This is a genomic window from Sphingobacterium sp. UBA865, assembly GCF_002295765.1.
GTDB classification, from domain to species: Bacteria; Bacteroidota; Bacteroidia; order Sphingobacteriales; family Sphingobacteriaceae; genus Sphingobacterium; species Sphingobacterium multivorum.
This window is the reverse complement of record NZ_DBGB01000012.1, coordinates 1-115,343: the sequence shown is the minus strand read 5'-3', so window position 1 is coordinate 115,343 and position 115,343 is coordinate 1. Positions and strand designations below refer to the sequence as shown.

Annotated in this window: 88 protein-coding genes, 1 tRNA gene, 6 pseudogenes and 1 riboswitch (1 of these 96 running past the window's edge); of the genes and pseudogenes, 55 read left to right on the top strand and 40 right to left on the bottom strand. The window is 39.7% G+C overall.

Translation table 11 applies throughout. From position 1 onward, the window contains the following. Together B2O97_RS05870 and B2O97_RS05865 are read left to right on the top strand one after the other, a co-directional pair. A protein-coding gene (locus B2O97_RS05870) for a histidine kinase (RefSeq protein ID WP_070565435.1) crosses the window boundary here: on the top strand, positions 1-1,056 show its 3' portion. The gene continues 66 nt to the left of window position 1, outside the view; the window shows 1,056 of its 1,122 coding nt (coding positions 67-1,122); its start codon lies beyond the left edge, outside the window; it ends in the stop codon at positions 1,054-1,056. Between the two features lie 24 nt (positions 1,057-1,080). Then, positions 1,081-2,817, top strand: a complete 1,737-nt coding sequence (locus B2O97_RS05865) for a HAMP domain-containing sensor histidine kinase (protein WP_070565433.1) — start codon at positions 1,081-1,083, stop codon at positions 2,815-2,817. A 127-nt stretch (positions 2,818-2,944) separates the two neighbouring features. Here the strand turns inward: B2O97_RS05865 and B2O97_RS05860 are convergent, their stop codons facing one another. Further along, the gene (locus B2O97_RS05860; RefSeq protein ID WP_070565431.1) at positions 2,945-3,946 is read right to left on the bottom strand and encodes an aldo/keto reductase; all 1,002 of its coding nucleotides are present in this window, start codon (positions 3,944-3,946) and stop codon (positions 2,945-2,947) included. An 82-nt stretch (positions 3,947-4,028) separates the two neighbouring features. Continuing rightward, complete coding sequence (locus tag B2O97_RS05855) at positions 4,029-4,937, bottom strand: helix-turn-helix domain-containing protein (RefSeq protein WP_070565429.1); 909 nt, start codon at positions 4,935-4,937, stop codon at positions 4,029-4,031. A 184-nt stretch (positions 4,938-5,121) separates the two neighbouring features. Between B2O97_RS05855 and B2O97_RS05850 the strand changes: the two genes are divergently transcribed. From B2O97_RS05850 to B2O97_RS05825, 6 genes are all read left to right on the top strand, one after another. Then, positions 5,122-5,475: an arsenate reductase family protein gene (locus tag B2O97_RS05850; protein ID WP_070565675.1), complete on the top strand. Its 354-nt coding sequence runs from the start codon at positions 5,122-5,124 to the stop codon at positions 5,473-5,475. Positions 5,476-6,190: 715 nt separating this feature from the next. Continuing rightward, complete coding sequence (locus tag B2O97_RS05845) at positions 6,191-6,838, top strand: hypothetical protein (protein WP_286767113.1); 648 nt, start codon at positions 6,191-6,193, stop codon at positions 6,836-6,838. 33 nt (positions 6,839-6,871) lie between these two features. Then, the gene (locus B2O97_RS05840; protein ID WP_070565427.1) at positions 6,872-7,609 is read left to right on the top strand and encodes a DUF1266 domain-containing protein; all 738 of its coding nucleotides are present in this window, start codon (positions 6,872-6,874) and stop codon (positions 7,607-7,609) included. A 1-nt stretch (position 7,610) separates the two neighbouring features. Then, on the top strand, positions 7,611-7,808 hold the full coding sequence (locus B2O97_RS05835; RefSeq protein WP_070565425.1) for a hypothetical protein: 198 nt from the start codon (positions 7,611-7,613) through the stop codon (positions 7,806-7,808). A gap of 138 nt (positions 7,809-7,946) precedes the next feature. Continuing rightward, a complete protein-coding gene (locus B2O97_RS05830) occupies positions 7,947-8,321 on the top strand; it encodes a hypothetical protein (protein WP_139144972.1) in 375 nt (124 codons plus the stop codon). A gap of 91 nt (positions 8,322-8,412) precedes the next feature. Beyond that, positions 8,413-8,859, top strand: a complete 447-nt coding sequence (locus B2O97_RS05825) for a hypothetical protein (RefSeq protein ID WP_070565421.1) — start codon at positions 8,413-8,415, stop codon at positions 8,857-8,859. Between the two features lies 1 nt (position 8,860). Here the strand turns inward: B2O97_RS05825 and B2O97_RS05820 are convergent, their stop codons facing one another. Continuing rightward, complete coding sequence (locus B2O97_RS05820; RefSeq protein WP_286767112.1) at positions 8,861-9,310, bottom strand: hypothetical protein; 450 nt, start codon at positions 9,308-9,310, stop codon at positions 8,861-8,863. A gap of 303 nt (positions 9,311-9,613) precedes the next feature. Here B2O97_RS05820 and B2O97_RS05815 point away from each other — a divergent pair, with 303 nt between their 5' ends. The 3 genes and pseudogenes from B2O97_RS05815 to B2O97_RS05805 all read left to right on the top strand — a co-directional run. Next, positions 9,614-10,048: an SRPBCC domain-containing protein gene (locus B2O97_RS05815; RefSeq protein WP_286767111.1), complete on the top strand. Its 435-nt coding sequence runs from the start codon at positions 9,614-9,616 to the stop codon at positions 10,046-10,048. Between the two features lie 45 nt (positions 10,049-10,093). Beyond that, entirely contained in the window at positions 10,094-10,309 is a 216-nt protein-coding gene (locus B2O97_RS05810) for an alpha/beta fold hydrolase (RefSeq protein ID WP_286767110.1), read from the top strand. A gap of 18 nt (positions 10,310-10,327) precedes the next feature. Next, positions 10,328-10,879: pseudogene (locus B2O97_RS05805) on the top strand (alpha/beta fold hydrolase); the annotation flags it as partial. 34 nt (positions 10,880-10,913) lie between these two features. Here the strand turns inward: B2O97_RS05805 and B2O97_RS05800 are convergent. Then, positions 10,914-11,114 (bottom strand): YqaE/Pmp3 family membrane protein, encoded by a 201-nt coding sequence (locus B2O97_RS05800; protein WP_046674694.1) that lies wholly within the window; start codon positions 11,112-11,114, stop codon positions 10,914-10,916. Between the two features lie 287 nt (positions 11,115-11,401). Between B2O97_RS05800 and B2O97_RS05795 the strand changes: the two genes are divergently transcribed. Further along, positions 11,402-11,605: a hypothetical protein gene (locus tag B2O97_RS05795; protein WP_139144971.1), complete on the top strand. Its 204-nt coding sequence runs from the start codon at positions 11,402-11,404 to the stop codon at positions 11,603-11,605. 106 nt (positions 11,606-11,711) lie between these two features. On the opposite strand, the gene B2O97_RS05790 is transcribed toward B2O97_RS05795, so the two are convergent. Then, the gene (locus B2O97_RS05790; RefSeq protein ID WP_286767109.1) at positions 11,712-12,257 is read right to left on the bottom strand and encodes a hypothetical protein; all 546 of its coding nucleotides are present in this window, start codon (positions 12,255-12,257) and stop codon (positions 11,712-11,714) included. Between the two features lie 248 nt (positions 12,258-12,505). Here B2O97_RS05790 and B2O97_RS05785 point away from each other — a divergent pair, with 248 nt between their 5' ends. Beyond that, on the top strand, positions 12,506-12,952 hold the full coding sequence (locus B2O97_RS05785; RefSeq protein WP_286767108.1) for a GNAT family N-acetyltransferase: 447 nt from the start codon (positions 12,506-12,508) through the stop codon (positions 12,950-12,952). Between the two features lie 386 nt (positions 12,953-13,338). Here the strand turns inward: B2O97_RS05785 and B2O97_RS05780 are convergent, their stop codons facing one another. Further along, positions 13,339-14,130 (bottom strand): transglutaminase-like domain-containing protein, encoded by a 792-nt coding sequence (locus B2O97_RS05780; protein ID WP_286767107.1) that lies wholly within the window; start codon positions 14,128-14,130, stop codon positions 13,339-13,341. Next, entirely contained in the window at positions 14,131-14,355 is a 225-nt protein-coding gene (locus tag B2O97_RS05775; RefSeq protein ID WP_286767106.1) for a hypothetical protein, read from the bottom strand. 338 nt (positions 14,356-14,693) lie between these two features. Between B2O97_RS05775 and B2O97_RS05770 the strand changes: the two genes are divergently transcribed. Next, positions 14,694-15,479: a hypothetical protein gene (locus B2O97_RS05770; RefSeq protein ID WP_286767105.1), complete on the top strand. Its 786-nt coding sequence runs from the start codon at positions 14,694-14,696 to the stop codon at positions 15,477-15,479. A 105-nt stretch (positions 15,480-15,584) separates the two neighbouring features. Continuing rightward, complete coding sequence (locus B2O97_RS05765; RefSeq protein ID WP_286767104.1) at positions 15,585-16,724, top strand: acyltransferase family protein; 1,140 nt, start codon at positions 15,585-15,587, stop codon at positions 16,722-16,724. A gap of 137 nt (positions 16,725-16,861) precedes the next feature. Here B2O97_RS05765 and B2O97_RS05760 read toward each other — a convergent pair whose 3' ends face one another. The 3 genes from B2O97_RS05760 to B2O97_RS05750 form a co-directional block, all read right to left on the bottom strand. Continuing rightward, entirely contained in the window at positions 16,862-17,362 is a 501-nt protein-coding gene (locus B2O97_RS05760; RefSeq protein ID WP_046674589.1) for a hypothetical protein, read from the bottom strand. Positions 17,363-17,448: 86 nt separating this feature from the next. Continuing rightward, positions 17,449-18,135 (bottom strand): dihydrodipicolinate reductase C-terminal domain-containing protein, encoded by a 687-nt coding sequence (locus B2O97_RS05755; RefSeq protein WP_286767103.1) that lies wholly within the window; start codon positions 18,133-18,135, stop codon positions 17,449-17,451. Positions 18,136-18,275: 140 nt separating this feature from the next. Next, on the bottom strand, positions 18,276-19,331 hold the full coding sequence (locus B2O97_RS05750; RefSeq protein ID WP_286767102.1) for an SDR family oxidoreductase: 1,056 nt from the start codon (positions 19,329-19,331) through the stop codon (positions 18,276-18,278). 88 nt (positions 19,332-19,419) lie between these two features. Here B2O97_RS05750 and B2O97_RS05745 point away from each other — a divergent pair, with 88 nt between their 5' ends. The 7 genes from B2O97_RS05745 (at position 19,420) to B2O97_RS05715 (ending at position 25,001) form a co-directional block, all read left to right on the top strand. Beyond that, positions 19,420-20,208, top strand: a complete 789-nt coding sequence (locus B2O97_RS05745) for an AraC family transcriptional regulator (RefSeq protein ID WP_286767101.1) — start codon at positions 19,420-19,422, stop codon at positions 20,206-20,208. A 140-nt stretch (positions 20,209-20,348) separates the two neighbouring features. Then, positions 20,349-20,915, top strand: a complete 567-nt coding sequence (locus B2O97_RS05740) for a DUF6624 domain-containing protein (RefSeq protein ID WP_286767100.1) — start codon at positions 20,349-20,351, stop codon at positions 20,913-20,915. Positions 20,916-20,947: 32 nt separating this feature from the next. Beyond that, on the top strand, positions 20,948-21,535 hold the full coding sequence (locus tag B2O97_RS05735) for a TetR/AcrR family transcriptional regulator (RefSeq protein WP_286767099.1): 588 nt from the start codon (positions 20,948-20,950) through the stop codon (positions 21,533-21,535). A gap of 148 nt (positions 21,536-21,683) precedes the next feature. Continuing rightward, positions 21,684-21,977, top strand: a complete 294-nt coding sequence (locus B2O97_RS05730; protein ID WP_286767098.1) for a hypothetical protein — start codon at positions 21,684-21,686, stop codon at positions 21,975-21,977. A gap of 7 nt (positions 21,978-21,984) precedes the next feature. Next, a complete protein-coding gene (locus tag B2O97_RS05725; RefSeq protein ID WP_046674596.1) occupies positions 21,985-22,215 on the top strand; it encodes a hypothetical protein in 231 nt (76 codons plus the stop codon). Positions 22,216-22,488: 273 nt separating this feature from the next. Next, positions 22,489-23,544, top strand: a complete 1,056-nt coding sequence (locus B2O97_RS05720; protein ID WP_112376208.1) for an NAD(P)-dependent alcohol dehydrogenase — start codon at positions 22,489-22,491, stop codon at positions 23,542-23,544. A gap of 158 nt (positions 23,545-23,702) precedes the next feature. Continuing rightward, positions 23,703-25,001, top strand: a complete 1,299-nt coding sequence (locus B2O97_RS05715) for a cryptochrome/photolyase family protein (protein WP_286767097.1) — start codon at positions 23,703-23,705, stop codon at positions 24,999-25,001. A 79-nt stretch (positions 25,002-25,080) separates the two neighbouring features. On the opposite strand, the gene B2O97_RS05710 is transcribed toward B2O97_RS05715, so the two are convergent. Beyond that, complete coding sequence (locus B2O97_RS05710; protein WP_204991071.1) at positions 25,081-25,863, bottom strand: alpha/beta fold hydrolase; 783 nt, start codon at positions 25,861-25,863, stop codon at positions 25,081-25,083. A 221-nt stretch (positions 25,864-26,084) separates the two neighbouring features. On the opposite strand from B2O97_RS05710, the gene B2O97_RS05705 reads away from it, so the two are divergent. Beyond that, complete coding sequence (locus tag B2O97_RS05705; RefSeq protein WP_046674600.1) at positions 26,085-26,639, top strand: cysteine hydrolase family protein; 555 nt, start codon at positions 26,085-26,087, stop codon at positions 26,637-26,639. 85 nt (positions 26,640-26,724) lie between these two features. Here B2O97_RS05705 and B2O97_RS05700 read toward each other — a convergent pair whose 3' ends face one another. Together B2O97_RS05700 and map are read right to left on the bottom strand one after the other, a co-directional pair. Continuing rightward, positions 26,725-27,576: a helix-turn-helix domain-containing protein gene (locus tag B2O97_RS05700; protein WP_286709998.1), complete on the bottom strand. Its 852-nt coding sequence runs from the start codon at positions 27,574-27,576 to the stop codon at positions 26,725-26,727. A 565-nt stretch (positions 27,577-28,141) separates the two neighbouring features. Continuing rightward, positions 28,142-28,827, bottom strand: a pseudogene (gene map / locus B2O97_RS05695) (type I methionyl aminopeptidase). 411 nt (positions 28,828-29,238) lie between these two features. Between map and B2O97_RS05690 the strand changes: the two are divergent. Beyond that, complete coding sequence (locus B2O97_RS05690; protein WP_070565384.1) at positions 29,239-29,874, top strand: NAD(P)H-dependent oxidoreductase; 636 nt, start codon at positions 29,239-29,241, stop codon at positions 29,872-29,874. A 67-nt stretch (positions 29,875-29,941) separates the two neighbouring features. Here the strand turns inward: B2O97_RS05690 and B2O97_RS05685 are convergent, their stop codons facing one another. Together B2O97_RS05685 and B2O97_RS05680 are read right to left on the bottom strand one after the other, a co-directional pair. After that, complete coding sequence (locus B2O97_RS05685) at positions 29,942-32,353, bottom strand: TonB-dependent siderophore receptor (protein WP_286767096.1); 2,412 nt, start codon at positions 32,351-32,353, stop codon at positions 29,942-29,944. A gap of 246 nt (positions 32,354-32,599) precedes the next feature. Next, positions 32,600-34,837, bottom strand: coding sequence for a glycosyl hydrolase family 95 catalytic domain-containing protein (locus B2O97_RS05680; RefSeq protein WP_286767095.1), 2,238 nt, complete (start codon positions 34,835-34,837; stop codon positions 32,600-32,602). Between the two features lie 515 nt (positions 34,838-35,352). Here B2O97_RS05680 and B2O97_RS05675 point away from each other — a divergent pair. From B2O97_RS05675 to B2O97_RS05660, 4 genes are all read left to right on the top strand, one after another. Further along, positions 35,353-38,109, top strand: coding sequence for a DUF1553 domain-containing protein (locus B2O97_RS05675; RefSeq protein WP_286767094.1), 2,757 nt, complete (start codon positions 35,353-35,355; stop codon positions 38,107-38,109). 174 nt (positions 38,110-38,283) lie between these two features. Then, complete coding sequence (locus B2O97_RS05670; protein WP_286767093.1) at positions 38,284-39,783, top strand: DUF1501 domain-containing protein; 1,500 nt, start codon at positions 38,284-38,286, stop codon at positions 39,781-39,783. 4 nt (positions 39,784-39,787) lie between these two features. After that, the gene (locus B2O97_RS05665) at positions 39,788-40,660 is read left to right on the top strand and encodes a sugar phosphate isomerase/epimerase family protein (protein ID WP_286767092.1); all 873 of its coding nucleotides are present in this window, start codon (positions 39,788-39,790) and stop codon (positions 40,658-40,660) included. Continuing rightward, positions 40,657-42,069, top strand: coding sequence for a c-type cytochrome domain-containing protein (locus B2O97_RS05660; RefSeq protein WP_286767091.1), 1,413 nt, complete (start codon positions 40,657-40,659; stop codon positions 42,067-42,069). Before B2O97_RS05665 ends, B2O97_RS05660 begins: the two co-directional genes overlap by 4 nt. Positions 42,070-42,384: 315 nt before the next feature. On the opposite strand, the gene B2O97_RS05655 is transcribed toward B2O97_RS05660, so the two are convergent. Genes B2O97_RS05655 through B2O97_RS05645 form a run of 3 tightly spaced genes read right to left on the bottom strand, consistent with a single transcriptional unit; the run spans position 42,385 to position 46,856 of the window. Beyond that, entirely contained in the window at positions 42,385-43,683 is a 1,299-nt protein-coding gene (locus B2O97_RS05655) for a hypothetical protein (protein ID WP_286767090.1), read from the bottom strand. Positions 43,684-43,713: 30 nt separating this feature from the next. Then, positions 43,714-45,468 (bottom strand): class I mannose-6-phosphate isomerase, encoded by a 1,755-nt coding sequence (locus tag B2O97_RS05650; protein WP_286767089.1) that lies wholly within the window; start codon positions 45,466-45,468, stop codon positions 43,714-43,716. Positions 45,469-45,518: 50 nt separating this feature from the next. Continuing rightward, the gene (locus B2O97_RS05645; RefSeq protein WP_286753852.1) at positions 45,519-46,856 is read right to left on the bottom strand and encodes a sugar porter family MFS transporter; all 1,338 of its coding nucleotides are present in this window, start codon (positions 46,854-46,856) and stop codon (positions 45,519-45,521) included. Between the two features lie 93 nt (positions 46,857-46,949). Here B2O97_RS05645 and B2O97_RS05640 point away from each other — a divergent pair, with 93 nt between their 5' ends. Continuing rightward, a complete protein-coding gene (locus tag B2O97_RS05640; RefSeq protein ID WP_046674612.1) occupies positions 46,950-47,684 on the top strand; it encodes a GntR family transcriptional regulator in 735 nt (244 codons plus the stop codon). A gap of 64 nt (positions 47,685-47,748) precedes the next feature. Here B2O97_RS05640 and B2O97_RS05635 read toward each other — a convergent pair whose 3' ends face one another. Further along, positions 47,749-49,005, bottom strand: a complete 1,257-nt coding sequence (locus tag B2O97_RS05635) for a hypothetical protein (protein WP_286767088.1) — start codon at positions 49,003-49,005, stop codon at positions 47,749-47,751. Between the two features lie 353 nt (positions 49,006-49,358). Here B2O97_RS05635 and B2O97_RS05630 point away from each other — a divergent pair, with 353 nt between their 5' ends. Further along, positions 49,359-51,689, top strand: a complete 2,331-nt coding sequence (locus B2O97_RS05630; RefSeq protein ID WP_286767087.1) for a GH92 family glycosyl hydrolase — start codon at positions 49,359-49,361, stop codon at positions 51,687-51,689. A gap of 63 nt (positions 51,690-51,752) precedes the next feature. Here the strand turns inward: B2O97_RS05630 and B2O97_RS05625 are convergent, their stop codons facing one another. The 4 genes from B2O97_RS05625 to B2O97_RS05610 all read right to left on the bottom strand — a co-directional run bounded on the left by B2O97_RS05625 (position 51,753) and on the right by B2O97_RS05610 (position 57,937). Then, positions 51,753-52,934 (bottom strand): homoserine dehydrogenase, encoded by a 1,182-nt coding sequence (locus B2O97_RS05625; protein WP_286767086.1) that lies wholly within the window; start codon positions 52,932-52,934, stop codon positions 51,753-51,755. 37 nt (positions 52,935-52,971) lie between these two features. Continuing rightward, complete coding sequence (locus B2O97_RS05620; RefSeq protein WP_286767085.1) at positions 52,972-54,015, bottom strand: homoserine O-acetyltransferase family protein; 1,044 nt, start codon at positions 54,013-54,015, stop codon at positions 52,972-52,974. A gap of 33 nt (positions 54,016-54,048) precedes the next feature. Next, positions 54,049-55,359: an O-acetylhomoserine aminocarboxypropyltransferase/cysteine synthase family protein gene (locus tag B2O97_RS05615; RefSeq protein WP_286767084.1), complete on the bottom strand. Its 1,311-nt coding sequence runs from the start codon at positions 55,357-55,359 to the stop codon at positions 54,049-54,051. A gap of 255 nt (positions 55,360-55,614) precedes the next feature. Continuing rightward, positions 55,615-55,727: riboswitch (SAM riboswitch) on the bottom strand. A 182-nt stretch (positions 55,728-55,909) separates the two neighbouring features. After that, on the bottom strand, positions 55,910-57,937 hold the full coding sequence (locus B2O97_RS05610) for an FUSC family protein (RefSeq protein WP_286767083.1): 2,028 nt from the start codon (positions 57,935-57,937) through the stop codon (positions 55,910-55,912). A 342-nt stretch (positions 57,938-58,279) separates the two neighbouring features. Here B2O97_RS05610 and B2O97_RS05605 point away from each other — a divergent pair, with 342 nt between their 5' ends. Next, entirely contained in the window at positions 58,280-60,730 is a 2,451-nt protein-coding gene (locus tag B2O97_RS05605) for a TonB-dependent receptor (RefSeq protein WP_286767082.1), read from the top strand. A 107-nt stretch (positions 60,731-60,837) separates the two neighbouring features. Here the strand turns inward: B2O97_RS05605 and B2O97_RS05600 are convergent, their stop codons facing one another. Continuing rightward, positions 60,838-63,027, bottom strand: a complete 2,190-nt coding sequence (locus B2O97_RS05600) for a glutamine synthetase III (RefSeq protein WP_070565356.1) — start codon at positions 63,025-63,027, stop codon at positions 60,838-60,840. A gap of 175 nt (positions 63,028-63,202) precedes the next feature. After that, positions 63,203-66,022, bottom strand: coding sequence for a S9 family peptidase (locus B2O97_RS05595; RefSeq protein WP_286767081.1), 2,820 nt, complete (start codon positions 66,020-66,022; stop codon positions 63,203-63,205). A gap of 95 nt (positions 66,023-66,117) precedes the next feature. On the opposite strand from B2O97_RS05595, the gene B2O97_RS05590 reads away from it, so the two are divergent. From B2O97_RS05590 to B2O97_RS05535, 10 genes and pseudogenes are all read left to right on the top strand, one after another. Further along, a complete protein-coding gene (locus tag B2O97_RS05590) occupies positions 66,118-66,855 on the top strand; it encodes an SIMPL domain-containing protein (RefSeq protein ID WP_286767080.1) in 738 nt (245 codons plus the stop codon). 114 nt (positions 66,856-66,969) lie between these two features. Beyond that, a tRNA-Leu gene (locus B2O97_RS05585) sits at positions 66,970-67,049 on the top strand. 697 nt (positions 67,050-67,746) lie between these two features. Further along, entirely contained in the window at positions 67,747-69,060 is a 1,314-nt protein-coding gene (locus B2O97_RS05580) for a PDZ domain-containing protein (protein ID WP_286767079.1), read from the top strand. Between the two features lie 471 nt (positions 69,061-69,531). Next, positions 69,532-70,982 (top strand): annotated as a pseudogene (locus B2O97_RS05575) (RtcB family protein). A gap of 5 nt (positions 70,983-70,987) precedes the next feature. Next, a complete protein-coding gene (gene prfH / locus B2O97_RS05565; RefSeq protein WP_286767076.1) occupies positions 70,988-71,611 on the top strand; it encodes a peptide chain release factor H in 624 nt (207 codons plus the stop codon). Between the two features lie 272 nt (positions 71,612-71,883). After that, positions 71,884-75,117 (top strand): annotated as a pseudogene (locus tag B2O97_RS05555) (SusC/RagA family TonB-linked outer membrane protein). 45 nt (positions 75,118-75,162) lie between these two features. Beyond that, a complete protein-coding gene (locus B2O97_RS05550; RefSeq protein WP_070565667.1) occupies positions 75,163-76,674 on the top strand; it encodes a SusD/RagB family nutrient-binding outer membrane lipoprotein in 1,512 nt (503 codons plus the stop codon). A gap of 434 nt (positions 76,675-77,108) precedes the next feature. Then, the gene (gene prpB / locus B2O97_RS05545) at positions 77,109-77,984 is read left to right on the top strand and encodes a methylisocitrate lyase (protein ID WP_070565348.1); all 876 of its coding nucleotides are present in this window, start codon (positions 77,109-77,111) and stop codon (positions 77,982-77,984) included. Between the two features lie 10 nt (positions 77,985-77,994). Then, complete coding sequence (gene prpC / locus B2O97_RS05540; RefSeq protein WP_070565664.1) at positions 77,995-79,146, top strand: bifunctional 2-methylcitrate synthase/citrate synthase; 1,152 nt, start codon at positions 77,995-77,997, stop codon at positions 79,144-79,146. 121 nt (positions 79,147-79,267) lie between these two features. Continuing rightward, positions 79,268-80,719, top strand: a complete 1,452-nt coding sequence (locus tag B2O97_RS05535; RefSeq protein WP_070565347.1) for a bifunctional 2-methylcitrate dehydratase/aconitate hydratase — start codon at positions 79,268-79,270, stop codon at positions 80,717-80,719. Between the two features lie 201 nt (positions 80,720-80,920). On the opposite strand, the gene B2O97_RS05530 is transcribed toward B2O97_RS05535, so the two are convergent. Both B2O97_RS05530 and B2O97_RS05525 read right to left on the bottom strand, forming a co-directional pair. Then, complete coding sequence (locus tag B2O97_RS05530; RefSeq protein WP_070565345.1) at positions 80,921-83,032, bottom strand: 3-hydroxyacyl-CoA dehydrogenase NAD-binding domain-containing protein; 2,112 nt, start codon at positions 83,030-83,032, stop codon at positions 80,921-80,923. A gap of 28 nt (positions 83,033-83,060) precedes the next feature. Beyond that, positions 83,061-84,236, bottom strand: coding sequence for an acyl-CoA dehydrogenase family protein (locus tag B2O97_RS05525; protein WP_070565343.1), 1,176 nt, complete (start codon positions 84,234-84,236; stop codon positions 83,061-83,063). A 318-nt stretch (positions 84,237-84,554) separates the two neighbouring features. Between B2O97_RS05525 and B2O97_RS05520 the strand changes: the two genes are divergently transcribed. Further along, on the top strand, positions 84,555-85,733 hold the full coding sequence (locus tag B2O97_RS05520) for a thiolase family protein (protein WP_070565341.1): 1,179 nt from the start codon (positions 84,555-84,557) through the stop codon (positions 85,731-85,733). A 123-nt stretch (positions 85,734-85,856) separates the two neighbouring features. On the opposite strand, the gene B2O97_RS05515 is transcribed toward B2O97_RS05520, so the two are convergent. Next, positions 85,857-86,075, bottom strand: a complete 219-nt coding sequence (locus B2O97_RS05515) for a hypothetical protein (RefSeq protein ID WP_046672939.1) — start codon at positions 86,073-86,075, stop codon at positions 85,857-85,859. Positions 86,076-86,369: 294 nt separating this feature from the next. Here B2O97_RS05515 and B2O97_RS05510 point away from each other — a divergent pair, with 294 nt between their 5' ends. The 3 genes from B2O97_RS05510 (at position 86,370) to B2O97_RS05500 (ending at position 90,267) form a co-directional block, all read left to right on the top strand. Then, positions 86,370-87,110, top strand: coding sequence for a histidine kinase (locus tag B2O97_RS05510; RefSeq protein ID WP_083295901.1), 741 nt, complete (start codon positions 86,370-86,372; stop codon positions 87,108-87,110). Beyond that, positions 87,100-87,822 (top strand): LytR/AlgR family response regulator transcription factor, encoded by a 723-nt coding sequence (locus B2O97_RS05505; RefSeq protein WP_070565339.1) that lies wholly within the window; start codon positions 87,100-87,102, stop codon positions 87,820-87,822. The genes B2O97_RS05510 and B2O97_RS05505 overlap by 11 nt, the downstream gene beginning before the upstream one ends. A gap of 177 nt (positions 87,823-87,999) precedes the next feature. Further along, complete coding sequence (locus B2O97_RS05500) at positions 88,000-90,267, top strand: cation:proton antiporter (RefSeq protein ID WP_070565337.1); 2,268 nt, start codon at positions 88,000-88,002, stop codon at positions 90,265-90,267. Positions 90,268-90,330: 63 nt separating this feature from the next. On the opposite strand, the gene B2O97_RS05495 is transcribed toward B2O97_RS05500, so the two are convergent. Together B2O97_RS05495 and B2O97_RS05490 are read right to left on the bottom strand one after the other, a co-directional pair. After that, the gene (locus tag B2O97_RS05495) at positions 90,331-91,455 is read right to left on the bottom strand and encodes a DEAD/DEAH box helicase (RefSeq protein WP_070565335.1); all 1,125 of its coding nucleotides are present in this window, start codon (positions 91,453-91,455) and stop codon (positions 90,331-90,333) included. Between the two features lie 186 nt (positions 91,456-91,641). Then, entirely contained in the window at positions 91,642-91,833 is a 192-nt protein-coding gene (locus B2O97_RS05490) for a cold-shock protein (protein ID WP_046672944.1), read from the bottom strand. A gap of 574 nt (positions 91,834-92,407) precedes the next feature. Here B2O97_RS05490 and B2O97_RS05485 point away from each other — a divergent pair. Further along, the gene (locus tag B2O97_RS05485) at positions 92,408-93,691 is read left to right on the top strand and encodes a Gfo/Idh/MocA family protein (protein ID WP_070565333.1); all 1,284 of its coding nucleotides are present in this window, start codon (positions 92,408-92,410) and stop codon (positions 93,689-93,691) included. An 85-nt stretch (positions 93,692-93,776) separates the two neighbouring features. On the opposite strand, the gene B2O97_RS05480 is transcribed toward B2O97_RS05485, so the two are convergent. From B2O97_RS05480 to B2O97_RS05470, 3 genes are read right to left on the bottom strand one after another with little or no spacing between them, the layout of a single operon-like run. Then, a complete protein-coding gene (locus tag B2O97_RS05480; RefSeq protein WP_070565331.1) occupies positions 93,777-94,394 on the bottom strand; it encodes an alpha/beta hydrolase in 618 nt (205 codons plus the stop codon). Positions 94,395-94,418: 24 nt separating this feature from the next. Continuing rightward, positions 94,419-94,718 carry a GNAT family N-acetyltransferase gene (locus tag B2O97_RS05475; protein WP_046672947.1) on the bottom strand — a complete coding sequence of 100 codons (300 nt, stop codon included), beginning with the start codon at positions 94,716-94,718 and terminating at the stop codon, positions 94,419-94,421. Positions 94,719-94,756: 38 nt separating this feature from the next. Then, positions 94,757-95,683 carry a ring-cleaving dioxygenase gene (locus tag B2O97_RS05470; RefSeq protein ID WP_070565329.1) on the bottom strand — a complete coding sequence of 309 codons (927 nt, stop codon included), beginning with the start codon at positions 95,681-95,683 and terminating at the stop codon, positions 94,757-94,759. A gap of 518 nt (positions 95,684-96,201) precedes the next feature. Between B2O97_RS05470 and B2O97_RS05465 the strand changes: the two are divergent. From B2O97_RS05465 to B2O97_RS05425, 9 genes and pseudogenes are all read left to right on the top strand, one after another. Then, positions 96,202-96,531: pseudogene (locus tag B2O97_RS05465) on the top strand (ester cyclase); the annotation flags it as partial. A 130-nt stretch (positions 96,532-96,661) separates the two neighbouring features. Continuing rightward, positions 96,662-97,486, top strand: a complete 825-nt coding sequence (locus B2O97_RS05460) for a glycoside hydrolase family 16 protein (protein ID WP_070565327.1) — start codon at positions 96,662-96,664, stop codon at positions 97,484-97,486. A 144-nt stretch (positions 97,487-97,630) separates the two neighbouring features. Then, a complete protein-coding gene (locus B2O97_RS05455; protein ID WP_254667692.1) occupies positions 97,631-98,230 on the top strand; it encodes a helix-turn-helix domain-containing protein in 600 nt (199 codons plus the stop codon). 165 nt (positions 98,231-98,395) lie between these two features. Next, positions 98,396-99,736 (top strand): DUF5690 family protein, encoded by a 1,341-nt coding sequence (locus B2O97_RS05450; protein ID WP_286767074.1) that lies wholly within the window; start codon positions 98,396-98,398, stop codon positions 99,734-99,736. Positions 99,737-99,768: 32 nt separating this feature from the next. Further along, the gene (locus tag B2O97_RS05445; RefSeq protein ID WP_112376237.1) at positions 99,769-100,923 is read left to right on the top strand and encodes a TIGR03364 family FAD-dependent oxidoreductase; all 1,155 of its coding nucleotides are present in this window, start codon (positions 99,769-99,771) and stop codon (positions 100,921-100,923) included. A gap of 326 nt (positions 100,924-101,249) precedes the next feature. Further along, positions 101,250-105,170 (top strand): response regulator, encoded by a 3,921-nt coding sequence (locus tag B2O97_RS05440; RefSeq protein ID WP_286767073.1) that lies wholly within the window; start codon positions 101,250-101,252, stop codon positions 105,168-105,170. A gap of 4 nt (positions 105,171-105,174) precedes the next feature. Then, the gene (locus B2O97_RS05435; protein WP_070570518.1) at positions 105,175-105,531 is read left to right on the top strand and encodes a response regulator transcription factor; all 357 of its coding nucleotides are present in this window, start codon (positions 105,175-105,177) and stop codon (positions 105,529-105,531) included. A 4-nt stretch (positions 105,532-105,535) separates the two neighbouring features. Then, the gene (locus tag B2O97_RS05430; protein WP_286767072.1) at positions 105,536-106,603 is read left to right on the top strand and encodes a hypothetical protein; all 1,068 of its coding nucleotides are present in this window, start codon (positions 105,536-105,538) and stop codon (positions 106,601-106,603) included. Further along, positions 106,597-110,019: a sulfatase-like hydrolase/transferase gene (locus B2O97_RS05425; RefSeq protein ID WP_286767071.1), complete on the top strand. Its 3,423-nt coding sequence runs from the start codon at positions 106,597-106,599 to the stop codon at positions 110,017-110,019. The genes B2O97_RS05430 and B2O97_RS05425 overlap by 7 nt, the downstream gene beginning before the upstream one ends. Here B2O97_RS05425 and B2O97_RS05420 read toward each other — a convergent pair. The 7 genes and pseudogenes from B2O97_RS05420 to B2O97_RS05390 form a co-directional block, all read right to left on the bottom strand. Beyond that, the gene (locus B2O97_RS05420; RefSeq protein ID WP_286767070.1) at positions 110,016-111,257 is read right to left on the bottom strand and encodes a YaiO family outer membrane beta-barrel protein; all 1,242 of its coding nucleotides are present in this window, start codon (positions 111,255-111,257) and stop codon (positions 110,016-110,018) included. The genes B2O97_RS05425 and B2O97_RS05420 overlap by 4 nt on opposite strands. A 146-nt stretch (positions 111,258-111,403) precedes the next feature. After that, complete coding sequence (locus B2O97_RS05415; protein WP_286767069.1) at positions 111,404-112,111, bottom strand: HesA/MoeB/ThiF family protein; 708 nt, start codon at positions 112,109-112,111, stop codon at positions 111,404-111,406. 4 nt (positions 112,112-112,115) lie between these two features. After that, a complete protein-coding gene (gene thiH / locus B2O97_RS05410) occupies positions 112,116-113,240 on the bottom strand; it encodes a 2-iminoacetate synthase ThiH (protein WP_070570527.1) in 1,125 nt (374 codons plus the stop codon). Positions 113,241-113,249: 9 nt separating this feature from the next. Then, entirely contained in the window at positions 113,250-114,020 is a 771-nt protein-coding gene (locus B2O97_RS05405; protein WP_286766878.1) for a thiazole synthase, read from the bottom strand. Further along, positions 114,017-114,649, bottom strand: coding sequence for a thiamine phosphate synthase (gene thiE, locus B2O97_RS05400; RefSeq protein WP_286766877.1), 633 nt, complete (start codon positions 114,647-114,649; stop codon positions 114,017-114,019). The genes B2O97_RS05405 and thiE overlap by 4 nt, the downstream gene beginning before the upstream one ends. Then, positions 114,595-115,212 carry a thiamine phosphate synthase gene (locus B2O97_RS05395; RefSeq protein WP_112376242.1) on the bottom strand — a complete coding sequence of 206 codons (618 nt, stop codon included), beginning with the start codon at positions 115,210-115,212 and terminating at the stop codon, positions 114,595-114,597. The genes thiE and B2O97_RS05395 overlap by 55 nt, the downstream gene beginning before the upstream one ends. Continuing rightward, positions 115,209-115,343 (bottom strand): annotated as a pseudogene (locus B2O97_RS05390) (thiamine biosynthesis protein ThiC); the annotation flags it as partial. The pseudogene B2O97_RS05390 and the gene B2O97_RS05395, both read right to left, overlap by 4 nt.

The window sequence follows — 115,343 nt, the reverse complement described above, 5'->3', positions numbered from 1 at the left end:
AAACTTTATATCGGCATGAGTGCAGGCGTCGGAAAAACTTACCGCATGTTACAGGATGCCCATACACTTTTACAGGGAGGAATCGATGTGCGTATTGGCTATATTGAGACACATAATCGGAAGGAAACCCATCAATTGCTGGATGGTCTACCCGTTATAGCCCGACGCCATCTTTTTTATAAAGGCAAACAGTTAGAGGAACTGGATCTTTATGCTGTTTTGAATTCACATCCTGAGGTAGTCATTATCGATGAGCTGGCACATACCAATATTGAAGGTAGCAAAAATACCAAAAGGTGGCAGGATGTTATGGAGATTCTGGAAGCCGGGATTAATGTGATCAGCGCTGTAAATATCCAGCATATTGAGAGTTTAAACGAGGAGGTTAAAGCGATTACAGGGGTTGAAGTACAAGAACGTGTCCCTGACAGTGTTATTGATTCCGCCGATGAAGTCGTTAACATTGACCTTACTGCAGAAGAACTTATCATCCGCCTAAAAGAGGGCAAGATCTATGACGCTTCAAAAATTCAGGCAGCACTTCAAAACTTCTTTAAAAGCGAACATATCTTGCAATTGCGGGAAATGGCGTTGAAAGAAGTGGCTTCCCAGGTTCAACGTAAAGTGGAGATCGAAGTTCAACCTCAACGATGGGTACGAAAGGAGCGTTTCCTGGCTTGTATAAGTTCCAATGAAATAAAAGCAAAAAACGTGATCAGAAAAACAGCGCGCTTAGCAGGATATTACAATAGCAGTTGGTTTCTGCTGTATGTACAGTTGCCAAAAGAGCGTGGCGATCGGATAGCCTTAAATAAACAGCGACACCTGATCAATAACTTTAAGCTGGCGACAGAACTTGGTGGTGAAATTATCAAAGTGGAAAGTCATAGTGTGGCAAAAGAGATTATCGCTTTGTGCGAGCTCCGCAAGATCACCACAGTTTGTATTGGTAAACCACGATTATCTCTTTTAAGGATGTTACTTGCTAAGGATACATTTAGCAAATTGCTGACGCAACTGTCGACCGAAGATATCGACCTGATTATATTGTCATAATGATAAAGGTAAATTGTGAATAAGATGAAAATAAAAACGAAACTTACCTTTGGTGTAGGATCACTTTTTCTCATGATCTTTCTACTCGCCACTTTAAGCGGCTGGTATGTAAACCGGTTAAAAAAGGATACCGCAAATATATTGACAGCAAATTACAACACGCTGCTGTATGCCAAGAATATGTTATTGGCTTTGGAGGAAATTCCTGTTGAAAAAACTGCTTTTAAGAACTTCGAGGTCAACCTTGACAAACAACGGAGAAATGTTACTGAAGTCGGAGAGCAACAAACAACGAACGCGATTGCTGAACATTTTTTAAAACTGAAATATAAGCCCTTAGACATCACTATCATCTCGTCCATCAGAAAGGATATTGCTTTGTTAATGGAGCAAAATATGACGGCAATTTCTAGGAAGAGTATTGTTGCGGATCGCACCGCAGAACATGCAATTTTGGTCATTTCATTTGCTGGGGCACTCTGTTTTATTATTGCTTTTATATTGCTGGTCAATTTGCCGTCCAATATAGCTGATCCCATAGCAAAATTGACAGCGAGTATTCGACAGATTGCAGGACAGAACTACAAAGAACGAATTCAGGTACAGAGCGGAGGTGAGTTTGCTGAACTCGTCGCTTCATTCAATTCCATGGCAGAGAAACTTGAAGAATACGCTGAAAGTAAGCTTGAAAAAATTTTAAAGGAAAAAAGTCGAATCGAGTCTCTTGTGGATCATATGCATGATCCGGTGATAGGCTTCGACGAAGAGCGACGTGTTATTTTTGTCAACGAGGAAGCGCTTCGCATCACCAATCTACATAAAGATCAACTTCTCGGAAGATCTGCTTTGGCGGTTTCAGATGAAAATGATCTTGCTAAAGATATTTTTAAAGACCTGTTCCTTCCCGTGGAGCAACGTGAAAAGAATGCTGTTAAAATTTATGCGGACGATAGAGAAAGCTATTTTGAGAAAGATGTTATCGATATCAATGTTTTGCCGACTGGTGAACTGGAATCAAAGTTTATTGGGCAGGTGGTTATCCTAAAGAATATTACGCCATTTAAGGAACTTGATCTTGCAAAAACAAACTTTATCGGCACCGTTTCTCACGAGTTCAAAACACCTATTGCTGCGATTCAGATGGGGGTTCAATTGCTGGAAAATGAACAAATAGGCCATCTGAATACCGAACAGCTCACCTTGTTAAACGGAATAAAAGAGGATTCTAACCGACTGCTTCAAATAACCGGTGAACTGTTAAATATGACCCAGGTTGAAAGTGGTTCCATCCAAATTAACTTACATACGACAGAAATACAGCCTATTATTGAATATGCTATCATGGCGAATCAATTTGCTGCGAATCAAAAAAATATACACTTTGTTATCGAGGTAGATCCCAAAGTGAAAGCTATCTTTGCTGACAATGAGAAAACTGCCTGGGTTCTTACCAATTTTCTTTCCAATGCGATACGTTACTCGCATGAAGATTCGGTCATTCGTATAGGGGTGGAAAATAACGAACTTAAAACAAAATTTATCGTTACCGACAGCGGGCAGGGGATCGAGCCTAAATATCTGGATAAAATATTTGCACGCTACTTCCGTGTACCAGGGTCCAAAAAAGGTGGAACAGGACTTGGTTTAAGTATTAGTAAAGAGTTTATAGAAGCGCAAGGAGGCGAGATTGGTGTTGAAAGTGATTATGGCGCAGGAAGTTCTTTCTATTTTTCATTACGTACTGCTATTCCCGATAATTAATACATACTAATCGGATCGTATCTGTTCCTATAGTGTATTATGACAACACGACAAAGTTGGATAAGGTGAGAACAGTTTTTGAGATTATAAGTGGTGCCGGCGAGCCACTCATAATCTCAAAAATGGATTAATGGTTAACTAAAGCCATAGCACCTTCGCTGTATCGAGCTCCGATATTAGGGTATTTATGGAGTATTTCATCGATTGTTTTTAAATCATCATTCGATAATTGTATGTCAAGGGCGCCCACATTTTCTTCCAGGTATTTTCTTTTTTTAGTTCCTGGAATGGGAATGATGTCATTTCCCTGTGCCAGTACCCACGCTAAAGCGAGCTGTATAGGACTACAGTTTTTATCTTTTGCCAGTAGAGAGAAGTCGGCGACCAATTGTGCATTGTTCAAAGCATGTTCGCCTTGATTACGCGGTAAGGTTCTTCTAAAGTCGTCCGAAGCGAGATTTTCTAGATTTAAAGAATTTGAAAATAATCCACGCGCTAGCGGTGCATAAGGAATTAAACTTATCCCCAATTGACGTACAGTCTTTTGGATTTCTTTTTCTACATCGCGTGTAAGGAGCGAATATTCGCTCTGTAAAGCAGCTATAGGGTGTACGGCATTTGCTTTGATGATTGAGGCGGGGGATGCTTCGCTTAAGCCAAGATACCTCACTTTTCCTTCTTTAACCAATTCCGCCATAGCGCCTACGGTCTCTTCGATGGGAATATTGGGATCTACGCGATGTGCATAATAAAGATCTATGGTATCTATTCCAAGGCGTTTTAAACTTTTTTCCACCGCTAATTTTATCCATTCGGGCGAGCCATCGAAGTAGGTGTTTGCCGTACCACTTGGACCTGCTACTTCATCTTTAAAGCGAAACCCAAATTTTGTTGCAATAAAAACTTTGTCACGGTTGGGAACAAGTACTTTTGAAATAAGCTCCTCATTGGCACCGTTGCCGTACATATCTGCGGTATCCCAAAAATTAATGCCTAGGTCCAATGCTCTTTCCAATGTAGCAATACTCTCTTTCTCGTCCGTAGGTCCGTATGCAAAGCTCATTCCCATACAACCTAATCCAATCGCAGAGAGTTTTTCATTTGTTGTTCCAAGATTTCTATATTTCATAATAATGATATTTTGTTTAATACAAAAGTATACATGGAATAAACGAAGGGAGTTAAGACAATCAAACAGATTGTTATACAATTCAAACAGTACCGCTTCGGACTTGGTTTGGGGACATCCCCGTTTGCTTTTTGAAGAAATTGGTGAAATAGGAAGGATATTCAAATCCTAGGCTGTAGGCAATATCCGATATATTCCAATTGGTATGCAACAACAAAGCTTTGGCTTCTTGGGCCACACGGTTTGCAATGTGTGTACTGGTGGTTTTGCCTGTGGCTTCTTTTACCGACCTGTTGAGGTGATTGATATGAACCGAAAGCGCATGAGCATAATCTGCAGGGCTTTTCAACTGTAGGCTAAGCTGAAGGGTATTGATTGGAAATTGTCTTTCTAACAGCTCAAGAAATAGTCCCGATACCCTGGTTGAAGCGTTGGTATAAGATCCAAAACTCGCTGCGGGACTCGATTTCATGGTTTCATGAATTAGAAGATGTAGATAACTTCGCAACATATCATCTTTATGAACGTAGCTTGAGTTCATTTCAACTACCATCTTCTGGAAGATTGCAGAAATTTCTGCTAATTGTGTTTCATCCGGAAAATAGATCGGATTGCTGCCTATCTTGAACAGCGGGGAGTCTTTTAGACTTTCTATCCGTTCACTATGCTGTATAAATTCCTCTGTAAATATACAATACCATCCTGATTGTTCTGAGGATTCCGGTTCCCAAGCATAGGGGACAACCGGATTCGCAAATAACATGGCCGGTTTATCGATTTGTATCCACTTATCTGCGTAATATAGTTTTCCACGCCCTATAATAAGGGAGGTTTTATAAAAATCACGGCGATTGTACGGAGATACGACGGTACAGGATTCTCTACTGAAAACATTGAAATGCCCAATTCCGGTATTATTTAGCGGCAAATCCAAATTAGTTAAACCTGGTTGCCTTTTGTAAAAATCTGTTACACTTTCGGCTGATTTCATATCACTAAATTAAAAAAAGTGAAACAATCCTAGGTCATAAATGGATCAGTTTCTCAAAAATGAATTCCAATTTTTGGTTAGCTAATGGTATTTTATTTAAACTGTTTGTGATCTTGTTCGTATTTTTGCCTTATCCAATAATTGTTTTTCTTTATCACAAAGATACCCTTTACATGTTATGGCCATGATTAAAATTTATCATAATAAAAATTGTAGCAAGAGTTGTAATGCATTGGAAGTGCTACAGCATCAAGCTCTGGATATAGAAGTGCAGGAGTACTTAAATGATGTTCCAACCAGAGACCAGTTGATTGAATTATTGGGGCAACTCAATTTAAAACCTTTGGAACTTATCAGAAAAGGAGAATCTGTTTTTCAGGAAAAATTCCAAAATCTTCATTTGACCGATGAGCAATGGATCGATGCGATGTTAACGTATCCGGTCTTAATTGAGCGACCTATCGTTGTAAAGGATGGTGTAGCCGTAATTGGTCGACCTATTGAAAAAGTTGTAAAGCTCATTCTGGCTAAACAATAAAGTTGGATTGATCCCTGTAACTTCTTTTTTATGAAGCATTTTATGAATATATTGACAGCTTTGTTCGATATTTTTTTTAAACTATTTGTCTGATCTAACTCATACTTATCTTCAGTGATCTGAACAGACTATTATTTGAGCAAATTAAGTTTATTGATGTCAAAGAGGCTATCTATGGTTATGTTTACTTAATCAAGGGCTTGCTGACGTATTCGGATGCAATATGCTGGTCATTTTTTTCTTATCATTTTCAAGGGCAACAAAGGAAAGATCAGACAGTACTCGGATTCTAGCTTTCGACAGTGCTTAGTCAGTGCTTGTTCAGTGATTACTCAGTGCTTGTTCAGTGATCATTCAGTGTAGAATGAATAAACAATGATTGACTACTGTCTAAAAATTGATTTAAAACTGTTATTAGATACAATTTGCTATCAATGTATTTCAGTTTTATCCTTGATGTCTATGACCTACTCTAGTAAATAAGGAAATCATACAGTCTACTTGTATTTAATTGGTTAAAATATTTGAAATTAACAATTGTCATGTTGTTTTCAAATATTGATTGTTAAGCTACAAATATCGCTAAGTTTTGACCTAATATGGGTTGCAGATTTAAGGGGTGAATAATTATGTGCAGATTTACGGTGATCAATGAAAACATGGGGTATGTTTTCACGATTTTACAGATTTAAATACTTCATTAAATATTTTTAGTTTGAAAAGAGTCCTCATTATCCTGTTCATATTGCTGGTTTCATTTTTAATTGCAGCGTTTTTTATAAAAGTCAACAAGAGGGAAACCTTACTCTATAAGATACAGCAGTGGGTTAGCTACGATGCAGCAGAATGGGAAAATTACAAAAAAAATAAGCAGCTATTGGCTTCCGGAGCCACCGAAGTAACGACGACAGAAGTGACGGCTGCCGAAGATGATCTATATCCGGTCGATACGAATCGCATATCGCCGAAATTTAGGGCTTTAGAAATCGAAAAAATTAAAAAGGCAGATTTTGGGCGAATAGTAATAGCAAAGTTACGACCCGATCATGAGGATGCACAAATTGCATTAATTCATCTCACAGATCGTAAATTGACCGATGTGATAATCAATCAGAAGATTAATATTAAAGTTGGAACTTGTTTTGAAAACCCAAAAACAGCAGGTAATTATCGCTGTGTAAGTTGTATGATTTTACTTTACAATCGAGAGAAGAAAGATTGGGTTGAAGCTCCAAACGGCGAGAATTTCTTGAAAAATGCCTATGATTTCTACCAGGCGTCCGAAGGGGATATTTGGCAAGCACGCGAGCTGTCCATGAGAATCCCGTACGATTATGCGCTGGTACCAAAATATAGTAAGTAAGATTTCTTTTAAGTAGTTAATATCAATACCGTTATGTTTAAATTTTTGAAAGAATTATTGAATGCGGCAAAGGAAGGTGTAAATGAAGCCAAAGATGAACTTACTTTGAAAGCCGAAGAGGAAAAAAGGGCGGGAAGTTTAGTATCTGATAACACTGTACTTCTGAATATTCCTTATGAAGAACAGTTTGGTAATGCGCTAGGAGCCGCATTTAGAGTGATTGTTTTTGGGGATTGGTTTACGGTATTCGGAAGTACCGGAGATGATGGTAGTTATCCGATTCACTTATATCAATTTGGTAATTATCCAAGAATTGATCAATATAGAAGTGATTTTATCAAATTGCTAAAGAGAGATTTTGGTATAACGGATAGAGAAACTTGTCTTCAAATGTTGAGTTCATACTTTACGTTACTTGGGATAGAAAAGACAGGGACCGCATTGGAGGGAAAAAACGGCAAAATTGATACATCCATTTGGGATATCTCCAAATCAGGGGTAAATGCCTTTGTTGTTGCTGTAGTGAGTCATATTACGACATCCGCAACGGACGTTGGATATTTAACAAAACCTGTGGCATTAAATGTTCTCAAGAGTTTGTCACTATATGCGAGAAAGCATTTTATTGATTGGTTGCAATTTTCCGATTATTTCCTGGAAGGAGAAGATCAAGTTGGTGTAAACAGTAAAATTGGGAAATCTTACTTGAAAAGGTATATTGGGTATCTTAAAGAAAAGAAAGGAAGTCCTTGGAATAATATCGCATGGTAGAATGGTAATCATTCCGTCTGAGTGTTGTCTCACGTGGCCTTCACATCCACTACATTTTACAGCTTTGGATTTGCTGTATCAATTTGAACAACAAATCGCTCAGAAACAACTCGGTGACCATAGCTATTTCGAAGGATTAGATGCTATCGAGAAAGATGAAGGGGGAATTCCGATGTTCTATCTGACTTGTGGAAGTTAATTTCTTTTTGTGGAATAAATGAATTCTAAAGGCATCATTTTGGTTCTCAGTTGTGTGTTGATCGTTGTCATGTTGATAGAAGTCTATAGGAAAAATGTAGCTAAGAAATATTTATACGGTGTTAAAAAAAGCTATGAAATGAATGATCATTTTGAGACAGATAAATTAAGAAAACTGTCATCACGTCCCTTTTTATTTGGTATAGAAGATAATCTGCTAAGTGACGAAGATTATTTTTTTGATGAAAATTATTTCTACGCTGTCGGTCGAAGAGGCGGGGCAGGTAGATCCTTTAGGTTAGTGGATATCATTGAGCTTCGTAGGACATCGACTCAAATTAATAATCACTATATCTGGCAAGTCGTCGTTCAATTGGATAGTAAGGGACAGTCCATTTTCAGTTTTACGCATAACTATTCCCTCTGGAATAGGAATTTCTATGCTTTTTATCAAAAAATACGGGAACTAAATCCACATGCAATCAAATCAAAATGGAGTTTGTGGAGGATGTAACAAATTCAATTTCAGCGTTTGTTTTGTACAGAAAAAGTTGTCGTAACTAAAACCGTAATCTAATAACTTTTGTTATCCTAAGTAAAAGTTTATGGGCAAATTACGATTATTGATCATGAATGTGTTGGCAATTTTTATTTATGGAGCTTGTCAATTTCCTCAGCGCCCACCACAATCCAGTACAAATGAATCTAATCACAAGGCACAAGAATTACCTTCTAACGTAACCTTTTTTGGTGGTGGAAGATCTAAGGAAATGAATATGGTATCAGGGAAAACAGATACTATTTTCATTTCAGTCCATCAGGCAGATTCGGTTCTTATCAAAATAAAAACTCCCATGGATACAGCCAATGTACGAATTAGTCAGCTTTTTCTGCCCGATGGTTCTTCTGATGGCCCTTTTGGCAAAGAGTTTACCTATAGATTTAAAGATATTGGCCAATATCATATTACTGTGAATGAGAATAAAATGATAGGGAATCATTATTCAGGGCCATATCTAGTGCAAATTGTGCCAATAGTTCAATCTTTCTAGGCTATTCGACATCACCTTTGTATTTAATCGTATTATTTACATAAAGTGCTGATTTTTTAGCATCATATTTATAGTTATCCTTTTGGTAAATGTCGTTTTCAACTTTATCTAGGATAACGGTTTTTTTACTGTCATCAGGTAAGAATAATTCTAGCTTTGATTTATCCTCGCTAAGGACAACAAAGGCACTAATGACAGCTTTTCCTTCTTCTTTCTCCGTTGGATTTAGGCGTAAGCCAACATTAAAGACCTGGATACATCCTTGTTTGATCTCACTCCAAGTTTGTCCTGCCGCGACCAAACAACCGTGCTCATCCTTGTTGCCGCCGATCGACGGGGTTGCTTCTTCCTTGCTTTGATCAACTGCTTCTTTGGATTCATTGTTCTTGGGAGTATTATTACAGGCCGTGAAAGTAACAAGACTCATTGCTATAAATGCTAATTTTCTCATTTGAATCGGTTTTTATATGTTCCATGAGGTTCGTACAATAAATATACCACAGTCATCAGTTTATTCTTTAATCGACCCACTACGTTAGATTTTCCTCCTTTAATTAGCTATAAAGTGTATCTCTACAGTATCGCAGAAAAATGTGTAGCGTAGGTCAATATTGTCATAGGACAAGTCGAATTTCTGTATAGTTTATTAATATTGTGATGTCGTTCAATGTAGCCTTTTATCTCAGTACATTGAACGGAATGATTTTAAACCGGTGTAGATAGATAAAAGGATTCTTATCATTTAAAACATCCTATGAAACATAAAGATCAACCTGTAAAAAAATTGGTTTCGGTTATTTTAGTTGAAAAGCAGCTAGCCGATGTTTGGAAATACTGGAATGATGCTGATGCCATTATGCAATGGAATATTCCATTTGACGATTGGCACTGTCCGGCTGCTGGTATCGATTTTAGGGAAGGGGGGATGTTTAATTTTAGAATGGAACAAAAAAATAGTCGCGAAGGATTTGATTATGTGGGTGTGTACGATGAGATTATTTGGATGGAGTCTATTGAAAGTAACAGTGGGGGAAGAAAGTATATTGTGGAATTTCAGGCGATTGACAACAATACAATTATTCGCGAAACTTTCGACCCTGATCCGTTTACAAGTTTGGACCTGCAACAGTCTTTTACCGATGGGGTCTTGTTAAGTTTTAAAAAATTTATAGAAAACAAATCGCTGTAGAAGCGTGTTGCTAATGATAAAAATATAGACCATTTAGTATAAATTATGCGTGAAATAGAATCGAAAAGCGGTTATGCACCTGCTAACGGGATAAAACTTTACTACGAAATATTTGGCACAGGAAAACCTCTCGTTCTTATTCATGGTGGTGGCTCCTCCGGTTTTTCGGATTTTGAGGAGACTGTAAAAAGGTTGCATGATCAGTATCAGTTGATTTTGATAGATCTCCAAAATCATGGAAGATCCGATCATCGATCCTAAGCTGAAACATTCGAGCAGGATGCCAAAGATATTTTGGCTGTTCTAGATTTTCTTTCCATCGGAAAAGCTTCGTTTTTTGGCTTTAGTAATGGAGCGACAACTCTTTTGAAATTTGCGACGATGTATCCAGACAAGGTCGAAAAGCTGATAGCAGCATCTGGAAATACCAAAAGAGAGGGGCTTCTGGATGGTTTTTTTGAAAGTATGGAAGCGTCAACTATTAACGATATGCCGCCGTTTCTGAAGGAGAATTTTATGAAGCTGAACCCAGATCCGGAGAAGTTTAGAAATATGTATGAAAAAGACAGCCAGCGCATGATACACTTTCAGGATTTTGACGCCGAATCCTTAACGCGTTTGGCCTGCCCCGTATTTTTGCTAGGCGGAGACCAAGATGTTGTAAAAACGACACATTTAGCCGCTATGCAACAGCAGATTTCTGCTGCACGATTACTTATTCTACCGGCAAATCATGGCAACTATATGATGGCTGATTTTAATGGCGATGTCAAAGTTGAACTGATTGATTTTACATTAAAACAAGTACAACAATTTTTGGAATCTAAATGATGTTCGGGTTATCGAATAACGGAGCCCTAATGATTTATCGGTAATTACGCATATTGCGTTCCAATTTACGCATGCGCTGTTCATTTTTCCCGTCAACACGCGATGCAACCGCCCATATGGCTGCGGGTATCCAACCAAGTATAGTTATCTGAAGGATCAAACAGAGAATGCCACTTAGAATTTTACCACGTAAAAAAAACGATAACCAAGGAAGTAAAACTGCTATTAGTATCATAAGTAAAAGGTTTATAAACATTAAAATACAAAATTACGGTATTCACTACTAAAAATTGCAAATAATATCAACTTAAGCAAAATAAGTAGTTTTTTTTTTAGAATTGTAATGTATTGATATATAACGCTTAGTGGTTTTGTCCTGTTAGCTTATGTAAATGTTAAGAAAACTTAAAACATGCTATTGGATAGCCAAATTTAAAGATTTTAAGGAGGAGTGGCACCAAAGTTGATGTTTCCCTGTCGAATATTTTAGATGCAGATTACATATAATAAATGACGGAAAACATGGGAAACGATAATAATATTATTGAGAATTTAAACAGCAAATATCATGGATATCTAGAAGATGAGGGGAAATGGCTCAATGAAGGATTTAAGAATATTTTCATCGATGGGGAACCAAGTAAAGCAAATCTGAAAACTTCAGTTTATCTGATGTTACCCCAAGAGATCAGAGAATATGTCGATCAGTTGTTACCCAACGATTGATTTTAAAATTATACGAACAAGTAAATCAAATTAAAAGTTTACTAGGATCAGTTTGTCCTGATTTTAGTAAACTTTCTTCTTTAAAAAAAAGGACCAGTAAATCTTATTAAATGCCGAATTCTTTCACGGTTTGGCAAATTTGCTCTTTTTGTTTTCGGCTTAATACGTTCAACATGGTCAGGATTTCTTTACCTTGAAAAGTCTCAAGCTCAAGTCTCGGACCCAACCAATTGCTTTCAATAATGCGGATATTAACGATTTGAATGTAGGGCACGAATACCAGCGCATCCAAATCTGCCAAAGCCCAGACACTCCCAGTCTTTTTTTCGATCCGTTTAAAATACAATCCTTTTTTATCTGTCCGGGCTCGGATAACTTTCCTGCTGTTTTTTAGAAGAAGGAAGCCGCCGATAATAAAAGATAAGTGGAGTAACAGCATAAATAATGAGACTAAAAAGCGAAATACGTCTTTAAAGTCAAGTACCATGGCGCTGAAATTCTCTTTAAGTGAATTATGAGGATGATAACCTATAAAACAAGTCGATATCCCCATTAAAATCAAAATACTGCCAATGATAATGGATCGCCAATTTGGTAGGTAATAATTGATAAAGGTTTCACTGTCTGTAACTGCTAATTTTCTCCTTTTCATATCTAAATATAGGGACCTTATAAATTGACTGCATCGAAGAATTACAATTCGTTCAGAAGCATTTATAATTCGACAACTATTAGTTATAAGGACATGAAGTCTGTTTTTGAAATTATTATGAACTTGTTTATTGGTCGCATCGAAATCCATGCTACCGAAGATTGGACCACTGTACATCTGCTATCTGGATGAGGTTGATACGAAAGAGTTAGGATACATTTGCACTATAAATCAAACTATTTAATGAAATGAATTATAACATTAGAAAGGCAAGTCTTGAGGATCTTGATCAAGCAGCAGCGTTATTCAATCTTTATCGAATTTTCTACAGACAGGAATCGGATTTGGAAAAAGCCAAAGAATTTTTGAGGGAGCGATTTTTGAACGGAGAGTCAGAAATCTTTTTGGCAATTCAGGACGAACATGCGGTTGGTTTTGTTCAGCTTTATAAATTGTTTCATTATACTAAATTGCAGCGGCAATGGTTGTTGAGTGATCTATTTGTGCATCCTGATCATCGGAGTAAAGGTCTTTCGGTTCGGCTTATAGATCGAAGTAAAGCTTGGTGTGAAGAGACTGGAGCTTGTGGTCTGATGCTTGAGACCGAGAAAACAAATGTTATCGGTAATAGTCTTTATCCGAGGTGTGGATTTGAATACGACGGCATGCATAACTATTATCATTGGTGGCGATAACTTTAATTGGATCGTCAGTGCACTCCCACGCCTGGCGATCCAATTGGCAACTGAGATTAATTAGACGGCATCGACGGTCATTTTACCCCATTGGGCACTGCTGCCTGGATTAAGATTTTGAATCCGTGCTATCACTTCATCACTCACTGTTTGGTCAAAAATATTTTTCATAATTTAAATTGACGAAATAATAATCTACATTAATTGAAGTACAATATCACATTTAAAGGCTCATCGTTTACAGTTACTTTCTTTTCGGTAGGCCCACTTTTATTGCTGTACCTCAATGTATAAGACTGATTTTTTTTCACGATAAATGTTAAATGATCATTCGCATCCTGCAGTTTAGTAGCAGTCGAGCCTCCGCCAATTTGATCATTTCCTTGTTAGATATCTACGTTGCATTTTGTTCTTCCTTCCGGTTGACATTGATCCTTACTGAGATACATGGTTACGTTTAGACGGGTGTAAGATTTGTCCTTCAATTGTTGGCTATATTGCTGATTGAATAGATCAATATAGCGCTGAGAAACATTATCGGCATATACTTCTGTTTCACTCCACGCCGGGAATGAGGTAGCTGCCGGTTTGTAAGAAGCCGCATAAATAGAATGTTCCTTGCTATTCGGATCCGCTTTACCCGCGTCTGCTAAAAACCAGCTGTAATTCAGGTCTTTGTCCGGATAATATTCAGTAAAATACCATTTACCATTAATCCACACCTCGACCCAACTGTGGTTACCACGGTTGTCATGCCAGTTTGGCGTTCCCGCAATCCGAGCCGGTATACCTACTGATCGCAATGCGTCGATCAATAAAATGGATAATCCGGTACAAGAAGCCATTCCTTGGCTTATCGATTCAGATGGATTTTGATCTGCTTTTTTTCGTTGCGTATTGTAATCGACTTTCACTTCATCTCTGATATTCTTATTTATGGCTACAATGGCATCTTTTATCGTTTTGCTATTTGTAACATATTTTGAGAAACGATCGTAGAAGTCACCACGCCAATCGTCGAGATCTTCAGAAAATACCCGATAGGGCAATACCTCATTTAGAAAAATTGAATCTGGAATTTCCTTTGCCCAGGAAAACGTTGATCTTGCCTGGTAAGCCTTTTCAATATTATGGATAAGATGATCACTCTTAATAGTCGTTAAATCATTCTTGGGCATTTAAGCTATGAGAAAAGCCGCCCCTTCACGCATTTCTTTGGGTAGATTCGCTAGTACTTTCTCTAATTCAGTGCGATTCATGCCGGCAGCTTTTAGTGCATTTTTGACCGGTTTTTGATACTGACTTGGCAACGAGGAAAGCTTGAAATCTTGTGCAGATACGTTGAAAAAAATGGCTGTAGACAAACAGCAGAAAACGAAAGAAAATACCTTTTTGAACATCATATGAGCTTGCTTGTTCTTGATCTATTTAAATTAACACAATTTGTATATTTCAAACATAGATAAATTGATTTTTATATGTAAGAATACGTTTTATAGTCTGACTAGTAGCTTGGAAGCCCAATTTACTTAGTGATGTTTCTGAATTTGAGCAGAAGGACTCCCAAATAGCAAGCGACCACGAATGATGTACTTTTGGATTGCGCTGCACTTCTAAAAAGTCAAAAGGTGTTAATCCCGCACAATTTCATTTGCAAATGAATACAAATTTATTTTAGTTTGAAGATCTTTACGGCAAAGTAAAGATCATAACCCAAAAAATAATTTAAATGACAATTCCGATGAAGCCGTTTCATTTTCTATATTATAGTGTATGCTGTCTGATCCTTTTATCGGGTATGCTGTATTCCTGTCAATCGCAAGATCCAGACAGGGTGATACTTGAAAAATTGGATAGAACCTTTAATGCATCCAAATTTTATGGCCCCAAGATAAAAAGGAGCGAAGAGTTGCTGCATGCGGACGTTAAAAGTATGGATAAGAAAGAGTTGAAAGAAGTCTTTGAAACTGCCATATTTAAAAAGGATACGCTTGCTGTTTTTAATTCAGAAGGGAGTTTGCCAACACCATTTTATATCGAGTCTACTGCAGCCTGGGGAACACGAAAATTAAAGCCGGTCAGAGATTTCGGTTATCGTTACACCACGGTTTCTTACAATGAAGATAAGGACACCATAGCCATATTAAACGGAGTTCCTTTTCCAGCGTTGACAGTGGCAGAGGATAAAAATGGTGAATTTGCTTATCTATATGCACTGAAGACTTCAAAAAATAAAGATGATTTTCAAAATATTTACAACTATCTACAGAAGACGTTTACAAAATTGAAGGTTCAAGATGATGCGGGAAGTGATATAAAAGGTTGGGAAAATAAAGACTTTTACTATTTTTTGCATAAAAAAAATAGAAGGGAAGAACAGATTTTTTCATTTGGAGAAGATGAAGACGACAAGCCGACGACTACAGACATCACCGATATCCGTTTGGAAATTTATTCTAAAATTTACATCCAAAATATGCAAAAAGAGCAGGTTTACTTACCGGATTATATTCCCAGTATTAATTAACAGCCTTTAAAAATGGGGCACCGGTAAACTTGTTACAAATCTGCATGGACGATTTTGTTTATATTTACGTCCTTGTAAAAAAATCAATCAAATCGTTTTGTTTTTATGTCCGATACTCAAATACCGACTTCCGTTTATGCAGATACCAAACCACATTATGCAGTACTTGACGGGTTACGCGGTGTAGCAGCTATAACTGTTGTTTGCTTTCATATTTTTGAAGCCTTTGCGACGAGCCATTTAGACCAGCGTATTAATCACGGTTATTTGGCCGTTGACTTTTTCTTTATGCTTTCAGGTTTTGTCGTGGGCTATGCTTATGACGATCGTTGGAAGACAATGACAATAAAAGAATTTATCAAGCGTCGGATAATACGTTTACATCCGATGGTTGTAATGGGTGCGATCATTGGAGCAGTCATGTTTTATTTTCAGGGATGTTCTGTTTGGGATGTGACTAAGGTGACATTTTCTTCGCTGGCGATCGCGACCCTTTTGAATGCCTTGTTGATTCCTGCCATTCCAGGACAAGAAGTGAGAGGGCTTGGGGAGATGTTTCCATTAAATGGGCCGAGCTGGTCGTTGTTTTTCGAATACATCGGTAATATTCTGTATGCATTGATTATTCGTAGATTTTCAACCAAAGTATTGGCTGGGCTCGTTGCTTTATTCGGGATAGGGTTGGCGGCCTTTGCGATATTGGGACCTTTGGGAGATATCTGTGCTGGTTTTTCACTCACAGAAACGGAATTTACGGCGGGTTCACTTCGTCTTTTGTTTTCATTTACAGCTGGCTTATTCTTATCTAGAGTATTTAAGTCGTTACAGATCAAGGGCGCATTTTGGATTTGTAGTTTGATCCTAGTGCCACTTTTGGCCATGCCGCGCATTGGTGGGGCCGAGCATTTATGGATGAATGGTCTGTACGACACGTTATGTTGTGTTGTTGTTTTCCCTTTGCTTGTTGTTTTAGGAGCATCTGGCAAGGGAGAAAGCGGTATTACAAGTTGGCTTTGCAAGTTTTTAGGCGATATATCCTATCCTTTGTATATGGTACATTATCCCTTTATCTATCTATACTATGCTTGGGTTAAGAATGAAAATCTGAGTTTTGAAGAGTCCTTGCCCGGAGCAGCGGCTGTTGTGATCGGAAGTATTGTGCTTGCATATGGCTGTTTGAAGTTATACGATATACCCGTACGGCAATATTTGTCAAAACGATTTCTAAACGCGAAATGGAAATAGATGCTAGCAAACTAATCCTATATTATTTATTATAAAATAAGAAAACACCATTTTTTGGTGTTTTTTTATGCATGTTACCTAGGACAGTGATCTGTACATAGAGAAAATATCTTGTCATGTTAAATAACGCTTCAATGTCAGTCTTTTTCAAAAAAAACGTTGTTATATTTCGACGAATAAAATACCAAATAGAAGCCTAAAGGGCTTCGGTATACCGTTGGATCCGAAGCAAGAATATGATGAGTGGGGAAGTCCATCCACAGTTTTAAGCGTGCGGATTGGTAAGGACAGACTGTTTCGATCTTGCCTTTGTAAACTTTGGATACTTTACCCTCACTTACGACGTTGAAATAAATCGAATCGTTATCCTTTATGACAAAATTGTAGCTATTATATTGCCAGTCAGCTTGTTTTCCTGGGAACAGGTCACGCTTTATGTGGTAGGTACCATAATAATCTTCTTTTTTTAGGATTTTTGGGCTCGTGATCCATTGAAAAAATTGAGACAAAGAAAAAAGTATAATTGCGCCACCGATCAGAGATAAAATTGCATACCCGAAGAATCGTCTTTTTGTGATAACCCCGCATAACAGCAGAATTATCAGCAACGGTATAAAGATAAATACTCCAAATCCCATATTTTTATACGTTGTGGCTTTAGAAGAAAATCAAATGGATTTTCCTCTTACTCCTCTTGTAGAAAGCTCCTTTCTAAATTCAAAGTTTAACTAAAGTAGCCCATAGCTACCAAATCCAACACAGTATGCCTTCTATTGGCTAATTTATTGTTGACACATGCTTCAAGGATCTTTTTGACACCACTGGAATAAGAATCATGTCCGAGGACCTTGGTCTCAATTTTAATTTCATCATTTTTATCTTTGATCACAATCTGATGGTAGGCATGCTTTTCTAAGTAGGCAACGGGAATATGGATTTTATAAGCTTGCGTTTTTGCATCGCGAATAGAGATAACGCGTTCATGAGCGACATGTAAAGAATTGGCTATATGATAAGCTGTACCTGGTTCAGTAAGCTTGGAGGACTGATGAGACTCCATAATAGATATTTCGTAGTCTTTGAAATTATGACCAAATTGTTGAAGCATATGGAGTGTTTTTAGCAAAAGTATGGAGGTATTTGGGCAAATGACAAGTGGAAACGCTGTCTCGAGCTTTTCGGTCTCTAGCCCTGTAGACAATTCAATGAATACCGAATCCGTACGTGCACAAAAATCAAGACAATCTTGCAACTCCCGACCCGATCCGGCATGTATAATGATCGATGGCGACGACGTTGTAATGGATGGCTGCCAAGGTAGAATTTCTACATTGGGGATGGAATAATCGGCTTCCAGTATCGCGTTTGCCAGCTTTCCTGATCCAACTACAAAGGCTTTTTTTGTATTCATATTGTTTGTTTTATGAAAACATCCGCTATCCTTTTGACTATGAAACGATGAAATGATACCGGATGAAATTGCAATGAAGTAAAGGTTATGCTTGAGCCGGGTAAGTTACAAAAATAGACGGTAAAATTTAATCTTTGCTATTATGGAATTATTCTTTTTTTACGCATTTCGTCAAAGAGCTGATAAAACATTTGTTCGGTGTCAATAAATTCATGAAAGCCGAGACGCCTTGCCTTTGTGCCATCGGCAAAAAAATCATAATCCCAAGAAAATACAAAATCGCCAAAAGGCCAAGCTGAAACTTGATCATAGCTATAGCTTAATAAATGCTTTTCTTTTAATTTTTGCCATATAGGCTCCTTGTCTGCCATCATTGTGTTGAGTGATAGCGGAATAGGATCAGCGCTTTCCATATCAAAATAGGCCGCTAATTTGGGCCATAGTTCCTTCCAGCGGAAGAGATCGCCGTTGTTAATGTTGAAGGCTTGATTGGCCGCTTGTGGATTGGTCGAGGCCCATACCGTTGCTTTGGCTAATAGTGTTGCATCGGTCATTTCCATCAATGTCTGAAAAGCGCCAATTTTTCCTGGAAATCGAAGTGGAATACCGAGTTCTTTTGAGATAGATGCATATACAGCAATGAGCATCGCTAGATTCATGGGATTATTGGGGGCCGTTCCACCAACAACTGACGGACACATCGCTGACCAAGTCCATTTCTTACCCTTTTGCAATTGTTCGAGGTATTGCTGTTGGCTGGTATTGAATTCCGGCGGCATATGTCCGGCATCTGATTCTTTGGCTGGTGTCTTGAAAGGGCCCAGATGAGCACCATATACTTTATACCCTTGCATTAAGCTGATGTGCTGAAGATCACTTGCTACCGGTTCCACCGCGGTTAAAACATTGCTTAGCATTTTCATATTGGGCTCCACTAATTCAGCCCAAGTCGGTCTATCCTGATAAGCAAAGTAGTAAATATGGGTTACGGTATCCAAGTTGCCTAGCTTTTTGAGATAATCGGCTATATCCAATAAATCTACAGCGATAAAACGAACGTTAGCCCGATCGGCATTTGCTCGTCGTGATAAACCTATAATTTCCCATTCCTCCATCTTTTCAAGATAGTCTATGAGATTGTTGCCAATAACGCCATTGGCGCCAACAACTAAAGCGGTGTTTTTTCTAGTCTTCATCTTTCTATATTACTTATAGGGCCAAAGTTAGTTGGAAGCCTAGTGGGTTTTAATGTAAAAATCCAATATAATTAGGTATATTTCTGAAATGAAACGTTATCGTCAGTTTGAACCGGTGCTTATTTCAGGGTTTAAGATACTTGAATGGACTCATCCGGAACACAATCACAATCATTACGAGTTCATTTTTATTCGTGAGGGTACAGGGCGACATATTGTTAATGGGCATTCATTTCCTTACAAAGCAGGGGCGATCTTTCTACTAGGGCCAGATGACCAACATTATTTTGAAATCGAACAACTCACCCATTTTGTATATCTTAAGTTCACCGACGCCTACCTTGGTCGTAACAGTTCGGGTTCCACGTCCGCTATACAACAGCTGGAATATCTTATAAAAAGTAGAGAAACTCATCAGATGGGGTTTCAGTTAGTTGGAGAAGATAATGCGATAATAACACTGATCTTTGATACCCTTCTCTTATTAAGAAAAGATCAAATTGGAAATCAGGAGCTTATTTGGTTCCAATTATTCAGTGTTGTACATGTTTTGCAGCGGAATATGCCCGAATTGCGTAGCAATAGTTTTAAAAGCCGTGACCTGCAGGCCATGTTTTGTTATATCCATAAAAATATTTACGATCCCAATCGTTTACGGATACAAATAATGGCGGAGCATTTTAACATTGCCAACGATTATCTCGGTATTTACTTTAAACGTCAGGCAGGAATTACCTTACGCGAATATATTCAAAACTACCGCAATACATTAATACGTCAAAGAATAGCAACAGGAAGAGTTACCTTAAAGGAAATTGTCGCTGAATTTGGGCTGACTGATGTAAGTCACCTGAATAAGATTATACCTAAAACGTAGTGTATTTCCGTCGATGTATTCAAATCAAATGTAATCTAGCAATAGTTGAGCAAAATAGCTTATGAATGTAATAGGTTACCGGCCGAGGCGGAAAGGATTTAGAGAAGTAAAATACGTATTAAAAATTTTAGAAAATTGAGATGTTATATAGAAATATTGCGGAAGAGATTATCCGATTAGCGCAGGACGACGAATCAATGTGGGAAAAGTTATTGCAGAGGGGAGAGCTTCATGGTGGATATCATGTGGAGATGGAAACAATTCACCGACGGAATGCAAAAAGATTACGTGAAATCATTGCCGAAATAGGTTATCCAACTATTTCAAAAGTCGGCGAAGCAGCTAGCAATTCAGCTTGGCTGATTGTTCAGCATGCGATAGGAGAACCTCAATTTATGCAACATTGTTATCAGTTGCTTCTTGATAATATCATGGACATCAATCTCGCAAATCTGGCTTATTTGCACGATCGAATTCAGGTTTTCAAAAGTAAGCCGCAACGTTATGGGACACAGTTAAGCAGCTGTGGCAGCATTTATCCCGTGGAAGATAAAAATGCAATAAACAGCTTAAGGAGCACAATGAACCTTTTACCCCTTAATCCTAAAGAAATGAATAAAATTGAAGATGTGAAGCGAATTCCATTTCTGGATCAGGAGAACGACACCTATAATGAGTGGCGAAAAAAAGTTGGCTGGGTGAATTGATTTTTCGACATTTTTTGTAGATTTGTCGAGTAATGACAGGTCAACAAGAAAATATTAAAGAGGAAATTATCTTATCATCCATGAAAGTGTTTGAAACCTATGGATTTGCAAGGGTTTCCATGCAGGATATTTCAAAAGCTTGTGGAAAGGGGCGGAGCACGTTGTATTACTATTTTACCAGTAAGATGGATGTCTTTGATGCGATTGCGGAGTACTTATGTCAGCAAGTGTTTGAGGTCGCGAGTAGAACTTATAACAGGGAAGCTTCACTGGAAGATAATTTAGTTGGTTTTTTACAAGCAAAACTACGTCAGATTAATTTAATTACGAAACGCTTTCATCTCGCATTCGAAGATATGAAATCCGACCCAGCCTTGATGGTTTCAAAAACACGATACATGCTGGATGACGAGATTAAGCTGATTCGTGAAATGATTGAATTAGCCGTTAGGAAAGAAGAAATTCAGGCCTTGGAGGAAAAGGATGTCTTGTTTTTATCGGAAATGTTAGTGACAACATCACGTTGTTTTGAGCAGGAAGTTTTACTTTTTGATCGTTTTCCGGATTTTGAAGCGAGGCTTTCCTGGTTGACAAGTATATGTGTTAAGGGGCTGCGCTAGCCATTCGACAGGATAACGAGAAAAGTTATTGTAAATAATAGGGACGTATATCGTTCTTTTTTTAGAAGGTGGTTTCGACAAAAATACAAAATATGTCTATTTTGATTGATCGATTCTTTTTATACAGACAATAAACAGGATGACAACTATGGTGTTAAATGCGAAAGTAGGCAAGTCGGTGGATAGCTTTGCATCAGAAAGATGCGTTTTGGTCATGGTGGAGACAGAGGAAACGATCCGCCCTGAAATGATGGGGGTACTGGATCCCGATATTGATTGTTATTTATTGATACACAATGATGTGGAACGCTTGGATAGCCTCGCTCTTGCGCTGGAAAATGAAAATAAAAAGGTTCGACTAGCCCGAGATTTTGAGGAACTGAAACAGATGCCTTTTTTGAACCACCAATTACAACAAATTGCCGTTAAAATTTTGAAATAATCTAAATATGTATAAAGTTGTTTATTCTTTATCTCGTAAGCTGAAGTGGAAAGCCAGCGAGATTTATCATTTTCTCTATCAGAGTTTCCCGGAGATAAAAAATATTGATTTATTGTTGGATGATCAGCAATTTTTGCTTGTCCTGCGGATTAGTACCCGATTGGAATTTTCTATTCTGAACATCTGCCAGAAACAGGGGTTGGCAATGCAATTTGTACAGGTAGAAGATACTGATTAGTTCGTTTGAACAGGTAGAAAATCCTGACGAACCCGTGCGGTTTACAAAGCTTAGCTTATCGCAGATGTTCAAGCATGATGCGGTGAGCCGTAAAGAAACAGCAACTTGAGCTTTATGGCAACATAATTCTGAAAGTTGCTTTTTACTTTTGTTATCGTTCCTTCAAAACATTTTTTCCATCCATTGGTTAATTTTATCGTGCGGATGGAATCTGTGTTGTACATAGGAATTTTATGCAGTCATTTAAAACAGAAAACAACAATTTTATCAAGTATGAGTACATTTTCAATTAGAGCTTTTGGAACAAGTGCACCAACGGCCGATCTAAAACAGATGGATATTGAACGTCGCGAAGTGACGGAGAAAGATGTCGAGATTGATATCTTATTTTGTGGAGTTTGCCATTCGGATTTACATACAGCGCGAAACGAATGGGGTGGGACCGTTTATCCGAATGTACCCGGCCATGAAATTGTAGGGCGAATTACTCAAGTTGGCTCAGCGGTGACCAAGTTTAAAGTCGGCGATTTGGCTGGTGTAGGCTGTATGGTAGATAGTTGTCGCGAATGTGAAAGTTGTAAGGAAGGACTGGAACAATATTGTGAAAATGGAAATATTCAAACCTACAATGGACACGATAAGCACCTTAATAAACAGACATTCGGCGGTTATTCCGAACGCGTTGTAGTAGACCAGGATTTTGTGCTCCACATTCCTGAAAATTTGGATCTTGCAGCAACAGCGCCTTTATTATGTGCTGGAATTACCACTTATTCGCCTTTGAGGCATTGGAATGTGGGACCAGGAAAAAAAGTAGGTATCGTAGGTATCGGCGGCTTGGGACACATGGGGGTAAAAATAGCGAAAGCAATGGGAGCACAAGTTGTTGTCATTACAACGTCTGCGTCTAAAGTGGATGACGCCAAACGTTTAGGTGCCGATGAAGTGATCTTGTCAACTGATGCAGAACAAATGAAAGCGCATGCGGGAACTTTACATTTCATTTTAGATTGTGTTTCGGCACAGCATGACATCAATGCCTATTTAAGTTTATTGAAACGAGATGGTTCCCTGACTCTTGTTGGTGCTCCGGAGCATCCACTTCCTGTGGCTCCTTTTAGCCTGATTCCAACACGAAAGAGTTTTTCAGGTTCGATGATCGGGGGGATAGCCGAAACACAGGAGATGCTTGATTTTTGTGGTAAACACAATATTATATCCGACATAGAGCTGATTAAAATGCAGGATATCAATCATGCTTATGATAGACTATTGAAAAGTGATGTTAAATACCGGTTTGTTATTGACATGGCAAGTTTGAAAAACTAGCACAATAAAATTATTCAATGCTGAACCATCAAGGGGAATTTCAAGTACCTTTGATGGTTCAGTCTGTTTATAGAGGTATTTTTACCTAATTATTGAGTTAACCTTTTACCCTTTAAAATTGTTAACATGGGTAATGATGGTAAATATTGGTCGTTTTTATGGAAAAAAATAAAATTATTGTGTTTTGGTTTCGTCGTGATTTACGGCTGGATGATAATGCCGGGCTTGCTCGCGCGCTGGCTTTGGGTTATCCCGTATTACCTATCTTCATATTTGACGAGGAAATTTTAAAGCAATTGGAGGATAAAAGGGATCGACGTCTTCATTACATCCATCAGGCTTTAACCCGTATCAATACTATACTAGGGGAAAGTGGTGCAACGTTGAATACGTTCTATGGTAAACCTATCGCTATCTACAGGGACTTGGTTGAGAAATTTGATGTGCAGGGCGTCTATTGTAATCGGGACTATGAGCCAATGGCAATTGCGCGGGACAAAGAAATTTTTGAGTTCTGTCAAGCTAAGGGAATTCCCTTCAAAGCTGTGAAAGATCAGGTTATTTTTGATAAAGCAGATATCTTAAAGAATGATGGGACACCATATACGGTTTATACGCCTTATGCAAAAAAATGGCGTGAGAAATTACGTCCTGAGGACCATCGTTCCTATACCTACGCAATGGAATCCTTCGTTCAGCAAAAGCATCAGAAGATCATTTCTTTGGAGAACTTAGGTTTTTTAGAGACCGATCTTAGCTTTAAAGAACCACACCTGGATGCTACTATCATTGATCACTATGATAAAACCCGCGATTATCCAGCGTTAATGGGCACTACTCATTTGGGGATAGCACTTCGTTTTGGAACAATCAGTGTACGTCGGTGTGTTACCTTTGCTTTCAAACACAATGCGACCTGGTTGTCTGAATTGATCTGGCGTGAATTTTTTATGCAGATTCTCTATCACTATCCGCATGTTGTTACCGAATCCTTTAGAAAGCAATACGACGCCATACAATGGCGGAACGATGAGGTAGAATTCCAGCAATGGTGTGAAGGACAGACCGGATATCCTTTAGTAGATGCGGGTATGCGCCAATTGAATACTTCCGGTTATATGCACAATCGCGTACGAATGGTCGTAGCCAGTTTTCTTTGTAAACACCTTTTGATTGACTGGAGATGGGGGGAGGCCTACTTTGCACAAAAACTAAATGATTATGATCTGTCGGCCAACAATGGTAACTGGCAATGGGCCTCAGGCAGTGGCTGTGACGCAGCCCCGTATTTCAGGGTTTTTAATCCGACGCTTCAGGCTGAGAAGTTCGATAAAAATCAGGAATATATAAAACAATGGGTTCCTGAATTAGGTACTCCAGCCTATTGTGAGCCTATGGTTGACCATCAGATTGCCCGTGATCGTGCGATAAAGACCTACGCAAAGGCGTTGAAATAATAGAATTGAATGTCTACATCTTACGAGAGGTTTTAAGGACCAACAAGTCGGAGTAGACATTCAATGTATCTCATTTTTATCAATCTAAAAACTCGGCAACGAATGCGTCGAATACCTGTGGATTTTCAGCTTGAACCCAGTGACCAGCATTAGGAATTGTTTTAAATACGGCATTTGGAAATTGTTCCCTGATCTTAATCTTATCTTCAGGTAATATGTATCTTGATTTTTCTCCTGGTAGAAATAATGTGGGGCCGTTGAATATTCCTGATTTTACCCCGACAGTAATAAACTCCGTATATTTATTTTTTAAAACATCCAGATTAAAGCGCCAATCTAATTTTCGATCTTCTCTGATATATACATTTTTCAATAAAAATTGGATAACACCCGGATCGCTCAAGTAGTGTTCAATCTTTACTTGTACATCTTTCCTGTTTTCTAGTGTTGTAATATCTACAGCAGATAGCGCGTCGAATATGTCCTCATGATGTGGAGGATAAGCTTTCGGAGCTATATCAGCGATGATCAGTTTTTCAATCTTTTCAGGATGGTCAATAGCAAATTGCATCGCTACTTTTCCGCCTAGAGAATGGCCCAATAGCAATACTTTATCTGCTCCAATGGATGCAATATAGGACAGCAGATCGTCTACCATAACTTCCACCGACATATCTTCACTATGGAAACTTCGTCCGTGATTACGAAGATCGAGTAGATGTACCTGTCTTTTCTCGCCAAAACTACGACCAAAGGATCCCCAGTTGTCTGCCATGCCAAAAAGCCCATGTAGGACAATTAATGGAGTGCCACCGTTATCTGCGCCATATATTTTGCTGTGTTGTAATTCTTTCAATGCCATGATATCTATTATTACGATTTATCACCTGTATGTGACGTGTATATGCAGCGAAGTTAGCTTTTGTTGGTGATTTTTTGATCGAAATTATGTAAAACATTACATAACTTTCTATCCATCCCGTCTTATCGCTCTTATCAAAATGGTAGTATTTGGTGATTTATTGGTAGGTCATCGCCGCTAAATCCAGCTTAATTTTGTATTAAACTTAATTCATAAAATAGATGAGAAATAGCGCATTAATAGTCATTGATATTCAAAACGAGTATTTTGAAGATGGCGGAATGGAACTTGTGGATCCCTTAAAGGCAGGGATGAACGCCAGAAGAGTGATCGACCAATTTAGGCGAGAAAAGTTACCTGTGGTTCATATCCAACATATTTCCTCAGATCCAAAAGCAATGCCATTCTTTATTGATGGCACAAGAGCTGCCGAAATTCATGAAAGCGTGAGTCCAATGCCAAACGAGCTAGTAATACGTAAACATTTTCCCAACAGCTTTAGAGAGACAGAATTATTGGATTACCTTCGCAGCAATAAGGTCGAGAAACTTGTTGTCGTAGGCATGATGACCCATATGTGTATCGACGCTACGGTACGCGCCGCTGTCGATTTAGGTTTTTCATGTACTGTAATTGCTGATGCCTGTGCAACGCGAGATCTTGAGATTAATGGTTCCGTAGTTGCTGCACTGGATGTTCAGCATGCCTTTCTTGCTGCTTTGGCGTTCTTTTATGCGCAGGTTCAGGATACCGAGACGTACTTGGCACGCTATTGATTTATAGGGAAATCGGGCCATGGGGAGGCCGATCTGCATGGCCCGATTTCCATAGCGACAATTTGTATAATAGATAATTCAACATTTATTTGGATTCCTGAATAAATGCACTTATGGTTTTTCCAGTTTGAGTTTTAAAAAAACGCATTAAATGATTGGGTTCTGAAAAGTTAAGATCAAAAGCAATTTGATTAACGGAATGGTCAGAGTGGATCAGCAGATCCTGAATCTCGAATAGTAACCGTTGTCGAAGTAAGTGGGCAGCTGTGGTATTAAACTGTGCCTTAACGGCCTGATTTAGTGTAATCCTACTTATTCCCATAAGTGTCGCATATTCGTTTACCCGTTGTTTCTTCCGAATGAACTGTTCCATAAGTTCTTTGAATTGATAGGCGAAGTTATTTTCCGCTTTTTGGTTCGGAAGCATATTTAAGCGTGCATATTTTCGGTTTAAAGTTTGCAATAGGTAATAAAGTAAAGAACGAATAATATGGACACTATCTGCTTGGGTTTCCATGAGTTCAAGTTTAATTTCGGCGAGAAGACCTAAGAATTTTGACATATGTGTGTCATCTGCTATAATCTGGGGTACATAACTAAGCTGGTAGAAATATAATAGTTTGTATGTGAATAATTTATCCGAAAAGAAATCATTTAAAAAGTCTTCCTGAAAAATCAATGTTGTAAACTCAAGGTGTTCAGGATCCAGTTCCCAGGTATGTTTCTGAAAAGCTGAAATAAAGATAATTGAATTGTCGGACAAGGAGAGGATCTCTTGCCCCAATATCAATCTGCCTTTCGCTTTTTTGAAAAATAGAATTTCAAAAAAGTCTTTATGGTAAGTTTCTTGATGTGTATAATCCGTTTCCATCTCGTTGAGGACATTCAACAAGAAGTCAACACCGCATTCTCCCTTATGGAATTTTATTGTTCTCAATCTAGATTACTTTAATCGATCAAAAATACTAAACTTTATAAGTTACACCAGCCTAAATACAAATATTATCGTAGCGTTTTATTCTGCATGTTTATTCAGGCAGCTGAGCAAGGAGTAAGGTAAGGGTTAGAAGCGAAGAGTTTGGAACAAAGGTTTTCTAATGTTTGGTGTTTTTCAAAATAGTTTTCAAAACAGTTAAAAGACAATAGTTGAGGGACATGTGAAGACGAGTGAAGCTGAATTTTGAACAGGAGAATAAAAATTTTATGAAAAGTGATTTTCATCACTTTTTTGCTGAGAAGAATAAGCTATTTTTACTGCTGTAGTCAGTTATCCAGTGAGATTAATCTTTGGGTTTGACAAAAATTATTTAGCCATAAAAATATATTATTTGGGGGTTTTCTCGTTATGAGAGGCCCCTTAATTTTTTTGACAACCTCTATCCTGATGTAAAGGGTTGATGCACTATACCACAAGTTTGGAGTCTTATTTAAAGAAAATAGGTCTTTTCGATAGCTTTCAATAATTTGTTCGAAAAGACCTATAGGGATTTTCTTATTACGGGCTAGTAAATTGCATTCTGTACAGTTAATATAACGGGATAGCCATCGGTAACGAGAATCGTATGTTCGTGTTGTGCCATGAATCCACCCTTGTCACCAACCATTGTCCAGCCATCGTTGAGTTCGGTTGCGTAGGTGGAGGTCGTTGAAATAAAGGTTTCAATAGCAACAACGGTATTTTTTCGAAATCTTCGTTGGTCGAAGCGGTTTTTATAGTTAAGCAGTTCGTCGGGCTCCTCGTGCAGACTTTTTCCTACACCATGTCCGCCAAGGTTCTTGATGACTTTATACCCTCTTTTTTTAGCCTCAGTTTCGATTAGATGCCAATATCGGCTATTTTCACACCACCACGAATATTATTGATTGCCTTTTGAAGAATTTCTTTCGATGCATTGACCAATTTTTCGTGTTCAAAGATGTCCTTTCCTATAACAAAGGAACAACCATTATCAGCCCAATATCCATCTAATTCGGCAGATACATCGATATTGATCAAATCGCCCTCTTGCAATATCCTTTCCGCCGTAGGTATTCCGTGGCAAAATTCGTTGTTTATACTGATACACGTGTAACCTGGGAAACCATAAGTGAGAGCGGGAGCAGAATTTGCACCCATACCTTTCAATATTTCGGCTCCATATTCGTCAAGCTCCTTCGTGGACATGCCCTCTTGAGCATATTCTATCATAGCCTTTAAGGTGATGGCAACGGCATCGCTCGCTTTTTGTATGCCTGTTAGCTCAGTTTCATTCGTTATAGACATCGCTGATGTTTTTATTGTTGAGCATGAAAGCTCAGTTTTCTATTTTGTTAGGGTATTACCACCGAGAACAAATAGTTCAAGGTCATTTTGTTATACCGGATATAAACCAATACAAAGGTCTTAATAAAATTGAATAAAATAGGCATTTATTTGCGATTAGAAGTAAATATACTGTGTTTTGGCTTTAAAAGTTTAGTAATAAATGCTGAATGCCAGTCTGTTTTTGTCCTAGTTTTTATTGTTTTAGTTCTTGATTTTGATGTTTAGACATTTATTTTTTTATGTATCTTTATATAACTTTATGAAATTGCTATTGATCATTTAAATTAAAACAAAATGGCTTTATTGGATACTCTAGAATGGCGTTATGCCACAAAAAAATACGACCCTACAAAAAAGGTCGCTCAGGAAGATTTAGATAAGATTTTGGAGGCAGCACGGATGGCACCTAGCTCTTCTGGACTTCAACAGTTCCGTGTAATTGTGATTACGAATCAGGAATTAAAAGAAAAAATTGTGCCTGTGGCTTGGGGGCAACAAATAGTGGCTGATAGTTCACATCTATTGGTGTTCGCAGGATGGGATAGATACACCGACGAACGCATTGATAAAACCTTCGACAAGATGAATACCTTGAGAGGTTTACCTTTAGACAGCACTGACGAGTATAAAAATAGGTTGAAAGGCCAATTAGCAAGTTTTACAGAAGAACAACAAGCGGCACATGCGGCGAAGCAAGCTTATATTGCTTTTGGTTTGGCAATTGCGCAGGCAGCAGAACTAGGCGTTGATGCGACGCCTATGGAGGGTTTTTCAAATGCCGAATTGGATGAATTACTTGGTTTAGACAAGCTGGGATTGAAGAGTGCGGTTATGCTTCCGTTGGGTTATCGGATGGAAGAACAAGATTGGTTGTTGAAGCTGAAAAAATTTAGACTTCCAAAAGAGGAATTTTTGATTGAGCTCGCATAAATTGTAGTTCACGTTAGAAAAAGCGTTTCCACCATTGTCGAAACGCTTTTTTTATAGAAAAATATTTTTAAAATTGATAGGCAACACTTCCAAGTATATTTCTAGGCATTTGCGGGTTTACCGTTGTCCATCCTTTGAAATAAGTTTGATTTCCTAAATTGTTTGCTTTGAAGGCGAATTCAAAATGTTTAAATCCATAAGATAGACTCGCGTTCAGGAGTGTGTAAGACGGAAGGGTAAATGTGCCAGTTGCAACACTATTGGTAATTACATTTTCACTTGCATAATTCATGCCGATACCAAATCCTAGTCCTTTTAGTTTTCCTTGCTGTAAGCTATAGTTTGCCCAGATGTTGGAAAGATGTTTAGGCCCAGCTTCTTTCGGACGTAGATTGTTGACATTCTTGTCTGCTTTAGTCATCTTACTATTGTTATAACTATAGCTCATAATGAGGTTTAGACCTTGAATAGGGGCCAATGTTACATCAAAGTCAACTCCCCGGCTCAACCGCGTGCCGTCCTGTACACTAATATTATAGGTTTGTCCGTCAATGGTGACTATGTCAGGACGAAGCATATTATATACTGAAATGTCATAGTAACTTGCTGTCAGGCCTAATTTGTTGTTTAAAAGGTCTAATTTGACTCCGGCTTCCCATTGTTTGGCTTGTTGGGGCTTGAAGTCTCCCGAGATGCTGGGATGTGGCTGTACAACTGGAGATACATTTTTAAACCCATTTTGATAATTGGCGAATAGTGATACCTGACCTTTTACAGCTTCATAAACCAAACCGAAACGGGGTGAGAACGCAGTCTGATGGTAAGTCCCAGTCGTTGTGTCTTTATCGAAGTTGTAGGTTCCTTTATTATCAAAATAATCCATACGCAACGCTAGGTTTAGATGTAGCTGCGACGTGAGATCCAATACATTTGAAACATAGGCTCCCAATACTTGATTTCGACCTCTATTGTTCGTTTTGGCTGCCGTTGAAGCGCTTATGGCTGCGTCAATGGTTCCTGCATTAAATTTATAGTAATCTGGATCATCTATTGCTGTGTTGATCTGGTCTACAAGGACATAGGGCGAATTATGTGTTTCTGTTTGCTGGTATAAATAATCCAGACCGACAAGTAGTCTATTGCGAAGCTCACCGATATGAAAATCACCAATAAAGTTCTGTTGAGCATTGATATTTTTTGCAGCATAATTTTGTTTACCAGCATATCTGTTAATAAGTGTGTCATTGCTGTTTTGTAGGTACATCACATATTGAAAGTAGCCATCTGCCTTCCGGTTATTCCAGTTTACAGTGGTATTGGACGTCCACCGCTCATTAAACCGGTACACTACATTTCCGCGGAGGTTGGTGGTTGGGTTTTTGAATGTGACGTCGTTAGCAGTATAGGACTTATCAAAATCGAATTGGAGTGCCTCGGGGGTTCTGGCAAATAATTGACGTGAACGATTGAGAAAAACCATCAGTGGATTAGTAGCCTTGTTTTGGTAAAGTTCAACATCGAGTTGGATATCCAGTTTCTCGTTTGGTTTATAGGTTAGTGAAGGTGTAATAAACACCGACTTATTAAATCCTGCGTCTTGATAGGTACCTGTATGGGATAATGCTGTATTGATTCGTCCGAGCAATTTTTTATCTGCTGTTAATGGGCCATATATATCTGCCGTAAGGCGATGTTGTGCGAAACTTCCAAAAATATAATTTACCCGACCGCCCACGGTATCTAAAGGTTTTTTCGTGATATTATTGATTAATCCACCGAAACCAACAGCCGCACCGCCATATAATGAACCAGAGGGCCCTTTAATTACTTCAATTGTTTCGAGATTCGCAGGGTCTGGACTTGTACTGGAAATACCGACTACACCATTAATCATGGCAGCCTGCGTACTAAAACCGCGCAACGTGTAGTAACTAACACCGTCTCCGGGCCGTCCAGTCGCCGACCAAAGCTTATCAATTCCTGAAACGTTGGCTAATGCATCATCATAATTTGTAATCACCTGACTTTTTAGCAACTCTTTGGTAACGACAGCATACGACTGTGCGTTCTCCATATTTTTCATTGGCATTTTGGAAACATATAAACTCTGTTTCCGTGTGAATTTGTTATTTCCTTTACCATTAATAACGATCTCTTGCAGTGTCGATTGATTTTCAATTAAGTAAATATCAGGAACCCTATTTTTACCATCCGTAATTTCGACTTCCTGCTCATGTGGTTGAATACCTATGGCTGAGATGGCTAATTTTGCCTGACCCGGCTTAAGTGATTTAAATTGATATGAACCATTAGATCGTGTAGAAGTTGTTATGTTTTGCGGTTGTAGTCTGACGGTTATCCCTTCAATGGGCTTTCCGTCGGACGAAAGGATTTTACCCAGTATTTCTGCTTTGTGCTGTTCTTGCGCAAGTAGAGCTCCTGGGACAAGCAACATAAGGTAGATGATGATGCGATTCATTGAATTTTATTTAGATTAATTATAAACAGCGGTAAAGTTATTAGTCCTATTGCATTTTTCAAAGGATTATCTGTTATTTTTTATAATCATTCTAAATAATGTAATGTAACAATGCAAAGAACCCAAATTATCGCTTTGGATGATTTGGGCTCTTTGCATTGTTTGCACGCTATCAGTTGACTTAAATTGACTGTATCGGTACTGTGTAAGGTGTTTTTTTTATTTGGTAAGGCAAATCCATTGTTTTTATAGGCTACATAGGTTGACTGTTTGTCCCTTTTTTAATTTCACATATTGTATGGTGTTATCTCTCTGTATGAGCTTCTTAGTGCTGATGTGCATGAGTGCCTTGGGTTCAAAAATTCGAAAGGTACCATCTTCGGTAGCAGTTATTTTCAGCAGAACAATTTTATTTTCTTTTTTTTCAGCGCTTACGATAAATCCACCCATCGTTCTCAAATTTTTGAAAGACGCTGTTGCCCATTCAGCAGGTAAAGCCGGAAAAACTTCTACATAGTTATTTTTGCTCTGAATGAGCAATTCGTGTATTCCTTGTGCAAATGCAAAGTTACCTTCTAAGGTAAATGGTCGATACGTAAAGTCTGAATATTGCCCGCCTTTTTGGTCGCCATTCAAATGAAAGGAATTGGAGGAACAAAAGTTCTGCGCAAATTTTCGAAGATTGGTTACGGCTTCCTTTCCTTGTTTAGCGCGCGCGTGTAAACAAGCCATCCATGCAAAGGAATAACCAACCCACGCTCGTGTACCCAGTTTTTCAATGTGATTTAGGGAGCTCTCAATGAGCTCTTTTTCCTGCGGATTATTGATGTCTAATAAATCCAATGGATAAATTGCCATATAGGGAGACATATGACGGTGGGAATGTTTCATTGGAAGATTTACAGCAACTTGTAGCCCAGTTTCATCGGCCGCATAGTGAGGTAGTTGCGCCTTGTATTTTAACCAATTCTCTGCTTCTTGCGGTTTGCCCATTGCTGTACTCACCTCTGTAGCAGCCTGGAAAAGAAAATGCGCTAAACTAAGATCGAAATTAGTCCAATTGTCAAACCATGCTGATACACTATTGTCGTTGTATTCGGGATTGCTGCTCAAGGGCAGGTAACGGCGTTCATTTTTTAGTGTGGTTATATTTTTAAGGTAAGTTGCAGATTCCATGATATAGGGATAGGCTTGTTCTTTTAGAAATGTTTTATCCATGCTATATTTCCATTGCCAATAAAAATGCTGGGCCGCCCATGCACCAATAGTAGGAGAAAGAGAATACTGAATCCATCCACCCATAGGGTCTCCATTTAATGTGAGGACACCGGGTACATTCAGCCCATCGACACCAAAATATTGCTTTGTAAAGTCCTTGTTTTTTTTGCGGATCTTCCAGAGCCAATCCGTATAGCTTTTGGCTTCGGCCAATCTATTTCCCGAATAGGCTGGCCAGTAGCTTAATTGTGTATTAAGGTCATTGTGAAAGTCGCCTTTCCAAGGAGGAAGACCACCATTATCCGCCGTCCACACGGCCTGAAGCGTAATTGCTGGAGCACCTTCTCTTGCGACGGCACCGAGTTTATACATATCAAGATAATATTGTTTTTCAAGATTTTTATCAGGAATGGTTATACTTGATTTGGACCAATAGTTTGACCACCAATGCAAATGGCTTGCTTTTTCTTCGGTGTATTTTTTGAGGGAAAGTGCAGATGGGCTTGCCTTTTGATCATTGACGATTGTCCAATAACCAATCAGCTTTTTAGCGGATATTTTTTCCCACCTCAATACAACTTCAAAAAAATGATCATCATACGTATTTTGGTGCAGCACTTCATAGTTGCTGGTGCGGATTATATCTCCTTGCTTATACCCTAATCTTGCTAAATCTTGACCTTCGACAACGCTTTTGTTTTCGTCTTTGTTTGTGTTATTTTCATATTGATGTGGAATTAATTGAGGTAAAAGGTCACTAACATTGTTTCCTGTGATTTCAAAATAGCCAAATGGTTTATAGGCATGTATGAAGGTTTTTAATATCCTACCATCTTTAAATCTAAGAATATTGGTGGCCTGTTCCAGATCAAGTACGTTTGAAACGACAGTGCCAAATTTCGCCAAGTCAAAGAACAGCGACGCTGCTGGAAGCTTAGTGGGATAGGAGGATCTGTCATAAGGAGCGTCTCCCCACTGTTGTACAATGCCGTAGCTGTTGTTTTTTATTTGTTGTTGGACCCAATTGAAATTGTGGTTTTCTATTGCAAAGGCCTTTCTTTCGTCCCATAGATCTGCGCGATCAAGTGAAAATCGAATCGTATTGTCTTTTTTCCAAATCAGTGCACCCAATTGACCATTTCCCAAGGGAATGGCTTCATCCCATCGCGAAGCCAACTGATCGAAATGGAGGTTGTTGTCAGGTGTTGGTTGCCCGAAAGAGAACAGGGTAAACGAACAGCATAGTATTAAATAAAGATATTTCATAATTGAAAGGGTTAGCTTGTAAATTTAAAACTCTGGATGGGGAGGTACTGACACTATTGTTACTTTTTTGCATACTATTTTAGCAAAGCGATGGCCCTGATCCTGGAATCACGTTTAAGCAAATTTAACTGAGATGTATGCAGTGTATGAAATCAAAAAAGTGAGTTCGTATCGAAATTGTTATACTTTTTGAGACGAAAGAATATGGTATAAAAGTACCGTTTTTAGGGACTGCAGTTTAACCGAAAAGAGTACATCATGCTGTTTTAAATCAATCTTTTGAGCAAGTGGGAATATAGTATCCAGAAAATCTTGCAAGAGCAAAGGGTAATATTGTTTATGTTTCTGTTAATCCAGTTTTAGTATAATCCAGTGTTGTTATCTAATTTTATCCTACTCGAAACTAGCACATTTATCGGATAGTTTCGGCACCACTTAACGAAAAAAACAATCATTATTTATTTCGTTGTAGTGCATAAACCTAAAATATTATAGAGTAGATATATCCCAATGCTATGAGAAAAAAGATTGTGGTGCTAACATTATTGGCGCTTGTGCTTATTGGTACGAGCATTTTGACCTTTGGAAAGAAAGAGCCAATTGATTTTAGCGCTGATGTTAAACCGATATTGAATAAACATTGTATCACATGCCATGGTGGGGTTAAAAAAAATGGCGGACTGAGTTTTCTTTTTGAAAATGAGGCCTTCGCCAAAGCCGAGTCTGGCAAACCAGCAATTATTCGTGGCGATGGCGAACACAGTGAACTGGTAAAGAGACTGATTTCCGATGACCCTGAATTGCGTATGCCTTACAATGCCCCTAAACTGAACGATGATGAAATTGATATACTCAAAAGATGGATCGATGAAGGTGCCAAATGGGGAGAGCATTGGGCATATACAACGCCCAAGGAGACTGAGGTACCTAAACCTTTTTCATTGCTCGGCATATTTGGTGTCAAACCTAAAGGGGTGAACAATACGATTGATTTTTTTGTTTTGGATAAGATGAAGGAGAAGAAATTATCCTTTGCTGATGAGGCCGATAAAGCACTGTTGCTACGGAGAGTGTATTTAGATCTGATTGGTATTCCACCCACGTTGGCAGAAATTCAAGCCTTTGAAGCAGATCAGCGTGATGATGCTTATACCTTGCGTGTAGATAGATTGCTGGCGTCGCAGAAATATGGCGAAAAGTGGGCGAGTTGGTGGTTGGATATGGCGCGATATGCAGATACGAAGGGTTACGAGAAGGATGGTTCGCGCACGATATGGTCCTATCGGGATTGGGTCATTAAGGCCTTGAACAAGGATATGCCTTATGATGAATTTACGATTGAACAGCTCGCTGGGGATTTGCTCCCGGAGCCAAACAAGGATCAACTTATCGCAACCGCCTTCCATCGCAATACCATGAATAATGATGAAGGGGGGACCGATAGTGAGGAATTTCGGATGGCTGCGGTTTTGGATCGCTTAAATACAACCTATCAAGTATGGTTGAGTACAACCTTCGAATGCGTGCAATGCCATAGTCATACTTATGATCCCTTTAAATTTGAAGAGTATTATAAATCGTTAGCTTTTTTTAACAACACCAGAGATGAAGACACCCAAGGTGATCATCCTAAACTTCGTTTTTATACGGCACAAGATGAAAAGCGAATTGACAGTATAAAAAGGTGGTTGTCGACTACAGGAAATGCAAGCTTGGTAAAATCAACAGACCTATTCCTTCACACTCTTGAACCCAAAATACATGCGCATTACAGCGATCAAATAGTAGATGGTGCGCTTTATGATACGAAATGGTTGGGGGTTAGAACTGGGGGATCGGCTCGGTTAAGGGCAATAAACTTGGATAGTAAACAGCAATTTTTTATGAATTTCTGGACAGGCGCGGTAGGTGGAAAATTAGAAATTCACGTGGATAAACCTACAGGACCAATTCTCGCCGTTATTGATTTGCCGAGTACAAATGGAAGACAGGTTATTCAGTCTCCCATACTCCCGACTCGCGGTGTACATGACTTATATCTGGTTTTCAAAAATCCATCTGTGGCGCATGGGCAGCCGATCTGCATGATTGAATGGTTTGCATTTCGTGAGAACTTTCCACATGAAAAGTCACTGGATAATATGAATTTTCAAAAGACTTTTCTCCAGTTGGTCAACATGCAACCCGAAGGTGTGCCAATCATGATTGAAAATCCCAAAGACATGCATCGTAAAACAAATGTATTTATACGTGGTAACCGTCTGTCTCTGGGGGCGGAAGTACAGCCTACAGTTCCGGCTTCACTGAATAGTTTCCCGAAAGGCGCTCCGCGCAACCGTCTGGGGTTTGCGCAGTGGATTGTCAGTAAGGAAAACCCCTTGACAGCACGAACCTTAGTTAATCGCGTATGGGCACAGCTATTTGGCCGGGGCCTAGTTGAACCATTGGGAGATATGGGCACTCAGAGTATCCCGCCAATTCACCGAGAGTTATTGGATTACCTTGCCATAGATCTGATGAATACCAAAAAGTGGAGCGTTAAAAAACTGATCCGCGAGATTGTCTTATCCGGAACGTATAAGCAGTCCTCTAGCTTGAACAATTCCAATTTTGAGAAGGATCCACAGAATTATTATTTGGCAAGGGGACCTCGGTTTAGATTATCTGCCGAACAGATTCGTGACCAAGCTTTAGCTGTAAGTGGATTGCTCAGCAACAAAATGTATGGACCAAGTGTAATGCCCTACCAACCGGATGGGGTATGGATGACTTTATATAGCGGTGAGTCCTGGGTGAAAAGTACTGGAGAAGATCAATACCGAAGGGGCATCTATACGTTTTTAAAGCGTACGAGTCCTTATCCGTCTTTTGTTTCTTTTGATGCTTCTAGGAGGGAGGTTTGTTTGGTCGACCGTATTCGCACCAGTACACCGCTGCAAGCGCTTGCCACATTAAATGATCCTGTTTATCTCGAAGCGGCTAAACATCTGGGGACTATTATGGAGAAAGAGGGAAATGGAAACCTTCGGAACGGTATTCGTGTCGGTTATAAACGTGCCATGTTGAAGGATGCCGATGAAAAGAAACTCAAAGAGCTGGAACATCTTTATCAAAAGGCATTGGTTGATTTCAGCAAAAAGCCTGATTCGGCAGCCAAATTTTTGAATGAAGATTTAGCAAAAAGCAATGTAAAGGTCCTGCCTTCAAAAGCTGCCTACATGCTTGTTGCGAATGCAGTGTTGAATTTGGACGAATTTTTAACGAAATCATAAATATTGAAATGATAAATATGGACCGAAACTTCTGAATAAGGACTATCGTATGAAAACGAAGTCTTTTATTGAGAAGGTTAGACCTATAAAATAGTAAGAATATAAACCGAAATGAGCTAAAGCTGCGCACTAAAATTTTAGAGACACAGCTCGTTCATACGTAATGATAGTCAGATGAAAGACCTAAATAAGCTAATAAAAGAAGCGCAACAATTTGAATTGCAGGCTGTCACCAGAAGACATTTTCTAAAAGATTGTGTGGCCGGTATCGGCGGTATTGCTTTGGGGAGTTTGTTAACGAGTTGTAATGGATGGGGACAGTCAAAATCAGCAGAAAAGTTGGATCTGAATGCACTCAATCCACTTGTGCCCAAGCCACCTCATTTCCCAGGTAAGGCTAAAAGTGTCATTTACCTGCATATGGCTGGCGCTCCATCACAATTGGAGTTATTTGATTACAAGCCTGCCTTGCAGAAATTACATAATCAACCTTGTCCGGAGTCCTTGCTTGCAGGAAAGAAATTTGCTTTTATTCGTGGGATTCCAAAAATGTTGGGACCACAGGCTACTTTTAAACAGTATGGAGCAAGTGGGGCTTGGGTATCAGATCATTTGCCTCATTTTAGTAAAGTCGTTGATGAAGTGAGTTTTCTGAAGGCTGTGCATACCGATCAGTTCAATCACGGCCCGGCCCAATTGTTTATGCATACAGGAAGTGCCCGTCTCGGTCGCCCTAGCATTGGTTCATGGGTAACTTATGGTCTGGGATCTGAAAATAGCAATTTCCCCTGTTTTGTTGTGTTAACATCGGGTGGTAAAACGCCTGATGCTGGTAAAAGTGTCTGGGGAAGTGGATTTTTACCATCGGTATACCAAGGCGTTCAATGTCGTTCAAAGGGTGATCCCGTATTGTACATTGCCGATCCTGAAGGAATGGGAAGGGGTATGAAGCGTGATTTGATCGATGCCATAAATAACGTCAACAAAACAGAGTACGATACCTTTAAAGACCCCGAAACCTTGTCGCGGATCGCACAATATGAGATGGCTTATAAAATGCAGGTAGCCGTACCTGAAGTGATGGACATCAATAATGAACCGGCTTATATTCACGAATTGTACGGAACAGAGCCTGGTAAGGAATCGTTCGCCAATAATTGCCTATTGGCTCGGAAACTCGTAGAACAAGGGGTGAGATTCGTTCAGTTATTTGATTGGGGCTGGGACAGTCACGGTACAAATCCAGCAGATTCGATTGATCTCGGTTTTAGAAATAAATGCCGAGAGATTGATCGACCAATGACCGCATTAATTATGGATCTAAAGCAACGTGGTTTGCTGGAAGAAACACTGGTGGTGTGGGGCGGGGAATTTGGGCGCACACCGATGCAAGAAAATAGGGACAACAGCGACATGCCATTCCTGGGACGTGATCATCATACCGATGCCTATACCATCTGGATGGCAGGTGGAGGAGTTCGTAATGGTATAAGTTACGGTCAAACCGATGATATCGGGTTCGCCGGGGTAGAAGGGCGTAGTTCTGTACACGATGTCCATGCGACCATGCTTCATCTTTTGGGTTTTGATCATGAGAAATTTACATACGATTTTCAGGGAAGACCATTCCGATTGACAGATGTGGAGGGTGAACTAATTCAAGCTATAATTTAAAAAAATGAAACAATTTCTAGTATTAATTTTATTTATGAGCAGTTTTCTATCCATGACTGCCCAGCAGTTGCACATTAAATATTATTGCACCAATTGGGGAAATAGTGATTCCTGGGATACGTTCTGTCTCCGTGTGAAAAATGCAGGTTACGATGGTGTTGAATCCTGGTTACCTGGTAGTCCCAAAGAGCGCAAAGAGATGATCGATGCATTACATAAACATGGATTGAGTTTAGGGTTACTTTCAGGGGGATCTGGCGGAACTTATGAGGAATATAAAGAAAGTTTTAAGCGTAATTTGGATGAAGCAGCACAGCTGAAACCCGATTATATTAATTGCCATACAGGTAAAGATTATTACTCGTTTGAACAGAACAAAACATTGATTGAGCTTGCTGATGCAGCTAAAAATAAGTACCGTATTCCCGTTTATCATGAGACACACCGCGGAAGATTTAGTTTTGCAGCCCATGTAACAAAAGAATATTTAGAGAAGATTCCGACGTTACAACTTGCGTTGGATATTTCGCATTGGTGCAATGTACACGAATCAATGCTTTCTGATCAGACCGAGGCCGTAACAAAGGCACTGTCCAGAACTGAGCACATTCATGCACGCATTGGGCATCCCGAAGGACCACAAGTCAACGACCCCGCCGCCCCTGAATGGAAGAGTATTGTTGCACAACATTTGGCCTGGTGGGATAAAGTTGTTGCTAAACACAAGGATAACGGGATGAAGTTATTAACCATAACAACCGAGTTTGGCCCAGCGGGTTATTTACCCACATTGCCATTTACACAACAACCGGTGGCCGATCAGTGGTCAATCAATGTCTATATGTTGCATTTACTCAAAGACAGATATAAAGAATGATGGTTTTCTTTGATGAATTATTGGGCTTTTCGGGACGATTTCATCCTCTTTTGGTCCACCTACCGATCGGCATATTGTTGTTGGCTTTTGTTATGGCAATTATTGCGCAGTTTAAAGGCGGAGCTATGTATTTGCCTGCTATTAAGCTCTCCTTATTCCTAGGGACTATAGCCGCCATAGTGGCTGCTTTATCGGGTTATCTGCTTTCACGAAATGGAGGTTATGAGGAGGATGTACTGAGCTATCACAAGTGGTTAGGAATTGTCGTGGCGTTGAGCAGCTTATTATTGTGGTTTCTCTATCGTAAAGAATCTTCTGCTGCATTTCGCTTTTGGCTTTTTTTTCTCGTAGTAATCATGATTGGGGTCACTGGACACTATGGTGGAACATTGACGCATGGAAAGGGCTACTTTGTCGAAGCTATGCCAGTGGCACTAAAAAAGCTGTTTAAAACGGAAGAAGACAAAGAGGAGGTTCTTATCGTTCAAAATGCACAGGAAGCAGATGCCTATAATGGAATTATTCAACCTATTCTTAAACAGCGTTGTCAAAGCTGCCATGGAAAAAAAAAGCAGGAAGGGGGGCTGGCATTGGATACAAAAGAGAATTTGTTAAAAGGAGGAGAGAATGGCACAGTACTGCATGCAAGCGATTCGAAAAAGAGTGAATTATATGCCAGGTTGGTATTACCTGAGGGACATAAGAAGCGAATGCCACCTAAAGGTCGTACGCCGATAACTCCTGATCAGATCAGACTGATTGCCTGGTGGATAGATCAAGGAGCCAATTTTGATAAAAAAGTGCGTGAAATACCACAAACGGAGGAAATCGCTCATTTGTTGAAAAAATTGGAAACAGGGGAAAAAGACACTCCATCGGTATTATATGCAGATTTACCTGCGGCGCCAGCTTTGCCAAAAGATAAAATCGATGCTTGGCAGGCTAAGGGTATTAAGATCATCCAAGTTGCAAAAGATAATAACTTTGTGTTGGTTAATGCCATTAATTATCCTCAATTTAATGATAAGGACCTACAGGAATTATTAAGTATTAAGGATAATATTGTACAGCTGAAATTAGGAAATACAGCTGTTACAGATCTTGCTTTCTCAACATTTTCGGCAATGCCGAGTCTTTCCCGCCTACATCTGGAAAATACAGAAATTTCCGATGCCGGATTGAGCCAGTTGAAAGGTCTGTCAAAATTAACGTATTTAAATCTGACGGGAACAAAAGTTACCTCAAAAGGTCTGTCAAAACTGAACGACCTTCCGAGTTTAAAAAACGTCTATCTCTATAAAACCGCAAATCAGGAAGTCGCTACGATAAAGCAGCTGAACGCTAAGATTAAGGCAGATACCGGTAATTATAGTTTACCTTTTATTGAAACCGATACAATCAGGTTTTGAGCTGTTGTTGGAATTGCTGGCTATACGCTGGAAATCCGCGATCCAAATAGAATGCTCTTGTACAATTTAACAATTGGGGCGACATGGACAAGTAATTTAAGGAAAATAAACAGGATTTTTTAGCAGATACGAAGCGAATGTATAAGGGGAATGATACAAAATGCGCTAGAGTGGGATAGGAGGAATAGGAATAGGAATAGGAATAGGAATAGGAATAGGAATAGGAATAGGAATAGGAATGCGGAGGTGACGATTTCAAATAAAAGAGCAGCAAGGAATTTCCTGCTGCTCTTTTTACATCACGATAAGCTGTTTTTATTTCGTGCCAGCATCTTCTAATAACTCGATGGCATCGTAAAGGACACCTGCTTCACCTCTAAAAGTTCCAGAGCCCTCTGGTTTGTTATCTTTTGTGTACCATTCATAAAATCCTTTGTTTTTGATAACAAGGGCAAGCATCGGCTGTATTTGCGCATAAGCTTCCTGTTGAAAGCCATTTTTAACAAGCTGCTGAATCATACGACCACCAAACCAGGTCCAGTCCCCACCATTTTGATAACCGTAAGGATACATGCCTTTGTTCTTAAATGAGCCTGCCGGATAAGTCGGGTACACAGTAAGTCCAATTGTTGCTGCACCAGCATCTTTTACATTTTTAATCATTTTATCCAATGAAACTTTTATTTGCTCTTTGCTGAGCAAATTAGCCTCAATAGCAATTGCTGTTCCACCATGATAATAGATTTGATTTTCATCAAAATCAGCCGCAAATGGAGAGCCTTTGATATAAATATGGGGAATAAACTTTTGGTTCTTTTCGTCCCAAAGGTGTTTCATGGTATTACTTGCTATAGACGCTCTGATTTTTCCCCACTTTTCTTTTTTCTCAGGGAAAAGATCCATGTAATTGTCAAGCGCGATCAAAAACATTGCATTGTCGTAGATGTCCAAAGCAATATGCGAATTTTCATCCAGGTGGACACCCCAATCGTGTTCAGGTTGAACGTCACCCCAATCGACTGTAGTTGCGCCCCAAAGTAAACCATAAGTAGCATTATAACGTTTGTCCAATAAAAATTGTAAAGCATGCTCCATGCGATCCTTTACAGCCGCATTTCCAATTTTTTCATCGAGAAAAGCCTTATCTTTCGTTGCAGCGATATATTTATGTACCGCATGGATCAAAGAAGACTCCTGGTCCGTTTCAACTGTATTTTTGTGTGCTGCATAATCAGGAGCTAAGGGACTAGTGATGGTATAATAGTCCGATACGCCATTTTTTAAGCTGGATTTTTTGACAAAACCATCGGCAATATTACCATCAGGACCTTGTAGCTTAAAAAACAAAGCTAATTGATCTTTGATCTGTTCATGGGGATGGACTTTTGTTGCTAAGGTGATAAATGTATTGTAATCTCTAATCCACACCTCACTGTATCCATCCCCCGCATTGAATCCACTTTTAATGACGTTAGTAGCCATATCTTTGACAAGATTGAAGCTGCTGTCTTTTTGGATGCTGTCCTGTAAATTGCTTGTCGAAACCTTACCGCCAGCATTTTGGCAGGACAGTAATAGGAGAGACGAAGATAACGCAAAAAATAGAGTTCTCATTGTGCTGTTAGTTTATAGTAAATGGTTTGATTAACATTTGGATTCTTTGACAAAAGATTGGATAACCTTTGCCTTATCGTTTCCTAAATTACGCAATGTATAGGATCCGGCAGCAGCAGGAACAGCAAAAGTCTCAGCATAATGAAAGACTTTCTTCATGCCATTTGCTGTCGTCAGCTCAATTGCCTCCCCCTCCACAAGCATCATGATGTGACACTGTCCTTGTGTTTCAATTGCAACATCCTGATCGAATTCGTATCTAAAAACATCGTAGAAATGATCTTCATGCGTTGGCAAATGTATTCTTGTTGCTTGCGCATCAAGGGCTACTTCAGTGGGCTGAGCAAGCAGCGTGTTTTTTACGACATCACCTTTTCGGCTAAAATTGAGGTTGGCGAATGCTCTATCAATATTTAATGGGCGTGGTTTCCCATCTAAATCCGGACGCACCCAGTCGTACATTTTAAAGGTATAATTGTAAGGTGTTGCACTGATTTCGAGTACGAGATTATTCACGCCGGAAGAATGTACAGTACCATGTGGTATCAAATACAATTGGTGTTTCTTGGATTCGAATTTTTGAACGTATTGCTCGATATCCATGGCTGTTCCGGTATGGAAGCTCTCTTCTAAAGCTGAGCGAAATTTGTCTGCATCAATGGATTGCTGAAAGCCCAGATACACTTGTGCGTCCTCTTTTCTATCAACGATATAGTATGATTCGTCCTGTGTGAAGTTTTCTCCAAATTCTGTTTTTGCATAGGCTGGACTAGGGTGACATTGAATGGATAGGTTGCCGCCATCAAAGGTATCCAGAAAATTGAAGCGTATCGGGAATTCAACATCGAAACGTTGCTGGGCATGACCAAGCACATTGGCACTTTCTTGAAACATCAATTGATCAAATGAAATTTCGAGTGTATGTCCATCTGCTTCGAGCAAAATGCCATTCTCAGGGACAATCATTTCGAAGGACCACGCATAGTTTTTGACATGCTGATTTATGCCTGAAAGGTGCTCTTTCATCCACTGTCCACCCCATACGCCGGGTTCAAAAGTTGGTCGTACGCGGAAGTAATTTTGGGACATGGCCAGCAAAGTAGCATGTAGATCCTTCCCTGTGATCCATGGTAGGTTTTGGGACGATTGTTGATCGGCAAGAATTTCGACACGGGAAAGGATAGACCTTTTATGTCTATTCAATATTTCCCAGTCGACAAAATAGTAACGTTTGTAAGTTTCCTTTTGATTGGTCTGTCTTGAACAACCTAAGTTTGAAGCTTCTCCCGCACGCATACGTTGAATTAGCACGTTTTTGGGCAGATCAATAAACATCAGCTGACTAGACGTATCGACTAATGATGCTCCAGGGCCATAAAAGATGGTATACTCAGCTTGTATTGATTCGGCGTTTGCTCGTATGGTTTGAAGGTCCGCAAGCTTTTGGGTGTCAAAGTATTCAATGAGTTGAATCCCGGCCTTTTTTCCAAATAATGGATCGTCGCCACCGAGGTATGGTGCGACAAGCCCCTGGATCGCTGATTCAGTTTTTAAAGCTGAATCCATGGCAATAAATCGTGGAGTTACGCCCTGTTTTTCAAATTCTTGCTTTAGCTTGGGGATGATTGTAGCCCAGTCAACACCTACAAAACCATCAACGCTATGTATATTATGTGTAATGAGATGTGCAACAAGATCCGTGTAGGAATTTGATAGTGTTCCTTGAACCGGAAACGTCGGTGTGATTTCGTACTGAAAAGGTTTTGTTTGAGTATTAGAATACATATAATGTAATTTATTGCAAATGAATGATGTTGGATTAAGTCGCTTTTTGCTTACTTGTTTGTTGATTTTTTATTGTGCTTTTCAATCCAGAATTTTTCGATCTCTTCCAAAGGTTTGCCCTTTGTTTCCGGAAGGAATGCAAGTACAACAAGGAATGCGATGGCACAGAAAAATGCAAACAACCAGAACGTATAGCGGGCCCCCCAGGAAGCGAGTAGAATGGGTGTTAGTTGTCCCACGATAGCATCGGAAATCCACATCACCATAATACTGATACCCATGGCACGAGCCCGGATGGCATTAGGGAAGATTTCGGCCGCCACAACAAATTTTAGCGGGCCAATGGAAAAAGCAAAGAAAAATAAGAACGAAAGTATAGCGATAATCAATGCGATATTATTGACTTGACCTTGATTAAAAAGATATCCAGTAACCAGCAAACTCAGGGTAGCACCTACCGTTCCCAAAAGATATAAGGGACGTCTACCCCAATTGTCAACCTTCCAGATGGCAAAGAAAGTAAATAACACATTGGCGGCTCCAAAGAATAGTTGAGCATGATAGGAATTATTTAATGAAATACCAGATTCAAGCAATATGCTCGGACCATAGTAGACAATTGCGTTTATGCCACTGAGCTGTGAAAATAAAGGAAGGAACAAGCCCAATAGGAAGGCCTTGCGATAAATAGGCGAGAAGAGATCACGTAGATTTCCCTTCGAGGAAACGTTGCCGACCTCTTGTATATCCGATAGTCCTAACGCGCCACTGATCGCTGCTACTTCCGTGTTCCGCCCATTTTTAGATAGCCAACGTGGACTTTCAGGAATAAAGTAAACTCCGATGCATAACAATAAAGCCGGTACTGCACCAACTAAAAACATAGTTCGCCAGAGTTCATTTTGCTGTGCGGAGCTATATTCGAGAATCAAATAATTGCTGATATACGCAAAAAGGATCCCGAATGTAATAGCGAGTTGGTAACAGGTGACTGATCTTCCTCTAAATTTACTTGGCGATATTTCAGCGAGATATAAGGGCACAACGATTGAGGCTATTCCAACACCCAAGCCCCCAATGCTTCTACTTGCAATTAATATGCTATAAGAAGGACTGAATCCACAGCCAATTGCTGAGCATAAAAAGAGCAGGGCCGCAGTAACAAAGGCTGGTTTTCGGCCGTATTTATCTGTTAATGGTCCTGTGAAAAATACACCGACAATACAGCCTAGCAGGGCTGAACTGACAAAAACGCCCTCTTGAGCAGGAGATAGTCCGAAAAATTGCTTTACTAACGGCAATGCACCTGCAATTACAGCCATATCGAAACCGAAAAGGAGTCCTCCAAGTGAAACGATACATAAAATGATGATAAATCTCTTTGACATCTGCGGTTTATATTAATATGTATATACATACAAACATATATCTATTTTTTTAATTATGCAAAAAATCTTATTTTAGCACAAGCAATCCAACTGATGAATTTAAAAATAGATCATAAAAGCCCTGTTCCGCTGCATATACAAGCAGAGAATTTGTTACGCGAATTAATTAAGCAGCCTGAATATATAGAGGGTAAGTTATTGCCCAACGAAATTGAATTAGCAAAAAGATTGGCAATTTCCCGTTCTACTTTGCGTTTGGCGATCAATAAACTAGTCTACGAGGAGTTGCTCATTAGAAAGAAGGGAATAGGCACGAAGGTGGCTAGTTCCAAATTTAGTTCCAAATCCAAGAATTGGCTGAGTTTCTCACAAGAGATGAAAAACCGAGGAATTGAGGTAAAGAATTTTGAGCTTCACGTCAGCTGGGTTGTTCCGGACAAAGCAGTCTCGAAGTTTTTTAATGTAGATGAGGACCAAAAGCTATTAAAACTAGAACGTCTGAGAGGAAAGAAAGATGACCCATTTGTTTATTTTATCTCTTACTTCCATCCGCGTATAGGTTTAAACGGCGATGAAGATTTTAAGAGACCTTTATATGAGATCTTAGAAGCAGATTATCATGTCGTTGCAGATCTTTCTCAGGAAGAGCTGGATGCAATGGCCGCAAATAAATTTATAGCTGATAAATTGGAGATTAATATCGGTGATCCTATTCTGTCCCGCAAGCGCTTTGTATTTGACCAATCTGGGAAGCCGATTGAATATAATTTGGGGTTCTACCGCGCGGAAAGTTTTACCTATACTGTCGAAAGCAGAAGAGATTATTAGGGAATTCACTCATCCTTTTTGAATGGATTAATTGGATGAGTGAATAGCTAATTTATTTATTCTTTTAATGATTCTTTTCCAGGGTAGTTTCAGCCCAGCTTTCTAGGAGAGCTATTGCTTTACTCAGCACGCCTGCTGAACCTTTGAATTTTCCTGATCCACTGGGTACGTTATTTTGACCATACCATTCATAAAATCCTTTGTTTTTCACAACCCGATCGATCATCGGTTGGAGTTCGGTATAGGCTTCCTGATAAAAGCCATTTAAAACGAGTTGCTGGATCATCCGTCCGCCAAACCAGGTCCAATCACCACCATTTTGGTATTGGTAAGGCTGAGCCATTCCGCCAATGAAAAATCCAGCTGGATAGGTTGGGTATAAGGTCAATCCAATACTCGGCATGCCAGATAACCGCACGTTTTCAAGCATTTGTTTGTTGACTGTTTTTATTTCTGAAGGTGTTAGTAGCCCCGCTTCTATAGCGATGGCGGTGCCGCCATGATAATGGATCGTATTTTCATCAAATCCTTTAGGAATAGGTGATGTCTTAGGGTATATGTGCGGAATGAATTTTTGTTTTTTCTTATCCCTTAAATAACGTCTACTGTTCGTTTCGAGACTCTTTTTTAATCCTTTCCATTCCGCCACCTTGGGAGAGTTGGGCTGGATTTCAATCAAGGTCTGCAATGCAATAATAAACATCGCGTTGTCATAAATATCGATTGCCTCATTGGAAAGTTGGTCATTCCAATCACAACCAAAGCTGTCGTTGGGCTGTACATCTCCCCAATCTGCTGTCATCGCACCCCAAAGTAGCTGATACTTTTGGTTGAACCGTTCCTTTTTCAGATAATCCAACATAAGTTGGATACGGTCTTTTACAGAAATTCCACCGACAGACTCCTCCAAGATACTGTAATCCTTTGTTTTTATTATGTATTTACCCAACAATTGGATGAGTGACGTTTCCTGGTCGGTTTCTACCGTGTTTTTAAAACCCACATGATCAGGAGCGTTTTTTGAATAGTAGGGTGTATCATCATGCCAGGTAAAGTCTTTCTTTAGTACATAGCCGTCTACCATTTCGCCATTGGGCTGTTGCATCTTAAAAAATACTAAAATAGCCCCTCTAATGTCCGCTTGGGACCGCTCTTCCAATGCGGTTTCGATGAATGTATTGAGATCTCTGGCCCAAATTTGTGAGTAGCCACTGCCCGCATTGAAACCTTCTTTGATGCGGTCGGGTTTTGTTTGTTGTGCTGATAGTTGGGTTCCGAGTAACAGAAGTATTAGACTAAAAAATGTGGTGTTTTTTTTCATTGTGGTTGTATTGTAATTAATTAGGATTGACAAGTGTACCTGTCAATCATTGGTATTTATTTCAACGTTAATTTGTATTTATTTCAGGCTTGTGATCGAAGATCAGCCGTTCGATGTGTATTTTTTTGAATTTATTTACTGGTTATATTTTAATATGTATGTACAATCAAAGTTATGGAAAAATGTCAGTATTTAAGCTTTAATAGTATTTTATTTGATTAGTATTTAAAATTTTACAAATTTAGGCGTTGCGATGCAATCTGTTAAGTCGTTAAATTAAGTAATAAAATCTAACTCATGTTTATACATACTCTATTTTTTTGTAAGTTTGCTGTAGAACCTAATTGAGAACAATGGTAAAGCGTATCATTTATTATTTTTGTAGTTTATTTGTGAGTACGGCAGCTGTTTCCGCACAGCAGAAAACAGATTTGACCGTTTTTGTAAAACCTAATATTGGATCCGTCCATAGTCGGTATTTCTTTTATACACCAGCAGCCGTACCTTTTGGAATGGCTAAGCTCGCTCCGAGCACAAATGGAAGCTATGGGAACAAGTCGGGCTGGGAGGCCGTGGGTTATGACGATAGGCATACCTCAATAGAAGGCTTTGCTAATTTTCACGAATTTCAGGTAGGCGGAGTGGTATTTGCACCATCCGTTGGAAAATTGAAGACAATGCCCGGTCAACTTGATCGTCCACAAAGCGGTTATCGTTCCGATTTTGACAAGAAGGATGAATTTGCCACTTCTGGCTATTACCGTGTCAAGCTAAAAGATTATAATATACTTGCTGAGCTTACGGCAACGAAGCGTGTCGGTTTTCACCGCTATACTTTTCCAAAAACGGAAGAAGCCAACCTTATTTTCGATATTGGCCATGTGATGGGGGAAAGTGGACCGGTCGTTGATGCCGAAGTAAATTATGACAAACAGCACGTCTGGGGATATGTGGTTACCAATCCTGTATATGTACAAAAATATCAGCAGGGGGCTACGGTCAAAATGTTTTTCTTTGCGGAGATCAACAAACAACCGAAGTCTTTTGGGACATTTAGAGATTCTATAACTTTTGACCAACATACGCGCATAAAAGGAAAAGGAGCTGGAGTATATCTGAAGTTTGGCACTGAAGCAGGCGAATCAATAGACATCAAGACGGGTTTATCTTATACTTCTGTAGAAAACGCACAACTGAATTTGCTTAAAGAGGCGAAGGATATGTCGTTTGATGCTGCAAAGAATAATGCCTTGCAAACCTGGAATAGTGAACTGGGAAGAATTTTGGTGGAAGGGGGCAAAGCGGACGACCGCATTAAATTTTATACGGGATTGTATCATGCTTTACTTGGCCGTGGGCTTGCAAGCGATGTAAATGGTGCATATCCCAAAAATGACGGCTCGGTAGGTCAGATTGCCCTAAATAAGCAAGGGCAACCGATTCATCATCATTATAATACCGATGCTATCTGGGGCGCATTTTGGAATTTGACACAGTTGTGGTCTATTGCGTATCCAGACTATTACAACGACTGGATTCAGAGTCAATTGTTGGTCTATCGCGATGCAGGTTGGTTAGGAGACGGTATTGCCAACAGTAAATACGTTTCGGGTGTAGGAACTAATTTTACGGGTTTGGCAATCGCAGCGGCCTACAATGTCGGTATTCGTGACTATGATATGAATCTTGCTTATGATGCGGTACGCAAAAATGAATTGGAAGCGAAGGACCGTCTGCCTGGAGCAGGAAAGTTAGATGTGGGAGTTTTCGTCCGCAAAGGCTACTCACCGTATATAAAAGATGATCATGGCAGTCCCGAATTAATGACCAATGGATCTCCTTTTGGCGCTTCGCATACCTTGGAATATGCTTTTTCCGCTGGAGCGGCTGCGCAATTTGCAAAATCATTGGGGCGTCAAAAAGACTATGTTAAATTTCAGGAATTATCCAATGGATGGCGCAATCTGTATGATGCCGAGACGAAGTTTATGCGGCCAAAGGATAGTACTGGACGATTCATTTCAAACTTTAACCCTTATGAACCATGGCGTGGATTTCAGGAAGGAAATGCATGGCAGTATACGTTCTATGTTCCGCATGTCCCACAAGAATTGGTTAAACTCGTTGGAAAGGATCTGTTCAATCAGCGGTTGGATAGTATCTTTACGGTGTCGCAGAAGAATGTGTTTGGAGGTGGTACACAAATTGACGCCTTCGCAGGGATTGAAAGTCTTTATAATCACGGTAATCAACCGAACCTGCATATCTCTTGGCTGTTCTATTTTTCTGGTAGACCTGATCTGAGTCAAAAATGGGTACGGGCAATTTGCAATGAGTTTTATGGTAACGATGCGATACATGGCTATGGCTACGGACAAGACGAAGACCAAGGACAGCTTGGAGCATGGTATGTCTTGTCGAGTATCGGCCTATTCGATGTCCGAAGTCTCACCACCGAGAAGCCCGCACTTCAGATAGGCGCGCCACTTTTCGATCGGGTAACGATACAATTGCCGAAGAAATTAAGAAAAAATAAATTTATCATTCAGGTGAAGAAAGAGCAACCCAATAGTTCTATTGTTGATCAAGTTCGGTTGAATAATCGCCTGTGGAAAGGTTGGCACCTTCCTTTTGAACGTTTGGTGGAAGGTGGGATTTTAGATCTCAAGTTGAAAGGTGACTAAATATAAGATAAAAAAATAGCCCCATTCGGGGCTATTTTCAAGGTAGGTTGGTTTGTTGATTGCCTACGCGATTTCAGCAATAAAATTGCCCTCTTGATCCAAATCAGCTTTATGGGCTGCGATTTGTTGAAGATTAATATGTCCGATGACATATTTGAAATCTGGTGCGTAATATCGTTCTGTGATTTCACTGAAATTTAACTTTTCAATCAGTGTATCATCAGTGTATCTCAAATAAACCTTAATTAAATAATCTTGGCTATAATTTAATGTGCTGGATTCTAAATGTTTTTTATACTCATAGCGGTATCCATAGCGAAGAGCCGCGATATCCGATAGCACAGCAGAACCTGTTGGGTGGCCACCTGCTCCTTTACCATAGAAAAATTGTTCGTCTGCAAAGGCCGCTTTCACCAATACTCCATTGTTCTCATTTTCTACATTATAGAGCATGCTGTCTTTGCCTACTAGGCGTGGTAATACATAAAGTACAACTTTGTCGCCGTCGATCTCTTTTGCCGTCGGTATCAATTTGATCTTGAGGTTCTTTTCTTTCGCAAAACGAATATCTTGCTGTCCCAATTTATCAATACCAATATTGAACACATCTTCTGGTTTGACATAGATACCGTACGCATGCGAAGCAACAATACATACCTTAAATTTGGGGTCAAATCCACCTACATCCAGCGTTGGATCTGTTTCTGCAAAACCAAGTTCTTGTGCTTTCTTTAAAGCATCTGTATATTGCTGATTTTCGTTGAAAACTTTAGATAAAATGTAGTTGGAAGATCCATTAAAAATACCGCCGACAGAATGCAGTAATTCATTGTCATAGTATTCTTCTAAATTCCGTATAATGGGAATACTTCCGCAAACGGCACCTTCATATAATAAACTGGTCCCGTATTCATGTTGGATATCAACCAGCTCTTCCAAATGGCTGGCAATCATTTTTTTATTGGCAGATACCACATTTTTCTCCGATTTCAAAGCACGAACAGTTAGTTGGTATGCTGCTTCGGCATCATCGATTAGTTCGACAACAGTATTAATTTCTGGATCACCTAAAATTGTTTCGGCATCGGTAGAGAATAAATCTGCTGGTAGCGAGCGTTTTTTATCTCCGTTTTTAATGACAAATTTCTTGATCTCCAGATTAAGATCTTTGGTTTTGATGATATCGTAAAGACCTTGGCCTACGACACCAAACCCAAACATCCCTATTGTTAATTTATTACTCATATCTCTTCTTAAATTCTCTTATATATTATTTACTCTCTTATACTAATTCGTTTATGTATTCTTTTTGTTCCCGCAGAAAGCTGCTAATGATTTTTGTGAGTTTTTTTGTTTCGATCAAAAAGCCATCGTGGCCATAGGTCGATTCAATCTCTTGATAATGGGCATTGGGAACATGTTGCGCGATGAATTGTTGCTCTTGTGGCGGAAACAACAAATCTGTATTAACGCTCAGGACTAAAGTTGGACAATCAATGCTCGCCAAAGCAGATTCAATAGATCGTCTTCCCCGACCTAAATTGTGGCTGTCCATTGCTTTGGTCAGGAAATAATAGCTGTACGCATTATAGCGTTTCACCAATTTTTCACCCTGATAGTTCTGATAGGAGGATGCTTTATAATGATCGAGTTTTTCCTTATCATCTTCCTTTTGCGTGTTGGCATACGTTGTATAGTTGCGGTAAGACAACAGTGCCATAGCGCGTGCAACTTTCAATCCTTTAGCTCCACCATCAGGGTGATTGGCGTAAAAGGTTCGATCAGTTGTAATGGCCAGACGTTGACTTTCATTGAATGCAATACCCCATGGTGAGTGGACGGCATTTGTTCCAACCACGATGAGATGGTTGATGGCTATACTGTGCGATACGGCCCATTCCAATGCTTGTTGACCGCCTAATGACCCCCCGATAAGGATCTCTATTTGTTTGATTTCCAGGTGGTCCGCAAGGGCTTGATGTGCGTTGACCAAATCCCTCACTGTGAATTCGGGGAAAGATAGGTAATAGGGTTGTCCGGTTGCTGGGTTTACAGATAGCGGATTACTGCTATTATATGCTGATCCTATGACATTGGCACAAATAATATAATAATCGTTTGCATCAAACAACTCACCTGTTCCAAAAAGACCGGACCACCAATCCAGCACATCTGCATTGGCCGTTAATGCATGGCAAACCCAGATCACATTGCTGCGATCTGCGTTGGGTTTGCCAAATGTTTCATAACTGATTTGTAAATCAGTAAGCTCTCTTCCATTTTCAAATACAAAAGGCTCCGGGTGCAGATATATATGCTTACTCATTTTACGTTTAAGTTTTAAGCCGAAAAAATCTGATTATTTAATTTTATCAAAAGCTTGTTGTAAATCAGCTTTGATATCATCAATATGCTCTATTCCTACAGAAAGACGTAATAAGCCTTTGAAGACTCCGGCATTGGCTTGATCTTCATCACTCAATTGTTGATGGGTTGTAGCTGCTGGATGAATAATCAATGACTTCGTATCACCAACATTGGCCAAATGACTGATCAATTCTAAGCTGTCGATAAAGCTATTGGCCTTTTGCGCTGCGTCACCTTTAAGCTGGAAAGAAAGTACCGCGCCATAGCCATTTTTAAGGTATTTTTGTGCGTTAGCGAAGCTCGGAGAGCTTTCTAATCCCGGATAGTTTACTTTTTCTACCTGTGGATGCGCCTCAAGCCATTTTGCGACCTCTAAAGTGTTGTCTACATGGCGTTGCACCCGCAAAGACAAGGTTTCAAGTCCTTGTAATAATAAAAATGAATTGAAAGGGGAGAGTGCTGGTCCGAAATCCCGGAGCCCTTCCACACGCGCCCGAATGGCAAATTGAATATTTCCGAATGGTCCGCTTTCACCGAAAACTTCGGAAAATACTAAACCATGATAGCCTTCAGATGGTTCGGAAAATTGCGGGTATTTTCCATTGCCCCAATTGTAGTTTCCGCCGTCGACGATGACACCGCCAATGCTTGTGCCATGTCCACCGATCCATTTAGTTGCCGATTCAACAACCACGTTTGCACCATACTCCAGAGGTTTAAATAAATAACCTCCGGCTCCAAAAGTATTGTCGACGATTAATGGTAAGTCATATTTTTTTGCTACGGCAGCAATTTTTTCAAAGTCGGGAATATTGAAACTTGGGTTTCCGATTGTTTCAACATAGATTGCTTTTGTTTTATCATCAATGAGCGCTTCAATTTTATCTGCTTCGGCGTCTGTTGCAAAACGAGCTTCGATGCCTAGGCGCTTAAAAGAAACTTTAAACTGGTTGAATGTACCGCCGTATAAGTTGGATCCCGCAACAAAATTGTCACCACTTTCCAAAATATTATTTAAAGCTATAAACTGTGCCGCCTGGCCGGATGCAACAGCAACAGCTGCAACTCCACCTTCCAGTGCCGCAATACGTTGTTCGAAAACATCCGTAGTAGGGTTCATAATCCGTGTATAAATATTACCGAACTGCTTTAATGCAAATAAGTTTGCGCCGTGTTCGGCATTTTCAAATACAAAAGATGTTGTTTGATATATAGGAACTGCTCTAGATCCCGTAGTAGGGTCAGCGACTTGGCCAGCGTGAACCTGAAGAGTTTCGAATTTTAAATTTTTGTTTGAAGACATAATATATCAGATTTTAAGGGTTCAAAAAGAAATTGCAAAGTAAAAAGAGAAGCATACACACCTCCTTGAAGGGTCTGTTAAATCTTTATCCAAGAAAACGGAAATGATTTTTAACAAGCATGGAAGTGCATATGCATACGCATTCGCATCGATACAATTGTACGATGGGTTACACTTTCGCTTATCGTGCGGTTCACTTGTGTTGAACCTGAATTTTTAATGGACTTCAGTAATTTAATAATCATTGTCTTATGTCATTTATATGCTCCAAAACGATATTGTTTTGGACAGGAATTGGCACCTTTTCAAACAAATTGAAGGTTGCCAGTGGGTCATTGAGCCAGTCTCTCGCCACTTCTTTATAAATCAAGACCTACTGATGAAGGGAGGTGTTGATTAGAAATCTTCTTTCGAAGACGACACAAATATAAACTCTTTTTTTATTAAAGCAAAAGAAATGGTGTTTTTTAGTTAAAGGAATTTTGAATAACATGCCGATTGGCATCGCATATCTTCCGATGAAACCGCAAAAGTAACTGTCAATCGGGTATTATGATTTCTTTAAATTAATCCGTTCTGCAGTTTGATTTAAATCTGTTAGAAGAGGTTTAAGCGCATCGATTCTACTATGGATATCATAGGCGAGGTGGCGATTCGTCTTTTTGTTTAACGATAGCGAGAGGCCCACCAAATGGGAATTGACCTGATATGCGAGTGCCTGAAAATGGTGAATATGTGACCAATCCATCCATTTGTGCTCGGGTTCTTTTTTCATTTGATTAATGGCGTCTGAAAACAGGGCCATGGCGGTCTGCGCCTTTTTACGAGCCAGTCGTATATCAAACGAACTTTGTCTTTCGTCCGACAGACGGTTATTGATGATCTGGAAATAATGCGCGTTGTAAAGGGATACCTCTTTTGCCAGCTGAACCATGCCTGTGCTCTGGCGTACAGGTATCAAGAAATAACCCGCTATAGCCAAGAATGCTCCAATCAGTGTGAAAAGTATTCGGCTGCCTAAAATGAGATTGATGTTGCCTTCGAACAGATTGAGTGCAATCACAATTCCCAAGGTAATGAAGATGACACTGACCATATAGTTAGATCGGTTGAACAAAAAGAATCCAAAAAGACCCAATGCAGCTATGGTTAGGAGTGCTGGAAGAAAATGAATAGAAATTAAGCAGAACACACCAACTATAATACCCGAGAATGTACCGACAATACGTTCTATATTACGGGTTTTTGTCATTGAAAATGCTGGCCTGGCAACAATAGCGATCGTCAGTAAGATCCAATAGGTATATTTAAAATCCAAAAATAAAATACCGATCAATGCACCTGTTCCAAAAAGAAGAGCCATCCGAACCGCAAATCGAAAAAGCGGATTATTCAGATGGAGTTTACTTTTTAGATCAGCGAGATTACGTAATGGTCGACTGATAAATTGTTGGTACTCGCTGGTGTCAATCTTATCCTGAATTTCCTGATTTTGATAAAAAGCGACCTGGATTCTGTTGAGTACATCAATAATTGCTTCGATGTTGCTTATGATCGAACATAATATACCTTTTGCTGGATCGGCCTGTTGTTCTTGAATTTCTTTTAAATCCCGTAAGAGGGCATTAATTTTAAAGTTATTATTGTATAATTGATGTGCATACCGGAACCTCTTGTTGGGTTGTGAAAAGCTATCGATTTCTAACGCTAATAATTTGATTGTGTGACGAATTATGGGAAGGCTGCCCGTGTCTGCAAGATTTTTGCGAATTGCATCGTAGTCATGATCAAGCGCAATAATTAACTCATGGAGGTCAATTAATCCATAAACCTGACTGAGCCAATAATTGCTTTTATGCCACTGTTGGCTTATGATTTTTTTTTCTCGAAACAGAAGAGACCTGATTTGTTCCTGCTGTTCGCTGATCTGGCCATGAATTTTTCCTACGCGACTGTACGTAATATTCAAAGGAATATCGGGATCGTAAGACTGTGATCGTATCAATAGAAATTGGGACAATCCATGAAAGCCGTTAGCCATGGCATGTTTTAAAGAGCGATAAGGTTGTATATAGGCTTGTAAAAGGCTAAAAAAGTAATATATTATGGAACCTGTTGTAATCTGTAAGCCAACCGCAAATGGGTGTTGTGGGGCCATTCCGATCACAAAACTCATGAGAATCAATGTCATGTTTCCAATTGCAGCATAGCGGGCTCCAAAAATGCCGTATAAGGTGCATATAAAACCGGCTGCCGCTAGCACGATAACCAAGGGCCAATGATAGGGAAATACAATAGCTGTAAACAATGATGCAACAAAGAAGGTGGGAATACATATCAGAGCTGAAGAAAGTTTATCTTTTCTGTTGCCAGGAGGATCGGTGAGTGTTGTTAACAACGATCCGACACCGATTCCGATAGCCGTGCTCGCTTGCGCTCCCAATAAATAGATCGCCAAACTTGGCAAAATACTGATGGCAACATTACGTAATGCGTCTCCAGCATGCTCGCCATGCATAAATCGTAGCATAAGGATATAAATACGGTAGAGTCTTTTCTTCAATGATACAGTGCTCATGAATCAGTTTACTAATTTTCGATGCAAAAATACAAATATTATGCTTAATATTTTTTGTATACAATTTATTTGTTTTGAATTTTATTTGTTTTTTGAATTTTTATTTTGATTCGATGTCATTTTCCTACGATATGTTTCAGAAGATTCAAAATTAGCTCGCATGATCCTATCCGCTGTAAAAGCGATCAGCGAAGGATAGGGTTTACCGATATTATTTGGTTGTCTACCGAGTGAATCGCACTACCTGTCTATTTCTGCTAGTCAACGTGTAATGAATACACGAGGTTTGTTGTCATTATTATGAAGTTGACTATCCGATCGATAGCCCAAAGAAATTACATTATGAAACCACAAAAAATTAAATTGCTCTTATTTTCTATTGTTTTATTCCTGTGTTCTAATGCCGGACCCGTTTCAGCACAGTCTGACGGGGGGAAATTACGTACTGTCGTTGTTGGGCAGGACAACCAGCCCATTGCTGCCGCAAATATTTCACTGTTTCGTAAACCCAATGATGTCTTGTTAAAAGGAACCTTATCCAACGAAAATGGACAAATTGTGTTGTTTGCGATACCCGAGGGGAGGTACAGCTTACAGGTGTCCACGGTGGGTTATGGTACTTATCGTTCTGGGGAAATAATGCTGCGTGCGGGTGATTTCAAGGTGCTGGATACGATTCGATTACAGCTGGAAAGTAAAGTGCTGGGTGAGGCGCAGGTAATTGGCAAGAAGCCATTAATTGAAAGTCACCTTGATAAAGTTGTGCTCAATGTCGAGAACAGTATTTTGGCAACCGGAAATAACGCATTGGAACTCTTGCAAAAGGTCCCGGGGGTAACTTTAGACAACAAAAAGATCAACCTTCGTGGAAAAAGTAATGTGATCATCATGATTGATGGTAAGCCTACTTATCTTTCTGCAGATGAAGTGTCGCGCTTATTGGAAAATACAGCTTCAAATGCAATAGCCTCGATCGAAGTACTCACCAATCCACCTGCAAAATATGATGCGGCAGGGAATGCAGGAATTATTAATATTAAGACAAAGAGGAATACGCAATTTGGAAGTAATGTTAGTTTAAACCTCAATTTAGGGCAGGGTAAATATACAAAGGCTGATGGTGGCTTTCTCATAAACCATCGTAACAATTGGGTGAACTTATTTTCTTCCTATAACTATGCAACTGCCTTAGGCTTTAATGATTTAGATATCGATAGGGCTGTAGATACCAAAAGCGGGACGACTTTTTTCAATTCGGATTCTTATTCGAAATTCCGCTATCGAGGTCATAATTTCAAATTTGCGGCAGATTTTAATCTGGGGAAACAGGAGGTCATTGGATTTGTGGTTAATGGTAATGTAAGCAATGGTCATTCAACACGGGAGGGAAGCAATCTGATCGCTTCTCAAAAAGGAAAGCTTGATTCGGTAGTATTAGGAAGTAATTTGTCAGATTTTAAATACCATTACCTCACTTATAATCTGAATTACAAAAAGACATTTGATACCTTAGGGACTGAATTGACATTTAATGGGGACTATTCATATTCGAAAAATAATGACAATAGCACTGTTGGAAACCATTTTTTTGACGCAAACTGGGAAGAATTTAAATCACCGCATATTTTCCGGAATGATATGCTTTCTAAGACAAAAATATTAGTTTTTAAAACCGATTTTGTGCATCCTTTTAATAAAACGACGAAACTCGAGGCGGGGTTAAAATATAGCCGCGTAAAAACAGATAATAATTTGTTGTACGAAGATCAGGATCAGCAAGGCGAGTTTGTGCAAAATAATGGTCAAAGTAATCATTTTTTGTACAATGAAAATATAGCAGCAGCTTATTTCAGTTTAAATAAATCGTTCGGAAAGTTTTCGGTACAAACTGGACTGCGTGTTGAAAATACGAGCTCCCTAGGAAACTCAGTGACGCTTGGGCAACAAACAAAACGTACCTATACCGATTTTTTTCCATCAATATTTGTACAGCAACAAATTAATGATAATCACAAGCTTGGTGCGAGTTATAGCAGACGTATTGACCGCCCTGATTATGGGTCATTGAATCCCTTTGTGTATTATTTGGATCAATACACGTATCAGTATGGCAACCCTTATTTAAATCCACAATATACCAATTCGTATGAAGTAAATTATACCTTTAAAGATCGCTATTTACTGAGTTTGGGCTACAAGAGGACCAACGATGCAATCACTCAGGTGATAGAAAGTAATTCAGAGACCAAAGCTATTGCACAGACCGATCGAAATCTGGCTTATTTTGATTATTACAACATGAATATCAATATACCCGTTAAGCTTTTTAAATGGTGGAGTATTTCTAACAATGCCAGCGCTTTTTATAATAAGTTTAGTTTTGATGAACACTCCGGAGCACAACGCCAATTGGAAAAGTTATCGTTCCAGGTAAGTTCCAATCATGATATCCGAATTGGGGAAACAACAAACCTGGAGCTGACGGGCAATTATTTCTCGCCAGCAGTATATGGCGTATTTAGTTTTCAGTCTTACTATGGCATTGATCTAGGTGCAGGTAAAACATTTCTTGACAAAAAATTGAATGTCAAGTTGGGTATAAATGATGTCTTCAATACAAGAGGCCAGCGCAGATTGTCGAGTTATCAGGAAAATGGATACTATCGTATACGAAATGCATATGATAGTCGGGTTATCCGATTGTCTGTTTCTTATCGTTTTGGTAATATGAATATTAAGTCAGTCAATAAAAAGGGAGGGAATAATGACGAAGATAATCGATTAAAAAAATAGGAGCTATTGTTGTGAGCGGAGATAAGGAGCAAGAGATGACGAACGTTCCCCTAAAACAAAAAGAGCCAGCAATATCGCCGGCTCTTTTTGTTTTAGGGGAAGTTATCTTAACTTAAAAATAAGATCTCTCTCAATTTTGGAAGAGGCCATTTTTTGTCATCAACAATTTTCTCCAATTTGTTGACATGATAACGGATCACATCGAAATATGGTTTAACCAATTCATCGTAAGCGATTGATCTCTCACGTACATCATCAATTTGGTTTGCTTTTTTACGTTCTTGACGCATTGCTTCAGCTTGCTCCAAGATGGTATTTACGTGTGTTGAAATACGTTCTACAAAGTTCAATTGAGAGCTGAATGCTGCTTGTGCCAGACCCAGGTCTTTTAATCCTTTGACGTTTTCAATCAATTCGTTTTGATAAATGAAACATGCTGGGGCGATTTGGTTGTTAACCATCTCTTCGATGACACGCGCCTCAATTTGTAATTTTTTATAGAAGTTTTCAAGCAAAATTTCGTGGCGAGCTTCTGATTCACGTTTGGTATAAATACCTAGTGATTCAAACAGGGCTAAAGATTCTTCTTTTACATAAACATCTAATGCTTTAGGTGTCGATTTGATGTTAGAAAGACCACGTGCTTCGGCCTCTTTTTCCCATTCTTCGCTGTATCCATTGCCTTCAAAGCGGATAGCTTTTGAATCTTTGATGTATTTGCGGACAACATTTAAGATCGCAAGATCTTTTTTGGTGCCTTTTTTGATTTGTTTATCTACTTCTGTTTTGAACTCGATCAATTGCGCTGCAACGATCGCATTCAACACGGTCATCGGTAAAGCGGAGTTTGCAGAAGAACCAACAGCGCGGAATTCAAACTTGTTACCGGTAAAGGCAAATGGTGAAGTACGGTTCCGGTCTGTATTGTCCAGTTTTAATTCAGGAACTTTAGGAATACCATGCCATAAGTTTGCCTCTGCTTTTACTTTTTTAGCAACACGAGCAGATTCAACTTCTTCCAAAAGCTCATCCAATTGAGAACCTAAGAAAATTGAAATAATTGCTGGTGGAGCCTCATTTGCACCCAGACGGTGATCGTTGCTTGCACTAGCGATAGAAGCGCGCATCAAATCAGCGTATTCATAAACAGCTTTGATGGTATTGACGAAGAAAGTCAAGAACATCAAATTGTTTTTAGGTGTTTTTCCAGGAGATAATAAATTTACACCAGTATTTGTGATTAAAGACCAGTTGTTGTGTTTACCAGATCCGTTGACACCAGAGTATGGTTTTTCATGCAACAATACTTTGAAGTTGTGTCTTAAAGCAACTTGTTCCATGACATTCATCAACAATTGGTTGTGATCGATGGCCAAGTTGATTTCTTCGTACATTGGAGCACATTCAAATTGAGAAGGTGCAACTTCGTTGTGACGAGTCTTTAAAGGAATACCTAATTTTAGCGCTTCGTTTTCCAAGTCCACCATGTACGCTAATACGCGCTCTGGAATCGCACCAAAATAGTGGTCTTCCAATTGTTGGCCTTTGGCCGACATGTGGCCAAATAACGTACGGCCCGTTAACTGAAGATCTGGACGAGCATTATATAAGGAAAGGTCAACCAAGAAATACTCTTGTTCAATACCAAGAGAAGCGTTTACTTTAGTGACCGATTTGTCAAAATATTGAGCAACATCCGTTGCCGCTTTATCTACTGCGTTGATGGCTTTCAATAAAGGAGCTTTATAGTCTAATGATTCACCCGTATAGGAAACAAAAACTGTTGGAATACATAATGTTTTACCAGCACCTGTTTCGTAAATGAATGCAGGAGAAGATGGATCCCAAGCTGTATATCCTCTAGCTTCGAATGTATTACGGATACCACCATTTGGGAAAGAAGATGCATCGGGCTCTTGTTGAACTAATGCGTCAGCAGTAAATTTTTCAATGGCTTCACCGTTTTCGTCTGGCTCAAAAAAAGCATCATGTTTTTCAGCAGTCGAACCCGTTAAAGGTTGAAACCAGTGTGTGTAGTGAGAAACGCCGTGGTTAAGTGCCCAAGTTTTCATGGCCTGTGAAATGTGTTCAGCCAAATCTCTTGAAATAATCTGTCCCTCTTCAATGGATGCAACTAACTCCTTGTATGAATTTTTAGGAAGGTAGTCTTTCATTTTGTTTACGGAAAAAACATTCTTTCCGTAAATGTCAGTTGCTTTTTTAGTTTCAACTTTTTCAAATGAAGCAATTTGGCGTGAGCCTGCTGCTTCTACTGCTTTGAATCTTAGGTTCGACATTTGTATTTTGTAGTTAAATTACAGTTTTGTTGATTTTGTTTTTCAAAAATATTGTGTTTTTATTGAAAACTGAAATTTTTTTTGATGTTTTTTGTGAAATAATTCAAAAATTATGGTTTTTGGCTAATAAAAAAGGTGTGATTTATATAAATCACACCTTTTTTATTGTTTTGTGTTATAATTCGAATCCCCAGTCTATTCCTTTTTCGGTGGCAGGTACTCCTTTCTTCATCCAAGCAGGAGCGGGGGCACCTTTTAGGAAATGATCGAAGAATTGCTGTTCGCGAATTTGTATATCCTTACGGTTTTGTCGAAGTATGAGGTTATGTTCATCACCATTATAATTCAGCATCCATACAGGTTTGTTTAATCGGCGTAACGCAGTAAACATTTCAATACCTTGATACCATGGCACGGCCCCGTCGTTGTCATTAGCCATAATGACAACAGGAGTTTTAACTTTATCCAAATGGAATAAAGGTGAATTTTCGATATATAGTTCTGGAGCTTCCCACAGGGTTTTTCCGATGCGGCTTTGTGTATGTTCGTATTGGAACTGGCGGGACATACCACTTTGCCAGCGTATTCCGCCATAGGCAGATGTCATGTTGACGACAGGAGCACCAGTCCATGCTGCAGCGTACATATTGGTCCGCGTAATGAGGTGAGCAACTTGATAACCGCCCCAACTTTGGCCCTGTATTCCCATCTTTGTGCTATCAACCCATGCATTCTGAGCGAGGTATCTCATCCCAGAATTGATGTATTCTTCAGCTGATTTACCCGGATGACCTGTTTTGTAGCTTATATTTGGCGCAAATACCAGGTACTCGTTACTTACAAAATAGGGGATGTTCAAACGCGATGGCGTAGGAGCAGGGGGTTGATACGTATATAATCCATCTGAAAGCTTTTCATAGAAGTAAGCTATAATGGGATATTTTTTTGCAGGATCAAAATTTTCTGGTTTATAAAGAATTCCCTCAGCCTGATTTCCTTCGGGCGTTGTCCAATGGACTAACTCTGCTGTCCCCCAATTGTAATTAGCCTGTTGCTGATTAATATTGGATAGTTGTAATTCGTCTTTGAACTTTATGGTATTGGTGTAGATATTAGGCGAATTCATATAATCCTCTTTACTGTACAGTATCGTTTGTTGATCCGCTGAAGAGCTGATATTCCTGAACGTTTTTGCCTCCACCAAAAGACTTTTAGGATCGCTATGCTGCCCCTTGAACTGGTAGAAACCAGATTCTTTGGTTTTATTGTCAAAGGAAGTTAGAAAACCACCCTTTTTATAGTCGAGTGTTGTGGCTTGTTCGCGGTCCTCTTCTCTTTTTAGCGGTAAGTAGCGGAAAGTTGTCTGCGATGCAGCTCCATAGCCGTTGGTCAAGATGGATTTGTTGGAACCGTCCAAGTTAAAATACCAGATATCATACCTCGAATTGACGTAAATCCCTTTAAAGTCCGGACTCCATGCTGCCATGCCATATCCTTGCGCGGCAGTAGGCATATCATTTTCCTCGTCAGCAAAGGACGCTGGTATACCGTCATTTAGCACCGTCTTTTTCTTTGAACTAACCTGATAGGAATTCCAGGAACCTTTATCTTGGTCGAAATATACGATGTATTTTGCGTCAGGACTTAAGATTGCATTTCCTGAAAAGTTTGAAAGGATTAACTCTTTATTTCCTGTTATTGTTGAAACCAGATAAATGTCGTCTCGTGTACTGCCTTCCCATTGACTTGCGATGCGCTTGCCAAAATCAGTGCGTGCTAAGATATACTCTTCATTTCCGTCCGGTGTAAGTGCGGTGGAGTTAAATGTTTGGTCCGTAAGGGGAATAATGTTGCGATTATATTTGGGGTAAGTAACCGCTAAGAAATTTCTTGCAAGATCTTTCTTTAAATTGACCAACTGCATGGGCTGTAAATAGTCGTCTTGCCAGTTCCAAACGTCCACTTTAGCATGCTCAAAGTCAACCAAAGTGGTGTCTCTGACACGTGGTATTGGTGCTATGCCGAAAAATAGCTTCTCTCCATTTTTGCTGAAACGGATATCGCCATCCCCACTAACGGCCCAGTCTTTAGGTATACCATTGCTTGTCTTTGTTGCGAGGTATTGGGCTGTATCTATACCATTGGCATAATAATATAGATTGTAATTTTTTAGTAATGCCTTTTCATTGGAGAGATCCCCCAGGTAAGCGAGCTGATTACCTGATTCATCAAATTTGAAATTTTTATAATTACCTTTTCCATTTGATATCTTTTTAAGCTTTTTAGTTGCTATTTCGTAAAGGTAGACTCCAGATTCTTTTGATAGGCTATCTTTTGAATCTGTTTTTTTTGAAAAAACTATTTTTGATCCATTTTTATTCCATTCGTATTGATCTACAGATGAGAATTGCACCGAATCACCAGAATTTAGATCATATAAAGCAAGCGTTGCCACTGTTTTTTTCTTTTTATCGCTGCCTTTCTTTGCTTGTGTGGCATCAGAAGCCGTTTTTGAATCAGGTTTGTCTTTTATTTCCTTGTCGAAAAGAAAAGAGACGAAATTGTTGTTTTGATCAGCAATTTTATAGGATTTTACCTGCGCAAATTTGACAAGGGATGACGTTGTTACATTGTAGATTGCCAATGAATCTTTTGGGAGATCTTCGGCTTTCTTCTTTTTGATCTTGGCTTCGCGGGTTAAGGCAAATGGCGCTTTGACCAAACTTAACAGATGATTTTCGGTATCTGTTAGTTTTCCATTATACCCACGGGGAATTTGAATGATTTCTTTGTTCTCTTTGGTTTTGAGAAAAAGCTGATTGTCGCCTTCTTGTGGAACGACCTGGAATAGGATAAATTTTCCCGATTTACTGATATAGGGTGATGATACGCTTTGCCAACTATCATATACCGTATGATCCAATGGTTTCTTTTGCGCATGGGCAGCGAATGCAGCCAGAAAACAAAATGGAATACAGATACTTTTCTTATTCATATTTTTAAACCTTTTTGTCGCAATTTATTCATAAAAAATAAATAAACATCGATTTTTTGGTATATTCATTGTTACGTAAACATAAAAAACTGGTTATGAAATCATCATCCGCTGTTATTATTTCGATTATAATGGGCGTTGTGCTCTTGCTCGGCACCTGGATATTGGGTACAGCTTATCGCTATAAGTTTAAATCGACGCAGACAATCACTGTTAATGGTAATGCCAAAAAAGATTTTGAATCCGATTTAGTCAAATGGAGTGCTACTTTTAGCCGAAAGAATTATGAATTGAGTGCTGCTTCAGCACAATTGGCTACCGATAGAGATTTGGTGCGGGACTTTTTAGTACAACAGGGGGTTAAGGCTGACGAGATCCGTTTCGAGGCTGTTAATATTGCCAAAGACTTTGAATATCATACCGATGGAAAAGGCAATGGTTATAATACTTTTTCCGGTTATACCTTATCGCAGGCCGTCAGTGTCGAATCAAAAGACTTAAATAAAGTTGACAATGCTTCAAGAGAAATATCGACATTAATTTCCAAGGGGATAGAACTTAGCTCCAGTAACCCTAACTATTATTACTCCAAGCTAGAGGATCTAAAGCTGGAACTTATTTCACAGGCTTCAAAAAATGCACATCAACGTGCAGAGAATATCGCAAAGGAATCGAATGCCGGATTGGGTAATCTGGTAAAGGCCGATCTGGGAATTTTTCAGATAACGGGACAAAACGACAACGAAGAATACTCTTCAGGTGGTGCATTTAATACAGCATCAAGAAAAAAAACAGCTAATATCACAGTTAAAGCAAGTTTTTTGAGTAACTAATGAAAAATTATTTGACTGAATCTCAGTCCTATATTGGTTTTGATTGAAAAATTATTCAAAAAGTTTTCTCCTTTTCAATAAAAAACCTACTTTTGCATCATCCCAAACGGATATGCCCGGATGGCGGAATTGGTAGACGCGCTGGTCTCAAACACCAGTGGGAAACCGTGCCGGTTCGACTCCGGCTCCGGGTACTGAAAGCCTCTTTACGTATCGTAAAGAGGCTTTTTTTATACACCTATGTTTTTCTGACCTGATGATTTCGACAATACCCGGATAATAACTTATCAAGATAGACAATATAACGGATATATCCTAATACCAACGTATACCTAATACCAGTTTTCAAGCAGTTTTTAGACAGTGATTAGTCATTACTTATTCAGTTGTCACTGAGCAAGCACTGAACGAGCACTGAACAAGCACTGAACAAGCAGTGTCTAAAGAGTTAATCTGATCGCTCTTTGATCCGAATTTGCTACAATAGCTATAGCTTGTTCTTTGGTGTTTCTTCGCTTATTATAGGGACTTTCATTAGACCTTCCTGAGTATTCGTTCGCTATTTCTCTGGTGTTTCCTTGGTGTTTCCTTGGTATTTCTTTGGTCTTTCTTTGGTGTTTCTCTGGTCTTTCTTTGGTATTTCTTTGGTATTTCTTTGGTCTTTCTTTGGTGTTTCTCTGGTCTTTCTTTGGTGTTTTAACGATAAAATGCCAATAAAAGAGCAATAAAAGAGCAAAGAAACGGTAACGTAGGTGTAATCCTCAACCAGACTTGTAGATAAGAAAGATAAATTGCCTACCGTTGAATTGGCAGTAAGACGGGCTTTTTTTTATAAACTTTCTTTAATCTGAATTTTCTTGTTTAAATTGGAAATACCAAATATAAACTTGGATGAAAACAGTTTTTTTATCGCTGGCACTGTTGTGTTTTTTCATGACGCAGGGACAAGTGGGGTTTGTCTTAAACGGGAAAAAGAATGTCAAAATTCCTTTTCTTTTTGTTCATAACCTAGTCATTATACCTGTGCAAGTAAACGGGTATATGATGAACTTCCTGTTGGATACAGGTGTTAAAGAAACCATGATATTTGGGGAAACATTAAAGTCAATTGATAGCGCTATTTTTGTTAATAAGTTTCAGGGCTTGGGTCGGGAAGAGGGTTTGGATGGCTATTTATCCGTCAGCAATCACGTGAATATTGCAGGCGTATATGAAGATTCGGATCAACCGATCTATATTCTTCAAAACGCTCATATTGATATTTCTACCCGGATCGGCGTGGAAGTGAATGGAATTATGGGTAGTCGTTTTTTTGAAAACCAAATGATCGAAATGGATTTTCAAAAACATCGCATCACCTTATATCCTAGAGCGAACAAGCCTAAGGGGCTTGAGAAGATGCAGCGTTTGCCCTTGGATATTTTAAACAGTCGCCCCTATACTTCGGTTGCTTTTAAACAGGGCGATGTGGCTATTGATGGTCGTGTATTGATCGACATGGGAAATAGCGATGCCTTAATGCTTATTCCTTCCAAGCTAAATAATTTTGATATTAAGCCTCCATTTATTGATGACTACATAGGGCAAGGATTTAACGGTGAGATTTATGGAAAAAGAAATCGAATCCGATCGCTCGAACTTGGGCCGTTTACAATGGATTATCCCCTCGTAGCCTATCCCGAATTGAGTTCGTTACAGCATGCAACATTTGTGAGCGAAAGGGTAGGTTCCATTGGAAATGAGTTGTTACGCCGATTTAAGGTCGTATTCGATTACCCCAACAAATCCATATACCTTCATAAGAATAAAGATTTTGATCGCTTTTATTATTTGAATATGAGTGGTTTAGAAATTATCCACGATGGCATTAAATACGAAAAAGAAGAAATACCCGTGGTTCTGCAAAAAGATGGCGGTACAGAGGTAAGAATGGGCAACAGTGTGCAGTATCGCTTTGTACTACGGAATATGTACAAAATTGCGACGGTTCGTGATGGTTCGCCTGCGGCAATCGCAGGACTAATGCCGGGAGATAAGGTTATATGGATCAATGGTAGACCTGCATCTTCATTTTCCCTGGAGTCGATCCACAATCTTTTTAAATCAGAAGAGGGAAAGGAAATGCGTTTCCGCGTAACCAGAGGCGGGAATACACGCGACTTTAAATTTGTGCTAAAGGATCCACTTCCATTTAACCCGAATTAAATTTTTGCAAATATGAAAAGTTTAAATAAAACTTATTTATCTTTGCTGTCAATAATAGTATTATAACAATTAAAAACGAAGAGATATGTTGGTCACCAAGATTATAACACCGCAAGCTTTTAAGGCAAATGGATTTGCTGAAAGTAATCTTCGTGCTTTTTGTCATAGTTAAGACATTCTTCAAAATTGGAGCACATCGTGTTTGTTCAATCCGCTGGAATGAATAATCGGATCGCTTCACTTCTTTTGGAAAACCAATTAATACAGATGAAAAAGCCGAAGTTCATTCGGGCTTTTTATTTTTCCTGATTTTCGTTTCTATTCATACAACTTAGACACTTTAGGGGCATATGGCTTTCTGAAAAGCTGTTTATAATCCGCTCTTTCGCACGAATCAACTGTGCATAATGAAGAGCATTTGTTTAATAGATTCGTTATCTCTAAAAGAATATTCCCGAAATTTTTTCAAAAATGCTGCCGATTTCTACGATGGAATTGGTGGCTAATTATGTATGTTTTTTACAAAAAATGGGAAGTAAATTATCTGGAAAAGATCTAATAAAAATAGGTTTTCCACAAAATAATATAGTTAACACAGCTTTGGGACTGATCACAAGGTATCGAAAGAAAGAAAATAAAGAAACCATTCTTCTTGAACTTGCTGAGCTTTTAGAAGCTCCGGAGCGATTTATGGAGCATAAAATATGGGGAAAGCTTTCTGAAGGACTGGTGCAGCCCATAGAAATACGTGTCCGGGAGCTGAGCGCGCATGGAGCTCCATTTAACATATTTGGTGCAAATGAAATTGATGAGCAGGCGAAAAGACAATTGTACGATGCATTGCAATTGCCTATTTCAAGGCAAGGTGCATTGATGCCAGATGCGCATACAGGTTATGGGCTTCCCGTCGGTGGGGTGCTGGCTACAGAAAATGCCGTTATACCCTATGGTGTCGGGGTGGATATCGGTTGCCGGATGAGCCTGTCGATATTCGACTTACCTGGCAGTTATTTTAAAAGACGAGAATTTCAACTGAGAAATATATTGAAGGAAAATACCAAATTTGGTTTAACCGACACGCATCGTGAGAAGTCTGATCACATCATTTTCAGTAGGGCGGAATTTCAGGAAATCCCGCTGTTAAAATCCCTGTTGGGGAAAGCTTATAGGCAATTCGGGACTTCTGGCAGCGGAAATCATTTTGTCGAAATGGGCATTGTTGAGCTTCATACCGTGCGGAACGAATGGGGGATGGATCCAGGGCAGTATTTGGGGATTTTATCCCATAGTGGTTCTCGCGGCCTGGGAGCACATATCGCTAAACATTATACGAGTCTGGCTGCCCAACTGTGTCCATTACCTCGTCATGTGCAGCATTTGGCCTGGTTGGATTTATCAACCCAAGAAGGACAAGAATATTGGATGGCAATGAATTTGGCAGGGGACTATGCCCAGGCCTGTCATACGGATATCCACCGACGTTTGGCTAAAGCACTTGGATGTAACCCCGTGGTAACGATCGAAAATCATCATAATTTCGCATGGAAGGAATTCGTGAATGGTGAGGAATATATCGTTCATCGGAAGGGAGCAACTCCTGCTGGAAAGGGTGTGTTGGGGGTGATTCCCGGCTCGATGACAGCACCGGGGTTCATTGTGGAAGGGAGGGGAAACCCCTTAAGTTTACAGTCGCGGCATCCCATGGAGCGGGGCGGGTCATGTCGAGATCTGCCTGCAAAAATAATTTAACAAAAAGCGCCATGTTGAAAGATCTGGAAGCATGTGGTGTGGAGTTGATCGGGGGCGCGTTGGATGAGTCGCCACGTGCTTATAAAGATATTCATCGGGTGATGAAATTGCAGGAGGAACTGGTGAATGTTCTCGGAACGTTTAGTCCGAAGATTGTACGCATGGACAAATAAAGGTGATGGAAGAAAGGTATTTACAGGTTTCTTCGGGACGAGGTCCTAAGGAATGTAATATGGCTGTCCGGCTAGTATTCGATAGACTCGCTGTTGAAAGCCGTAAAGTTGGTGTAGAAGTCACGGAAATAGAAAGAGAAGACGTTGATGGACTTCCTTGTTCGTTAATCGTCAGATTGAGCGGAAGAGATATGGAACAATTGATTGATCATTGGGTTGGTACAATCTGTTGGGTGTGTAAAAGCCCTTTTCGTCCTTTACACAAACGGAAGAATTGGTTTGTCGACGTTAAAATGTACGATCCTGAGGAAAAGGAAAAACTGTTGAATTTGAAAGATGTATATTTCCAAACAATGCGGAGTAGCGGCGCAGGTGGGCAGCATGTCAATAAAGTAAGTTCTGGCGTCAGAGCTACGCATGCACCGACAGGGGTGAGTGTTCAGGTGATGGATACGAGATCCCAATTGCAGAATAAGGAGATTGCAATGCTGCGCTTGGCTGCACGTCTTCGGGATTTAGGGCAGGCCAAGTTAAACGCGACCAAAGTACAAAAATGGAAAGATCAAATCGAGGTGTCACGGGGACAGGCAAAACGCGTCTTTCATGGACAAAAATTTATTGAAAAGTAAGTTATTTTTACTGTTTTACTGAAGCGAAAACCCTTGCTAGTATTTTGGCAAGGGTTTGTTTTTTAGCGTTAATTTTTTTTATTTGAAAAATGCTTGCAGTTTATTTGTTGAAAGTCAATGATCGGGATTTAGCTGTGTTAGACTTGTAATATTTTAACATTTGATGTTAAAATATGGGTAATATTGGTCAATATCATAGCGTGCTCTGTTTTAACATTTGCATAATTTAGATTTTATAAAAGCATTTTAAACTAACTAACAGAGACTAGCTTATGAACAAAAGAAGTATTGCAATACTAGCATCCAATATACTAGTATGTTCTGCGCTTTATGCCCAAACAGCACTTAAAGGTAAAGTGTTGGATCAGGATGGCAAACCAATACCAGGGGTATCGGTAACCATTCGAGGCGGTGCCGGCACGCAGACAGGAATTGATGGTGGATTTTCATTAACATATACAGGTGGAGGAGTTTTAAATGTCACTGCAGTTGGTTATAAATCCAAGCAGTTTCAACTGAATAATCAAACGAATTTAAGCATTACATTAGAATCTTCAGCGGAGAATTTAGACGAAGTGGTGGTTACCGCATTAGGTATCACAAGAGAGAAGAAATCGTTGGGTTATGTCATGCAGGAGGTTAAAGCCAAGGAATTGACAGATGCCGGACAACATAGTCTAACAGGAGCATTGGCGGGTAAAGTTGCAGGTGTCCAAATAAACCAATTTGGTGGAGCGATCGGATCTTCAGCGCGTATTTCGATCCGCGGAAACACGTCGTTACAGGCAAACCAGCAACCGCTTATCGTAGTGGATGGTATTCCTATTACAAATAACTCTCAGCGTTCCGGAGATAATACCTATACTGGGGTGGATTACGGTTAGGGTCTAAACGACATTAATCCAGATGATATCGAAAGCATCAACGTACTGAAAGGTGGGGCAGCAGCACTATACGGTATGCGTGCTGGTACAGGCGTTATTATGATTACCACAAAATCTGGAAAACGGGCCGAAAACGGAGTCCAGATTTCATACGATGGTAATTTTTCCATCGACAGAGCCGCCAATTTACCGAAGTACCAAAATTTATATGGTCAAGGATCACGGGGGGATGAATACAGTTTTAAGAAATTTGGTGGAAATCTATCTTATCAGGATTATGTAACGCAGAATTCATTCAGTTACGTTGATGGCACAGGAAACATTGGTGTTAATGATAATATCGATGAATCTTGGGGGCCTCGCATGGACATTGGTTTGTTGATACCACAGTTTAACAGTCCGGTTGTGAATGGTGTACGCCAGGCAACAGCATGGAATTCACATAAAAACAATGTTAGAGAGTTCTTCCAGACAGGTTTTTCCCAAAACCATAATGTTTCATTGCTTTCCAAATCAGATCGATCTTCTACACGTGCATCTATTTCCTTTAGGGATCAAAAGGGAACAGTACCTAATACAGATCAGAAAAAATATACTGCCCAGCTGAACAATGAATATAAGGTTAGCGATAAAGTGTCTTATGACATTATGAGTAACTTTACGCGTACAGAAAGTAACAACTTGGTCACGCAGGGATATGATGCAGCAAATCCAATGAACGGCCTGATCTGGTTTGGTCGCCAGGTGGATATGCAAGACTTGGAAAATAATTGGGATCAAAAAGATGCGCAAGGGAAATATACCTATTACAATTGGAATTCCGCTTATCATATGAATCCTTTTTATACGATGCATGAATCCCGTAATGCGATGAAGATGAACCGTGTTTTCGGTAAGACATCCTTATATTATCAACCTTTTGATTTTTTGAAATTTGAGGGACGTGTAGGATTGGATTACTATAACACACATATGTTTGAGACGACTTATTTTAACTTTGATAACCAAGATGGTAAGTTCAATGACATAAAAAATAGCAATTCCGATTTTAATGCAGATTTTATCGCAAATTTCAATAAACAATTTGGGGATTTGAGTTTGACAGGTATTTTGGGTGCTAACTACCGCGATTATCAATATGAAACAAGTACACTAGGGGCCAAAGGATTAAATGTATTAGGCGTTTATACGATTGCGAATAAAATAGGAGATGCCTACACGTTTATGGATCATTCGAAAGGCCGATCCAATTCGGTTTACGCTCAGGCAAATTTGGGCTGGAAAGATCAATTATATTTGGATCTGACAGCACGGAATGACTGGTCATCGACACTACGGAAATCCTTTTTCTATCCTTCGGCAAGTTTAAGCTGGATTCCGACAGCTTCATTTGAAGGTCTGAAAAGTGATTATTTGAATTTTTGGAAAATGCGATTTAATTTGGTGAAAGTAGGTAACGCTACACAACCTTATCAAAATGGAAACTATTATTATGCACAAACAGATGCTTATAATAACCTAGCGCAAATGTACAAGAGTATGGTCTATGCGATCGAAGGCCTGGAACCTGAAGCTATCACTTCTTATGAAATCGGTACTGAGCTTGGATTATTCAAAGACCGTCTTCATTTAGACCTTACCTATTATCAAAAAATAAATAAAAAACAATTGCTTCCAGTGACGACCTCCAATGTGGTTGGGTTTAGTAGTATCTTCTTAAATGCGGGAGAAATTCGAAGCAAGGGTATTGAAGTTCAATTACGCGGTGATATCCTGAAACGTGAAGATGGATTGAATTGGACAACAACTGTCAACTTCTCAAAAGATAATAACAAGGTTGTTGAACTTTATCCTGAATTGGGCTTGAAAGATTACAGACAGGGTTGGACTTGGGGCATCTCCAATATGGCTTCTGTGGGGCGCCCTTGGGGAAGCTTGGTTGGCCCCGGATACGATCGTGTAAAAGATGGACCGATGAAAGGTGCTATTAAAGTGGGTTCTAACGGTCTGGTTTCTACACCACTTGATGGTCAAGTGATTGGTAATGCTGTGCCGGACTTCTTGGCTTCGATGCGTAATGACTTCACCTTTAAAGATTTTAGATTTGGCTTTATGCTCGATTTTCGTAAGGGGGGAGATATTTGGTCACAAACGATGTCCCATGGTTATGCGACGGGTATAGCTGAAATCACTGCTGCGGATGGCATTCGTGAAAGGGCAATTGTAGCAGGTCGGGATGTGATGAAGAATGAACGATTTGCAATGTCGGACGGAAAAGGAGGCTGGGTTGCAAATACCATAGAAACGTCAGCGCAGGACTGGTACGAAAATGGCGGAATTGCCGAAATGTATGTTTTTGATGGTTCTTTCCTGAAATTAAGAGAGGCCTATATTTCGTATAATTTACCAAAACATTTATATAGTAAAATAAAAGGGATTAAGCGGGCTAATATTTCTGTAACGGGTACCAACTTAGCCTTGCTTTGGGTGCATAAATCAAATACGATGCGGTTAGATCCCGAAGCGGGAGGTGTATCTAGCGATTCTAGAGGTGTAGGATTTGAGCAAGCGACAGTTCCAAACTCAAGAAGTATAGGTCTTAAACTTGGTTTTACATTTTAATTAATACATAAAGTTTAAGATATAGAACCCCAAAAAATTATGATTATGAATACTTTCATTAAAAAATTTAAATATACGCCTTTGTTAGCCGTTCTTTTGGTGACAGGTTGTACCAAAAATTTTGAGAAAATTAATACCGATCCGGATGCTTTAAATGACGTTCCACCACAAAATATGTTGGTCAACGTGATGCGAAATGCCGGAGACCAGTTTGGCGGCGACGTTGATGGTTATGGTACATTTGCTGGATATATTGTTAAAATTCAATATCCAGATAACCTGAGTGGATTGATTCCGACAAATAATACCTATGGCAATCGTTGGGCTGCTTGCTACTATAATATCACCCAAATGAAAGACCTGCTTAAAAAGACAGAAGCCAATGCTGAAGGGTATAAAAATACAAGGGCTATAGCAAGAATTTGGAATAACTACATGTGGTCTTATTTATTGGACGGCTGGGGTGATATTCCATATTCAGAGGCATTTAAAGGACGGCCAGAAGATGGTTCGGTATTGAAAGCCAAATATGATAAACAGGAGGATGTTTTTCCCGCAGTTTTAGCGGATCTCAAATCAATTGCTGATGAATTGGCGGCTGGTATTGGAACGGATGATGTTGGTAACTATGACGTCATCTATGGAGAGGCTAATAGTGGTAGTCCGGATGTAAAAACACAAATGTTAAGGTGGCAGAAGTTTTGTAATTCGCTACGCTTGCGGATGGCAATACGCATTTCTTCCGTTGCTCCGGCATTAGCTAAATCTACAATAGAGGAAATTGCTGGAAATAAGACAAAATATCCATTAATTGAGACCAATGCGGAAAGTTGTCAAATGTTTTTCCCTGGAAATCTGCCTTATATGGAACCTTGGTATGAGTCTGGTATTTACGGTAAACGCATCAACAATTGGGGAATGTTTGATATTTTTATCAATCATTTAACGGAAACGAACGACCCTCGGATTGAGTCCATTGCGCAGAAAAATAATGCCGGTAAATATGTTGGGTTTGTTAATGGTTCGTTGACTAATCCTTCCCCTTCAACATCAATTTCATGGATTGGACTCCATTATATCAATAACCCTGCTGGGGCAGTACCTTTTTATAAAGCCTGTGAAACTTATTATATGTTGGCTGAAGCCGCATTATTAGGTTATAATGTTGGAATTACAGCTAAAGCAGCCTATGAAACAGCAGTTAGGCTATCTATGGAAGATAACGAAGTTGCTGAACCAGCTGTGAATGCTTATTTAGCCGGAGCGGGAAAATTTGATGGGTCGAAGGATCGTATCTATTGGGATATGTGGGTCGCTTTATTTAAAGAAAATTTTGAAGCCTGGAGTTTGTATAGAAGGACGGGAATTCCTAGCACCAATTATCCTTCAAAAATTCAAAATTCAGCAACTCCACATACAGACCAACCATTTCGCCTGCCTTATCCGAATAATGAATACCTATATAATACGGATAACGTTACAGCAGCTGCGCAAGGGACTGTGGATTATAACTGGGGAAAACGCTTATGGTGGGCTAAAAATAACGGTAAAAACTAGTTTAAAATGCTTTATTGAGCGGGTATCGAAAGATCCCGCTTTTTTTTGCTCGTTTTAATGACAATTTTACCCCTTCGGTGCAAGACGTCCTGTTAACCTTTCTGATAAAGCCTCAACATCAAAAGTTGGGGCTTTTTGATTGCTACTGTATCCTCCCTTAGAAAAAATAGTACACGGTTGTTAAGGCCATTTAGCAGACTGCGGGAAAGCTTTAGCCGCTGAAATAATTTATTTATAATTAATAGGGACTATTACCGTATTTTCTTCTGTCATTGACCTTTAATGTAGAAAATAATTTGTTTTATTGCGGTGATAATTAGTATCTTTAAGAGGAAGGGCCTCAAAAGAATTCCTTCAGACTAAGTAAACTTAAGTAGTCGCTGTAACCTGCATCTAAAGGAGGTTATAGGGCATGGAATTTCAAATTCGATATTATGATAAAATCCCCGGGCTTCCTTTTTAAGGAAGCGATCAAGAATGAAAAACCATTACAAATTGTTGGAGCGATCAATGCGAATCATGCTCTTTTGGCTGAACAGGCCGGTTTTAAAGCTATTTATCTTTCTGGAGGTGGTGTTGCAGCAGGTTCTCTTGGGATTCCGGATCTTGGGATTACAACACTTCAGGATGTTTTGATTGATGTGGATCGCATTACAAATGTGTGTAAGCTTCCTTTGCTGGTGGATATTGATACTGGCTTCGGTCCTTCGGCATTCAATGTGGCACGTACAATAAAGTCTTTAATTAAAGTGGGCGCGGCGGCAGTACACATGGAGGATCAGGTGGGAGCTAAGCGTTGTGGGCACCGGCCTGGGAAAGAGCTCGTCTCTCGATCTGAAATGGTTGACCGTCTGAAAGCGGCGGTGGATGCACGCACGGATGAACATTTTGCCATTGGTGCACGTACAGATGCACTGGCTTCCGAAGGCCTTGAGCTTGCTTTGGAAAGGGCAGTGGCTTATAAAGAAGCCGGAGCGGATTTTATTTTTGCCGAGGCGGTGCATCATTTGGAGCAATACGTTCAATTTAGTGCGGCAACAGGCCTTCCGATTTTGGCGAATATCACCGAATTTGGACAAACACCGTTGTTTGGCCTGGATGAACTTCGTCAAGCGGATGTTTCTATTGTCCTTTATCCGCTATCTGCCTTCCGTGCAGCTAATAAAGCCGCTACAACTGTTTATCGTCATATTCGGGAAGATGGGGGGCAGCTGAATGTGATCGACGATATGCAGACGAGAGAGGAGTTATACAGAAGTATCGATTATTATGCTTATGAAAATCGATTGGATCAATTGTTTAACAAATAATTATATTCAGATGGAAGAGACAAACGGCGCAGGTTTTAAGCCTAAAAAAAGTGTAGCACTTTCTGGTGTAACAGCTGGTAATACGGCTTTGAGTACTGTCGGAAAAAGTGGTAATGATCTGCATTATAGGGGTTATGATATTTTAGATCTGGCGCATCAGGCAAGTTTTGAAGAGGTTGCTTACTTACTTATTTATGGAAGTCTACCAACACAGGCGCAGCTCGTCACGTATCAAAGTCAGTTGATCAGTCAACGTGGCCTACCTATTACTGTTCAACAAGTCCTTAAGCAGTTGCCATCTACAGCCCATGCCATGGATGTTTTACGGACTTATGTTTCGTTTTTCGGTAGTGTATCGCCAGAAAAGGATAGTCATCCCATTGCTGGTGCACGGGATATTGCAACTCGTCTGATGGCATCGATGGCTTCAGCACTGTTGTACTGGTATCACTTTAGTCAGCATGGACGTGAGGTGCAGGTTGAGACTTCGGACTCCACTTTAGGCGGACATTTTCTACATCTCCTGCACGGAAAGGTCCCATCGCCGTCTTGGGTGAGAGCGATGCAAATTTCACTTAATTTATATGCGGAGCATGAATTCAACGCATCCACATTCACCGCTCGGGTAATTGCAGGAACAGGATCAGATATGTATTCCTGTATAGTAGGGGCAATAGGTGCGCTACGTGGACCTAAGCATGGCGGAGCCAATGAGGTCGCTTTCGAAATTCAGAGTCGTTATGCAAATGCTGATGAGGCGGAAGAGGATATCCGAAGACGATTGGCAAATAAAGAAGTCATTATTGGATTTGGCCATCCGGTGTATACGATCTCGGATCCAAGAAATCAAGTGATAAAACAAGTTGCGAGAGAGCTGTCGGAAGAAGCAGGAGACATGACACTCTACCTGATCGCGGAGCGGTTGGAAAAAGTTATGTGGGAAGAAAAGAAAATGTTTCCGAACCTGGATTGGTACTCCGCCGTGTCCTATCATATTATGGGGATTCCAACGGAGATGTTTACGCCCTTATTTGTTCTCTCACGTATAACAGGCTGGTCAGCGCATGTTTTTGAGCAACGTCAGGATGGAAAAATTATCCGGCCGAGTGCAAACTACATTGGTCCCGATGATAGACCTTTTGTACCTCTTTCCGAACGGTAAATTTGGATTAATGAAAGGTGTTTAAAGTGCTTTTTGAACAGGGGGGAGAGGAAGAATTTAGCGCATAAAAAAAACGAATTATATTAATAAATAGAACGATAGTCTTATACGAAATACACGAATGAGTTCAGCAATATCAAATGAAAGACCACAACCGGATCAGGTTTTAGTGGACATTGTGGATTATGTCCTAAATTATAAAATTGAGGAAAAAGTTGCTTGGAATACAGCATTTTACTGTTTTCTCGATACCATCGGCTGCGGCTTGGAAGCATTGACTTATCCTGCCTGTACTAAATTGTTGGGGCCAGTTGTGGCAGGGACCGTTGTACCGAATGGTGCAAGGGTGCCGGGTACAAATTTTCAATTGGATCCCATTCAGGCTGCCTTCAATATCGGCACGATTATTCGATGGCTGGATTTTAATGATACCTGGCTAGCTGCAGAATGGGGCCATCCATCCGATAATTTAGGGGGAATTTTAGCTGTCGCAGATTGGTTGAGCCGAACCAATATTACGCATGGTCAAAAACCATTGAAAACTAAAGTGGTGCTCGAGGCAATGATTATGGCTCATGAGATACAAGGTGTTTTGGCGCTTGAAAACTCGTTTAATAAAGTGGGTTTGGACCATGTTATTTTGGTTAAGGTAGCTTCAACAGCGGTGGTAGGTAGGCTCCTTGGTCTCACAAGAGAGGAATTGCTCAACGCGGTTTCTTTGGCTTTTGTCGATGGACAAGCTTTACGCACTTATCGGCATGCACCAAATACAGGTAGCCGAAAATCATGGGCAGCCGGAGATGCAACTTCACGTGCTGTTCGACTGGCCATGATCGCAAAAACAGGAGAAATGGGCTATCCATCTGTTTTGACAGCTCCAATCTGGGGATTCTACGATGTATCCTTTAAAGGAAGTGCATTTAAATTTCAACGTGCTTACGGATCATATGTGATGGAGAATATTCTTTTTAAGATTTCTTTTCCCGCTGAGTTCCATGCACAGACTGCAGCCGAAGCAGCAATGTTACTTCATCAGCAATTGAAGGAATTCGGAAAAAGTACTTCGGATATTGCCCGTGTTACCATTCGTACACATGAAGCGGCTATCCGGATTATCGATAAAAAGGGGCCTTTGCACAACCCTGCAGACCGTGATCACTGTATTCAGTATATGGTTGCTGTGCCGCTGATCTTTGGACGTCTGACAGCTGAAGATTATGAAAATCATATCGCTTCTGATCCAAGAATTGATGCACTGCGCGATAAAATTTATTGTATCGAAGATACTCAATTCACCCTTGATTATCACGATCCACAAAAGCGGGCGATATCAAATGCTTTGACCATTGAATTGACTGATGGGACCTTATTGCCTGAGGTAGTTGTCGAATACCCAATAGGTCATCCAAGAAGGAGGGCAGAAGGAATACCTAAGTTAATTGAAAAATACAAAACAAATCTTGCTCGGGTATTTTCTGAAAAACAGCAAAAGGAAATACTTGCAGCTACCTTGGACTACGATACTTTCCTCGAACAGGATGTTTCGCGTCTCATGGATTTGTTTGTGCGCTAATGATATAGCTAGGGCGACTCACCCTATTTTTCGCCCTAGCTTTTGTTTAGTACTTTATAACATCATTACGCAATTATATAGAATATTTAGTTTTAAAGATGTAATCCTTTGTTTGGTAGTTTTTTAACCCTTTAATGGTTATCTGTTAGGGTAGCATTTAATAGGTGCTAGACAACTTCTTCAGTTGAGCACAGGTCGGTTTTAAGACCAGTTTGAGTCGAAACCATTATAAAATCTGAAATCTTTATCTGCCAGCTCTCTTAAAGATGCTGGAATATCCCATTGTTCACCGTAGGGCTGAAATAGTTGACATTCCGAAACGAATAGAGGAAGTGTTGTGAGATCGATGTGACCGAATACCCCCCCTGTATGGCTTGCATAACCAACCCCTAAGATGGAACCAATATCGCCATCGATGGGTTGATGAAGTACACCTTCTGCGAGGCATCGGTAACTATCCAATGCCATAACATGCAATAAACGCTTACGGATAATTGTAGCCGTTATATTTTCCTTTACAGATGCAATTATAGGGTTTTTCCAAATTTTCTTCTTTTTGGTTTCAGTGTCATAATCGTAGAATCCGGCGCCTGATTTTTTTCCTTTTCTTCCTTGATCCACCATACCTTTGAGGTAATTGTATGCGCGCTTTTGGCTGGCATGTAGTTGTGGAAGTTGATCATATACATGGAGCATTAGTTCCAAGGAGATTTCGTCTAATACCGCTAAGGGACCTACGGCAAAACCTGCAGCTATCGCTTCCTCTTCAATAAGAGTTGGAGAGATTCCTTCCAATACCATTGTAATACCCTCCAGTAAATAGTTGAAGAAAATACGCGAGGTGAAAAAACCTGGACCGTCTTGTACGACTATCGGAATTTTATTGAGGCGTAAAGCTGTGGTGAGTGCTTTCTCCAACGTTTTTTGCGCGGTTTGTTTACCACAGATGATTTCGACAAGAGGCATGCGGTCAACAGGAGAAAAGAAATGCATGCCGATAAAACTTTTAGGTTCGGAGCTTGCGAAAGCAAGCTCCGTAATGGGCAATGATGTCGTATTTGTCGCGAAGAACCCATTTTCACTTAAATAGGGTAAGCTTTCTTGTGTGACATTAGCTTTTAGGTGGAAATCTTCAAATACAGCTTCAATAATACAGTCAGATCCATTCAGATCACCGACTTGTTCCGTTGGTTTTATGCGTGCAAGCAATTGTTCCCCTTGGGATGCGGTCATGGCCCCTAAAGCCAGTGATTTTTCACAAACCTGCTTAGCATAAGCTTTGCCGCGTTGGGCTTGGGAAAGTGTAACGTCTTTTAAAGCAACTTCTATTCCTGCCCGGGCCGCCTCATAAGCGATCCCCGAACCCATCATTCCAGCACCCAGAATGCCTATTTTTTTTAGGCTATAATCTTCAAAATGATTTATAGTTTTGGGTGATTTCGCCAATTGGACACCATAATGAAGTGTACGGACCATGCTGAGTGGCTCGGGACGTCTTAATACGTGCAGGTACAAGTTTGCTTCCTGCTCGGCGGCCTCAAACGGTGTAGATAATTGTTTTTTTTGTAATAATTCAATAACTGCATTTGTGCCGGCGTATAAGCCGCGTGCTTTTTTTTGGATAGCGAGAATTGCTTCGGGCCCCAGTTCGTCCATTTGTTTTGTGTGCTGGTTGGCATCAATGCTGGGAGGATGAAGAATCCAGTTTTTTGCTAAAGGTAGGCAATCGTCCGGCTTCTGCGCCAATTCATTGATTAACCCAAGTTGATGTGCTTCTTCACTGCTCACAAGTTTGCTTTGTGTCAACAGACTTAGGGCATTTTCAGTACCTATCAATGCTGGCAAATAGATCGTTGCACCAAAAGCCGTAAACAAACCATACCTACTTTCCGGAAAGCCAAACTGAAGTGTTTCGGAGGCGATACGATAATTAGACCATAGCATAGTCGCTAGGGCAATCGCAGTACAATTGTTAGTGAAAAGAGAGACAATTGGCTTTTTAAACGTTTCCCAACGCAAAACTTTTGATGTAAGCTCGAATAAGTCCGAAGGGCTCGAGCGGCTCGAAGAAAACTGCCTAAATAATTGCGCATACTCAATTTTTTCGTCTTGAATCGGGCAAGTGTATACGACGCCTACCGTATCTTCCCGTTCGAGAATGAACGTAACCAAATCGACAAATTGTGTGAGATAGCCTATCATATCCAACTGCTCTGGAGCTGCTGCCGATAGAGGTTGGATTGTAATGATATGATGATTATCCTGTTCTACACGAAAGAGAGGGTGTGTCCTATAAGATTTATTTTCATCCATTGTATTGGTCCTGATTTTTAAAAGCTTTCTATTGTTTGGACTTTCCGGATTGATAAGTCACATGATCTATTGTCATTTTCGCGATAATTTCGAGCATGATTTCTGAGGTTCCTCCGATAATGGTGCCGACACGGACATCGCGATATAAACGTGCGATTTTATAATCTTCTGTAAAGCCATAACCGCCAAATAATTGGAGACATTGGTTTACGACATTGACGGCGAGCTCACTTGCTTGTAGCTTCGCTATGGAACATTCTTGGACTGCATATTCGTTTTGGTCTTGGAGATCACAACAATGGTAGACAAAGGCTTTCGTGGTAGCAATATTGGCTGCCATTTGTGCGATCCGGTGCCGTATGGTTTGAAATTCCTGGATCTTTTTTCCAAAGGCTTCGCGTTGTGCGATATAATCAAGCGTGTATTGAAACGCGGATTCTGCGGTAGCGAGACTATGAACAGCTGCGGTAAGCCTTTCCAACTGAAGTCCATCCATTAAATAGCGAAATCCTTCTCCGGCAATGCCAACAAGGTGAGAAATAGGGACTCGCACATTATTAAAACCTAGTTCGGCAGTGTCTGAGGCGTGCCAACCTAATTTATTGATTTTGTTTGAAGAGACTCCGCTTGCATTTCTGTCAATAATTAACAAGCTTATTCCTTTTGTTCCTTGGTCAGGAGCCGTTTTGACTGCTGTAATGAAAAAATCACCGTAGTAACCGTTGGTAATAAATGTTTTAGATCCGTTGACAATATAAAAATCTCCGTCGCGGACAGCTGTTGTTTTGATCTGCTTTACGTCAGAACCAGCCCCGGGTTCAGTAATAGCAACAGCGCTGATCATATCACCAGCAATAACCGGTTTAAGATAGCGTACTTTCAGATCTTCTGATCCATATTTCAGTAGGTATGGAGCCGACATAAACTGAATGACAAGCGCGGAAATGGTAAATCCGCCAGAAAAACAATACGATAATTCTTCGCAGAGTATCAAGGAATAATAAAAATCGAGTTCTAGTCCGCCATACACTTCTGGATAATTGAGACCCATAAATCCCATATCACCCATTTTCTTCCACACTTTCCGGTCGATCTCCCTCTGTTTTTCCCAATCATCGATGTAAGGTGTAATCTCTTTTCGAATAAATGCGCGAAGTGTATCGCGAAAAATCTGATGTTCAGCTGTAAACCGGATTGTCTGCATAATCGTTTATCTTGCTTCTGGTTATCTTATGTAAGGGGGCCTTTTGAATGCCCGTCCATTAGGATGTTATCTAAACGAATTTAACGAAAAGGCTTGGCTTTTTACAAATTTTTATTCTTTATTTTTCGTTTAATAGTTTAAGTAGGGAAGTTTTTGGGTTGTTTTTTTTCTATTTATTCTGTTTTTATAAAAAAAATAAAACCGACTTGTTGTGGGGTATCTGTTATATTTTTTATCTTTAAGACGAGGAAGGGCTGTTGCGGATACGCTTAGGATAGGCCTCCTAATTTTAGCAAAACAATTATAAATTTTTATATCATGTCAAAAAGCGTATTTATCGTTGCAGCGAAACGTACACCAATTGGAAGCTTTGGTGGAGCGCTATCGTCAATTTCAGCCACGAAGCTCGCAGCCCGGGTTGTCCGAGCGGTTGTTGATGAAGCTGGAATTGCCAGTGATTTAGTCGACGAGATTATTATGGGGGCTGTTTTGCAAGCTGATTTAGGACAAGCGCCGGCTCGACAGGTTGCTCGTTTCGCCGGTTTATCAGATCATACAACTGCAACAACCATCAATAAAGTATGTGCAAGTGGCATGAAAGCCATAGCGGTTGCTGCGCAGAGTATTCTATTGGGAGATGCGGATGTTGTGATTGCAGGGGGGATGGAAAGCATGAGCAGGGTACCTTACTATGCAGATGCTATGCGCTGGGGTGCTAAGTTTGGTGCTCAAAGCCTGAGTGATGGCTTGCAACGCGATGGCTTGAGTGATGCCTATTCAAATGATGCCATGGGAGTCTTCGCGGAACTATGCGCCGAAAAATATCATATTGGTCGTGAAGAACAGGATAATTATGCAATAAGTTCCTATAAAAGAAGTCTCGATGCTTGGCAAAAAAATAAGTTTTTGAGCGAAGTCCAACCTATAACGGTACAGAGTCGAAAAGGAGAGGTGCTTGTTTCGCGGGATGAAGAGTTTTCTCAGGTTAATTTTGACAAGATACCTGAGCTTAAACCCGCTTTCAAAAAAGAGGGGACTGTAACTGCAGCGAACGCATCGACGATAAGTGATGGAGCTGCTGCGGTACTGCTCATGTCTGGTGAAAAATTGGAAGAACTTGGACTTGTCCCCTTAGCCGAGATTATTGCTTATGCTGATGCTGAACAAGAGCCAGAATGGTTTACGACAACGCCTAGTATTGCCACAAATAAAGTATTAAAAAAAGCAGGCCTTACCATTGATGATATTGATTATTTCGAATTTAATGAAGCCTTTTCTGTTGTCGCTTTGGCAAATGCACAAATTTTAGGCTTACCCTTGAACAAAGTAAACGTTTATGGGGGGGCGGTATCTTTGGGGCATCCATTGGGATGTTCGGGAGCTAGAATTGTGGTAACACTTAGTAGTATCTTAAGACAGGAAGGGGGATCATTAGGACTGGCTGCGATATGTAATGGTGGCGGCGGTGCCTCTGCCATGGTTATTAAAAAGATTTGATGCTTCTTCCAGCATAAGAATGCATTAATCTTATGCTGGAAGAAGTTCAGTTTTATTGAATTCGGTTGTTATTAACCATCTAGCTTCCAAGAAACTTATTTTATTTGCTATCAAGTCGTTTGTCTACTCTTCATATAGACGACTTGCTTCGACGCCATGGAGCGCAAGCTCCGATTCGATTTCCGTCGGGTTTAATCGAATGCCTTCTATGGTTAACAGATTGTAAATAGAATCCAAGTCGATTTTCCATTCGTGGATGCCATTCAGTTTTTCAACAGCTTGTTTAATTTTGTCTACAAGACTGGGATGTTGTGCATTAGTTTCGAAAATGAGCTTTTCCATAGTGTTTCATATTAGGCCTGATTAAAAATCAGGCGGGTTTAACCAAAATAGCGTAGACAATCATTTGATCGGCTAATTACAATAGTCTCAATATAAGGATAATAATCTGAAATTAATGTTTCAAAGTGACTAAATTGTAATGAAACTGTTAATTTTTGTAATAAATACATGAGAATTTTACAGTGCTGTATTTTGTTTAGATTGCTCAGATTTCATTTGATCGTTAACGAGTTTGATTATCCAGGTTTTCTGCAACTGGTTTTTCGTTTAGAATGAAATTTTAACTAAGTTTGGATGAACATGACAACTGAAATCTCGAATATAATCATTCTATTATTGCTGACCATTGTTGCTGTAGTATTGGTTTTGTTTCTATTGTTAAGACAAAAATACCGGAAATTGGAGGTCGAAAATAGACGACAAAAAGATCTTTTTAATCGTATGGACAATCAAAAGATAGCACATTTCCATCGGGCTCAATTAAATCCACATTTGCTTAAAAATTCGTTGAACGGAATACTTTCCCATGCTTATCAAACCTATTATACGATGGACAAATTGGCCATGGTATTGGATTACGTGTTGTATGAAAGTGAAGATGAGCTCGTTTCACCAAAGGCCGAAATTGAATTTGCCCGCAATCTCATTGAGATTAATAAAGTTAAATTAAGCCCTTTATTTGATATCCGCGTAAAATTTGATATTGATGAACTAAATGACGCTATATTGAACACACCTTCTTTTGTTCCTCTGATGTCGGTTGATTTAATTGAAAATGCGTTTAAGCATGCGGACTTTCACGGTCCGGATTCTTTTATCGCAATCATGTTGACCTTTAAGAACGGTTTATTCGAATTAGTTGTAAACAATCGAATATCAAAACGTTCACCATTGCAAAAGTCTAAAAGTGGAATAGGTAGCAAAACCTTGGAAGAGCGTCTCATGTTGTATTATCCAGGTAGACATCATCTGCGCAGATTTGTAGAAAATGATGTTTATACTGCCCACCTTCAAATTAGATTGTATGCCGATTGAAAAAAATTTGAAATGTATTCTTTTGGATGATGAAATACCAAGCTTGAGATTTTTGAAAATGCTATGTGAACAGATTCCTGGCTTGGAGGTGGTGAAAACTTTTAATGATCCAACTGTATTATTGAGTGAATACCGCAATTTGAGTTTTGATTTTTGTATTCTGGATATTGAAATGCCGGAATTTAACGGATTTGATCTAGCCATAGAGCTAAAAGACTTTCCAATTGTGTTTTCTACCGCATATAAACAATATGCGAGCGAGGCATTTGACATCAACGCAGTAGATTATATGCGTAAACCACTGTCCTTGGAACGTCTTCAACAAGCCATTATGAAGGTTGAGCAGCTAATCAGCAAGCGATCTGAAACTGTCTCGTTTGCGCAATTTAATACGAATAAAGGAAAAACAGTATTGTATTTCGAACAGATTAACTATGTTCAAATAGCTGAAGTAGACAGCCGGGATAAAACAGTTTATTTGGCGGATGGTTCATTTATTTTATTGAAAAATATAAGCTTTGATAAGCTGATGGAGATCTTGCCTGAACAGGATTTTATCCGTATCAATAAAAAAGAGATCATTGCAGCCAAGATCGTCAAATTTTTCTCGGCTGATGAAATTACAAGCACTTTGTTGGACGAACAAAATCTACCCCTTGTTTTTAATTTGGGCGAATCGTACAAGAAAATGTTTTTCGAGAAATTCAGTTGATTACAAAATTCTTTTGGTTCATTACATATTTTCTTAGACCTACCTGCTGAAAGGCATTAAAACTGCAACAGAATTATATTTTTGTTGAGAATGTATTTTATCCCCCCTTTGTTTAAAGAATATTGGTCGGGACTTAGTATGCTATTGTCATTATATTTATTTTAATTGCCATTGAAGATGAGGAGATATAGGAATACAATTTTCTACGTAGTGTTAGTGGGTACGTTACTCGGTGTGATGTATTGGGTGATTCATTTGGGGACACAGCTGGAGGCTCCAGAGCTGCTGCGTGGACAGAAAACAAGTCAAGGTGCCTGGAACGATTTTACATCAACCTTATTCCATAGTCTGCAGCATCCGCTAGCGATATTACTGGCGCAAATCGTGACAATCATTATCGCTGCACGTATCATGGGCTGGATTTGCATAAAGATTAAGCAGCCTGTCGTCATAGGAGAGATGCTCGCCGGTATCATATTGGGGCCATCGTTGCTGGGACTCCATTTTCCCGAATTTTCGCATACACTTTTTCCTGTAGAATCGCTTAGTAACTTGCAGTTTCTGAGCCAAATTGGGCTAATCTTATTTATGTTTATCATTGGAATGGAGCTGGACCTGAATGTGCTGCGAAATAAAGCGCATGATGCTGTTGTCATTTCTCATGCAAGCATTGTGATCCCATTTACGTTGGGAATTTCACTGGCTTATTTTTTATACCTATTCCATCCACCCACAAATGTAGAGTTTCTATCCTACAGCTTGTTTATTGGTATTTCCATGAGTATAACAGCGTTTCCTGTTCTTGCTAGAATTATACAAGAAAGGGGGTTGCAAAAAAGTAAGTTAGGTGCAATGGCGATTACCTGCGCCGCTGCAGACGATACTACAGCTTGGTGTATTCTGGCTGTCGTGATAGCAATTGTCAAAGCGGGTGATTTTGCTAGTGCATTATATACCATCGGGCTGGCTGTTGCCTATGTGCTCATCATGATTAAGATCGTTCGTCCATTTTTGATGCGCGTTGGAGAGGTAAAAGGAAGTAAAGAAGCCCTAAGTAAGCCTGTTGTTGCTATTTTCTTTATTGTGCTGTTATTGTCGGCTTATGCGACCGAAGTAATCGGAATCCATGCACTTTTTGGAGCATTTATGGCCGGAGCTATTATGCCCGAAGGGAGTCGATTCCGGACAGCATTTATCGAAAAAATCGAAGATGTTTCAACCTTGTTACTATTACCTTTATTCTTTGTCTTTACAGGTCTCCGCACGCAGATCGGTCTGCTTAATGACCCTCAGTTATGGATGATTACCATTGGGATTATTTTGGTTGCGGTTATTGGTAAATTTGCAGGTAGTACGTTAGCGGCGCGCTTTGTTGGTCAAAGCTGGAAAGATAGTTTGAGTATTGGTGCCTTAATGAACACGCGGGGGCTAATGGAACTTATCGTCCTCAATATTGGATACGATCTTGGCGTTTTAAGTGCTGAATTATTTTCGATGATGGTTGTAATGGCGTTGGTCACTACTTTTATGACGGGACCATCTTTAGATTTAATCAATTTCCTCTATCGACCTAAGAAAAATTCACTACAGGAAGATTTCCGTGATAAATCAAAATTTAAGATTCTACTGTCTTTTGCGAAAAGTAACACGGGGATTTCACTATTGTATCTGGCTGATGCTTTAACGTTGAAATCAAAAAAGAACGCTGAAATTACGGCATTACATATTGAGCCTGCCAACGAATTACATCATTATGAAGTGGAAATCCAGGAGCTGGATAGTTTCCGTGAAATTAAGCAGGTGGCGATGCAGCTTGAGCAACCGATCCAGACAATTTTTAAAATCTCCAGTGATATTGACAATGAGATTGTTCAAACTTCCAATGAGCGCAATCAGGACTTATTATTGTTGGGTGTCAGTGAATCAATTTATGAGGGAAGCTTACTGGGGCGTTTTTTAGATTTTACTACCCGGATTGTGAATCCCGAGAAGTTATTCCATACGGTTACAAATGCAGAGTCTCCTTTCATGACTTTCGATCGAAATCAGCAAATCAATGCTAAAGTAAATGCACAGGTAGGTATCTTAATCGATAAAAATTTTCTAAAGGCAAATCGTGTGGTTGTTCCTGTTGTCTTAAAAAACGATGAATTTCTTGGTGAAATGATACAGCGTCTAATACAGCATTCCGATGCTCAAGTCATTGTGTGGGATCTCAACCAAGTGCTGAAAACCAATGAGAGCTTTAAAGAGAAATTGAGGCAATTGGAACAACTTGTACCAAATCATCTTACAATAACTGAAAAAGAGTTAAACCGTGAGACCTGGCAGGAGCAAGACTTAATGTTGATCAGCCTTCCCAGCTGGAACAAAATTGTCAATAAAAAAGTACATTGGCTTCCTTTCACGCCATCGACACTGTTGATGGCAGATCGCAAACCATAAATAAAACATAAAAGGCCCTAAATCCAATAATTTAGGGCCTTTTACTTGAGGTTTTATAAAGATCTATTTATTGATCTTTTCTATTTTGATTTTTAGTCCGATTAATTTTTCAATATCAGCTAAATATGGTCTTTCTTCTACATCGCAAAAAGAAACGGCTTTTCCTTCCTGGCCAGCTCTTCCTGTTCTTCCGATGCGATGAACGTAGGTTTCCGGTACATTAGGGAGATCATAATTAATCACAAGGGGGAGTTGTTCGATATCAATTCCTCTTGCAGCAATATCGGTAGCGATCAATATTTTAAGATGACTGTCCTTAAATTCACCTAGCGCTTTTTGTCTCGCATTTTGAGATTTATTTCCGTGAATGGCTGCTGCTCTCAAACCATTTTTCGCAAGTAACTTAACGATTTTATCCGCTCCGTGTTTTGTTCGGGAGAAGACAATGGTACGCTCATGCTTCAGCTTTTTTAGTATGCTCGTCAATAATTTGATCTTATCCTTCTTTTCAACAAAAAATACAGATTGATTGACTTTCTCGGCCGTTGAGCTTACCGGGGTGACGTCAACTTCAATAGGTTTATGTAATATGCCATGTGCAAATTTACGGATATTGGGTGGCATCGTTGCCGAGAAGAATAATGTTTGTCGTTTTGACGGAACTTTGGCCAGGATCTTTTTGATGTCATGAATAAAGCCCATGTCCAGCATATTGTCCGCCTCGTCCAATATTAAGATTTCGATTTTATCTAGAGAAACTATTTTTTGATTCATTAAATCCAGTAAGCGGCCTGGGGTAGCTACAAGAATATCGACGCCCTTTTTAATTTCTTTAACTTGTTTTTCTTGGCTTACACCACCGAAAATAGTGCAGTAGTTTAGTTTTAGATATTTCCGGTATAAGTTTATATTGTCTCCAATTTGAATGGCTAGTTCACGTGTTGGCGTAAGGATCAAAGCCCTAATCGGAACGAGCTTACCTGAAGTCTTAGTTTCTTCAAGACGTTGTAAAAGCGGAAGTGCAAAAGCGGCGGTTTTGCCTGTTCCCGTTTGTGCACAACCAATAAGATCGTTGCCTTGCAATACAACTGGAATGGCTTTCTGTTGAATTGCAGTGGGGTGTGTGTAGCCTGTTTCTGTTATTGCTTTTAAAAGCGGAGCGATTAAACTGAGTTGTTTAAATTCCATAAATAGTATGTTCGAATTTGTCTTAAATAAAACCTTTGAGAATCCTTTTTATGCTTTTATTTGAAAACTAAAAGTCTTCAACGGAAAAGTAAAGGATTGCTGAAAAATTGTAAAGGAAGAATAGGAAAAAGAAATGGGATAAGTCATTAAGAATTACCCCATTAACAAGAAAGTGTATTTTTTGGATTACGCCAATTTTACATTTGTAGCGCTGATCCCCTTTGGAGTTCTTTCTACATCATAAGTTACAACGTCGCCTTCAGATACTTGGTTTTTAAGCGCAGAAACGTGTACGAAAACATCTGCACTACCATCCTCTGGTGTAATAAAACCAAAACCTTTAGTTTCATTGAAAAATTTAATTTTACCTGTATTCATTATTTTTAATTAAGTGCGGCAAGGTAGGCATAATAAATGATTAATCTTTTATTTTTTTTAAATGAATTATAAAATGTGTTCTGTAACTGAGGCTTTTTTTGAAGAAGATGTTGATTGGAACAGCGCTAGAGGAAGGAAATTATTGAACATAAATGCCTAATAAAACACAATCCCTCCAACCAATGTAACATGATCAATTAATAATTCCATTGTTAATAGTATTATTAATTATTTAGATAAATATTTTTTAAAATGTTTGTTCTTCGTGAAATTAGTATTAACTTCATGCGCCCCTCCCACGGGCATGTTTTTCATAGGTAGATGTATGGTCGAGTGATTCTAACTCGACCATTTTTTCGTTTTGTCCATAAGGTTCCGCAACAATTGTCGATATATATTTTACAATGCTTTTTGCGAGCACCTAAATTCATTTTTGTATTTTCATCGAAGTAATTTGTTTTTAATAATAAAGAACGTAATTCTTGTTAAATGGCATTCATCCAAGCATATGTAGTCTATTCGTATTTGATATTTAGATGATATCCGTTAAAAACAAAACTTAAACCAATATCCAATGAATAGAAAAGATTTTATCAAAACGTCTACTGTTTTAGCTGCTTCAACATTTTTTTTAAATGCGAAAGGTTCAACCTTTTTAGATCAATCCATCCGGGTTGGATTAATTGGTGTAAATGGTATGGGCTGGGCTGATTTGAATGCGTTGTTAAAGAATGATGGCTTGGTTTGTACCGCTCTTTGCGATGTGGATGAAAATATTCTTAAAAAGAGAGCGGAAGAACTTCAAAAAAGAAACATACATGTCGAAACATTTGTAGATTATAAAAAAATGCTCAACAGCCCAATGGTGGATGCGGTCATTATTGCAACTCCGGATCATTGGCATTGCCTGCAAATGATCGATGCCGTAAATGCGGGGAAACACGTCTATGTCGAAAAGCCTATTGGTAACTCTATCCTTGAATGTCAATTAATGGTTCAGGCGGCAAAAAAGAATAAGGCTATTGTGCAAGTTGGACAGTGGCAACGGAGCCAGCAACATTTCCAGGACGCCATTGATTTTGTTCATTCGGGTAAATTAGGTAAAATACGATTGGTGAAAGCTTGGTCTTATCAGGGGTGGAAAAGTGCTATTCCCATTGTACCCGATGAACCGGTTCCCGCAGGTGTGCATTATACGGAATGGCTAGGTCCGGCACAAAAAAGACCATTTAATTCGAATCGATTCCACTTTAATTTCCGCTGGTTTTGGGACTATGCGGGTGGTTTGATGACAGATTGGGGCGTGCATATGTTGGATTATGCTTTACTGGGGATGAAAGTTTCTGATCCAAAATCCATCATGGCCTCAGGAGGTAAGTTCGCATTCCCGGACGATGCTGGCCAAACGCCTGATACCATGACTGCCGTATATGAGTTTGAGGGCTTCAACATCCAATGGGAGCATGCTAAGGGTATTGATCTCGGACCTTATAATCGTAATCATGGTGTCGCATTTATTGGTAACAATGGTACGCTGGTGTTGAATAGATCGGGATGGGAGGTCATTCCAGAAAAAGGAAGGATGGAAGCGGTCTCTATCCAACCTTCTTTAGACAATGGCTTGGATAAACATATGGAAAATTTTGTGGCTGCCATTCGCCAACGTAATCCACAAATACTCCATGCACCAATTGAAGTAGGAGCCCATATTGCCATCTTTTCTCAATTGGGAAATATTGCATTTAGGACAGGACAAAAACTCTATTGGGATAAAGAACAACAGCATTTTACGGATCAGAAAGCGAATAGGTACCTGGCATCAGTTTATCATAATGGCTATAAATACCCTAAAGTCTAATGTGTCGAAAAAATTGGTTGTTGATTAATCATAGTTAATCAACAACCAATGGATCACTCTTACCAATGGATCATTTCTGTCTTTCTTAAAGAACGAATTCGTTTGCAAGATCGATCTCCTCGCGGTTGATGGAGTGGCCTGCGTTTTGATATACCATGAGCTTTACATTGGCATTCATTTGTTCTAAGATGGCTACTGTAGCTTCCACCCGTTCAAGAGGAACATGGAAATCTGGATCGCTAGTGCCTATAAAAATAGGTGTTTGAGCAAAGTCACCCTTGTAATTATCCCTGTTAATTTCTTCACCGATTACTCCGCCAATAATTGCTATAGCACCACCATAGCGTTGACCATGCCGTGTAAGGTATTCTAGTGTTAAACAGGCACCCTGAGAAAAACCAAAAAAATAGATGTTTTCGGTGAGGATTCCATTGGCTAAAGCTAGTTTGACCGTATGATCGATCAGATCAATTGCAGAACTCAACCAGGGTTCGTTCTCTTGTACGGGAGCAATAAAAGAATAGGGGTACCAGCTGTGATTTTCTGCCTGTGGTGCAAGTAACGCAAAATTATCGACATGAAGATAGGATGACATACCAAGGATGTCTTCTGCACTTCCCCCACGACCATGGATCATGACGATGGCTTTTTTTGCCTGTTCCAAACTTTGCCCAGCCGTTTTAATATTGATTGAATGACTCATTTTGTCCCTTCTTTTTATGGTAATTTATACCGTTTTTTTAAACCAAACATCCTGATAAAGCTCTGGATGACGATGAAACTGTGCATTTACATAAGGACATAAAGGAACAATTTTCATGTTGTTTTCACGCGCATGAGATACCAATTTCTCAAGAAGTATTTTGGCAAATCCTCGGCCTTCATAAGCTTCGTCTACCTCTGTATGGTAAACTACTAAATTCCCGTCAATGATAGCGATGCTCATTAAACCTGCTTTGTGATCGTCGGAGAATAATTGGAGCTCCCCACGTTGATTTTTGTCTAATACAATTTCAGTTCTTTCCATAACTTTTTCTTTTGTAAAATGATTTTTATAAACTTTTATTAATCGATTTTTGGCAATGTCTGTTCAATCTGCGAACGATAGCTTTCATATTGTTTTGGCAATTTGAGTGCCGCTCCTAAAGTGGATAAGGGTTCATCTACTGTAAACCCGGGATTGTCTGTCGCGATTTCAAATAAGACACCGCCAGGTTCACGAAAATAGAGTGAGAAAAAGTAATCTCTATTTATTTTTTCTGTGATATTCAGCCCTGCCGAAAGGACCTTTTCGCGATACTCCATCAATACATTATCATCCTTTACCCGGAATGCGATATGATGGTTTGTGCCGGCCGCATTTTTGCCATAGGGCAGATTTTTATCCGCTATTATGTCGACAATGTTTGCTGTTTCAATGCTGTCAGTTGTTAATCTATAGCGGTTCTCATCCTGCTGATGAAACGAATAACCTAAAATATCGGTCAATACGCGTATAGTTGGATCTGCTTCTTTTAATGAAAGCGTGACATTATGGAATCCTTTTAGCGCATGATCTGCATTGACGTCGGTAGTTGTCCATGCCTTTCTAGGGTCGTTAGTTTCAATAAACTGAAGTTGCAATCCATCGGGATCATTAAATGAAATCAGCTTCTCTCCAAAAATCTCATTTTCCTGTAAACTAATCTGATGTTCCGCTAAGCGATTTTTCCAGAAATCCAAACTCCCTTGAGGTACGGCATAGCCAATATGAGTCGCCATTCCCGCTCCCGGAGTACCCTTTCCGATACCTTCCCAAGGGAAAAACGTAAGAATCGTTCCTGGTTCGCCCTGTTCATTACCGAAATAGAAGTGGTAGGTGCTTGGGTCGTCGAAATTAACTGTTTTTTTGACAAGGCGTACGCCCAGTACTTTTGTATAGAAATCGAGATTTCGCTTTGCATTGTCTGCTATCGCCGTAATGTGATGTAGTCCTAATATTTTATTTTCCATAGCTGATAATTTTATTTTCTTAACTGACGTAAAGTTACATCGCGCAATAAGGAATTTTATTGAACTAGATTAATAAAAGCGATAATTGTCATTTTTGTTTTTATAGCAATACTGATTTTCGAAAATATATAAAAAACACCTGAAGTTGGGGACTTCAGGTGTTTAACCTAACCAATTATTAACCTAAATTTATGAAATGTATATTTCTGAATATTATACTATAGGAATAAATCCAATTATCATGCCAATATTTATAAAGTAAAAGACCTCAGATAAAAGCTGTTTATATTGTATAAATTAGGTAAATTGGAGTGTGCTAAGGTGAGGTGTGAATCGATGACTTCAATTAAAATGGATTTAAAGATGAAAAATAGAATAATGGTTAAGGTTATGACTTTCTCTGTTTTATTGCTAACGCTGGGTTGTCAGCAACCTTCGACAGATGAATCCAAAGAAGCTGCGCAAAAACAACTTGACGAAAACAAAGAGAATAAAAGAATCGTTTTAGATTTTTATCGCAAATGTTTGGTGATAAGGATATTTCTGCAGTTGACAAGTACATTTCTCCTCAGTATATCCAACATAATCCCGCTGTTGCGGATGGGGCAGCAGCGTTTAAGCTCGCTGCGACAAAGTGGTTTGAAGGGCAGCCTAAGACAAAGATTGATGTACAGCATATTGCTTCGGACGGCGACTTGGTCTTCATACACCTAAAAAATAAGAATCCAGATGGTAGCCTTAAATCGACAATCGATATCTTCAGATTGGAAGAAGGTAAAATCGTAGAGCATTGGGACGCGCAGCAAGATGTACCTAAGAACGCGGCAAATGCTCACCCTATGTTTTAAGGACTTTGCGCAATCTCATTTTTTGCGTTTGAATCTTTGTTTCTATTAATTTTTAGCGGAGTTGTCGGTTATGGTAATTTATGTCTAAATTTAGGCCTAAATCATTTTTTGCGAAACCACTATTTTAATTATGAAGAGAGTCCTAAGCCTAAGTTGTTTTTTCTTACTGTTTTCTGCATGTAGTGTTCATTATAGTCCAAAAGAATATCCTTATGTGTATATGCAAAAGAAGGATCGTGAGCTTAAAGAATGGAAGCTGGTGTGGGAAGAAAACTTCAATTCCCCAAAGCTAGATAGTAGTAAATGGTCCCGGATTCCAGCAGGGGAAGCCGATTGGAATCGGCATATGAGCATGGATGACGCCTGTTTTGGATGGGAAAATGGTGAGTTAATTCTCAAAGGAATAAAAAATACAGACAAAAATAGCGATTCAAGACCATTTTTGACAGGCGGGATATGGAGCAAGGGGAAGTTTGCTTTTCAGTACGGACGCATAGAAATCAGAGCCAAGCTAGGAAGTGCAAAAGGAGCATGGCCTGCCATGTGGATGCTGGCAGAGTTGGACAAGTATGGGAAATATCCTAGAAATGGTGAAATCGATATTATGGAGCATCTTAATTTTGACAATATCATATACCAGACCACGCATTCCTATTATACGTTGGATCTGGGGCAAAAGGAGAATCCGAAACATTTTGGCACCGCTTCGGTCAACACTGACGCGTATAATATATATGGTATAAGCTGGTATCCCGACCGTATCGTATTTCAGTTAAATGGTGTTGACACCTTTACTTACCCAAGAGTTGATGGTGTAGATCCCTCTCAGTGGCCTTATGATCAACCCTTTTATCTTTTGATTGACCAACAGTTGGGCGGAAGCTGGGTTGGTGAAGTGAATCAAGACAAGCTACCCGTTGAGATGCGTGTTGACTGGGTTAAAGTTTACCAATAGTACTCACCAATGCTGAGCAAAATGAATGATGAAAAAAAATCTACTGTTATTGAACCTCAGTTTTCTGAGAACAGTAAAATATCATAATTTTATAGGTGACCTATGTTTAAGTGATAAAAACTTAATATACACGACATCATAAAAATGTTTACTTTTGGCCAAGTTATGGAAGATAATACGATATTCAAGATTAGCAATAAAATTAAGGAAATTCGAAAAGAAAAAGGAATTACCATACAGGAAGTTGCCGATAGAGCGGGTGTAAGCAAGGGGCTTATTTCGCAGATTGAAAATAACAGAACAATACCCTCCTTACTCGTATTGATTAATATCATCAATGCACTGAATATTGATCTTAACGAGTTTTTTAAAGATTTTAATTCTGAATTGGATTCAGGCCCTGTGGTCGTTCGGAAAAAAGATACGTATAGTCCGTTTGAAAAAGAGTCGGCGATAGGTTTTCATTATAAACGGATTTTTACAACTGCGATGGATAGTTCGACCATGGATATTGTTCTTTTGGAGTTGCTTCCAGATGCAGAACGCCCCATGGTGGAGACCGAAGCCTATGAATATAAATATATCATTAGCGGACAGGTGGAGTATATCTTCAATGATCAAAAAATTAGCTTAGCGGAGGGCGATTCGATTTTCTTTAATGGACGACTATCACATACACCGCGCAATGTTGGAAATGGAAAGGCCGTCATGCTAATTGTATACTTTTTTGAAAATAAGAAATAGATAATAACACGTTAAGTATTAGAGCATCATTGAATCATTCAATGATGCTTTTTTTATTTTATACTTTTCGTATTACAAATGGATAATTATATTTGTTTATAAATACTTAACAAAAGTTTAGTCTTACTTTTGATTGCGGACGATGAGGTCTGTTAACAAGTTTAGATGATGGAGTTAAACCAACGAATAAAACGACGCATAAATAGACTGGATGAGAAATCTGTGGCTATTGTTCTGGCTGTTACAGCATTTTTATGTTATACGAGTATGTATTCATTTAGAAAGTCATTTACGGCATCTGCCTTTGCAAATGATACTATTTTTGGTGTCGATTATAAAGTCTGTATGGTGGTCATTCAAATGCTGGGCTATTTGTTGTCAAAGTTCTATGGCATTAAATTTATTTCTGAAAGTAAACAACGTAATAGAGGACGGTATTTAATCGCATTGATTTGTATTTCATGGATAGGGCTTTTGGCATTTGCACTTTGTCCAAGGCCTTGGAATGTTGTCTTTCTTTTTATCAATGGTTTTCCATTGGGAATGGTTTGGGGATTGGTATTTAGTTATTTAGAAGGAAGGCGTTTTACAGAGATTATGGGGGCAGTAATGTCCGTGAGTCTGATTTTTGCTTCTGGACTGATAAAAACTGTTGGACGGTGGTTGATGTCTTCTTTTCATATTAATGAATTTTGGATGCCATTTTTGACGGGTTTACTTTTTTTTCTACCCTTTATTTTGTGCGTATGGATACTTGAAAATGCCCCAGAACCTACAACGGAGGATAAGAAGCTACGGACAGAACGCGTTGCAATGAACAGTCAAATGCGAAAACACTTTTTTAAAACCTTTATGCCCGGGATTGTATTGACTATTATCGTGTACACGATGCTTACTATTTTACGTGACGTGCGGGATAACTTTGAGGTAGAAATCTGGCAGATGTTACATGTAAAAGGAGCGGGTATTTTTGCAAAAGTTGATGGGACTATTTCCTTAATTGTATTGCTGTTGGTGAGTTGTCTTATCATGGTTAAAAACAATCTTAAAGCGTTTAAGTTGATTCACTATATGATCATTATGGGGTTCCTTACTGCAGGTATTTCTACCTATTTGTTTACGAGGCAATGGATTGATGGTTTAAGTTGGATGTTGCTTGTCGGTTTGGGGTTATATATGGCATACATTCCTTATAACGCTATATTTTTTGAAAGAATGATCGCTACATATCGTATGAAAAGTAATATTGGTTTTGTGATGTATATGGCTGATTCAATCGGCTATTTGGGTAGTTTTCTGATATTGGTGAACAAAGAGTTTATGCCAAATTCTGTTACCTGTGGAAATTACTTTATTCAATTGGTTTTTTCGGCGTCTATTATCGGAGCGATTTTGGGCATCTTCTCCCTACTTTATTTTATTCGAAAAAAAGAACAGATGAAAGAAAGCGACGATGAGTTGTTGGCTCCTTGGCATGCGACAAAAGGAGAAGTACAAATTAGTTAACTATACTTTTTTATGATATTCTATTTATAAAGATGAAAACAAATACATATGATTTAATTATTGTTGGGGGCGGGATTTTAGGGACCTTTCATGCCTATCATGCGTTACAAAAGGGGTTACGTGTGCTCCAACTCGAAAAGGATAATTTTCCCGTGGGATCTACCGTTCGTAATTTTGGACAAGTAGTGCCATCGGGGATGGCCGGTGAATGGTTTGATTATGGTGTACGTGGACTTGAAATATATCAATCTATTCAGCGGGAGATGGATATATCCGTTAGAAAAAATGGTAGTATCTATATTGCTTCAGATAATGATGAAGTTCAGGTACTTCATGAGTTATCTAAGCATTATCAAGCGAAAGGATATGAACATGAACTTTGGTCGAAGGAACAGGTTTTATTGAAATATCCTGTGATGAATGCTAGTTATGTTAAAGAGGCCATCTTTTTTCCGCAGGAACTCAGTGTAGAACCCGAGTCAATGATTAGACAGCTGCATATTTATATGCAAAATAAGTTTGTGGACTATACGTTGAAATACGATACGACAATTGTGGCCTGTGAGGATAAAAATGATGCTGTTGTTGTCACAAGCAGTACGTTGCAAAACTTTGAAGGGAAGAAATTGCTTATTTGCAATGGATACGAGTTTAAAATTTTATATCGTTCCTTATTTGACAATAGTGGACTTGAAATTAGCAAGTTGCAAATGATGCGAACGAAACCTTTGGCCCATATCCATTTGCCAGGGAATATTTTAACAGGACTGACCATTCGTCGATACGAGAGTTTTGAAGAATACTGCCCATCTTTTCAAACAATTCCATTGCCTGATCACTATCAGGAGCTACGCAATTATGGAATTCATATACTTTTTAAACAGGCCACGGATGGTAGTATTATTATCGGTGATTCGCACGAATATGCAGCGGGCAACAGACTTGATGAATTGGGCTTCGCTGTGAATTCCTATATCAATGAATTGATGATTACAGAAGCCAACCGTATCATGCCGATGGAGCGTGCCTCGATTTCATCCTCTTGGGCAGGTTATTATTCGCAGCACAAAGATCATATTCTTGAAATCGACGTTAGCTCAAAGATACATGTTAGAACCGGTATCGGAGGGAAGGGAATGACAGCAAGTGCCGGCTATGCCGAACAGAGTATTGAAAAACTTTTTTAACTTATACCTATCGCAGAGCCCCGCTATCACATTTAGCGGGGCTCTTTCGTTTTTAAGCTATTTTCTGGATCAATTTATCCAAATGCACTGTAGAATTAAAGTTCCCGCTTTCTTAATAAGGTAAAAACGATATAAAATTCAATTAGTAAATAACTAAATTATGAAGAAGGTGTATGGATAATCTTTTTATAGCACCAATTATTTTTGCAGTTGATTGTTCTTTATAAAACATTTATCTGAGCAATATTTCCTTATTGTTTAGGCGTTAAACAATGTTTTTATTAACTTCACGGTCACAATAAACCAGATCTAAATAGTAGAAGTGAATGGCAAATAATGTTTTTCCTGAAAATGAGTTAAGAAGGATAGAAAAATTAAAGTCCTATGAGTTAATGGGACTCGGGAAAGACCCTGAGCTGGATGTTTTTGCGCAGGCGGCCTGTCTGATTACAGATTGTCCCGCAGCGTTAATTGCCATGATGGAGCAAGACACACAACGTATTCAAAGTTGCGTTGGTATGGAGTTGGATACCGTTGACAGGAAGAATACAGTCTGTCAATACACCATAATGAGTAAGGAGGTCCTCGTCATTGAAGATACTTTTGAAGACCCACGCTCGTCTTCCAATCCATTGATTCGCGAGGGAAATATCCGTTTTTATGCCGGCGTTCCGCTCCTGGATGATGATGGCGATGCGCTTGGAACGATCTGTGTCATTGATTTCCATCCGAAAACGCTTTCGGATAAACAAAAAGACTCGTTGGAGGAGCTGGGCAAGGCAGTAACCAAAATATTATTGGGAAAAAAACGAAAAGTTCAGGCTGGTTATTTCTCCGAAATTTTTCACTTGACGAACAATATTATTTGTGTATTGGATGAGGCGCGCAAGGTAAAAGAAGTTAACCCCGCATTTAGTAAAGTCCTGGGATTGTCCAGGTCGAATAGTTTAGGCAAATCTATTTTTACCTTATTGGGAGATACTGAAAGGGAATTAGTGTCGGACTTAGGTCGGGTTGAGGAAACCAAATACGGCGTTCAATCAACGAGTAGGACTAAAATAGAGAATGGCCAAGTTGTTGAAATTGAATGGCATTTCAAATATGATCCAATAAATCATGATATTCTGGCTTTTGGCAGAAACGTAACAAAAGAGCGCGAAGAAAAACTCAAGTTGGAGAATTCTGAACGTAGATTCCGTAGCTTTTTTGAAAATGCGATCGGTCTGATGAGCATGCATGACTTGGACGGTAATATTCTATCCGTTAATGAAAAAGGAAGGGAGATATTGCGGTATGCCAAAGAAGAGGTAAAAGGACTTAACCTCAAGAAATTGGTGCCGTCTCATCATGTCGGTCTTGTTGAAGAATATCTCAAACGTATTGCAAGCAACAAAGAGGACTCGGGAATGATGGTTCTTCAAACAAAAGATGGTGAAGACATTTCTTGGCTATACCATAATATGTTGGAAACGGATGAAAATGGACGATCTTATGTTGTCAGTACGGCCTTGAATATGACGGATCGACTGCGCCTTGAAAATGATCTTTTGCATACCAAACAAATCCTGGAGCAGACCAATGCTGTCGCTCAGGTAGGCGGATGGGAGGTCAATTTAGCTGAAAACAAGGTTTATTGGTCCGACTCCACGAAGTTAATTCATGGTGTGGATCCTGATTTTACACCTGATTTTGAACATGCAATCGGATTTTATGAGCCAGAAAGCCAGGTTATTTTGCGTGGAATTTTTGAAAACGCCGTTAAAACAAGAACACCCTATGATACCGAATTGCGTCTATTAAAACAAGATGGTGAATCAATTTGGGTGCGGGTAAAAGGCATTCCCGAATTTGAAAATGATGTGTGTAAACGTGTTTTTGGAATTATTCAGGATATTGATAAAAGTAAATCGCTATTCTTGGAACTGGAACGCAAAGAATCTATGTTACGGGCTTTTGTGGATTATGTTCCTGCTTCGGTTGCTATGTTTGACCGAGACTTTAACTATATTTCGGTGAGTAATCAATGGTTGGAAGATTTTCACGAAGGAGTAAGTTTGCCGCCAAATAGTAACTTTTTTCAATTGTTTCCAAATATACCGGAAAATAGAAAAAAAATCTACCTTGATGCGCTGGAGGGAATACCGTATAAGAATACGGATGAAGTCATACAGGCTGGTGGACTTGCCGAAGCACAACATTTCAATTGGGAAGTAAGACCGTGGCATCTCGCTGATGGAAGTATAGGTGGGATCATTATTTTTACACAAAATATCACTGAATCGGTTAAAATAAATGATGAATTAAAATTAGCGAAAGAGTTGGCCGATCTGGCGAGTAAGGCAAAGTCCGAATTCCTCGCCAATATGAGTCACGAAATTCGAACACCATTGAACGGTGTGATTGGATTCTCCGATTTGTTATTAAAAACACCATTAAATGACACACAGTTACAATACTTAGGCTATATCAATGAATCTGGAAATAGCTTACTCAATATTATTAATGATATTTTAGACTTTTCAAAAATCGAATCCGGTAAGCTTGAATTATTTGTCGATAAGTATAATGTATATGATGTAGCGAATCAGGTTATTAATGTTGTTCTCTATCAAGCACAACGCAAAGAAGTCGAACTGCTTTTGAACATTGAACAGGGGCTGCCGGCTTTTGTTTGGATTGATGAGGCACGTATTAAGCAAGTATTGGTGAATCTATTAGGTAACGCCGTTAAGTTTACGGAAAAAGGTGAGATTGAATTTAAGATCAGTAAACTTCGCAACGATGAGGATAAATTGACCTTACGTTTTTCGGTTAGAGATACGGGGATAGGAATTCCACCAGAGAAACAACAACGCATCTTTGATGCCTTTACACAAGAAGATAGCTCCGTCAGTAAACGATACGGCGGCACGGGACTAGGCTTGACAATCTCCAACAACCTCCTGAAATACATGGGTAGTAAATTGAATCTGGAAAGCGAACTGGGCGTCGGATCGACGTTCTATTTTGATATCGAGGTCCGATGCGAAGAAATGGAGGAGGAAGATACAGACTTACCGTTAAATCGTGTCCTCGTTGTCGATGACAATGCTAATAATCGGATTATCCTTCAACATATGTTGGCCTATAAAAATGTTGAGTCTGTCCTCGCAGAAAACGGTATGGAAGCCTTACAGTTGCTGATGAAAGGTGAACGATTCGATGTGATTTTAATGGACTATCATATGCCTATCTTATCGGGTCTGGAAACGATAGAAAAGATTAAGGAACTCTTTAGAAAACAAGAAGAAGGCATTCCATTGATTGTATTACATACTTCCTCGGAAGAGCATGAGGTGATTTCTGCATTTAGACAGGAGGAGCGGTCATTCTGTCTACTTAAGCCGATTAAATCTGAAGAACTGTATTCGACTTTAAGAAGGGCGATACAACAAAATAGGGAAGATGCTGTGCAAGTAAAGGCGAATGCAAACTTATCGTTATCATCAGAATCGTACGGTCAAGACGTTCAGGTGCTCTTGGCAGACGACAATGCCGTTAACATGGCGCTTAATTTACGCATGATGGCTAGCATCATGCCTGGCGCCCAGTTAACCGAAGTTTCTGACGGAGCCCAAGCCATTCGTGCTTGCAAAGAGAAACAATTTGATTTTATTTTGATGGATGTTCAGATGCCCGAGGTCGATGGTATTGAAGCAACCAAGCAGATCCGGCAAATGTCCTCCTATGCTGAGACACCTATTATCGGTGTTACTGCCGGTAATATTTCAGGCGAAAAGGAACGCTGTCTGGAAGCGGGAATGTCAGACTTTCTAGCTAAACCTATTCGTCAACAGGATTTATTCAAGGCCTTGGAAAAAGCCATGTTATCGGTTAAACCCAGTGCTGCCGAAGCCTCGGATCTGGAAGATTTGGACGAGCATCTGGATATGCGAAGGCTGGAAGAACAGGCTGGCGATGATCCCGCATTTTTAACCTTTTTTCTGGATTTGGTCGTCCGGGAAATAAAGGGGTCTAGAAAGCAGTTAAAGGAGGCCATTGATACAAACGATATTGTACGCATCAAAGAACTCCTTCATAAGTTGCGGGGAACTTCATCGACAGCCGGACTTATTAAATTGGCTCAAATGACCAAGGACCTTGAGATCAGCCCAACGATTGAAACAGACCTTGCGATCGCTTTTGTGGCCATCGAACAAGAAATGGATATCGGATTGGAATTAATTGCAAAAATCTTAAATAAATAATGATATGTTGATTTTAATAGCGGAAGACGACGAATTGATACTACGTACTGTTGAACACAAATTAGTGAAAGAAGGACACGAAGTGGTGCTGACCAGAAATGGCCGTGAAGCCATCGAGAAAATTAATGAACTGAATTTGGATTTAGTTGTAACGGATATTATGATGCCCTTTGCTTCTGGTATTGAAATTCTTTCGGCAATAAAGAGTATCGGAAAGAAAATCCCGGTTATTGTATTATCGAGTATGGGCCAAGAGGAGGTCGTGGTGGATGCATTTGATTTAGGCGCATCTGATTTTATGGTTAAGCCATTTAGTCCAAACGAACTGATTCTTAGGATAAAACGCCTGATAAATAAATAAAATTATGCACCACCATATCGAGCTACATGAGCTTATTCTGGCGATTGTTATCGTATTGATTTTAGTACTATTATTGATTATCACAGTACTGGGATACAGCTTTTATAGCTATAGAATCCTTCATAATAGGCAATCTTGGCGACAGATCATCGAGTACAAAATTATGGAAACTATAGTAGGTGGCGATGAGAATGGCGATCGAGACCTGGAGTTTGCGAAATACCTGAAGGAACCTTCTTTTCGGGCTCTTTTTTTGGATGTATTAGTTGACTCGGATCGAAAATTTTCTGGTGGAGCGAAACAATCGATCAATAGGTTGTTTCATGATTTTAAATTGGAGGATGAGGCTTGGCGAAAGCTTCGGCATAGAAAAGCTTATCTGGTTGCGGGTGGGGTTCAAGAGCTTGCCGCGATGAATGTTGAACCGGCAATCCCTGAGATAACAGCCAAGCTTAATGATCCCCGTACTACGGTATATCAAGAAGCACAATATGCGATCGTAAGTTTTAAGGGATATGAGGGACTTGGTTTTTTGGACCATTTCGATCGTCCCTTATCTGACTGGCAACAATTGCGTTTATTGTTTTCTATTCATGAAATACCCGAGCTTTCGGAGTTACATGTGGATACCTGGCTTAAGAGTTCAAATGATTCTGTCGTCGTATTTACATTGCGTTTGATCCGAAAATTTAGATTGATGACTTTTTATACCGAAGTTTTTAGCCTATTGGATCATCCATCTACGAAGGTTCGTGTACAAGCCATACGAACGTTGCAGGCTATTGAGAACAGTGGGACAATTCAGCAATTTATGCAAAATTTTGATCTGCAACCAATAGAAGTTCAGATCGAAATCCTTAAAGCAATGAAGATTGCCAAAAGTAGAGAAAGTGAGTATTTTCTAAAGGATCAACTGTGGAATCATAACCAAGTGTCAATTAAAATTTCTGCAGCAGAAGTACTCGTTGTACTGGGCGAAGAACAGTATTTGCGCGAGATTTCACAACGTGAAGATACATACGACGAACTTACACAAATTATTAAACACGCTTTGCAAGAGAAAAAATGTTAGAGTTTTCCCATATCGTATACGAAATTATAGTTTGGTTATTTTTGCTTTATTCGGCAGCAGTATTCATTATCTATACTTGGATAGGGCTATACGCTTATGGAGCGGTGTTTCGTTACAAACACAATAATACATTTACGGATTATAGTATTATTGCCACCAACCCCAACGCGCCAACATTCAGTCTGATTGCGCCAGCATACAATGAAGGGATGACCATCGTTGAAAACGTACGTTCATTATTGTCGCTGTATTATCATAATCTGGAAATTATTATCGTTAATGATGGTAGTAAAGACGACTCAATTTTGAAATTGATAGCTTCTTATGAACTTGAACCAACGTCCTTTTTTGTTCAGGGAACTATTGAGACCAAGGATATAAGGGGGATCTATAAGAGCAAAAATCCAGCTTTTAAGAAGCTGATTGTTGTTGACAAGGAAAACGGCGGTAAGGCTGATGCGCTCAATGTCGGCGTTAATATTTCTTCGGGAGATTATATCGTCTGTATTGATGTGGACTGCATTTTGGAACAGGATGCTATTCTAAAATTAGCAAAGCCATTTTTGGAGCAGACCGACAAACGGGTTATAGCCTGTGGCGGAGTTATACGTTTGGCTAATAACTGTAATGTCGTGAACGGTTCGGTGGTCGACGTTAATCTACCAAAATCATGGTTGGGACGTACGCAGGCTTTGGAGTATATCCGCGCTTTTATTTTAGGCCGTATGGCTTGGTCCAGGGCTTCGGGATTAATTCTTATTTCCGGGGCATTTGGCGCTTTTGACCGGGAGATTGTATTAGCGTGCGGGGGCTATGACCGAAATACGGTGGGAGAAGACATGGAACTCGTTGTTCGTATGCGCCGCTATATGGAGGAGCAAAAGCAAGCCTACGAGGTGGTCAACATTCCTGATCCATTGTGCTGGACGGAAGTACCCGAGTCAAAAGAAGTATTGCGTAAGCAGCGCAATCGTTGGATGCGGGGCACGATGGAAACCTTATGGAAACATCGAAAACTCATGTTCAATCCCAAATACGGCCGTTTTGGTATGCTCAGTATGCCTTATTGGTTTTTCTTTGAATTCTTGGGACCCATTGTCGAATTTACGGGCTATATTGTTTTTCTAATCTTTTTAATTCTAGGAATAATCAATTGGCCATTTTTCGTTGCACTATTTGCACTGGTGATTGCTTCCGGAATTTTGTATTCGATCTATGCCATCTTGGTTGATCTTGTTAGCCATCAGGTTTATTCGAAGAAACGAGATCTTTCCACCCTGATAACTACCGCGATACTAGAACCTTTATACTTTCATCCCATTGTTGTTAAAGCTGGGGTACAGGGGGTTGTTGATTACTTTCGCAAGCAGCATGGCTGGGGAGAAATGACACGGCAAGGCTTTCAACAAAAAGATGCCAATGAGTCGGTTTGGAAATACCTTGGTCAGCGATTAACTCTGTCGTTACAGAGCTTAGGACCTGTTATGTTGGTTGTCTTTGCCTTGTATATGTTATCTGTTGGTGTCGAGTGGTGGTGGTACGGTCGTCGATTTTCTCAGCTTTCGGAGTCACATGCCGGGAAATACCTGTTTTTGGATAACATCTTGTTTATCTTTCAATCCTTGGCCTGTTTGGGAATCGGCTATTTATTGCTTCAGTTCATCAGCAGTTTTTGGGCAAGACTTCTTATGGTCATATCGTTCTCGTTTATTGTCGTTATGCAATTCATCTTGTTTTTGTATTTTGGCGAATCGAGAAATTTGCTTGGGGCTGATATGTTCTATTACAGTTCGGAAGAGATGAAGCAAATTTTGGAGGCCAGTGGTATGTTGAGTTTTACCAATATTGCTTTACTTTTATTATTGATCGTAATTTCTTGGGTTCCCCTTTGGGTAGCCAATAAACAGACATTCAAAAAGGCTTATGCGAGTATTGCACTGTTATCTTTGGGGATCATATCGTTTTTTGTCTCCTCGGCTTCGCTTTTGGGGGGGAGCTCCGAAAAAGATGAATTCGTCGCCAACGCAAGCCGGAGTAAGTGGCGTTATTTTTTCGATTCCAATTTTACTAATTACGTGGATGAGCACCCTGGGATGCTCGCTATGTTCAATAAAGACGACGATGATGCAAAAGTGGTAGATACTAAATTTCCCTTTTTGAAAAAAGAGGATACTAAAGATTTCCTAGGGGCATACATGCAGAAAACGGCGAAAGTACCCAATTTGGTCATTCTTGTTATCGAGGGTTTAGGACATGCCTATAGTGCTGAAAATGGCTATATTGGCAACTTTACACCTTTTATAGGTACATTGAAGCAACAGTCTTTGTATTGGGATAATAATATGAGTTCCTCGGGTCGGACATTTTCCGTTTTGCCGACCATAACAGGTTCGTTGCCTTTTGCAACACATGGATTCCTGGAACAAGACACCTTGCCTGACAACTTTAATCTATTTAATATTCTGAAGAGTAATGGATTCAATACTGGGTTTTTCTATGGCGGTCATTCTAATTTTGATTTCATGAAAAAGTTCATGGATTATAATAAAATAGATATGCTCATGGACCAAGCCACATTCGGACCTCCTTATAAAAAATTGCCCGAAAAGGGTGGGGAGAGCTGGGGATATGAAGATCAAGCTGTCTTTAGCAAACTTCTTGAAGTACAGAAGGTACAGGAACACCCTTATTTCCATGTTCTTTTGACACTATCAACCCATAATCCGTTTTTGATTAATAATGCGGCTCATTATGAGCAACTATTTGATCAACGTATCGCAACATTGAACCTTACACCCGAACAAAAAAAGTGGGCTTTGGAAAACCGTACCCAGCTTGTTTCGGTGCTGAATCTGGATGATGCGATGGAGCAGTTCTTTAATGAATATAAAAAGAGACCAGATTTTGCAAATACTATTTTTGTCATAACTGGGGACCACGCGATGCCTGAGATACCCTTGCAAAGCAAAATCGATCGTTATCATGTTCCACTGTTGATTTATTCACCACTTTTGAAAGGGCCAAAGACTTTTCATCATTTTGTTAGCCATTTTGATGTCGCCCCTTCCATATTGGCCTACTATCGCGAGAATTTTGGGATGAAAACTCCTACACAAGTTACCTGGATCGGTCAGGGGCTTGACAAGGGCACTTCAGCTCAGGGTGATGGCATTGCCATGATGCAGAGTAAAAATCAATTGATAGATTTTGTAAAGGGCAGTTACCATCTTTCCGATGGACAACTGTATAAATTGGATGGAATACTCAATGAAGATGCCACCGCGGATAATGCGAAAGAAGAATTGTCCAAGCGCTTTGAACTATTTAAGCGCAAGAACAAACTCTTTTATACCCAGAAGCGACTTCTTCCAGACAGTGTGTATACAAATTACTTTAATAGAACAAAGAAGAACTAGAATTTTCGAATATAACCAAGGATGATGTCCAATTGATTTCCTTTCTCTTTTGGCCTGAATTCTTGGTTATAATAGGTGCCCGAAATTGAAAATAGGTTACTTTGTTTCACCGAGAAGTTATACTCGGCACCTACTTTGAATGTCTTTAATTTATAGGAAGCGTTGTCCAATAGATTATTTCGGTTTTCTTCGGGGCTCAGACCCGTTCCGGCACTAAATCCGAAGTAATCGTTTGCTCCTTTTGTATAATAGCGGACTGTTCCGGTATAGGATTGGGAAATATTCTTTTCGCCCGGTGTAAGATAAGTCCTCAGATTGAACCAAAAGTTTTGGTAATATTTTCCTACTGAAGCCGTGTACATCCAGATGTTGTCACTAAAATAAAGCTGACGATATCCGATCTCTCCCTCAAAGCTGTTCGGAAGATTGGCATAGAGAGACACGCCAGTTCTATATTTCGCAAAAATCCCCACATTATTGGAGTATCCAGCACCCACGTAGAGGTAAAATATCTTTGAAAGACGCGGATAAGCCTCCATCTCGAATTGTACGCCGTTTTCTGCAAATTTATTTGCATAGTTGGTCCTGAAAATAACTGACCCTATGGGGGTTGCCCGCTTATAACTTAAGCCGACAATGTGCCAATTATGATCAAACTGTTTGTCAAAATAGACGAAGTTGTAGGTCAGACCGATTGCGTTTTTAGCCGTATATTCTTCAATACTTTTTGCCAGTGCTCGAGCTTCTGTGTTTTTAGGATTAATTGCCAATAAACTATGAATTGCCTTTTCGGCAGCTTCATAATGATCGTTGCCATAACTAATTTTACCTTTTAACAGAAGTAGATCCTGCGACTGCGGATGTAGGCTAAGCCCTTTGTCTGTAATTGCAATAGCTTTGTCAGTCTGATCATTCCAATATTCCAATGAGGCATAGGCTAAAAAGAAATCTTCATCACTTGTATTCTTTTTGTCCAGTTCTGTGAAGATGGTTCTTGCCGAATCAATTTTATCCGACCAGGTATAAAGCCGCCCGAGAAAGATGCTAATATCGGTGTAATCCGGTGCTTGAAGTAGCGCCTGTTTGGATAATTGAATGGCTTGCGGATAATCTTTTGAATCAAAGGCTACCTTTCGCGCTTTTACAAAGAGATCGTCAGCAGTGAGTTTCGTCTCTTGCGCAATTGAAAATAAGGGTAATAAAGAGAGGGAGAGTAATGGATAAATTACTTTTTTCATTCCAGATCGTAAAGTTGACATTTAAGCTTGCTAATATATAAACTAAAATTAGCAAATTTTGTTTGTCTGCTTTTGTTTTAAAATAAATTTTTGAGCTCTTTTAAAGCGTTCTATCTCTTTTTGCGGAACGCCTTCCGAAATAATCCTTAGAAGGAGAGTTTCGAAAAACGCCAATGGAATGTGTCAACAACCGTTAACTGGTTGCTGTCTACGGGTAATCCGGTTACTATTTTAAGCACCTGCATGGCCATCATACTGCCGATAATACCGGGTAAAGGACCCAGCACCCCATTTTTATCGCAATTTGGAACCTGTTCCGGATCGGGGGGCGTTGGAAAGATATCCAATAGGTTTTTACTACCCTGATAGTTAAAGACAGCCAGCTGTCCTTCAAAACCATAGATGCTACCGTACACCAAAGGTTTATCGAGTTGTAGGCACGTATGATTAAGCAGGTAGCGTGTCGGAAAGTTATCACAGCAATCGACAATGATATGATAGGGAGCGAGCAATGCTAGCGCGTTGTCTGCATCTATTTTTACCTGAAAGGGCTCAAAATCAATTGTGCTATTGTGCTGCAGTATATAGGCTGTGGCACTTTCTGTTTTTGCCTGGTGTATATTATCTTCGGAATGAATGATCTGTCTATTTAGATTGTGGATTTCAACCCTGTCAAAATCAACCAGGCCAAGTTTCCCTATACCGGCCGCGGCTAAATATTGAACGACAGGGCTCCCGAGTCCGCCCGCACCGACGACCAATACCTTGGCATCCATAATCTTCCGTTGTCCGGCAACGCCGATCTCTTCAATAAAAATCTGTCTGCTATAGCGATCAAAAATGTTATTTTTCATGTATTTAACGTACTATACCGGCATAATTGCTCTCCCAGTCTTTCATCACTGGAGAATAGCCCATCTTTCGGATTTGATTTTTTATTGTTTCCATATCTCTTTCATCACTTACTTCAAATTGTTCCAAAGCTTGCGGATCAACAACATAGCCTCCCGGATTGGTCTTTGAAGCGGCACTCATGGTCGTTACGCCAATAGGTATGATATGATCCCTGAAGGTTTCGTTCTCTCGGGTGGAAATGGAGATTTCTAAATTTTCATTCCACAGGCGGTATGCACAGATCAACTGCAGTAGATCGCGGTCTGCCAAATGAAAATTTGGCTCAACAGAACCTGCGGCTGGTCGCAGGCGTGGAAAGGAAATCGAATAGCGTGTTTGCCAATATCGTTTTTGTAAATAGGCGATGTGTGCCGCGGTGAAAAAGCTGTCCACCCGCCAGTCCTCCAGCCCAAGTAATACGCCCAGTCCGATTTTATGGATTCCCGCCCGGCCTATACGGTCAGGCGTATCCAAACGATAATCAAAATTGGACTTTTTTCCTTTCGGATGATATTGTTTGTAAACTTCGCGATGGTAGGTTTCCTGATAGACCAATATTGCATAGACTCCGGCTGCCTGCAGTAATCGGTACTCGGATTCTTCCAATGGCTGTACTTCAATGGATATCTGTGAAAAATGAGGTTTTAAAAGCCGAATAGCATTTAGGAAATAAGTGATCTCGACAGTTTTGTTGGCTTCTCCGCTGACCAGTAAGATATGATTGATTCCCATGGCTTTGAGTGCCATTGCTTCCAGTAATAGTTCGGTGTTGCTCAGTGTTTTGCGTTTGATTTTATTGTCCATGCTAAAACCGCAATATGTACAGATGTTTTGGCACTCATTGCTCAGGTAAAGCGGGGCATAGAGCTGTATGGTTTTACCGAAACGACGTTGCGTGATTTGTTGGGTTTTTTGTGCCATTTGCTCCAGATATGGTGCTGCAGCCGGTGAGATGAGCGCTCTAAAGTCAGAGAGCGTTAAATGGTCTTTTTCTAACGCATGTTGTACATCCTGATCGGTAGCGTCATAAATCTGTGCATGGACCTCATCCCAGGAGTATTCATCGCGTATCATTTTGAAATCTGTCATAGTGAATTATCAGTCAAATAAAAATGAAGTTAGGGGGCTCGAAGCGATTGCGTGGGAGCCTATCTTTCCCAATCCGGCCTCATAAGCTTTCCGTCCAGCGATAACGGCCTCTCTGAAAGCTTCGGCCATACGTATCGGATTATTAGAGACTGCAATTGCCGTATTGACAAGCACCGCATCAGCTCCGATTTCCATGGCTTTAGCGGCATCGGAAGGCGCTCCGATTCCAGCGTCTACGACCACTGGGACATTACTTTCCTCAATAATAATTTCGAGAAAGTCCAAGGTACGCAGCCCTTTATTGCTTCCAATAGGGGCACCTAAAGGCATAACGACAGCTGTGCCTGCATTTTCTAAACGTTTACAAAGTACCGGGTCTGCGTGAATATAGGGCATGACGACGAAACCCAATTTAGCAAGTGATTCGGTTGCGCGTAAGGTTTCAATAGGATCGGGCAGCAGATAACGTGGGTCGGGATGAATTTCCAATTTCACCCAGTTTGTTTCCAGTGCTTCGCGAGCAAGTTGAGCCGCAAGTACTGCTTCTTCAGCTGTTCGTGCTCCCGAAGTATTGGGAAGCAAATGGATTGCCGCCAGATCGAGCGCGCTGATGAGGCTGTCGTCTGAGCCGGTCTGGTCGATTCGTTTGAGGGCGACGGTGACCAATTGGGAAGCCGAAGCCACAATGGCATCGCTCATTTCCGTGAGATTACCGAATTTGCCCGTACCGAGAAATAATCTGGATTCAAATACGCGATCGGCTATATGTAGGTTGCTCATAGTAAAATTTTATTGATGGATGAAACAATGTTTGGAGTCTTGGTTACGATTCCCGAGAGTGCTACACCGTAGACGCCAATTTCTAATAGATGTTGGATATCTTCAAGTTGGCTTATACCGCCAATTGCGAATATTGGAATAGGGGTTAGGCCTTCTCGGCGGACTTGTTGGATGATGTTTTCATATCCTGCAATCCCCAGTAGGGGACTTAGTTTTTGTTTTGTCGTGGTATAGTTGAATGGCCCGAGCCCGATATAGTCACAATGTTCACTTATTCTTTGCTTTACATTGGCAAAGCTATTGGCTGTACCGCCGATTATTTTTCCTGCACCCAATAGGTGCCGGGCAGCTGCTACACTGCAGTCGTCCAGTCCCAAGTGCACCCCATCAGCGTCTACAGCCGCTGCAAGCGCAGGATGGTCATTGATGATACAGCTGGCACCAAATTCGGAACAAGCCTGCCTGATCTCTTCGGCGAGCGCATAAAGATCTTTTTCCTCGGCTTCCTTCCATCGGATCTGTATCCATTTGGCCCCCGAATCCAGCGCTTTCAGCATGTTGTTTTTTTGTTCCCTTATAGTTTTACCTTGTGAGATATATTGGAGTCTTTCCATAGTTTTTGTTTGCATGCAATAAAATTTTGAATAGGATCCCGATGTTTCCATAAAGTGCCATATAAGGCAATTCCATCTGCACCTTGCTGCATCGGAATAAGACAGTTGTCTTGGTTTATCCCTCCAAGACCGATGAGACGAACAGCAAAGTTGGCGCGTGACGGGAGTTGACCTAGTCTTGCATTATGCGTTCCATACCCCACTTTTGAGATGCTCGGAAATAATGGACTGAAAAAAGCATAGGCCCAACGTTCATCAAGGCTATTGAATTGATCAATATCATGCACAGATGTTGAACAGATTGTTGTAGGCCCCAGTTGATTTGCAGATTCATGCAGTCTACTTTTATCGTTCAGGTGGATTCGTGCAATCCCAAGCTCAGCCGATAGATGCGCATGTGAGTGTAGAACCAATCTGTCGCGGTATATAGGAGCTATAGTTTCTATATATCGCGACATTTGTAAGTCTGTAAAATGATACTTACGCAAATGCAGAATATCAAGACCTTCTTTAAACAACGCTGCTATAATCGCCTGTTCAGAACGGATTGTTTCTGCTGCTGTCAATGCAATAATCATGAATAGATCTCTTTTCCTTGTGCGATGAATTCCTGTGATTTTTCCAGCATCCCCTGGGCGGCACTATCCCTGATTTCCTGCGTTATTTTCATCGAGCAAAATTTGGGACCGCACATGGAGCAGAAGTGCGC

Bases quoted from the DNA above. Each gene is read 5' to 3' on its own strand.
- B2O97_RS05865 (WP_070565433.1), top strand. From the start codon at position 1,081: ATGAAAATAAAAACGAAACTTACCTTTGGTGTAGGATCACTTTTTCTC.
- B2O97_RS05860 (WP_070565431.1), bottom strand. From the start codon at position 3,946: ATGAAATATAGAAATCTTGGAACAACAAATGAAAAACTCTCTGCGATT.
- B2O97_RS05855 (WP_070565429.1), bottom strand. From the start codon at position 4,937: ATGAAATCAGCCGAAAGTGTAACAGATTTTTACAAAAGGCAACCAGGT.
- B2O97_RS05850 (WP_070565675.1), top strand. From the start codon at position 5,122: ATGATTAAAATTTATCATAATAAAAATTGTAGCAAGAGTTGTAATGCA.
- B2O97_RS05840 (WP_070565427.1), top strand. From the start codon at position 6,872: ATGTTTAAATTTTTGAAAGAATTATTGAATGCGGCAAAGGAAGGTGTA.
- B2O97_RS05835 (WP_070565425.1), top strand. From the start codon at position 7,611: ATGGTAATCATTCCGTCTGAGTGTTGTCTCACGTGGCCTTCACATCCA.
- B2O97_RS05830 (WP_139144972.1), top strand. From the start codon at position 7,947: ATGAATGATCATTTTGAGACAGATAAATTAAGAAAACTGTCATCACGT.
- B2O97_RS05825 (WP_070565421.1), top strand. From the start codon at position 8,413: ATGGGCAAATTACGATTATTGATCATGAATGTGTTGGCAATTTTTATT.
- B2O97_RS05820 (WP_286767112.1), bottom strand. From the start codon at position 9,310: ATGAGAAAATTAGCATTTATAGCAATGAGTCTTGTTACTTTCACGGCC.
- B2O97_RS05815 (WP_286767111.1), top strand. From the start codon at position 9,614: ATGAAACATAAAGATCAACCTGTAAAAAAATTGGTTTCGGTTATTTTA.
- B2O97_RS05810 (WP_286767110.1), top strand. From the start codon at position 10,094: ATGCGTGAAATAGAATCGAAAAGCGGTTATGCACCTGCTAACGGGATA.
- B2O97_RS05800 (WP_046674694.1), bottom strand. From the start codon at position 11,114: ATGATACTAATAGCAGTTTTACTTCCTTGGTTATCGTTTTTTTTACGT.
- B2O97_RS05795 (WP_139144971.1), top strand. From the start codon at position 11,402: ATGGGAAACGATAATAATATTATTGAGAATTTAAACAGCAAATATCAT.
- B2O97_RS05790 (WP_286767109.1), bottom strand. From the start codon at position 12,257: ATGAAAAGGAGAAAATTAGCAGTTACAGACAGTGAAACCTTTATCAAT.
- B2O97_RS05785 (WP_286767108.1), top strand. From the start codon at position 12,506: ATGAATTATAACATTAGAAAGGCAAGTCTTGAGGATCTTGATCAAGCA.
- B2O97_RS05780 (WP_286767107.1), bottom strand. From the start codon at position 14,130: ATGCCCAAGAATGATTTAACGACTATTAAGAGTGATCATCTTATCCAT.
- B2O97_RS05775 (WP_286767106.1), bottom strand. From the start codon at position 14,355: ATGATGTTCAAAAAGGTATTTTCTTTCGTTTTCTGCTGTTTGTCTACA.
- B2O97_RS05770 (WP_286767105.1), top strand. From the start codon at position 14,694: ATGAAGCCGTTTCATTTTCTATATTATAGTGTATGCTGTCTGATCCTT.
- B2O97_RS05765 (WP_286767104.1), top strand. From the start codon at position 15,585: ATGTCCGATACTCAAATACCGACTTCCGTTTATGCAGATACCAAACCA.
- B2O97_RS05760 (WP_046674589.1), bottom strand. From the start codon at position 17,362: ATGGGATTTGGAGTATTTATCTTTATACCGTTGCTGATAATTCTGCTG.
- B2O97_RS05755 (WP_286767103.1), bottom strand. From the start codon at position 18,135: ATGAATACAAAAAAAGCCTTTGTAGTTGGATCAGGAAAGCTGGCAAAC.
- B2O97_RS05750 (WP_286767102.1), bottom strand. From the start codon at position 19,331: ATGAAGACTAGAAAAAACACCGCTTTAGTTGTTGGCGCCAATGGCGTT.
- B2O97_RS05745 (WP_286767101.1), top strand. From the start codon at position 19,420: ATGAAACGTTATCGTCAGTTTGAACCGGTGCTTATTTCAGGGTTTAAG.
- B2O97_RS05740 (WP_286767100.1), top strand. From the start codon at position 20,349: ATGTTATATAGAAATATTGCGGAAGAGATTATCCGATTAGCGCAGGAC.
- B2O97_RS05735 (WP_286767099.1), top strand. From the start codon at position 20,948: ATGACAGGTCAACAAGAAAATATTAAAGAGGAAATTATCTTATCATCC.
- B2O97_RS05730 (WP_286767098.1), top strand. From the start codon at position 21,684: ATGGTGTTAAATGCGAAAGTAGGCAAGTCGGTGGATAGCTTTGCATCA.
- B2O97_RS05725 (WP_046674596.1), top strand. From the start codon at position 21,985: ATGTATAAAGTTGTTTATTCTTTATCTCGTAAGCTGAAGTGGAAAGCC.
- B2O97_RS05720 (WP_112376208.1), top strand. From the start codon at position 22,489: ATGAGTACATTTTCAATTAGAGCTTTTGGAACAAGTGCACCAACGGCC.
- B2O97_RS05715 (WP_286767097.1), top strand. From the start codon at position 23,703: ATGGAAAAAAATAAAATTATTGTGTTTTGGTTTCGTCGTGATTTACGG.
- B2O97_RS05710 (WP_204991071.1), bottom strand. From the start codon at position 25,863: ATGGCATTGAAAGAATTACAACACAGCAAAATATATGGCGCAGATAAC.
- B2O97_RS05705 (WP_046674600.1), top strand. From the start codon at position 26,085: ATGAGAAATAGCGCATTAATAGTCATTGATATTCAAAACGAGTATTTT.
- B2O97_RS05690 (WP_070565384.1), top strand. From the start codon at position 29,239: ATGGCTTTATTGGATACTCTAGAATGGCGTTATGCCACAAAAAAATAC.
- B2O97_RS05685 (WP_286767096.1), bottom strand. From the start codon at position 32,353: ATGAATCGCATCATCATCTACCTTATGTTGCTTGTCCCAGGAGCTCTA.
- B2O97_RS05680 (WP_286767095.1), bottom strand. From the start codon at position 34,837: ATGAAATATCTTTATTTAATACTATGCTGTTCGTTTACCCTGTTCTCT.
- B2O97_RS05675 (WP_286767094.1), top strand. From the start codon at position 35,353: ATGAGAAAAAAGATTGTGGTGCTAACATTATTGGCGCTTGTGCTTATT.
- B2O97_RS05670 (WP_286767093.1), top strand. From the start codon at position 38,284: ATGAAAGACCTAAATAAGCTAATAAAAGAAGCGCAACAATTTGAATTG.
- B2O97_RS05665 (WP_286767092.1), top strand. From the start codon at position 39,788: ATGAAACAATTTCTAGTATTAATTTTATTTATGAGCAGTTTTCTATCC.
- B2O97_RS05660 (WP_286767091.1), top strand. From the start codon at position 40,657: ATGATGGTTTTCTTTGATGAATTATTGGGCTTTTCGGGACGATTTCAT.
- B2O97_RS05655 (WP_286767090.1), bottom strand. From the start codon at position 43,683: ATGAGAACTCTATTTTTTGCGTTATCTTCGTCTCTCCTATTACTGTCC.
- B2O97_RS05650 (WP_286767089.1), bottom strand. From the start codon at position 45,468: ATGTATTCTAATACTCAAACAAAACCTTTTCAGTACGAAATCACACCG.
- B2O97_RS05645 (WP_286753852.1), bottom strand. From the start codon at position 46,856: ATGTCAAAGAGATTTATCATCATTTTATGTATCGTTTCACTTGGAGGA.
- B2O97_RS05640 (WP_046674612.1), top strand. From the start codon at position 46,950: ATGAATTTAAAAATAGATCATAAAAGCCCTGTTCCGCTGCATATACAA.
- B2O97_RS05635 (WP_286767088.1), bottom strand. From the start codon at position 49,005: ATGAAAAAAAACACCACATTTTTTAGTCTAATACTTCTGTTACTCGGA.
- B2O97_RS05630 (WP_286767087.1), top strand. From the start codon at position 49,359: ATGGTAAAGCGTATCATTTATTATTTTTGTAGTTTATTTGTGAGTACG.
- B2O97_RS05625 (WP_286767086.1), bottom strand. From the start codon at position 52,934: ATGAGTAATAAATTAACAATAGGGATGTTTGGGTTTGGTGTCGTAGGC.
- B2O97_RS05620 (WP_286767085.1), bottom strand. From the start codon at position 54,015: ATGAGTAAGCATATATATCTGCACCCGGAGCCTTTTGTATTTGAAAAT.
- B2O97_RS05615 (WP_286767084.1), bottom strand. From the start codon at position 55,359: ATGTCTTCAAACAAAAATTTAAAATTCGAAACTCTTCAGGTTCACGCT.
- B2O97_RS05610 (WP_286767083.1), bottom strand. From the start codon at position 57,937: ATGAGCACTGTATCATTGAAGAAAAGACTCTACCGTATTTATATCCTT.
- B2O97_RS05605 (WP_286767082.1), top strand. From the start codon at position 58,280: ATGAAACCACAAAAAATTAAATTGCTCTTATTTTCTATTGTTTTATTC.
- B2O97_RS05600 (WP_070565356.1), bottom strand. From the start codon at position 63,027: ATGTCGAACCTAAGATTCAAAGCAGTAGAAGCAGCAGGCTCACGCCAA.
- B2O97_RS05595 (WP_286767081.1), bottom strand. From the start codon at position 66,022: ATGAATAAGAAAAGTATCTGTATTCCATTTTGTTTTCTGGCTGCATTC.
- B2O97_RS05590 (WP_286767080.1), top strand. From the start codon at position 66,118: ATGAAATCATCATCCGCTGTTATTATTTCGATTATAATGGGCGTTGTG.
- B2O97_RS05580 (WP_286767079.1), top strand. From the start codon at position 67,747: ATGAAAACAGTTTTTTTATCGCTGGCACTGTTGTGTTTTTTCATGACG.
- prfH (WP_286767076.1), top strand. From the start codon at position 70,988: ATGGAAGAAAGGTATTTACAGGTTTCTTCGGGACGAGGTCCTAAGGAA.
- B2O97_RS05550 (WP_070565667.1), top strand. From the start codon at position 75,163: ATGAATACTTTCATTAAAAAATTTAAATATACGCCTTTGTTAGCCGTT.
- prpB (WP_070565348.1), top strand. From the start codon at position 77,109: ATGATAAAATCCCCGGGCTTCCTTTTTAAGGAAGCGATCAAGAATGAA.
- prpC (WP_070565664.1), top strand. From the start codon at position 77,995: ATGGAAGAGACAAACGGCGCAGGTTTTAAGCCTAAAAAAAGTGTAGCA.
- B2O97_RS05535 (WP_070565347.1), top strand. From the start codon at position 79,268: ATGAGTTCAGCAATATCAAATGAAAGACCACAACCGGATCAGGTTTTA.
- B2O97_RS05530 (WP_070565345.1), bottom strand. From the start codon at position 83,032: ATGGATGAAAATAAATCTTATAGGACACACCCTCTCTTTCGTGTAGAA.
- B2O97_RS05525 (WP_070565343.1), bottom strand. From the start codon at position 84,236: ATGCAGACAATCCGGTTTACAGCTGAACATCAGATTTTTCGCGATACA.
- B2O97_RS05520 (WP_070565341.1), top strand. From the start codon at position 84,555: ATGTCAAAAAGCGTATTTATCGTTGCAGCGAAACGTACACCAATTGGA.
- B2O97_RS05515 (WP_046672939.1), bottom strand. From the start codon at position 86,075: ATGGAAAAGCTCATTTTCGAAACTAATGCACAACATCCCAGTCTTGTA.
- B2O97_RS05510 (WP_083295901.1), top strand. From the start codon at position 86,370: ATGAACATGACAACTGAAATCTCGAATATAATCATTCTATTATTGCTG.
- B2O97_RS05505 (WP_070565339.1), top strand. From the start codon at position 87,100: ATGCCGATTGAAAAAAATTTGAAATGTATTCTTTTGGATGATGAAATA.
- B2O97_RS05500 (WP_070565337.1), top strand. From the start codon at position 88,000: ATGAGGAGATATAGGAATACAATTTTCTACGTAGTGTTAGTGGGTACG.
- B2O97_RS05495 (WP_070565335.1), bottom strand. From the start codon at position 91,455: ATGGAATTTAAACAACTCAGTTTAATCGCTCCGCTTTTAAAAGCAATA.
- B2O97_RS05490 (WP_046672944.1), bottom strand. From the start codon at position 91,833: ATGAATACAGGTAAAATTAAATTTTTCAATGAAACTAAAGGTTTTGGT.
- B2O97_RS05485 (WP_070565333.1), top strand. From the start codon at position 92,408: ATGAATAGAAAAGATTTTATCAAAACGTCTACTGTTTTAGCTGCTTCA.
- B2O97_RS05480 (WP_070565331.1), bottom strand. From the start codon at position 94,394: ATGAGTCATTCAATCAATATTAAAACGGCTGGGCAAAGTTTGGAACAG.
- B2O97_RS05475 (WP_046672947.1), bottom strand. From the start codon at position 94,718: ATGGAAAGAACTGAAATTGTATTAGACAAAAATCAACGTGGGGAGCTC.
- B2O97_RS05470 (WP_070565329.1), bottom strand. From the start codon at position 95,683: ATGGAAAATAAAATATTAGGACTACATCACATTACGGCGATAGCAGAC.
- B2O97_RS05460 (WP_070565327.1), top strand. From the start codon at position 96,662: ATGAAGAGAGTCCTAAGCCTAAGTTGTTTTTTCTTACTGTTTTCTGCA.
- B2O97_RS05455 (WP_254667692.1), top strand. From the start codon at position 97,631: ATGTTTACTTTTGGCCAAGTTATGGAAGATAATACGATATTCAAGATT.
- B2O97_RS05450 (WP_286767074.1), top strand. From the start codon at position 98,396: ATGATGGAGTTAAACCAACGAATAAAACGACGCATAAATAGACTGGAT.
- B2O97_RS05445 (WP_112376237.1), top strand. From the start codon at position 99,769: ATGAAAACAAATACATATGATTTAATTATTGTTGGGGGCGGGATTTTA.
- B2O97_RS05440 (WP_286767073.1), top strand. From the start codon at position 101,250: ATGGCAAATAATGTTTTTCCTGAAAATGAGTTAAGAAGGATAGAAAAA.
- B2O97_RS05435 (WP_070570518.1), top strand. From the start codon at position 105,175: ATGTTGATTTTAATAGCGGAAGACGACGAATTGATACTACGTACTGTT.
- B2O97_RS05430 (WP_286767072.1), top strand. From the start codon at position 105,536: ATGCACCACCATATCGAGCTACATGAGCTTATTCTGGCGATTGTTATC.
- B2O97_RS05425 (WP_286767071.1), top strand. From the start codon at position 106,597: ATGTTAGAGTTTTCCCATATCGTATACGAAATTATAGTTTGGTTATTT.
- B2O97_RS05420 (WP_286767070.1), bottom strand. From the start codon at position 111,257: ATGAAAAAAGTAATTTATCCATTACTCTCCCTCTCTTTATTACCCTTA.
- B2O97_RS05415 (WP_286767069.1), bottom strand. From the start codon at position 112,111: ATGAAAAATAACATTTTTGATCGCTATAGCAGACAGATTTTTATTGAA.
- thiH (WP_070570527.1), bottom strand. From the start codon at position 113,240: ATGACAGATTTCAAAATGATACGCGATGAATACTCCTGGGATGAGGTC.
- B2O97_RS05405 (WP_286766878.1), bottom strand. From the start codon at position 114,020: ATGAGCAACCTACATATAGCCGATCGCGTATTTGAATCCAGATTATTT.
- thiE (WP_286766877.1), bottom strand. From the start codon at position 114,649: ATGCAAACAAAAACTATGGAAAGACTCCAATATATCTCACAAGGTAAA.
- B2O97_RS05395 (WP_112376242.1), bottom strand. From the start codon at position 115,212: ATGATTATTGCATTGACAGCAGCAGAAACAATCCGTTCTGAACAGGCG.